Origin of the sequence: Streptomyces sp. NPDC086549 (assembly GCF_044746205.1) — a bacterium.
In the GTDB taxonomy this organism is placed as follows: Bacteria; Actinomycetota; Actinomycetes; order Streptomycetales; family Streptomycetaceae; genus Streptomyces.
The window spans coordinates 550293-662574 of sequence record NZ_JBIVBS010000002.1; the positions used below are offsets into that span (position 1 = coordinate 550293).

Genomic DNA, 112282 nt, shown 5'->3' on the forward strand with positions numbered 1-112282 from the left:
GGGCATGGCCGTGGCGCGGGCACACGGCGAGCGGGGCTGGATCCTGCTGGTGGCGCCGCCTCCCAGTGGCGCGAGCGCGGGATCGGCAGCGCCCTGTTCGCCGAGGTGATGGCCGCGAAGCGGACGGGCCGGACGGCGGTGGTCGCGGCGGTCGGCGACGAACTCGTGGGCATGGCCGTGGCGCGGGCACACGGCGAGCGGGGCTGGATCCTGCTGGTGGCGCCGCCTCCCAGTGGCGCGAGCGCGGGATCGGCAGCGCCCTGCTCGCCGAGCCGGCACGACGGTTGAGGCACTCGGCGTGCGCCGCATCAGCGCCCTGCTGCCCGCCGACGCAGCCGGGACGAAGGCCCTGGATCGAGGAGTTCACCGAGGACATCGAGAAGTACAGCGGGAGGACGTCGAGAAGTACAGCCGGGTCCGAGGCGGGCACCGGCAACTCGGGGGCCGGCGCCGGTGATCCGGCCGGCGGTTCCCTCTTCCATGTCGTGCGGCCGACCGCGTCGGCTCAACTCCCGCTGCCGTACGGCCGCGTGAGGATCTCCAGCCGGTGGCCGTCGGGGTCGTCGAAGTACGCCCCGCGGCCGCCGTCGTTCGTGTTGATCTCGCCGGGACGGCGGTGGTACGGGTCCGCCCAGTAGGTGAGGTCCGCCTCCCGGATACGGGCGAAGATCGCGTCGAAGTCGTCCTCGGAGACCAGGAAGGCGTAGTGCTGCGGGGTGATGGGCTCGGTCGTCTCCATGTAGTCCAGCGTCACGCCGTTCGGTATCTCCACGGGCACGAACGGGCCGAAGTCCGGCGCCACTTCGAGCCCCAGGAGGCCGGCGAGGAACCTGGCCGACGCGTGGTTGTCGTGCGCGGCGACGATGGTGTGGTTCAGCCGCACGGTCATCGCGTGCACCTCCTCGTACATCGCTGCCGTACGCGGGCGCCCGGCGTCGGCACCCGCGTACAGCCCATCGGCAGCGCCGGACAGCGGCGCTCAGATCGTCGCGGTGTCGATCACGAACCGGTACCGGACGTCACTCGCCACCACCCGCTCGTACGCCTCGTTGATCCGGTCGGCGCCGATCAGCTCGATCTCGGCGCCCAGGCCGTGCTCGGCGCAGAAGTCGAGCATCTCCTGGGTCTCCGGGATGCCGCCGATGCCGGAGCTGCTCAGGCTGCGGCGGTTGCCGAACACGGAGGAGAGCAGGATCCGGACCGGCTCCTCGGGGATGCCCACGTTGACCATGGCGCCGTCGGTGCGCAGCAGCGACAGGTAGGCGTCGAAGTCGAGCGGCGCGGAGACCGTGTTGAGGATGATGTCGAAGGTGCCCTTGAGGTCCTCGAAGGTCTTCGGGTCGCTCGTCGCGTAGTAGTGGTCGGCGCCCAGCCGCAGGCCGTCGTCCTTCTTGCGCAGGGACTGCGAGAGGACGGTGACCTCCGCGCCGAGCGCGTGCGCGATCTTGACACCCATGTGGCCGAGGCCGCCGAGGCCCACGACGGCGACCTTCTTGCCGGGGCCGGCGTTCCAGTGCTTCAGCGGGGAGTACGTGGTGATGCCCGCGCAGAGCAGGGGCGCGGCCACGTCGAGGGCGAGGCCGTCGGGGATGCGGACGACGAAGTTCTCGTCGACGACGATCTTCTGGGCGTAGCCGCCGTAGGTGGGCTCGCCGTCCTTGCCGACGGCGTTGTACGTCCAGACCGGGCCGCTCTTGGAGCAGTACTGCTGCAGGCCGGCCCTGCAGTTGTCGCACTCGCGGCAGGAGTCGACCATGCAGCCGACGCCCACACGGTCGCCGACCTGGTATTTCGTGACGCCGGAGCCGACCTCGGAGACGATGCCCGCGATCTCGTGGCCGGGCACCATCGGGAAGATCGCGGTGCCCCAGCCCTCGCGGGCCTGGTGGATGTCCGAGTGGCAGATGCCGGCGAACTTGATGTCTATCAGTACGTCGAACTCGCCGACCGGACGCCGCTCGATCGTGGTCCGCTCCAGCGGGGCCTTCGCGGCGGGCGCGGCGTACGCAGCAACAGTGGTCATGGCGGTGGGTTCTCCTAGCGGGGGTCATGCGCGCCCGGCTGCCTTCTCGCCGGGCACCTCTCCACCCTGCCTCACTTACGGAGAAATCACCCAGTCCACACTTCTGCGTACGTCCGCTGGTCCTACCACTGGCGGGGTCAGGCTGCCCTGCGTACGACCATGAATACTGGAGGTATGGACGAACTGCCCGAATCCGCCGCCGCCCGGCCACTGGACCGGCGTGCCGAGCTCAGCGAGTTCCTGCGCAGCAGGCGGGCCCGGCTGAAGCCGGAGGACGTAGGACTGCCGGACTTCGGGCGGCACCGCCGGGTGCCCGGGCTGCGCCGCGAGGAGCTGGCGCAGCTGGCCGGGGTGTCCGTGGCGTACTACACGCGGCTGGAGCAGGGCAACGGGCGGAACGTGTCGGTGGAGGTGCTGGACTCGATCTCCCGCGCGCTGCGGCTGACGGACGCCGAGCACGCGCATCTGACCCACCTCGCCAAGGGCAAGCAGCACAAGAAGAAGGCCTCGGCGCGGCCGCAGCAGGTGCGCGGGTCGCTGCGGCAGCTGCTGGACACGATGGACGGCGTGCCCGCGTATGTGGCGGGGCGGCGGTCGGAGATCCTGGCGTGGAACCGGATGGCGGCGGCGCTCTTCGGTGACTGGGAGCAGCTGCCGGTCGCGGAGCGCAACTGGGCGCGGCTGGTGTTCCTGCACCCCGACTACCACGATCTCTTCGTCGACTGGGAGCAGAAGGCGATCGACATCGTCTGCCTCCTGCGGATGGACGCCGGCTGCTATCCCGACGACCCGCGCCTGTCCGCCCTGGTCGGGGAGCTGTCCGTGAAGAGCGCGGACTTCCGGCGCCTGTGGGCGAGGCACGACGTCAAGGAGAAGAGCCACGGGATCAAGCGGCTGCACCATCCGCTGGTGGGTGAGCTGTCCCTGAACTACGAGTCGTTCCGCATGCCGGACGACAGCGACCAGTCCCTGGTCACCTACCACGCGGAACCGGGCTCACCGTCGGCCGACGGTCTGCGTCTGCTGGCCAGCTGGGGCACGGACGCGGCGAGGGTCGTACCGTCGGCCTGAGGGCACCGTCCGGTCAGTCCCGCAGGCCCAGGTCGTCCCGCATGAGCCTGCGCATCGCCGTCAGCAGCGGTTCCGCCCCCTTGAGGTCGGACAGCGCCTGCCCCGCGCTCTCGCCCTCCTGGGCCAGGCCCCGGTCGAGCCGCTTGACCACGGCGTCGATGTCTGCCAGGACCCGGTTCACGGCACGTGACGCCTCCAGGATCCGCTCGGGTACGACCATCTGCGCCTCGGCGTAGTGGTCCCGGTACTCGCGCCGGGCCTCCTCCAGCTGATCGCGGTCCTGGTCCGTGTAGACGCCGTCGCGGATGCGGTGCAGGGCGTCCTTGAGGAGGGTGTGGAACTGGCGGGAGGCACGGTTCATGGCGGTGTAGGCCGCCCGCCGCTCCTCGAACCGCCGCCTGCGTTCGGCGAGTTCGGCGTCCTCGGCGCGCTGCCGCGCGCCGAGCCGATGGCTGAGGACGGGCGCGAAGAGCGTACCGAGGACGCCGACGACGGCGGTGATCATGGCTGTGATGGCGACGGTCACGGGGTGACCCTATGCGGTACCGGATGTATTCGACCGTGTGGGCCGTCATTGAGGCACACAAACACGGACGGCCCGCCGGAAGCTGCTCTTCCGACGGGCCGTTCGCTACCGGCCTGTTCAGCCGCTACGGCTCACTTGCCGTAGTAGGCGTTGTAGATCGAGACCGTCGACTTGTTGCCCTTCTTGTCGGCGATCTTGGCGTGGAAGGAGATGGCCTTGCCCTTGGCCGGGTTCTTGACGGTGATCTTGCCGTTGCGGACCTCGACCTTCTTCCAGGTCTGGCCGTAGTCGTACGACACGTACACCGACAGCGACTGCAGGTTGCGGCCCGCGGCCGCGCCCTCCACGGTGACCGGGAAGGTGACCGTCTTGTCGGCCTCGACGCGGCTGTCCGGGCCGGTCGTGGCGTTGAAGCGGAGGGTGGAGGCCGGCAGCATCACCACGTCGGAACCGGACGGCTTCTTGGAGTGGAAGGTCCAGCTCGCGTCGATCCGGGTCGAGGCGGCCGCGACCTTCACGGTCCGCTTGACCGAGGTGGTCAGCTTGTACTCGGCGTCGCCGGCCGGGACCTTGAAGGTCTCGCCGCCGAACAGCGGGTCGTCGTTGGAACCCACCTTGTGGCCGTTGCGGTACAGGGTCGTGATCACCGAGGTGAAGTCCGACGAGCCGGAGTTCTTGCTGGAGTCGGCGAACAGCGGCAGCACCCCGGAAATCTCGTTGCCCTCCCGGGCCAGGCCCAGGTACTTGCTGAGGTGCGGCCCGAAGACCGCCCTGTTGACCGTCCTGGTGTAGGTCTTGCCCGCCGCGAAGGCCTGGATGTCACCCACGCTGTAGAAGGCCTCGGGGATCGGGAAGCCGTCCGCGTCCACGCCGCCGAACTGGGTGAACTCGAGTTCCCACTGGGTCCCGCTCTGCGCGGACAGGTGCAGGGTACGGGTGCCGGGCAGCGTCTGCGTGATGCCGATGGCGGAACTGCCGGAGCCGCCGGGAAGCATGCCGAAGGCGGTGACCGCGCCCTTCTTGCCGCTCGCCGCCGCGCCCATGCCCACCTTCACCGTGGAAAGGTCGCCGGCCTTGTAGTGCTTGGCGTAGCCGGTGGCGAGCTGCTGGACCTTGCCGCCGGTCGTGGTGTCGTACTCCTCCTTGGCGCCCTTGCTCCAGTGCCCGTCCCACATCTGGGAGAGCGAACCGTCGGTGATCTTCGGGCCGAGGCCCGCGGTGTGGAAGTTCTCGTACCCGTTCAGGAACCAGCCGAAGCCGTACCCGCTGTCGCCGACCGAGACGTCGTACTCCGGCGCGGCGAACTCCGACTTGGCGGCCGCGTCGGGGACGGTGATGTCCACCGGCTTGGCCTTGCGAGCGTCCACCGTGATCGTCTGGTTCTTGCCGACGGTCAGCTTCGGCTGCGCGATCCAGTCGGCGCCCTTGGTGCCGTCCTCCGGGTCCACGAACAACGCGGAGTTCAGGATGTACGTGCCCTTGGGCGCGCGCACCTTCACCGTGCCGGAGGCGTCGTACGGCGTGAGGTCCCTGTTGTTGGCCAGGCCCGCGACACCGGTCAGGTCGACGTTGTAGTTCTTCGTCGGCTGACCGTCACGCCCGATGAACTTCAGCGTCACGTCGTACGACTGCACCTCCCGCTGCACCGCCGCGGCCGTGCGGACGGTCTGGCCGCCGCCGGTCGCGGTCACGTACGCGGAGTAGGCGCCGTCGAGGGTGCCGCCCAGCTTGGTGTTGACGGTGAAGTCGACGGAGGCCTTGCCGCCCGCCGGGACGGTCACCTTGTTCTTGGCGAGCGTGAAGAAGCCCGCCGGAGCCGCGTGACCCTTGGGGTCGGTGGCGGTGGTGGCCAGGTCGAGCGTGACGTCCTTGGTGCTCAGGTTGCGGTACGTCAGCTGCTTGGTGACCGGCTTGTCGTCGGTGTGCGGCCACTGCTGGACGCCGAAGCTCACCGACACCGGGTCGGCGATCACGGTCTGCTTGATGGCCTTGTCGACCGCGATCCGGCCGGAACCCTGCTGGAACGGCGTGTACTTGCCGCCCTTCGCGGAGCCGGTCAGGGCGGCCTTCAGCTCGGCGTAGCCCCAGTCGGGGTGCTCCTGCTTCAGGATCGCGGCGGCGCCCGCGACGTGCGGGGTCGCCATCGACGTGCCCGAGATGGTCAGGTAGCCCTCGGGCTTCTCGCCGACCTCCTTGTCGATGACGCTGCCCGGGGCCGCGGCGGCGGTGATGTCCACGCCGGGCGCGGTCACGTCCGGCTTGATGGCGCCGTCGCCGACACGCGGGCCGGTCGAGGAGAAGTCGGCCAGCTTGTCCTTCTTGTCGACGGCACCGACGGTGAGCGCGGAGTCCGCGCTGCCCGGCGAACCGATCGACTCGGGGCCCTCGTTGCCCGCGGCGATCGCGAACAGGATGCCCTTCTCGGTGGAGAGCTTGTTGACCTCGGCCTCAAGGGGGTCGATCTCGGGCGTGTCGTAGCCGCCCAGGCTGAGGTTGACGACGGAGGCGCCCTGCTGGGCCGCCCACTCCATGCCGGCGAGGATGCCGGAGTCGTCACCGGAACCGGTGTCGTCCAGGACCTTGCCGTTGAGGATCTTCGCGTCGGGCGCGACACCCTTGTACTTGCCGCCCGACTTGGCGCCGGTGCCCGCCGCGATGGACGCGACGTGCGTGCCGTGGCCGAAGTGGTCGGTGGCGTCGGCGGCCGCCGAGAAGTTCTTGGACTCGATCACCTGGTCCTTGAGGTCCGGGTGCGTCGCGTCGACACCCGTGTCCAGGACGGCGATCTTCACGCCCTTGCCGGTGTAGCCGGCCGCCCACGCCACGGGGGCGCCGATCTGCGGCACGGACTTGTCGAGGCTGGCCTTGCGGACGCCGTCGAGCCAGACGTGCGCGATGCCGGAGGCGGTCTTGTTGCCGTTGGTGACCGCGTCCCAGAGCTCGGACGTGTCCTTGGCCGGCGTCTGCACCGCGTCCGCGTTCAGGGTCCTCAGGCTGTGGCGCAGCGTGCCCGCGTCACGGACGTCGGCCTTGGTGGCCGCGGCGGCGCCGCTGTAGCCGACGATGACCTTCAGACCGTGCTTGAGGGACTTGCGGGTGGCGGCCTTGTTCAGCTCGGTGATGTCGAACAGCCGCTGGTCCAGCTTGCCGGAGGCGACCAGGTTGGCCGCGTCGGCGGGGATGACGAGGGTGTGCCCGTCGACCTTGCGGAACTGGAAGGGTACGTTCTCACGTCCCTTGGCCCGCTCCAGGCCGACGACCCGGCCCTTGGCGTCGACGGCGACCCGGTCGCCGGTGATCAGGGTGATGCGGTGCTTGGACGTGAGCGACGAGGCAGCGGCCGGTGCGCGCTGCTCGGACTTCGCCGACGCCGGGCTGGTCATGCCGGCGGCGAGGGCGACGGCTGCGGCAGTGGCCACAGTGGCCGCAGCCGCTCTTTTCACTTGTCTGCGCAAAACTCCCCCTGGAGATGGAGTACCGGGCCGGTGAATTCCCCGTTCACCCGGCCGGGGGCAGTCCCGAACGCACAAGCGTCAACCCCCCGGAACACGCAGTATGCCGGGGGGTGATCTGACGGCTCAATAGATGAGAGCGGGGTGAGAAAGCGCTCCCGGGAACTGTTACGCGCCGGGAGGAACACCGTTACAGACTTGGGAAGTTGAACGTCGGTGATCGGTGTTATACGCCCCGTGTCCGCCTACGCGCCCGCGTTCTCCTTCACCGTGATCCTGCCCTTGCGGATGGTCGCCAGGCGCGGGGCCTTCTTCGCGATCGCGGAGTCGTGCGTGACCATGATGAAGGTCAACCCGCGTTCCTTCCACATGCGTTCGAGAACCTCCATGATCTCATCACGCATACCCTCGTCGAGGTTGCCGGTCGGCTCGTCGGCGAGCAGCACCTTGGGCTGCTTCACCAACGCGCGGGCGATGGCGACGCGCTGCTGCTGTCCGCCGGACATCTCGGACGGGAGGTGTCCGAGGCGCTCGCCGAGACCGACCGACTTCAGTGCCTCCGCGGCCCGTTCGCGGCGTTCCTTCACCTTCACGCCGAGCGGTACGAGGGCGGTCTCGACGTTCTCCTGCGCGGTGAGCGTGGGGATCAGGTTGAAGGACTGGAAGACGAAGCCGATGTTCTCGCTGCGCACCTTGGTGAGTTTGGCCTCGGAGAGCTTGGCCAGGTCGGTGCCGTCCAGGACCACTTCGCCGGAGGTGGGCCGGTCGAGACCGCCGAGCATCTGGAGGAGCGTCGACTTCCCGCCGCCGGTGGGCCCCTGGATGACCAGGCGGTCACCGTCGCCGATGGTCAGGTCGATGCCGTCGAGGGCGTGGATGGTGTCCTTGCCCCGGGTGTAGCGCTTGGTGACACTTCTGAGTTCGTACATGGTGGGTGCAACTCTCATGAGAAGTAAGGGCGTTGGGGCCTGCCGACGGGGCAGGCCCCTGGCCGCGCGGACCGTGCGGACGGGTGCTACTCGACGCGCCGCAGGGCGTCCGCGGGGCGCAGGCGTGATGCGCGCCAACCGCCGAAGGCGCCGGCGATCAGACCGCCCGCCACGGCGAGGGCGACCGCCAGCGCGATGGTCGTCACGCTGACCGGTGCCGTGAGCGCGACCTCCAGGGACTTCGCCGCCTGCCGGCCGGGACCCCCGAAGCCGCCGCCGCCGAAGCCACCGCCGGGACCGCCGGGGCCGCCCGCGTTGCCTCCGGTGCTGCCGAGCGAGGCCTTGAGCGTCGGGCTGATCGCGGTGACGGCGTACGCGCCCGCCAGGCCGAGCGCGATGCCGAGGGCGCCGCCGACCAGACCGTTGACGACGGCCTCGCCGACCACCTGCCGGGTCACCCGGCCCGACTTCCAGCCCAGGGCCTTCAGCGTGCCGAACTCACGGACGCGCCGGGAGACGGCGGAGGAGGTGAGCAGACCGGCGACCAGGAACGCCGCGACCAGCACCGCGATGGACAGCCACTTGCCGACGTTGGTGGCGAGGCTGGAGGCGGTGGAGAGGGAGCCGGAGACCGTCTTGGCGAGGTCGGCGGAGGTCGTGACCGTCGTACCGGAGACGTTCTTCTGGATGACGCTCTTGACGGAGTCGATCTGCTGCGAGTCGGTGGCCTTGACGTAGATCGTGGTGATCTTGTTCTTCTCGCCGGCCAGCGTCTGCGCCTGCTTGAGCGGGATGTACAGGTTGGCCGCCGAGTCACCGCTGCTGGCGGTGGCGATGCCGATCACCTTGTACTTGACACCCTTGATGGTGACGGTGCTGCCGACCTTGTACTTCTTCGTCTTGGCGTAGGCCGAGTCGGCGACGACGACCTTGGCGTCCGTCTCGGTGGTCTTGAAGGTGCGGCCACTGGTGATCTTCGACGAGGTCAGCGGGCCGAGCGCGGACTTGGTGACGTCGGTGCCGAAGACCGTGTACTGGTTGATGTTGAAGTCGGCTCCGCCGCCCCGGACCTCGCCCTGCGGCTGGCCGTTGCCGCCGCCGTTGCCCTGGCCGGGGCCGCCCTGCTGATTGCCGCCGGAGTTCTGGTTCTGCTGGAACTGGCCGCGGGTGAACTGGCCGCTGACCTTCACCACGGTGAGGCTCAGGCCGCCGACGGCGGTCGAGACGCCCTTCTGGTCCGAGACCTTGTCGACGGTCGTCGAGGCGAGGGTGGTGAAACCCTGCACCATGACCCGGTCGCTGCTCTGCGACTTGGAGTCGCCCTTGTTCTGCGCGTCGAACTGGAAGCGCGGCCGCTGCGCGTCGCCGGTGGACGCCGACGCGGCCTTGGTGACGGTCATGTCCGTACCGAGGCCGTAGAGCGACTGGAGGACCTTGTCCTGGGCCTTCCCCATGCCGCTGGACACGGAGTTGACCACGATGACAAGCGCGATGCCCAGTGCGAGACCGGAGGCGACGACGAGGGCCGCCTTTCTGCGGCGGCGCAGTTCGCGCCTCAGGTAGGTGAAGAACATGGCCGCAAGCTAGGGACGCACCGTGATGACTCGATAAGGCCTAAATAAGAGATGCATGAGAAGGCTGTGGCCGACCCCAGAAAGGACCCAGAAAGGGCTCGGAACGGGCTCGGAACGGGCCCGGAAACGCCGATGCCGCCCCTGGGGGCGGCATCGGTCAAGCTGTGGGAACGCTGTGCTCAGACGGCCGAACCGGCCTTCCACTGCGCCCAGTCCAGGTTCCAGCCGTTGAGGCCGTTGTCCGGGGCCACGGTCTTGTCGCCGGTGTTCTTGACGACGACCACGTCACCGAGGATCGAGTGGCTGTACATCCACGCGGCCGGCGTGTTCGGGTCGTTCGCACCCTTGGTGTCGGACAGACCCACACAGCCGTGGCTGGTGTTGACGCTGCCGAAGACGGACTTCGCGCCCCAGTAGTTGCCGTGCAGGAAGGTGCCGGAGCTGGTCAGGCGGATGGCGTGCGGCACGTCCTTGATGTCGTACTCGCCCTTGCCGTCGTCGTCGGTGAAGCCCACGGTCGCGCCGTTCATGCGCGTCTCCTTGAACTTCTCCGACATGACCATGATGCCCTGGTACGTCTTGTTCTCGGGCGAACCGGCGGAGATCGGGATGGTCTTGACGGTCTTGCCGTCCTGCGTGACCTTCATCTGCTTGGTCTGCGCGTCGACGTAGGAGACCTGGTTGCGGCCGATGTGGAAGGTGACCGTCTTCTGCTGCACGCCGTAGACACCGGAGGCACCCTGGACGCCGTCGAGCGCGAGCTTCAGCGTGACGGTGGAGTTCTCCTTCCAGTACGTCTCCGGGCGGAAGTCGATGCGGTTGGCGTTGAACCAGTGGCCGACGACCTCCTGGCCGCTGCTGGAGGTGACCGTGATGCCCTTCTGGACGGCGGCCTTGTTGGTGATCGCCTTGTCGAAGTTGATCGACACGGGCATGCCGACGCCGACGGTGGAGCCGTCCTCCGGCGTGAAGTTGCCTATGAAGCTGTTGGCCGGGGAGACCGTGGTGAAGGAGGCGTTCTCGTGGGCGACGCGGCCCTCGGCGTCCTTGGCCTCCGCGGCGACCTTGTAGCCGGTGGAGCGCTCCAGCTGGGCGCTCGGCTTCCAGGTCTTCTTGTCGGCGGACAGCGCGCCGGTGACGGCCTTGCCGTCGGCGGTGGTCATGGTCACGCTCGTGAGCGTGCCCTTGCTGACGGTGACGGCGGCGGAGTTGTTGATGGAGGCGTCGTTCGAGCCGTCCTTGGGTGTGATCGTGATCTGGGCCTCGGAGGACTTCTTGGCGGCCGCCTCGTCCGCCTTCGCCTGCGACGTGTCGCCGCCGCCGCTGCCGGAGGCCTTGTCGCCGCCACCGGAACACGCCGTGAGCACCAGCACACCGCCGAGCAGTGCGGACGCGGCCATCAGGCCCTTGCGCCGCTTACTGTCCGTCATCACACGCTTCTCCATCGTCGCCGAGTCCACGAAACACCGAGAGTCCCCGTTGAGAACCTTCAACGCTACGGCCCGTGCTTCCCGTTCCACATTCCGCGGAGGTGTGGGGCACGCCACGTCCACGGGGGCGGGTGGTGAGGGAGTCGGCCGTGCGCCCCCTGGGACGACGAAAACCCCGGACGGCGATTGCCGCCCGGGGTCACGCGTTCCCCAGGACGCTCAGCCGATGCCGTCCGCTTCCTCGTCGTCCTCGTCCTCCTCGACATCATCCCCGTCGAGGTCCCAGTCCGGTGAGTCGGGGTCGTACTCGATCCGCTCGCTGGACCAGGAGGCCTGCTGGAGCTCGACCCCCGGCACCTCACTGACGAGGTCGAAGGGATCCACGAGATACGCGAGGGCCTCCGCGGTGTCCTCCGTCACGGCCCCTTCGGCGTGCGCCCGCTCCTCTTCCGGCATCTCGGTGTCACCGGCGAGGCGCTGCAGCGCCCGCTTCGTCACGGCGTCCTCGTCCTCGACCTCAAGGACCAACTCCACCCGAAGGCGTACAAAACGTGATGTCTCTGGAGTGCTCATGCCCGGAGCGTAAGGCCGAAACCTCTCGTGACTTTCCCGTGACCCGCTATTTTCACTAACATCGCCCCACACGGCCAATTCGCCAGCGTCACAAGGGGGATCGATATTCCGTGTCATCCGCTCGCCGCCCGCTGCTGACCGCCACCGCCGCGGGGACCCTCCTGTGCGCCCTGTGGTTCGTCCCCTCCGCCAACGCGTCACAGGACACCTCGGCGAGAGCGGAGACTTCGGCGACCCAGGTCACACAGCAGGCCAAGGCACTGTCGGAGGCGACCACGGAGACCGCCGCGGACACCACGGCGGACACCGCGACGGACACCGCGGCCGGCACCCAACTGGCCGACACCGGAAGCCCCGACACCACGCCCTATGTCGTGGGCGGCACGCTCTCCCTCGCCGTGGGCGCGTGTTTTGTGGTGTATTCGGTACGCCGGGAACGCCTGGGCTTTTAATGAACTTGACGATTCTTTGACTCGCGCCTCATAGTCCGCTCATGAAGAGATCATCGGGTGTTCGGCTGTGCGCCGCTACCGCAGCGAGCGTGCTGTCGCTCGCCCTCATCACGGGCTGCTCCGACGGCGGTTCGAAGGACTCCGGGGACACCAAGGGCGGCAAGGCCGACAAGCCGGCCGCGAAGGCGCTGAGCGCCGCCGAGTTGCAGAAGCTGATCATCGCCAAGGGCGAGGTGCCCGGGTACAAGGTCGGGCCCGTCGAGGGGGGCATCCCCGCCGACGACAAGGTCAAGGCGGACGACTCCAAGTGCGACCCGCTGCTCGATGCCATGACCGGCATCGCGCCCGGCGACCCGGCGGCGAACACCAGCCGTATGGCCACCGAGAACAAGAAGGCCCCCACGGACGACGCCACGTCCCTGGACGACCTGGCCGACGGCAAGTTCGAGGACGCGCTCAACAAGTCCATGGACCTGGACGTCACGGTGGTCACCCTGGCCTCGTACGACGGCGACGGCGCCGAGAAGGGCCTGCAGGAGGTCTCCGACGCGGTGAAGGCCTGCGCGGGCGGCTTCTCCGGCGAGCAGGACGGTGAGAAGGGGAAGTTCACCAAGGTCGCCGAGGAGAAGTCCTCGGGCACGGGTGACGAGTCGCTGGCCTTCACCGCGACCAACGACTCGGGGGACGAAGGCGCCCTGCCGCTGCACGCGGAGGTCGTGCGGCACGGGAACACCCTCGCCACGTACACCACCATCAACATCGGCGCGATGATGAACAAGAAGGCCTACACGGTGTCGGCCCCGGTCATCAAGGCCCAGGCGGCCAAGCTGAAGTGACGCGAAAGACGTGAAAGGGGCCCTGCCGTCCGGCAGGGCCCCTTCCTGTCGCTCCTCCTACCGAAGCGGTCCGGTGACCGTCTCCGCGGCGGCGACGAGCCCGCCGCCCCGCACGAAGGCGTCGGCGGCCGCGAGGTCGGGCGCCAGGAACCGGTCCGGACCCGGGCCCTCGACACCGGCCGCACGGGCGGCCTCGATGACCGCCTGCGACGCCGGAGCCGGGGCGAGGCCCTCGCGCAGCTCGATGGCGCGGGTCGCGGCATACAGCTCGACGGCGATGATCCGGGTCAGGTTGTCGACGGCGGTGCGCAGCTTGCGCGCGGCCGACCAGCCCATGGACACGTGGTCCTCCTGCATTGCGGAGGAGGGGATCGAGTCCGCGGAGGCGGGTACGGCGAGCCGCTTCATCTCGCTGACCAGGGCGGCCTGCGTGTACTGGGCGATCATGAGCCCGGAGTCGACGCCCGCGTCGTCCGCGAGGAACGGCGGCAGGCCGTGGCTGCGGTTCTTGTCGAGCAGCCGGTCGGTGCGGCGCTCGGCGATGGAGCCGAGGTCGGCGGCGGCGATGGCGAGGAAGTCCAGGACGTAGGCCACCGGGGCGCCGTGGAAGTTGCCGTTGGACTCGACGCGACCATCGGGCAGCACGACCGGGTTGTCGACGGCGGAGGCCAGCTCGCGCTCGGCGACCAGACGGGCGTGCGCGAGGGTGTCGCGGCCGGCGCCGGCGACCTGCGGGGCGCAGCGCACGGAGTAGGCGTCCTGGACGCGGGGCGCGCCGTCCTGGTGGTGGCCGGTGAGCTGCGAACCCTTGAGCACGGCCAGCATGTTGGCGGCGGAGGCACCCTGGCCCGGGTGCGGGCGGATGGCGTGCAGCTCGGGGGCGAGCACCTTGTCCGTGCCGAGCAGCGCCTCCAGGCTGAGGGCGGCGGTGATGTCGGCGGACTTGTAGAGCATGTCGAGGTCGTCGAGAGCCATGAACAGCATGCCGAGCATGCCGTCGGTGCCGTTGAGGAGGGCGAGGCCCTCCTTCTCGCGCAGTTCCACAGGGGTGATGCCGTGCTCGGCGAGCAGTTCGCCGGCGGGGCGGACGGTCCCGTCGGGTCCTTCGGCGTCGCCCTCGCCCATGAGCGTGAGGGCGCAGTGCGACAGGGGGGCCAGGTCGCCGGAGCAGCCGAGGGAGCCGTACTCGTGCACGACCGGGGTGATGCCGGCGTTCAGCACGTCGGCCATGGTCTGGGCGACCTCGGGCCGCACGCCCGTGTGTCCCGAGCAGACGGTCTTGAGGCGCAGGAACATCAGGGCCCGGACGACTTCCCGCTCGACGCGCGGCCCCATGCCGGCGGCGTGCGAGCGGACGATGTTGCGCTGCAGCTGGGCGCGCAGCTCCTGGCTGATGTGCCGGGTCGCCAGGGCGCCGAAGCCGGTGCTGACGCCGTAGACGGGTTCCGGCTTGGCCGCCAGCGCGTCCACGATCTCCCGGGCCGCCGCCAGGGCCGCCACCGCGTCCGGGGAGAGCTCGACCCGGGCGCCACCGCGCGCCACGGCGAGAACGTCGGACGCCGTGACACCGGACGTCCCCACCACCACAGTGTGCATATCCATATTCAGGAGCGTACGCATTGAATGCGATGATGTCACTAGTGGGGGGCGGGACTGACCCTTACCCGGCTCACCTCACAGCGGGCGCCCCCGGAAACTCCGCCGCTCGGCCCGCCCGGGAGGCGGCGCGTCGGCCAGGCGCACGACCAGGTCGCCCGGACCCTCACGGCCGGCCACGACCGGCCTGTCGGCGCGGACCGCCTTGGCGCGGTACTGCGCGGCGTCGGCGAGGCGGAAGAGACGGCGCGCCGTCTGGACCGGACCGATGGGCTCCTCCGTGGAGGCGATCCCGCACGCGACGCCCTCACCCAGCTCCAACTCCGAGGCGCGACGGCACAGTTCGTCCGCGGCCTTGACCACGTCGTCCACGGCCGGACCGACCGAGAGGAGACAGAACTCGTCGCCGCCCAGACGCGCCGCGAGGGCCCCGGGCAGCATCGCGCCGCACAGCGACAGCACCGAGCCGAACCGCTCCAGGAGGCGGTCGCCGACGGCGTGCCCACAGGTGTCGTTGACGCGCTTGAGCCCGTTCAGGTCACAGACGACGAGACTCACCACGGCCCCCTCCCTGCGGTGCAGTTCGATGGCCTCGTCGAGGCGTACGTCGACGGCCCGCCGGTTGGCCAGGCCGGTGAGCGCGTCGGTGTACGCCAGGCGCCGGGCTTCCTCCAGCCGCTCGGTCTGCGCGATCCCGGCGGCGACGACGGCCGCCAGCACGGTGGCGAAGTCGGCGTCGGCCCCGTCCAGGACGGGCGCACCGGCCGGGCGGGCGACGTACAGCTCGCCCCAGGCACGGCCGTGCAGCACGACCGGGGCGACCACGCAGCAGCCGCGGCCGCGGCGGCGCAGGGCGGCGACGCGCCGGTGGAAGTAGCCGGGGCGGCCGGCGGCGAGTCCGTCGGCGGTCTCCACCCAGGCGTTGGGCCCGCCGCCGCCCGCCCACCGCTCGTGCAGGAACTCGGTGATCTCGGGGAACTGGTGCACGGGGTAGGCCTCGTTCTCCGGGAACTCCTCCTCGTCCTGGGTGCGCTCGCCCACGTTCACGAGGACGCGCAGCCGCCCGAGGTCCCGTTCCCACACCGACAGCGCGGCGAAGCTCCCGTCCAGCGCGCGGCACGCGCCGAGCGCCGCGGCGCGCCATGACTCACGCGGGGTGTGCGCCGCCGCCATCCCCTGCGCCAGGGTCACGACGGCCGCGAGCCGCTTGTCCTCACCCATCACTCCAGGTTAGGGACGTTTGACCCGAAACGGGACATTGGTACGGCGATCAGGTGGACCGCTCGCCGTGCGGGCGGTCGGGCGGGGTGCCTTGCCTTGCGTCACTCTCCGGGCCACTGCGGCTTCCGCTTCTCGTTGAACGCCGCGACGCCCTCCGCCCGGTCCCCCGAGAACGCCACGGACCGCCAGGCCGCGTCCTCGACCTCAAGGCCGGCCCTCAGGTCCAGTCCCTGCCCGAGCCGCAGCGCCCGCTTCGCCGCCCGCAGGCCGACCGGGGAGTTCCCGGCGATCCGGGCGGCCAGGGCCAGCGCCTCCTCCCGGTCGCGGCCCTCCTCCACCAGCTGGTCGACCAGCCCGAGCTCAAGCGCCTCGGCCGCCTCCAGGCGCCGCGCCGAGAAGATCAGTTCGGCCGCCCGCGCGGCCCCGACCCGCCGCGGCAGCAGCTGCGTCCCACCGCCGCCCGGAATCACCCCGACGGACACCTCGGGCAGTCCCACCACGGCCGTACGGTCGGCCACGATCAGGTCGCAGGACAGCGCGAGTTCGAAGCCGCCGCCCAGCGCGAATCCGTGCACCGCGGCGATCGTCGGCATCGGCAGTTCCAGCACCCCGGTGTACGCGCCCCGCGCCACCGGCCGCTGCCGTACCAGGTCCGCGTCGGTGAAGGAGTTCCGCTCCTTCAGGTCGGCCCCGACGCAGAACGCCCTCTCGTGCGTCGACGTCACGACGACCACCCGCGCGTCCCGGTCGGCGGCGAGCGCGGCGCACGCGCCCCCGATGGACCGGGCCATCTCCGTGGAGACGGCGTTCATCGCCTTGGGCCGGTCCAGTACGAGCTCCGCGACATGTCCGTGCCGCCGCACCAGCACGTGCTCCCCGAACCGCTCCTCGCTCATGACACCCTCCGGTCGACGTGTTAACGCGGGTTAACCTTCTGCCGCCCTGATCATCGCAGCCGTGCCCGGCCGGGGAAAGAGCCGGTCCGTCGTCCCCGTTCGAGTGACATTTCGCCCGAGCCCCGCCACACCGCCCGTGGGAGCGCATAGCGTGCGCTCCGCCACGGCGCATCGGGGGGCGCGCAGCCGGGAGGGATCGCGATGACGGACACGGAGACAACAGGTACCGGGGCAAGCGGCACCGAGACGACAGACGCGCCCGCGGAAACGTTCAACGGTGCGGATGCTGATACGGATGCGGATACGGATACGGTCGCCGCCGTGCCCTTCCCCCGGCGCGGGCGGCACCGCAGGCCCCGCCCGCGCAAGGTCCTGCTCGCCGCCGGAGGGCTCGCGCTGGCCGCCGGTGTCCTCAGCCTCCTACGCATGTCACCGGAGTCCGGAGTCGGTTCCCCGGGAACCGCCGAGGCGGAACCCCGGCTGGATCCGGGCGGCGGCACCGACCACCGGTCGGCGACGAACACGGCGGGTGTCGCGAGCGCGCCGACGGGCCTGCCCTCGGCCACCTCCGTCATGGGCGGGGTGAGCGCCGCTCCGGCCTGGCCCACCGCCTCGCCTCTCCCGACGGACATCCCCACGGCGATCCCGACGGCCGCCCCTCGGACCACACACGGCCCGTCGGGTACCGGCACCACACCGGTGCCGACCACGACGACCTCGGCCGGCCCACGCCCCGACCCGACACGCACACAGGCACCGGCGCCGGCCCCGAGTCACTCCAGGATCGCCCCGGCACCGCGGCCGAGCCGGGGCGGAGGCCTGTGCGTGCCGGTCATAGGACTGTGCGTGGACCCGCTGCGAGCCCCGCGCGGCCACGGCCTGTTGCCCTAGAGTTCCCTGGGGTTCCCTGTGGTTCCCTAGGGTTCGCCGTCCCGGCGGGTGAGCAGCCAGGGCTCGACGACGCCGAGTCCGCGGACCGGGCGCTGCCACATCGGCTGCAGAGCGAAGCGGTACGTCGGCGGCTCCTCGCCCTCCTTCTCGGCGGCGGCAGCGGCCTCGGCCGCGTCCGCCTCCGAGGCGGGTGCCTCGCCGCTGCGGATGAGCTCCTCCGCGAAGGCGCTGTCGACGAGGACGGCGTCGCGCGGTGCTATCGAGGTCAGCCGGGAGGCGAGGTTCACCGTCGTTCCGAAGACATCGCCCATTCGGGTGGTCACCGTGCCGAACGCCATGCCGACGCGCAGCTCGGGCATCGTCTCGTCGTGCGCCATCGTCTCGACCAGGCGCAGCGCGATGTCGGCGGCGGTGCCCGCGTCGTCGGCGGCGTACAGCACCTCGTCGCCGAGGGTCTTGATGAGTCGGCCGCCGCGCGCGGCCACCAGGTCGGCGGCGGTGGTCTCGAAGGCCTCGACGAGTTCGCCGAGTTCCTCCTCCTCCATCCGGCGGGTCAGCCGCGTGAACCCGACGAGGTCGGCGAAGCCGACCGCTAGCCGCCGGTCGACCATCTCCTCGTCGTCGGCTCCCTGCACGACCCGGCCGGCCGAGGCGGCGAGCTGGCGGCGCCAGACGTAGACCAGGAACTCCTCCAGCTCGGGCAGGAGCAGCTCGACGATCGGGTACGTCACCTCGGTGCGCGTCATGCCCGGCTCGGGCGGCTCGGTCAGCCCCTCCAGGAAGGAGTCGATCTGCCATTCGGCCAGACGGGCGGTGGTCTGCCCGGTGGACCGGGCCACCTGCACCGCCATGGCCTCGCTGAGCAGCCCCGCCTCGACGAGACCGGCGAGGCGGCGCAGGGCGAGCACGTCGGCCTCGGTGAGGGCCTTGGCCTGCCCGATGTCGGCGAAGCCCATGGCCCGCCAGAAGCGGGAGGCCAGCTCCATCGAGACACCGGCGCTGCGGGCCGCCTGGAACGGGGTGTAGCGGCGCTCGGCACCCAGGATGAGCGTCTCGAGGCGCAGGGCAAGGGGATCCTCGCCGGAATCGGCGGCGTGGGAGTCCTCCCGCTCGAGCGGAGTCGGGGGTGGGGGAGGGTCCACCCGGCCGTCCGCGCCCGCGCCGGAGCCCGTGTCGTCGACGGTCACGCCTGCTGCCCTTCCGATCTGCCGCGGTCACGTATCGACCGGCCTCAACTCTACGGCAGGTGTGCGCCAGCTCACTCCGTCAGGTGGGGCCGACGGTGAGGCGTCCGGTGCCGGCCGGTCACCCGGCGTTGATGTGGGAGTCCACTGGGGGCTGCCGCCCCCGGACCCCCGCTTCGGCCATCGTTTCTTCTCAGGCCGGCCGCAGGTGGACGATGTCTCCCGCCCCTACCGGCTCCTGCACCCCGTTCTCCGTGGCGAGGACCAGCCGTCCGTCGCCGTCGATCGCCACGGCCTCCCCGACGATCGACCGGTCGCCCGGGAGTTCGGCCCGTACGACCCGGCCCAGCGTCGCGCAGCCCGCCGCGTACGCCTCCTGGAGGCCGCTGACCGCGGGGTCGCCCCCGGCCGACCGCCAGCGCCCGTACCAGTCCTCCAGGGACCGCAGGACGGCCCGCAGCAGCGGGTCCCGGTCCGTGGTCACGGCTCCGGCCAGCGCCAGCGAGCCGGCCTGCGGCACCGGAAGCTCGTCCGCACGGAGCGTGACGTTGATGCCGACGCCGACGACCACGCCGTCCTCACCGGCCCGCTCCGCCAGGATTCCGCCGGTCTTGCGCTCCTCGTCACCCACGGTCACCAACACGTCGTTGGGCCACTTGAGTGCCGTGTCCACACTCGCCGACCGCGCCAGTGCTGTCGCCACCGCCACGCCCGTGAGCAGCGGCAGCCAGCCCCAGCGGGCCAACGGCACCTCGGCGGGGCTGAGCAGCACCGAGAAGAAGAGGCCGGAGCGGGGCGGTGCCGTCCACTGGCGGTCCAGGCGGCCCCGCCCGGCGGTCTGCTCCTCGGCGACGAGCACCGCGCCCTCGTCCGCGTCCCCCGCGACGGCCCGGGCCACGAGGTCGGAGTTGGTGGATCCGGTGCGCTCCACGACCTCGATGTCGCAGTAGAGACCACCGTGGCCGCCCTCCCGTACCAGTGCCCGGCGCAGCGCGGTGGCGTTCAGGGGCGGGCGGTCGAGGTCGGACCAGCGGCTGTTGTTCGCGTCTGAAGCATCTCGCGGCGTCATGCAAGCCACCTTAGGTGTGGTAAACGCCGCACTGCCGATTGGTAGGCACGCCACTACGCTACGGATGAGTAACCGTCCCCCCTTTTGAGCAGGCAGGGAGCCGCATCCCGATGTCCGAGCCGGAAGAGATCGACATTCACACGACCGCGGGCAAGCTGGCAGATCTCCAGCGCCGCATCCAGGAGGCGACGCACGCCGGCTCGGAACGCGCCGTCGAGAAACAGCACGCCAAGGGCAAGTTGACGGCCCGTGAGCGGATCGACCTGCTGCTTGACGAAGGGTCATTCGTCGAGCTGGACGAGTTCGCCCGGCACCGCTCCACCAACTTCGGCCTGGAGAAGAACCGCCCGTACGGAGACGGTGTCGTCACCGGGTACGGCACCGTCGACGGGCGCCCCGTCGCCGTCTTCTCGCAGGATTTCACCGTCTTCGGCGGTGCCCTCGGCGAGGTGTACGGGCAGAAGATCGTCAAGGTCATGGACTTCGCCCTGAAGACCGGGTGCCCGGTCATCGGCATCAACGACTCCGGCGGCGCCCGGATCCAGGAGGGCGTGGCCTCCCTCGGTGCCTACGGCGAGATCTTCCGCCGCAACACCCACGCCTCCGGCGTCATCCCGCAGATCAGCCTCGTCGTCGGCCCCTGCGCGGGCGGCGCGGTCTACTCCCCCGCCATCACCGACTTCACGGTCATGGTCGACCAGACCTCGCACATGTTCATCACCGGCCCGGACGTCATCAAGACGGTCACCGGCGAGGACGTCGGCTTCGAGGAGCTGGGCGGCGCCCGCACCCACAACTCGGTCTCGGGCGTGGCGCATCACATGGCGGGCGACGAGAAGGACGCCATCGAGTACGTCAAGCAGCTGCTGTCGTACCTGCCGTCCAACAACCTCAGCGAGCCCCCGGTGTTCCCGGAGGAGGCGGACCTCGCCCTCACCGACGAGGACCGCGAGCTGGACACGATCGTCCCGGACAGCGCGAACCAGCCGTACGACATGCACACGGTGATCGAGCACATCCTGGACGACGCCGAGTTCTTCGAGACGCAGGCGCTGTTCGCCCCGAACATCCTCACCGGCTTCGGCCGGGTGGAGGGGCACCCCGTCGGCATCGTCGCCAACCAGCCGATGCAGTTCGCCGGCTGCCTGGACATCCAGGCGAGCGAGAAGGCGGCCCGCTTCGTGCGGACCTGCGACGCCTTCAACATCCCGGTCCTCACGTTCGTGGACGTGCCCGGCTTCCTGCCCGGCGTCGGCCAGGAGCACGACGGCATCATCCGGCGCGGCGCCAAGCTGATCTACGCGTACGCGGAGGCGACCGTCCCGCTGATCACGGTCATCACCCGCAAGGCCTTCGGCGGCGCCTACGACGTCATGGGCTCCAAGCACCTGGGTGCCGACATCAACCTCGCCTGGCCGACCGCGCAGATCGCCGTCATGGGCGCGCAGGGCGCGGTCAACATCCTGCACCGGCGGACCATCGCCGAGGCGCAGGCCACCGGAACCGGCGACGCGACCCGTGCCCAGCTGATCCAGGAGTACGAGGACACCCTCCTCAACCCCTACATCGCGGCCGAGCGCGGCTACGTCGACTCGGTGATCATGCCGTCCGACACCCGCCGCCATGTCGTCCGCGGTCTGCGTCAGCTGCGCACGAAACGGGAATCCCTGCCTCCGAAGAAGCACGGCAACATTCCCCTCTGAGCCCCGCTGACCTTTGGAGCGGTCATGAACATCAAGGTCGTACGAGGCAACCCCACCCCGGAGGAGCTGGCCGCCGCTTTGGCGGTGGTCCGCGCCCGCGCCGCGGCGGCGGCAGCGCTGCCGCCCGGCGCGCCCGGCCCGAAGGACTCCTGGTCGGACCCCGCCCGCATCGCGGCCCAGCACGTCCCGCGACCGGGCCCGGCATCCTGGACCCGCACCTACTGGCCGAGCTGAGTGGCAGCCAACCCGGGGCGCGGGGCTGCATCGATATGCGGCTCCGCCGCCTGGGCGCACAGGAGGACAGCACAGGGGAGCAATTTGAGTACGCCTACTCAGGCGCCCTGACCGGCCAAGCCCCACGCTGGTGGCATGCTGTGGTCAGACCCGGAGAACGAGCCGCCCAAGGAACTGCGCGACATGCAGGCCATGCTGCGGCGGCTCGGCCTCCTCATGGCTCTGGCCATGGTTCTGGCGATGATCGTGATCGGCCTGAGGTGAGCGCGGCGGCATCGCCTGGCTAACCTGGCCGCATGACTGCCAATCCGCGCAGGCGAGTCGTGCTCGCCTCCCAGTCCCCCGCCCGGCTCGGACTGCTCAGGCAGGCCGGGCTCGAACCCGAGGTGATCGTCAGCGGGGTCGACGAGGACGCGATCACCGCACCCACGCCCGCCGAGCTGGCGCTCGCCCTGGCCGAGGCGAAGGCCTCCGTGGTGGCGGCGAAGCCGGAGGTGCAGGGCGCCCTGGTGATCGGCTGCGACTCGGTGCTGGAGCTGGACGGCCAGGCGCTGGGCAAGCCCGCGGACGCCGAGGAGGCCACCGCCCGCTGGAAGTCGATGCGGGGGCGCGCGGGGACCCTCCAGACGGGGCACTGCATCTGGGACACGGTGAACAAGCGGTACGTGTCCGGGACCGCGTCCACCGTCGTGCATTTCGGCGAGCCGACGGACGAGGAGATCGCCGCCTACGTCGCCTCGGGAGAGCCGCTCTACGTCGCCGGGGCGTTCACCCTGGACGGCCGCTCGGCCCCGTTCATCGAGGGCATCGACGGCGACCACGGCAACGTGATCGGCATCAGCCTGCCCCTCGTCCGGCGGCTGCTGGCCGAACTGGGCGTCGGCATCACGGAGTTGTGGACATCGGCGGAGTGACCCAGGGCCTGTCCGGCGGATCGTGCCGCGGACGCAGGGCCTGGCACGCCCTCCCCCGGGCTCTTCGAGCAGGGGGACCCCCATGGCCCCGCTCACCTGGGCCGATGAGGCGCCATTGCTTTCCTGCGACTTGATCCGCCGGACGGGCCCTGGCTAGGCGACGGGGGCGGCCATGGCGGGGACGCCGGCCTGAGGGACATCGCCCTGAGGAACGTCGTCCTGGGTGACGTCGCCCTGAGGAACGTCGTCCTGGGTGACGTCGCCCTGAGGAACGTCGTCCTGGGTGACGTCGCCCTGAGGGACGTCGTCCTGGGGCTCCTCCGTCTCGCCCTCCGGCTCCCCTGCCTCGCCCGCCGGCGCCTCTCCGGTCGTCCCCTCCGGGGCGCTGCCGGTCTCCGGGGTGCTCTTGGCCTCCGGCGTGTCGCCGCCCTGGGGGGCGCCGCCGGGCGCCGTCTCCGCCGTGCCGCCCTGGGCGTCGTACGTCATCAGGAGCAGCACGATCAGCCCCAGGACCGCCACCATGAACGCGAACGCGGTCCAGCCCACCAGCCCCCACGCGAACGCGCCCAGCAGCCCGTGCACCACGGCCATGCTGATGAGCAGGATGCGGCCGAAGCCGGCCGGAGCGCGGTTGCGTATCGCCACGAGCAGGGCGACCAGCGCGCACAGGGCGAAGTAGAGGCCGAAGACCACGCCGCCGATCTTCGACGAGTTGGACATCACGTCCGGGTCGATGCCGGCCAGCGACATGTGCTGCCGGTCGGCGACGATCCCGAGGAACCAGTTCAATGCCGCGATGCCGAGCCCCTCGGCGAGGAGGACGACCGCCACGAGCCACGCCACCGGTCTGCGCACCACCGGTCCCACCCACTTTCGACCTCAGCCCGAGCCGGGCTGCTGTTACCTGAAGTACGTTCGAGACGTCGTGAACGCTACTAACCGGTAAACCCGGGGACAAGGGTTCTGTCGGGAGCAAAGAATCATTGGGCCATTCGTAGGGACTCGACAAAGAAACCGAGTGGGCCGCAGCACGCTCTCACAGAGACCTTGGCCACATGACAGGGCTAGGGTTTCCCGGAGGAGTCCTGCGTACCGAGGTGCGACAAGGGCTTTCGCGGGTCGAGCGAGCCTCGAATCACGCTCCGTGTGGGCAAGCTCACCATTGGGGACGGGTCGAAGTGCCGTGTCGGCAGTCCCTAAACTCGGCTTGTTTCAAGGAGGGAGCCTCAATCGTGCGCAAGGTGCTCATCGCCAACCGTGGCGAAATCGCTGTCCGCGTGGCCCGGGCGTGCCGGGACGCCGGGATCGCGAGCGTGGCCGTCTACGCCGACCCGGACCGGGACGCTCTGCATGTCCGCGCCGCGGATGAGGCGTTCGCCCTGGGTGGTGACACTCCGGCCACCAGTTACCTCGACATCGAGAAGGTACTGAACGCCGCGCGCGAGTCCGGCGCGGACGCCATCCACCCGGGTTACGGCTTCCTCTCGGAGAACGCCGAATTCGCGCAGGCGGTACTGGACGCGGGTCTGATCTGGATCGGCCCGCCGCCGCAGGCCATCCGCGATCTGGGTGACAAGGTGGCGGCGCGTCACATCGCGCAGCGGGCCGGCGCCCCGCTGGTGGCCGGTACGCCCGACCCGGTCTCGGGTGCGGACGAGGTCGTCGCGTTCGCGCAGGAGCACGGGCTGCCGATCGCGATCAAGGCCGCGTTCGGTGGCGGTGGCCGTGGTCTGAAGGTGGCCCGGACGCTGGAAGAAGTGCCGGAGCTGTACGAGTCCGCAGTGCGCGAGGCGGTCGCGGCGTTCGGCCGGGGCGAGTGCTTCGTGGAGCGGTACCTGGACAAGCCGCGGCACGTGGAGACGCAGTGCCTGGCCGACCAGCACGGCAACGTGGTCGTCGTCTCGACGCGTGACTGCTCGCTGCAGCGCCGCCACCAGAAGCTCGTGGAGGAGGCCCCGGCGCCGTTCCTGTCCGAGGCCCAGCTCGCCGAGCTGTACAGCTCCTCGAAGGCGATCCTGAAGGAGGCCGGCTACGTCGGTGCCGGCACCGTGGAGTTCCTGGTCGGCAACGACGGCACGATCTCCTTCCTGGAGGTCAACACCCGTCTGCAGGTCGAGCACCCGGTCACCGAGGAGATCGCCGGTGTCGACCTGGTGCGCGAGATGTTCCGGATCGCCGACGGCGAGGAACTCGGCTACGGCGACCCGGCGCTGCGCGGTCACTCGTTCGAGTTCCGTATCAACGGTGAGGACCCGGGCCGCAACTTCCTGCCGGCGCCGGGCACGGTGACCCGGTTCGACGCGCCGTCGGGCCCGGGTGTCCGGCTGGACGCGGGCGTGGAGGCCGGCTCGGTGATCGGCCCGGCCTGGGACTCGCTGCTGGCGAAGCTGATCGTGACCGGCCGCACCCGCAAGGAGGCGCTGGAGCGGGCCTCCCGCGCCCTGGAGGAGTTCCAGGTCGAGGGCATGGCCACCGCGATCCCGTTCCACCGCGCGGTGGTGAAGGACCCGGCGTTCGCGCCCGAGCTGGACGGTTCCGAGGAGCCGTTCAAGGTCCACACCCGCTGGATCGAGACCGAGTTCGTCAACGAGATCAAGCCGTTCACCGCCCCTGCCGACGTCGAGGCGGAGGAGGACAACGGCCGTGAGACGGTCGTCGTCGAGGTCGGCGGCAAGCGCCTGGAGGTCTCCCTCCCGGCCGCCCTGGGCATGACCCTGGCCCGCACCGGCCTGGCTGCCGGGGCGAAGCCGAAGCGCCGCGCGGCCAAGAAGTCCGGCCCCGTCGCCTCCGGTGACACCCTCGCCTCCCCGATGCAGGGCACGATCGTCAAGGTCGCGGTCGAGGAGGGCCAGGAGGTCAAGGAGGGCGACCTGGTCGTCGTCCTGGAGGCGATGAAGATGGAGCAGCCGCTGAACGCGCACAAGGCCGGCACCATCAAGGGCCTGAGCGCCGAGGTCGGCGCGTCCGTCACCTCCGGCGCCGCCATCTGCGAGATCAAGGACTGATCTCCGGGTACATCCAGCGAGGCGCCCCGCGGACCGAGCAGTCGGTCCGCGGGGCGCCTCGCTTTCCCCGTCCCCCGTGACGGTGGTCTATGCCGTGCGGGTCCAGCCGGTGCCGTGCCGGACGATCACCGGCCCGGCCGCGCCGAAGGCCACGGCCATCAGCAGGAACGACACGACGGTGACCGGCATGAGGCTGCCCGCGTAGCCGACGACGTTGAGCGGCATGGACACGATGAGCAGCCAGGCGGCCCAGGCGGGGATCACCCGGCCGCGCAGCAGCGCGACGCCGAGCAGGATCGCGCCGACGACATGGGCGGCGACGAAGTAGAGGGTCGGGACACCCACGACGGGCAGGGCAAGGGTGCCGTCCGCCGTCCTGGTCAGGGCGTCCTGGCCGACTCCCTTGCCGAGCCCGCCGAGGGTGACGACGTCCATCGACGGGGTGGCGCTGATCGCCAGGATGCCCGTGCCGAACAGCAGCAGCCCCCACAGGCCGAGCTTCGGCGAGTGGCGCATGGCCAGCAGCCCGACCAGGAGGATGCCTGCCATGAGGGCGATGGACCCGAAGAGCCAGCCCCAGAGGCTGAGTTCGGTGACGGTGCGATGGGCGGCGATGTCCTTGACCATCTCCTTGCTGGAGTCACCGGTCCCGTAGGGGACGATCCCGACCGCCACGGCGAGCAGCACGGGCCCGAGCACCGCGGTGACGCCCATGAGCGTACGGCCGAGGCCGCGCCCCGAACCGGTCTCCGTTACGGCTGCGTGTGCGCGTGGCGGTGTCGTGGTCATAAGACTCCCCCCTGGCGGCCTGCCCCCGTGCGGAGCGCCTTCCGACAGTGAACCGACCCGGCGTGCCCGGTGACCATCCGTCAATCCTGACCAGTCGCGATACGTCGTCTCGGGCGCCGGTCGAGCACCGGTCGATCGCCGGTCAGTCGCCGAGCAGCCCCAGGTCCCGCCCCCGTCGCAGCAGGGCGGCGGTGTGGCCGGCCTCCAGCTTGCGGTGCAGGGAGGCGATGTAGCCGCGTACGGTGGCGGGCGCGAGCCCCATCCTGCGGGCCGCCTCCGTCGCCGTACGGCCGCTGTCGAGGTGCCGGAGCGTGCGGTGCTCCTGGTCGGTCACCCCGAGCAGCCGGGCCACCGCCCGGCTCCGGGCGAGGTCCCGCAGGAGCAGCAGCACGGGCAGCCCGTCGACGGCCTCGGGCACGTACCGCACCTCGACGTCCCGCACCGTGAAGGACTCCCGGCGCGTGAGCCGGGGATCGCCGCGCAAGGCGGCCAGCAGGCGGGCGGCGGTCGCGTTGAGGGCGTACGGCCGGCCGTCCTCGTCGAGGGCGGCGACACCCCGCTCGCGTCCGCCGACCAGTTCCAGGGCGAGGGCGGACAGCAGCCGCAGCCGCTCGCGCTCGCGCACCACCCGTTCGGCCGCGCAGAGCTGGTGCTGGGCGAAGCCGAGCAGATCGCGGTCCCGGTCGCTGAAGTCGTGGCCCGAGCGGACCAGCGCGTATCCCTCGACCACGGCCAGGTCCGAGCCCGCCGAGGCCACCAGGTGGCGTCGCATGCCGAAGGGACGGAAGTCCAGGTTGTAGCAGTGGGTCCGCTGCCACTGCCGTTCCCCGGCGACGTCGCTGACCCGCCATGCCTCCGCGGTCGGGGTCTGCAGCATGACCTCGGTCAGCGGGTGGTCGAGGGGATGGTCGTAGATGAGCATCGGGTCCTCATGGAAGGACTCCTGAGGCAGCGACAGGACGGACAACCCGGCACCGTCGACCGACAGCCGGTAGCACTGGATGGCGTCCGCCGGAATCAGCTCCAGCAGTGCGGGCAGCGCCCGCTCGTGCAACTCCGCCACCGAGTCGGCCTCTTCCAGGCCTCGTACGAGCGTCAGCACGCACTGTGCGTCCGCACCGCTGATCTCCATCGCGTTCTCCCGGCGCCGTTTCCGCCTTGTGAAGAAGGTACGGCTTCGACACCTTCGCGGGAGGCTGCTCGCGCGTCCTCGATGGCATTCTGGAAGCAGTCGGGGGGCGCGAGAGAGGGCAGGTGGAAGGCATGGTGGGCGCGACCGCAGGGGAGGCCGCCGGGGCCCGGGACACGGCGGTGCCGTCCGTGGGCACGCGTGCCATGCGCGCCGATGCCCGCCGCAACTACGAGCGGCTGCTGGCCGAGGCGCGTGCCGCGTTCGCCGAGCACGGCACGGACGCGTCGCTGGAGGACGTGGCCCGCCGGGCGGGCGTCGGGATCGGCACGCTCTACCGGCACTTCCCGAACCGGCAGGCGTTGATGAGCGCCGTCTTCGAGGACGCGGTGAGCGAACTCCTCGCCCGCGCACGCGAACTGCTGAACGCCCCCGAGCCGTGCTCGGCGCTGGTGACATGGCTGCGCGAGATGGTCACGCACGCGGGTGAGTACCGCGGCCTGGCGCGGGCCCTGATGTCGGTGTCCGCCGACTCCGGTTCCGCACTGGCCCGCTGCAGCACCCCGATCCACGAGGCGGGCGGTGCGCTGCTGGCGCGGGCCCAGGAGTCGGGGGCCGTGCGAGCCGACGTCTCGATCGGCGACCTCCTCCAACTCACCCACGCGATTGCACTGGCGGCGGAGGAGTCACCGGGAGACCCGGACCTGGCGGACCGGTTGCTACGGCTGACGCTACGAGGCCTGAAGGGATAGCGGTGCGCTTTTTGACACCGCCAGGGGCAGCACCCTCAGGGGCGCGGGGCAGTCACATCGTGCGGCTCCGCCGCGTGGGCGCGACCAGCCATACACAACCCGCAGCCGCGCACCAAGCCGAACCCCTACGGCGAATAGGCACCACCGCAACCACTAACGCCGCCGCAGATCCGCGACGCGAGCCCGCTCGGCCCCCGCCGCCTGCTCACCCAGAACCGTGGCGGAGCGCAGCGCGGCGCCCGGCACCTGCCCCCGTCGAGGCCCCGGCAGGGCCACGTCCCGGCGCTGCTGGCGCGCCGGGACCTGATCACCCCCCGGGCTTCCCGACGCCCCGGCCACGGCGATATGCACCCCCTGGTCGGCAAGGGCCTGGAGTTCGGTGGCCGCGCGGTCGTCGTGGGCGGGCGGCTCGTCGGTCACCAGCCGGGTGATCACATCCGTGGGCACCGTCTGGAACATCGTGTCCGTGCCCAGCTTGGTGTGGTCGGCGAGGACCACGACCTCCGCGGCCGCCTGGACCAGGGCACGGTCGACGGACGCCGACAGCATGTTGGACGTGGACAGCCCGCGCTCGGCGGTCAGGCCGCTCCCGGACAGGAAGGCCTTGGAGACCCTGAGCCCCTGGAGGGACTGCTCGGCGCCGGAGCCGACGAGGGCGTAGTTGGAGCCGCGCAGGGTGCCGCCGGTCATCACGACCTCCACGCGGTTGGCGTGTGCCAGCGCCTGGGCCACCAGCAGGGAGTTGGTGACGACGGTCAGACCGGGCACCCGGGCGAGCCGGCGGGCCAGTTCCTGGGTCGTGGTCCCCGCCCCGACCACGATGGCCTCGCCCTCTTCGACGAGACCCGCGGCAAGATCGGCGATGGCCGTCTTCTCGGCGGTCGCGAGATGTGACTTCTGCGGAAAGCCGGACTCCCGCGTGAACCCGCCCGGCAATACCGCACCGCCGTGCCGGCGGTCGAGGAGTCCTTCTGCCTCCAGTGCGCGCACGTCCCGCCGTACGGTCACTTCGGAGGTCTGGACGACGCGGGCGAGTTCACGGAGCGACACGGCCCCGTTCGCTCGCACCATTTCGAGGATCAATTGGCGACGTTCTGCAGCGAACACGAAACTGACAGTAACCCCAACGACCGTCTGCTTTCAGCAGTTTGCGCCGAATAACAGAAGTTGTTCGTACGAGAGGGTGGGAAGTGGTATAGGGCCTACCCACCCCGACTATGCCGTACGCATGCTCGGCAACTCCCCGTGACCAGCGGGGAGTTGGTTTCGGCCGTCAGGCCTCGCCGGTCGCCTTGCGGGTGTGGAGCTGACGGGCCACCTCGGCGATCGACCCCGAAAGGGAGGGGTACACGGTGAAGGCGTTCGCGATCTGTTCGACCGTCAGATTGTTGTCGACGGCGATCGAGATGGGGTGGATCAGTTCCGAGGCGCGGGGCGAGACGACCACACCGCCGACCACGATGCCGGTGCCCGGGCGGCAGAAGATCTTCACGAAGCCGTCGCGGATGCCCTGCATCTTGGCGCGCGGGTTGCGCAGCAGCGGGAGCTTCACGACGCGCGCGTCGATCTTGCCCGCGTCGACGTCGGCCTGGGTGTAACCGACGGTGGCGATCTCCGGGTCGGTGAAGACGTTGGAGGAGACGGTCTTGAGGTTGAGCGGGGTCACCGCGTCGCCGAGGAAGTGGTACATGGCGATACGTCCCTGCATGGCGGCGACGGAGGCGAGGGCGAAGACGCCCGTCACGTCACCGGCCGCGTACACGCCCGGGGCGGTGGTCCGGGAGACCTTGTCGGTCCAGATGTGGCCGGAGTCACGGAGCTTGACACCCGCCTCCTCCAGCCCGAGACCGGCGCTGTTCGGTATGGCGCCGACGGCCATGAGGCAGTGCGAGCCGGTGATCACTCGGCCGTCGGCGAGGGTGACCTCCACCTTGTCGCCGACGCGCTTGGCGGACTCGGCGCGGGAGCGGGCCATGACGTTCATGCCACGGCGGCGGAAGACGTCCTCCAGGACCGCGGCGGCGTCCGGGTCCTCGCCGGGCAGCACGCGGTCGCGGGAGGAGACGAGGGTGACCTTGGAGCCGAGGGCCTGGTAGGCGCCGGCGAACTCGGCGCCCGTGACACCGGAGCCGACCACGATGAGCTCCTCGGGGAGCTCGGTGAGGTCGTAGACCTGGGTCCAGTTGAGGATGCGCTCGCCGTCGGGCTGGGCGTCGGGCAGCTCGCGCGGGTGACCGCCGGTGGCGATGAGCACGGCGTCGGCGACGAGGGTCTCCTCGGTGCCGTCGGCGGTGACGACGACGACCTTGCGGGACCCGTCGAGGGCCTGCATGCCCTCCAGGCGGCCGCGGCCGCGCATCACCCGGGCGCCGGCGCGGGTGACGGAGGCGGTGATGTCGTGGGACTGGGCGAGGGCGAGCCGCTTCACACGGCGGTTGACCTTGCCGAGGTCCACGCCGACCACCCGGGCCGCCTGCTCCAGCGGCGGGGTGTCGTCGGCGACGATGATGCCGAGTTCCTCGTACGACGAGTCGAAGGTGGTCATCACCTCGGCCGTAGCGATAAGAGTCTTCGACGGCACGCAGTCGGTCAGCACCGACGCTCCGCCCAGACCGTCGCAGTCGACGACGGTCACCTCCGCGCCGAGCTGCGCTGCCACCAGCGCCGCTTCGTATCCGCCGGGTCCGCCACCGATGATCACGATCCGAGTCACGTACTCCATTGTCCCGCACGCCTCAAGGTGCTACTGCCCGGGGGCGTGAGTGGTGCGCGTTCTGTTACTTCCGGGGGGCGGGTGACAGAAGTTTTCACTGCCGTACCCTCGACGCATGTCGCTCTACGCCGCGTACGCCGGCAATCTCGACGCGCGGCTGATGACCCGCCGCGCCCCTCACTCACCGCTGCGCGCCACCGGCTGGCTGAACGGATGGCGGCTGACCTTCGGGGGCGAGCAGCTGGGCTGGGAGGGCGCGCTGGCGACGATCGTCGAGGAGCCGGGGTCCCAGGTCTTCGTCGGGCTGTACGACATCGCCGAGATGGACGAGGAGTCCCTGGACCGGTGGGAGGGCGTCGGACTCGGCATCTACCGGCGCGCACGGGCGCGCGTGCACACGCTGGACGGGGAGGAGCCGGCGTGGGTGTACGTGCTGAACGGGTACGAGGGCGGCCTGCCGTCGGCCCGCTACCTGGGTGAGATCGCCGACGCGGCGGAGTCGGCCGGGGCACCGCACGACTACGTGATGGAGCTGCGCAAGCGGCCCTGCTAGGGCCTGCCCGGCGGATCGGTGCACCTGGGGTCAGTGCACCTGGGGCTCAGGCTCCCCTCGGGGCACTTTTGTCCCAACCTTTGTTGGAAACGACAAGACAACGATCGCCATCCGGTGAGCTCTGTCATCTACGCGCGTAGGCCCAGACCAGCTACGCTCATCCGCGTGAACGCATCTCTTCTTCCGGACGACATCCAGGGCGACCCCTATGCCGCCGCCGACACGGCCGCCGCGCGCCTGCGCGAGCTCACGGGCGCCGAGACCCACGACGTCGCCCTCGTGATGGGCTCCGGCTGGGCTCCGGCCGTCGACGCCCTGGGCGCTCCCGACGCCGAGTTCCAGGTCACCGAGCTGCCCGGCTTCCCGCCGCCGGCGGTGGAGGGGCACGGGGGCAAGATCCGCTCGTACTCCATCGGTGACAAGCGCGCGCTGGTCTTCCTCGGCCGCACGCACTACTACGAGGGCCGGGGCGTGGCCTCCGTGGCGCACGGCGTGCGCACGGCCGTGGCCGCCGGCTGCAAGACCGTGGTGCTGACCAACGGGTGCGGCGGTCTGCGCGAGGGCATGCGGCCCGGTCAGCCGGTGCTGATCAGCGACCACATCAACCTGACGGCGACCTCGCCGATCGTCGGGGCGAACTTCGTCGACCTGACGGACCTGTACTCGCCGCGGCTGCGCGCCCTGTGCAAGGAGATCGACTCCTCCCTGGAGGAGGGCGTCTACGCGCAGTTCCCCGGCCCGCACTACGAGACCCCCGCCGAGATCCGGATGGCCCGGGTGATCGGCGCGGACCTGGTGGGCATGTCCACGGTGCTGGAAGCCATCGCCGCGCGGGAGGCCGGGGCCGAGGTCCTGGGCATCTCCCTGGTCACCAACCTCGCGGCCGGAATGACCGGCGAGCCGCTGAACCACGAGGAGGTTCTGCAGGCCGGACGGGACTCGGCGGCCCGGATGGGCGCGCTGCTGGAACAGGTTCTGGGCCGGCTGTAGGCAACCCGCCAGGGGGCTGCGCCCCCTGGACCCCCGCTCCGCGGACGCAGGCTGGATTTCACGAACAGGAGAGGTTGACCCGACGTGCACGACGATCTCATCGCCCGGGCCAAGGCGTGGCTGGCCGAGGACCCCGACGCGGAGACCCGTGAGGAACTCGCAGAGCTGATCGACGCCGGGGAGGTCACCGAACTCGCCGCGCGCTTCGCCGGCACCCTCCAGTTCGGTACGGCCGGCCTGCGCGGCGAGCTCGGCGCCGGCGCCATGCGCATGAACCGCTCGGTCGTCATCCGCGCCGCCGCCGGCCTCGCCGCGTACCTGCGGAAGAAGGGCCAGGGCGACGGTCTCGTCGTCGTCGGCTACGACGCCCGGCACAAGTCCGCCGACTTCGCCCGCGACACCGCCGCGGTGATGACGGGCGCCGGGCTGCGCGCGGCCGTGCTCCCGCGCCCTCTCCCCACCCCCGTCCTCGCCTACGCCATAAGGCACCTGGGCGCGGTCGCCGGCGTGGAGGTCACCGCCAGCCACAACCCGCCCCGCGACAACGGCTACAAGGTCTACCTCGGCGACGGCTCGCAGATCGTCCCGCCCGCCGACGCCGAGATCGCCGCCGAGATCGACGCGATCGTCTCCCTGCACGACGTTCCCCGGCCGGACGCGGGCTGGGAGACCCTGGACGACTCCGTCCTCGACGCCTACCTCGCCCGCACCGACGCCGTACTGGCCGAGGGTTCCCCGCGCACCGCCCGCACCGTCTACACGGCGATGCACGGCGTCGGCAAGGACGTGCTCCTCGCCGCGTTCGCCCGCGCCGGCTTCCCGGAGCCCGCCCTCGTCGCCGAGCAGGCCGAGCCGGACCCGGACTTCCCGACCGTCGCCTTCCCCAACCCGGAGGAGCCGGGGGCGATGGACCTCGCCTTCGCCAAGGCCCGGGAGACCGACCCCGACCTCGTCGTCGCCAACGACCCGGACGCCGACCGCTGCGCCGTCGCCGTCAAGGACGCGGGCGAGTGGCGCATGCTGCGGGGCGACGAGGTGGGTTCGCTGCTCGCCGCCCATCTCGTCCGGCGCGGCGCCACCGGCACCTTCGCCGAGTCGATCGTGTCCTCCTCCCTCCTCGGGCGGATCGCCGAGAAGGCGGGGCTGTCGTACGAGGAGACCCTCACCGGGTTCAAGTGGATCGCCCGGGCGGAGGGGCTGCGCTACGGGTACGAGGAGGCCCTCGGCTACTGCGTCGACCCCGACGGCGTCCGTGACAAGGACGGCATCACCGCGGCGCTGCTCATCACGGAGCTGGCCTCCGAGCTGAAGGAGGAGGGCCGTACGCTCCTCGACCTGCTCGACGACCTCGCCGTGGAGCACGGGCTGCACGCCACCGACCAGCTCTCGGTGCGCGTGCAGGACCTGTCGGTCATCGCCGACGCGATGAGCCGGCTGCGCGAGCGGCCGCCGACCGAGCTCGCCGGTCTGGCCATCACCAGGGCCGAGGACCTCACCAAGGGCACGGAGACGCTGCCGCCCACCGACGGGCTGCGCTACACCCTCGACGGTGCCCGCGTCATCGTCCGGCCCAGCGGCACCGAGCCCAAGCTGAAGTGCTACCTGGAGGTCGTGGTGCCGGTCGCCGCGCACGCGGACCTGCCGGCCGCCCGCGCCCGCGCGACCGAGCTGCTGGACGCCATCAAGCGCGACCTGTCCGCGGCCGCCGGCATCTGAGCCGCGGTCCCCGCACGCCCGTTCCACCCGATGGGGTGTCCCTGCCTGCAGGGACACCCCATCGGGTGATTTAGCGACGACAGCTGACGCACGCGCCGCACCCGGCCGCGCCTGTCCGGGGAACGGTGAACCGGTACCGCCCGCCGAGTACTGGAGCCGCCGCCGTGCCCTCGACCGCCCCCGACACCGCCCCCAGCGGACACATCCCGGGCACCAGGCGGCCCCACCCCCCGGCCGTCGGCCGGCCGCGTGTGCCGCGCGGTCTGCGGCTCGCGGCCCCCGCCCTCGGCGCGTTTCTCGCCGTACGCCTCACCGGGCTGCTGTTCCTCGTCCTGTGGGCGCACCGGCGGCACCACGGCGTCTGGCCCATGCTGGCCACGCAGTGGGACGCCAGCTGGTACCTCGGCGTCGCCGACCACGGGTACGCGCACGAGCTGGGCACCCGGTACGACTCGAACAACCTCGCCTTCTTCCCGCTCTACCCGCTGCTGGTGAAGGGCGTCGCCGTCCTCACCCCCGGCAGCCGTGCCAGTACCGGCCTCGGTATCGCCGTCGTCGCCTCGCTCTTCGCTGCCTGGGGTGTGTTCGCGGTGGGCGAGCGGCTGCACGGGCGGCGGGTCGGGATCCTGCTCACCACGCTGTGGGCCGCGCTTCCGGTCGGCCTTGTGCAGTGGATGGGGTACACCGAGTCGCTGTTCACGGCGTTCACGGCCTGGGCGCTGTACGCGGTGCTCGGCCGGCGCTGGGTGTGGGCCGGTGCGGGAGCCTGTCTGGCCGGGCTGACCCGGCCGACCGGGATCGCGGTGGCGGCCGCGGTCGCGGTGGCCGCCCTGCTCTCGCTGCGCCGCGGCTTCTCGGGGCGGGCCCTCGCGGGTGCCCTCCTCGCCCCGCTCGGCTGGTGCGCGTACGTCGGCTGGGTGGGCCTGCGCCTCGGCCGCTGGGACGGCTACTTCGCCGTACAGAGGCTGTGGCACAACGAGCTGGACGGCGGCCGGGAGACCCTGCGCCGGCTGCGGGAGCTGCTGGGGCAGGACTCCACGCCCGAGCTCTTCCTGATCATGGTGACCGTCACGCTGCTCGCATCGGCCGTACTGTTCGCGCTGTCGGCCGCGGACCGCCAGCCGCTGCCCCTGCTGGTGTTCACGGGTGTCCTGCTGTCGATCGTCCTGGCCAGCGGTGGCGTCTACTTCCCGCGCGCCCGTTTCCTGCTCCCCGCCTTCCCGCTGCTCCTGCCGCTCGCCCTGCACCTGTCCCGCGGCTCCCGCCGCCTGCGCGTGCTCGTGCTGACGGCGGCGGTGGCGGGCTCGGCGTACTGCGGCGCGTACATGCTCCTGGTGTGGCCGAGCGCGCCCTGAGCAGGGGCCGCGTCGCTCACGGCAGAAGCGCGTCGCTCACGGCAGAAGCGCCTCGCTCACGGCAGAAGGATGAGCACGGCCGTCCAGGCGACGGCGAGCAGGACCCCCAGCGGCCACAGCGGGCGGCGGCCGCGCTGCCCCGCGCGGCTCGCGTCGGTGGGCCTGCGGGCCGGGTCCCGCCACATCCCGGCGATCTCGGCGGCCGTCCGCTCGTAGGGGTGCAGCAGACCGAACCGGCGCTCCAGCCACGGCCAGCGCAGGGTGGACACCGACCACTCCGGGACGGTGACCCGCTTGCTGTCGATCTTCAGCTGCGTGCCCTTGCACCGCACGACCCGGATCTGGTCCCAGGGGATGTGGCCGGTCCTGCGGAACCCGTTGAACCACAGGCCCTCGCTGTCGGCGGTGACGTTCCACGCGGCCATCTGCGGCAGGAGCACGGCGCCGACGAGGCCCAGGACGGTTCCGGCGCCGTACCGCCAGGTGTCGCCCCAGACCTGGACCGTGCCCGACGTCACCAGCGCCAGGGCGACGAGCCGGTCGATCCATCCGGCGTGCCACCGCCGGACCGGGCCGCCCGGCTGCCCGGCGACGGCCTCGGCGGCCGCCCGCCCGCGCTCCGCGTACGCGGCCTCCTGGTCCGCCTTGCGCTTCTCCGCGGCGAGGCGCCGACGCAGCGTGCCCTGCGGCAGCGGCCGTACGGGCCCGGACGACCGCTCGACCACGGGCGGCGCGTCCGGCTCCTCGGCGGCGGTCACCAGCAGGATCTCGGCGCCGTCGCAGGGGGTTCCGTAGAGGACGGCCTCACGCAGCGGCCCGGGTCCGTCGCGCTCGATGCGGGCGACGAGCGCCGCCAGTTTCGCCTCGTCGTCGGCCTTGTCGTGCCGGTCCCCCTCCTCGTCGTCCTCGTCGTCGTTCTCATCGTCGGGTTCCGTGACGGAGACGGTGAACAGGGGGCGCAGGGCGGCCATGTCGTCGGCCGCGAAGACCTCCGTGTCGCCATCGGCGCCCTCCCGCACCAGCACGCGCAGCACGGGCGCGGGCGCGCGGCGCAGCGCGGTGGCCCGGCGGTGCCCGAGGAGGCCGGAGAGCAGAGCCACGAGGCCCAGGCCGACCGGCAGCCAGCCGATCGCCGCCCCCGTCCGCCCGTCCCCGGGGTGGGTGACGATCAGTACGGCACCGACGACGGTCACGACGCCACCGAACCCGGCGAGGAATGTGCCCCGCTTCACGGGCCGGCCCGCGTCCGGCAGCACGGCGGTCGCTTCCCCGGCCGCCGCCGACGCCGCCCGGCGCTGCCCCGCCCGCGCGGCCAGGCGCAGCTCCGCCGCCGTCCAGGCCAGCGCCAGGGCCAGGACGACCAGCAGGCTCTGGGTCCACGGCAGCGCGGGCCGCTGCACGAGGAGGGCGATGCCCAGGGCGGGCACCGACACCCGTATGAGCTCGGGCCGCACCAGCAGCAGGACGGCGTGCAGCCCGAGCAGGGCCGCGGCCCAGGGGTGCCAGTCGGCGTACCCGGTCAGCGCCCAGGTGACCGCCGCGCCGGCCACGACCGCGACCAGGACGTGGGGCACCATGGCCCACAGCGGCACCCAGCCCGGCGGCAACGCCTCGGTCCAGCGGCGTGCCTGCGCCCCGTCCCACGGGGGACAGCCGTCGGGCACGGCCGAGGCGGGCAACGGCAATGGCGACGGCGCCGGCAGATCGGATTTCGTACTCATCGCTTCCCAGACACCCGGACCACAGGTGTGGTTGCGGTCCTCCGCGTCCCTGTGGAAAAGCTGTGAACCCGCCGGCCGACGGCCCGCTGACCGACGGCCCGCTATCCGACCGCCAGCAGAATCGCCAGGAGCACCGCCCCGGCGACCACGGGCGCCGCGATCTCGTACGCCCAGCGGACGGTGATCTCGCCGCCCTCCGCCGTCCTCTCCCGCTCGTGGCGCTCCAGGATCTCGCGCAGGTCGTCCATGACCTTGTCGGTCTCCGCGCGGGTCGGGCCGGCGGACGCGGCGCCGTCCCGCGCCCCGCCGAAGCCGAAGCCGAGGGCCGCCCCGGCTCGCGACCCGGGCCTGCCGCCCCGCTGGGCCTCCGCGGCGGCCCGTGCCTGCTGGCGCGTCGCCTTCTTGCGGGCCCGGAGCGAGACGGGGATGGCCCAGAGCTGATACTTGGCGCCGGACTTGGCGACGACCTCGTTCGAGTACCCGGAGCGCAGGGAGGCGATCTCGCCCCAGGGCAGGGTGATCACGCGCAAGGGGTTGCGGACGCGCAGCCGGTCGTCGTTGGCGAACACGGCCGGGCGCAGGGTGAAGGCGACCAACAGCGGCACGAGGAAGATCAGCCAGGCGAGCGCCAGCCACGGCGTGCGCCCGTGCCCGCTGGTCACCGCGTCGAAGCCGAGCCACCCGCCGATGGCGAGCAGCAGCACGCCGCCCGCGATGCCCATGGGCGAGCGGTAGATCCGGTCCGCGGTGGCGGGCACCGGAGGCTGTGGCGCGGGTGACTGGTGGTCCGGGGTCGTCATGCTCCCGATTCTGCCCGACGCCGCAAAGAGTGCTCATACGTGGTCGCCGGGCGGAGGATGAGCGCCCGGGGGGTGTACAGCCGCTACGCGCGTAGATATGCTCGGCTGGTGACCATGCCCAGTACTGCAAACGCTCTCGCTGACGTCACCGCGTCCGACAGCACGCTGCGCCGCTTCCTCCACGGGCTGCCCGGCGTCGACGCGGTCGGCCTGGAGGCGCGCGCCGCCTCTCTCGGCACCCGTTCCATCAAGACCACCGCGAAGGCGTACGCCATCGACCTCGCCATCTCGATGGTCGACCTGACGACGCTGGAAGGCGCGGACACCCCGGGCAAGGTCCGGGCGCTCGGCGCCAAGGCGGTCCACCCCGACCCCACGGACCGTACGACCCCCGCGACCGCGGCCGTCTGCGTCTACCCCGACATGGTGGCCGTGGCCAAGGAGGCCGTCGCCGGTTCCGGCGTGAAGGTCGCCTCGGTCGCCACCGCCTTCCCGGCAGGGCGTGCCGCCCTCGACGTGAAGCTGGCCGACGTGCGTGACGCCGTCGCCGCGGGCGCCGACGAGATCGACATGGTCATCGACCGCGGGGCGTTCCTCGCCGGCCACTACCTGAAGGTGTACGACGAGATCACCGCCGTGAAGGAGACCTGCGGGACGTCCGCCCGCCTCAAGGTCATCTTCGAGACCGGCGAGCTGTCCACGTACGACAACATCCGGCGGGCGAGCTGGCTCGGCATGCTGGCCGGGGCCGACTTCATCAAGACCTCGACCGGCAAGGTCGCCGTCAACGCGACCCCCGCGAACACCCTCCTCATGCTGGAGGCCGTCCGCGACTTCCGCGCCCAGACCGGTGTCCAGATCGGTGTGAAGCCCGCCGGCGGCATCCGGACCACCAAGGACGCCATCAAGTTCCTGGTCCTGGTCAACGAGACCGCCGGCGAGGACTGGCTGGACAACCACTGGTTCCGCTTCGGCGCCTCCTCGCTCCTGAACGACTTGCTGATGCAGCGTCAGAAGCTGGCCACCGGCCGCTACTCCGGCCCCGACTACGTGACGGTGGACTGATCATCATGGCATCGGCATTCGAATACGCACCCGCGCCCGAGTCCCGCTCGGTCGTCGACATCGCGCCCTCCTACGGCCTGTTCATCGACGGCGAGTTCAGCGAGGCGGCCGACGGCAAGGTCTTCAAGACGGTCAGCCCGTCCACCGAGGAGGTCCTCGCCGAGGTCGCCCAGGCCGGCGAGGCGGACGTCGACCGCGCGGTGAAGGCCGCCCGCAAGGCCTTCGAGAAGTGGTCCGCGCTGCCCGGCTCCGAGCGCGCCAAGTACCTCTTCCGCATCGCCCGGATCATCCAGGAGCGCAGCCGCGAGCTGGCGGTCCTGGAGACCCTGGACAACGGCAAGCCCATCAAGGAGACCCGCGACGCCGACCTCCCTCTGGTCGCCGCGCACTTCTTCTACTACGCGGGCTGGGCGGACAAGCTCGACCACGCCGGCTTCGGGGCGAACCCCCGGCCGCTGGGCGTGGCCGGCCAGGTCATCCCCTGGAACTTCCCGCTGCTGATGCTGGCCTGGAAGATCGCCCCGGCGCTCGCGACCGGCAACACGGTCGTCCTGAAGCCGGCGGAGACCACCCCGCTGTCGGCCCTGTTCTTCGCGGACATCTGCCGCCAGGCGGGCCTGCCCAAGGGCGTCGTCAACATCCTTCCGGGCTACGGCGACACGGGCGCCGCGCTGGTCGCGCACCCGGACGTCAACAAGGTCGCCTTCACCGGCTCCACGGCCGTCGGCAAGGCGATCGCCCGCACGGTCGCCGGCACCCGCAAGAAGCTCACCCTCGAACTCGGCGGCAAGGGCGCCAACATCGTCTTCGACGACGCCCCGATCGACCAGGCCGTCGAGGGTATCGTGAACGGCATCTTCTTCAACCAGGGCCAGGTCTGCTGCGCGGGCTCGCGGCTGCTGGTCCAGGAGTCGATCCACGACGAGCTCCTCGACTCCCTGAAACGCCGGCTCTCGACCCTCCGCCTGGGCGACCCGCTCGACAAGAACACGGACATCGGCGCGATCAACTCCGCCGAGCAGCTGGCCCGGATCACCACGCTCGCCGAGCAGGGCGAGGCGGAGGGCGCCGAGCGCTGGTCCCCCGCCTGCGAACTCCCGGCCTCCGGCTACTGGTTCGCCCCGACGCTCTTCACGAACGTCACCCAGGCCCACACCATCGCCCGCGACGAGATCTTCGGCCCGGTGCTGTCGGTCCTCACGTTCCGTACGCCCGACGAGGCCGTCGCCAAGGCCAACAACACGCAGTACGGCCTGTCGGCGGGCATCTGGACGGAGAAGGGCTCGCGCATCCTGGCGGTCGCGGGCAAGCTGCGCGCGGGCGTCGTCTGGTCCAACACGTTCAACAAGTTCGACCCGACCTCGCCGTTCGGCGGCTACAAGGAGTCGGGCTTCGGCCGCGAGGGCGGCCGCCACGGCCTGGAGGCGTACCTCGATGTCTGATAAGTCCGAAACGATCGAGCGGCTTTCCGTCTTCAAGACCTACAAGCTGTACGTGGGCGGCAAGTTCCCGCGTTCCGAGAGCGGCCGGGTGTACGAGGTGACGGACTCGAAGGGCAAGTGGCTGGCGAACGCACCGCTGTCGTCCCGCAAGGACGCCCGTGACGCGGTCGTGGCCGCGCGCAAGGCGTTCGGCGGCTGGTCCGGCGCGACCGCCTACAACCGGGGCCAGATCCTCTACCGCATCGCCGAGATGCTGGAGGGGCGCCGCGACCAGTTCGTGCGCGAGGTGGCCGAGGCGGAGGGCCTGTCCAAGTCGAAGGCCGCCGCCCAGGTGGACGCGACGATCGACCGCTGGGTCTGGTACGCGGGCTGGACCGACAAGATCGCCCAGGTCGTCGGCGGCGCGAACCCGGTCGCGGGCCCCTACTTCAACCTCTCCACCCCCGAGCCGACGGGTGTGGTCGCCGTACTGGCACCGCAGGAGTCGTCCTTCCTCGGCCTGGTCTCGGTGATCGCCCCGGTGATCGCGACCGGCAACACGGCGGTCGTGGTGGCGAGCGAGAAGTCCCCGCTCCCCGCGCTGTCCCTGGGCGAGGTGCTGGCCACCTCGGACCTGCCCGGCGGTGTCGTCAACGTGCTCTCCGGCCGTACGGCGGAGATCGCTGCGCCGCTCGCCGCGCACCAGGACGTCAATGCGATCGACCTGGCGGGCGCCGACGAGGCGCTGGCGAAGGAACTGGAGATCGCGGCGGCGGACAACCTGAAGCGCGCCCTTCGTCCACAGCCTGTGGACAACTGGTCGGCAACTCCGGGCCTCGACCGCATGACGGCCTTCCTGGAGACGAAGACGGTCTGGCACCCGACGGGTTCGCTGGGCGCGTCCGGCTCGTCGTACTGAGCCGGGAGCCGGGACACAGACCGAGAGCCGCGCCTCCCCTCCGTCCGGGGGAAGCGCGGCTCTCCTCGTGTGCGGGGGCGTGCGCCGTCAGCCCTGTCCGCCCAGCACCCCCACCACCTGTCCCACCACGGGAATCGAGCCGACCGACTGCGCCTGCGCCACCGGGCCGGTGAGAGCCTTGGAGGTCAGCGGCTTGAAGTCGGCGAGCTGGGTGCCGACACCGTTGTCGAGCGGGTCGGCGCCGGTGCCCGCGAGGGGGTTGGGCTTGAGGCCGGCCACCGGGCCGAGGGCGTAGCCCACCGTGTCGGTCAGGCTCTGCATGCCCGCCTTCGGATCGACCTTGCCGAGCGAGGCGGGCCGCCCGGGCGCCTCGACGAGCGGGGCGGCATCGGCGGACGCCGCCGCCGCACCCAGGGCCGCTCCGGCGACCGTGAGGGCGACCAGGGCGCGCCGCGCGGTCGGGTTGTGAGGGGACGCGTGTCGGGCCATTGCTGGTGCCGCCTTCCGGTGCGCAGGGTAATCGAGTCGGCACAAAGGGTAGTTGAGGCGCGACGCGCACTCAAAAGCCGACCCGCGGAAGCCGTTTCGCGGCCGCCGGGTCCGTTCCCTGCGTACGGTGACCGCACGGGCACAGGGGGAATTGTTGTGTGACGCACGTTCCAAAGCCGACCCGCGGGGTCGGCAGCGGGCGCGCCATACGTCAAACTGGTGTTCCGTGAGCATTCATCCCCCGTCTCCCGCCCGTGTTGTGCTGCTGTGCGGCCCCTCGGGCTCGGGCAAGTCACTCGTCGCCGCCCATTCCGGGCTTCCCGTGCTGCGCCTCGACGACTTCTACAAGGAAGGCGACGACCCGACGCTGCCGCTGGTGGAGGGGAGTTCGGACATCGACTGGGACCATCCGCTGTCGTGGGACGCGGACGTCGCGGTCGAGGCCATCGCCCGGCTGTGCGCCACGGGGTCGACGACCGTGCCGGTGTACGACATCTCGCTGAGCGCGCGGACCGGCGAGGAGACCCTGTGCATAGACCGCACCCCGCTGTTCATCGCGGAGGGCATCTTCGCCGCCGAGATCGTGGAGCGCTGCCGTGAGCGGGGCATCCTGGCCGACGCCCTGTGCCTGAGCCGCGGGCCGGTCACCACCTTCCGGCGGCGCTTCCTGCGGGACCTGAAGGAGGGCCGCAAGTCGGTGCTGTTCCTGCTGCGCCGCGGCTGGCGGCTGATGCGCGCGGAACGGTCGATCGTCACCCGCCAGGTGTCGCTGGGCGCCCACCCCTGCGACCGTGACGAGGCACTGGGCAGGCTCGCGGCCGCGGCGGCGGGACGCCAGGCACGGGCGCAGACGGCGGCCTAGCCGAGCGCCGCACCGTACACACGGAAACGGGACTGGATGGACCCCCCGGCCCTCCAGTCCCGCTTTCCTGTGCTCCCCCGCGTCCCCCGTGGCGGAGCTCCCCCGTGTTTCCCCCGTGGGTCCCCCCGGACCCCGTTTTCCCCGTTACCCCCCCGACCTTCAGGCGACCAACTCGCCGAAGGCGTTCTCCTCGTCACGGCCGAAGCTGAGGACCTCGTCGTCGCGCAGCCGGCGGAGCGACCGCCAGATGCTGGACTTCACCGTGCCGACACTGATGTCGAGGATCTCCGCGATCTCCGGGTCCGTGCGGCCCTCGTAGTAACGGAGGACCAGCATGGTGCGCTGGAGTTCGGGCAGCCGGGCCAGCGCCTGCCACAGGACCGCGCGCAGCTCGGTGCCGCGCATCGCGTCCGTGTCGCCGGGCGTCTCCGGCAGTTCCTCGGTCGGGTACTCGTTGAGCTTGCGGCGCCGCCAGGCGCTGATGTGCAGGTTGGTCATGGTGCGGCGGAGGTATCCGCCGACCGCGGCCTTGTCGCTGATCCGGTCCCACGCCCGGTACGTCGAGAACAGCGCGCTCTGCAGCAGGTCCTCGGCCTCGAAGCGGTCGCCGGTCAGGTGGTAGGCGGTCGCGTACAGGGAGGCGCGGCGCTCCTGGACGTAGGCGGTGAACTCCGCCTCCGTCAGTGAGGGGCGCTCCCCCGTGTCCTCCCTGTACGCGGTTCCCCCGACGGTGCCCATGGCGGCTGACGCCGCGGGCCCCGTGACCCCCGTGTTGCTTCCCCCCGTGTGAGCGTCAACCACCGACATGTACGTGGTGTGCTGACGCCCGGCGCCGCGAGCGCACCCCCGCCCGCTCACGGCGCCGGACTTCTCGGAACCCCGGTTCACGTCGTGCAGACGCGTGATCACTGCGCTGGTGCTCATACCGTGCAGCGTGTTCATCTCGCGCCCCCCGTCGTGGACTTCCGGTGTTCAGTCTTGCTTCGGCTTGCTTCCTTGCCTGTGCCGAAAAGCTTGCCCGGGGACCTTCATGGCCGTGTCCGCCGACTGTCACAGACCTGTCACAGGGGTCGGCCACAGGGGGATCACGGAATGTGCACAGGTGGTGGCGGTAGCGGGATTCCAGGCAGCTCCACACCCCACAGGTCGTACGAGAGCCCCTCCATGGGCCAGAATGAGCCCCGTGCCTTCCCTGTTGCTGATCGAGGACGACGACGCCATCCGTACGGCCCTGGAGCTGTCTCTTACGCGCCAGGGACACCGTGTTGCCACCGCTGCCACCGGCGAGGACGGTCTGAAGCTGCTGCGTGAGCAGCGCCCGGACCTGATCGTGCTGGACGTGATGCTGCCCGGCATCGACGGGTTCGAGGTCTGCCGGCGCATCCGGCGCACGGACCAGCTGCCGATCATCCTGCTGACCGCGCGCAGCGATGACATCGACGTGGTGGTCGGGCTGGAGTCCGGCGCCGACGACTATGTCGTCAAGCCCGTGCAGGGCCGTGTGCTGGACGCCCGGATCCGGGCCGTGCTGCGGCGCGGGGAGCGGGAGTCCAGCGACTCGGCGACCTTCGGCAGCCTCGTCATCGACCGCTCGGCGATGACCGTGACCAAGAACGGCGAGGACCTGCAACTCACGCCGACGGAGCTGCGGCTGCTCCTCGAACTGAGCCGGCGGCCCGGTCAGGCGCTGTCCCGCCAGCAGTTGCTGCGGCTGGTCTGGGAACACGACTACCTGGGTGACTCGCGGCTGGTGGACGCGTGCGTGCAGCGGCTGCGCGCCAAGGTCGAGGACGTGCCGTCGTCCCCGACGCTGATCCGGACCGTGCGTGGTGTCGGCTACCGCCTGGACACTCCTCAGTGACGGACACGCAAGGGGGTATCCGCGGCTGGGCCGCGGGTCGCAAGGGAACCGTGTCACGGCTGCGCTTCACCAGTCTGCGGCTGCGTCTGGTCGTGGTCTTCGGGCTGGTGGCGCTCACGGCCGCCGTGTCGGCGTCGGGCATCGCCTACTGGCTCAACCGGGAGGCCGTGCTCACCCGTGCCCAGGACGCGGTGCTGCGCGACTTCGAGCAGGAGATGCAGAACCGCGCGGGTGCGCTGCCCATGCACCCCAGCCAGGACGAACTGCAGCGCACCGCGGGCCAGATGGCCAACAGCAGCCAGCGCTTCAGCGTGCTGCTCGTCGGCGAGGACACGAACGGCAAGACGGTGTACGGCAACTCCGGCGGCCTGAACGGGTTCGCGCTGGAGGACGTGCCCGAGTCGCTGCGTGCCGCGGTGAACAAGCAGCAGAAGGTGACCGACGGCAACAAGTCGCCGTACCACCTGTACTGGCAGCGGGTCGTCGACCACGGCACCCCATACCTGGTGGCCGGCACGAGAGTGATCGGCGGCGGTCCGACCGGCTACATCATGAAGTCCCTGGAGCCGGAGGCCAAGGACCTCAACTCCCTGGCCTGGTCGCTCGGTATCGCCACCGGGCTCGCGCTGATCGGCTCGGCGCTGCTCGCACAGGCCGCCGCGACCACCGTGCTCAAGCCGGTGCACCGGCTCGGAGTCGCCGCCCGGCGGCTCGGCGAGGGCAAGCTGGACACCCGGCTCAGGGTGTCGGGCACCGACGAACTCGCCGATCTGTCACGCACGTTCAACAACGCGGCCGAGGCGCTGGAGAAGCGGGTCGCCGACATGGCCGCGCGGGACGAGGCGTCCCGGCGGTTCGTGGCCGACATGTCCCACGAGCTCCGTACGCCGCTCACCGCCATCACCGCCGTCACGGAGGTGCTGGAGGAGGAGTTGGACATGGAGGCCGGAAGCATGGATCCGATGATCGAGCCCGCCGTACGGCTGGTGGTGAGCGAGACCCGGCGGCTGAACAACCTCGTCGAGAACCTGATGGAGGTCACCCGCTTCGACGCGGGCACCGCCCGGCTGGTCCTGGACGACGTCGACATCGCCGACCAGATCACCGCCTGCATCGACGCCCGCGCCTGGCTGGACGCGGTGGAGCTGGACGCCGAACGCGGCATCCACTCCCGCCTCGACCCGCGGCGCCTGGACGTCATCCTCGCCAACCTGATCGGCAACGCCCTCAAGCACGGCGGGTCGCCCGTGCGGGTGTCGGTGCGCATCGCCGACGACGAGTTGGTCATCGCCGTACGGGACCACGGGCCCGGCATCCCCGAGGACGTCCTGCCGCACGTCTTCGACCGCTTCTACAAGGCGAGCGCCTCCCGCCCGCGCTCCGAGGGCAGCGGCCTGGGCCTGTCCATCGCCCTGGAGAACGCCCACATCCACGGCGGCGAGATCACCGCCGCCAACTCGCCCGAGGGCGGCGCGGTGTTCACGCTGCGGCTGCCGAGGGACGCCTCGCGGCTCACGGAGGAGCTCGACGGCCAAGGCGACAAGGGCGGCACGGGCGGCACGGCCCACGGTTCCGAGGAAGGCGCGTCATGAACGCTCGACGTCTGCTGGCGCTCCCGCTGCTCGCCACCCTGCTCACCGGGTGCGGCATCCGGGCCACCGAGGTGCCCACCGACTTCGGCGGGGCGCCCTCACGGGTGCCGTGTTCGCTGACCGAGCCGGACCTGTCGGCGCAGTCCTCGCGGGGCGTGCCGGTGCAGGTGTTCCTGCTGTGCGGTTCGTCGCTGGTGACCGTGGACCGGTCGGTGCGCGTCCCGGACGGTACGCCGGACGCGAAGCGGCGGGTGCTCGTGGCGCAGGGGCTGCTGGACCAGCTCGCCGCGGCGCCGTCCGCGAGTGAGAAGGAAGCGGGCTACACGACGTACGTCCACGGCGGGATGAGCGTGAGCGGGCCGCGGCCCGAGGACCCCGAGGACACGCTGCGGCTGAGCACGGCGCCGGACCGGCTCACCTCGTACGCCCTCGCGCAGATCGTCTGCACGCTCTCCGACTCGGCGGCGGCCGAGGGGGACGGCTCGGTGATCCTGGGCGGGCCGGGGAGCTCGCCGCTGCGGCGGTACGAGTGCACCGACGACGTCCGGTCCCGGCCGGGGACGACGGAGCCGCCGTCGGGCGAGGTGGCCGCGGGCTGACAGCCCGTGGAACGCCAGGTGTGTGCGAGGCCTCATGCACGCGTGCGTGGCGGATCCGGAACCGATCGTGCACGCGGGCGCGTCTTGGGGAGCGTGCAGCGTCAAGGCTCCATCGGCGGCAGTGCCGCGATCCGCATCCGTGTGACAGGAGGTGTCCTCCTCGTCGCGCACCTCGCGTTCGTCGCCTGGCTCATGCTGCGACCGTTGGACGTCCCCTGGGTGATGCCCGCCAACCTGCGCCCCTTCGCGGGCATCCGTGCCGATCTGGCGCTGGGCTGGCCGGAGGCGGCCCGACGGATCGGCGAGGGGCTGGGACTGCTCGCGCCGCTGGGCGTGCTGCTGCCCATGGCACACGGCAGACTCGCCGTCTCCCCGCTCGCGTCCCTGATCCGTACGGCGGCCGCGGGCGCCCTGATCTCGCTGGGCATCGCTTTACTGCAGACAGGCGTGCCGGGACGGGTCGTGGACGTCGACTCGCTGCTGCTGAACACGGTCGGCGTGATGCTGGCCCACCTGGCCGTCGTCCCGGCGGGCCGCTCCTGGCTCCGCCGCAGGGGCGAGCGGGTGCATCACACGGCAGCCCTCCAGGAGGAGGCGCCTCAGGGGCGTACCCCGACGATTCCCAGGGTCGGGATCGCACCCTAGAGCGACGCTTTACCCGCTTCGTCTCCGTAGCGTAGATGGCAGATGGGCAGCCAACCCGCCCACACCGACGAACGCCCAGGGCCCACCAACGCCCCCTTTTCCCACGCGTCGGCCGCGAGGGAGCCGAAGGGGCGCGCCGGTGTCGAGAGCCCGAACGCGCGGAGGCCCGAAGGGCTGAGCACGATCGGGCTCTCGACACCGGCCGAGGCGCCCCGTAGGCGACCGAGCCATCAAAAAGGAGCGCGCCGACATGTCTTCCCTCGTCCGCCCCACCCAAGGCCGCATGATCGGCGGAGTGTGCGCCGCCCTGGCGCGGCGCTTCGGCACCTCCGCGACGACGATGCGGGTGATCTTCCTGCTGTCCTGCCTGCTGCCGGGCCCGCAGTTCCTGCTCTACATAGCGCTGTGGATCCTGTTCCCGTCGGAGGACAAGGCACGGACGGCCTGGTGAGTCCCCCGCACGGAAACGCCATTGGGGCGCACCCGGAGCTTCCGGGGCGCCCCAACGGCGTGTGGGGGGTTCGGGTCAGCCGAGCGGGATCCCGTTCACCGGCGTGCCGTGCGTGGGCAGGCCCTGGAGCGGCAGACCGCCGAGGAGGCTCTTGACCGGCGCGGTCGGGCCCTGGGTCAGGACCTTCTCGGCGGCCGGCTGGGCGGCGGCCAGGCCCGCGCCGACCGCGGTCTGCCCCTGGGCGAGCGCCTCACCGGCGCCGGGCAGGGTCCTGGTGACGCCGTCCAGGGTCTGGGTGGCGTCCGGGACGGCCGGGGCGGCGTTGGCCGCGCCCGCACCGACGGCGGCGAAGGCGGCACCGAGGGCGGCGACACCGAGGGTTTTGGCAGCAGACTGCTTCATGGTGAATGCGTCCTTGAATGCGATAACGGGGATCAGAACGAGCTGAGCGGTCCTCGACCGTAAACACGTCCAGCCGTCCGCCGCAAACATCGAAATGCGGACGGATTGTGAAGCCCGTCCGCATTCCGTGCACCCCGACCGCCTCCGGTCAGCCCTCGGAATCGATAGAACCGCTGCTAGAGGCGGCCTGCTGGAACAGCCATTCGGATTTCAGTTCCGCGTATCCGGGCTTGACGACGTCATTGATCATGGCAAGCCGTTCATCGAAAGGAATGAACGCTGATTTCATCGCATTGACGGAGAACCACTGCATGTCGTCGAGCGTGTAACCGAATGCTTCGACGAGATGCTCGAATTCCCGGCTCATACTGGTGTGGGACATCAGACGGTTGTCCGTGTTCACGGTGGCCCGGAAGTGCAGTCGGCGCAGCAGCCCGATCGGGTGTTCGGCGTACGAGGCGGCGGCGCCGGTCTGGAGGTTCGAGCTGGGGCACATCTCCAGCGGGATGCGCTTGTCCCGTACGTACGAGGCGAGCCGGCCGAGCTTCACCGTGCCGTCCTCGTGGACCTGGATGTCGTCGATGATGCGCACCCCGTGCCCGAGCCGGTCGGCGCCGCACCACTGCAGGGCCTGCCAGATGGACGGCAGTCCGAAGGCCTCGCCGGCGTGGATGGTGAAGTGGTTGTTCTCGCGCTTGAGGTACTCGAACGCGTCCAGGTGCCGGGTGGGCGGGTAGCCGGCCTCGGCGCCGGCGATGTCGAAGCCGACGACGCCCAGGTCGCGGTAGCGGTTGGCGAGTTCGGCGATCTCCAGGGCGCGGGCCGCGTGCCGCATGGCGGTGAGCAGGGCGCCGACCCGGATGCGGTGGCCGTTCTCCCGGGCCAGCCGCTCCCCCTGCCGGAAGCCCTCGTTGACCGCCTCGACGACCTCTTCGAGGCTGAGGCCGCCCTCCAGATGCTGCTCGGGGGCGTAGCGCACCTCGGCGTAGACGACCCCGTCCTCGGCGAGGTCCTCGGCGCACTCGCGGGCGACCCGGACCAGCGCGTCGCGGGTCTGCATCACGCCGACGGTGTGCGAGAAGGTCTCCAGGTAGCGCTCCAGGGAGCCGGAGTCGGCGGCCTCGCGGAACCAGACGCCGAGCTTGTCGGGATCGGTCTCGGGAAGCTGGGAGTAGCCCGATTCCCGGGCCAGTTCGACGATGGTCCCGGGGCGGAGGCCGCCGTCGAGATGGTCGTGCAGCAGAACCTTGGGCGCCCGGCGGATCTGGTCCGACGTCGGGATGGTTCCAGTCTGGACAGTCTGGCTCGTCATTTCCGCACTCTAACGCCTACGCGCGTAGAGGCCTGGTGTACGAATTCGTCGATACGTAATGGTGACCCCACGGACGGGTGGCGTACGCCCGTATTTCTGACACTGTTCTGTCATGGCACAGCAATCGGCGCCGGTACGAACGGCCAGGCTGGGTAGGGCAGTCGGCCAGGAGCCGACGGCGGTGAGCGGAGCGGTGCTGCTGCTCCCGGGCGGCGAGGAGGTCTCCGCCCGCAGGCCGTCCTCCGTATGGGCGACAGTCTCCGTGCGCGGCCTCGGCCGGACCCTCGCGCGCGCGGGGCGGGACGAGGGGCTGGCCACGCACGTCGTCCACTACCGCTACCGCGGCTGGAACGGCAGCGAGGCGCACCCGGCGGGAGACGCGGCCTGGGCCGTGGACGAGATCGTACGGCGGTACGGCGACGTCCCCGTCTGTCTGGTGGGCGTGGGGATGGGCGGCCGGGCGGCGCTGCGGGCGAGCGGGCACGAGGCGGTCAACTCCGTCGTGGCGCTCGCCCCTTGGCTGCCCGAGGACGATGTCGCGGCTCCGCCGGAGCCCGTGAAGCAGCTCGTGGGACGCCGGGTGCTGATCGTGCACGGCACCAACGACGAGCGGACCGATCCCGAGCTGTCGTTCCGGCTGGCGATGCGGGCGAAGAAGGCGAACCGGGACGTGTGCAGGTTCGAAGTGCACACGGACGGACACGCGCTGCACCAGTACCGCGACGAAGTCCACGCGCTCGCCTCGGACTTCGCGATGGGCGCGCTGTTCGGGCATCCGCTCTCCCGTCCGGTGGAGGACGCGCTGGCCGCTCCGCCGCCCCTGGGCCTGCGGATGCCGCTGGCCGCGGGGTTCGGGCATTCGCTGCACCGGGCGTGAGGTTCAGGCGAGCAGGTTCCCCCGCTTCGAGAGCAGGAACTTCTTGAAGGCGGCCACCGGAGGCGTGTCCGGGTGGCCGTCCAGCCAGGCCACGCCGATCTCCCGTACCGCCCGCGGAGCCGTGACCGTCAGTTCCACGACTCCCGGGCGGGGGAAGGGCGGCGGGGGCAGGAGGGCGACGCCGAGGCCCGCCGCCACCAGGCCGCGCAGCGTCTCGGCCTCCTCGCCCTCGAAGGCGACCCGCGGCTTGAAGCCGGCCTCCTTGCACAGGTCGTCGGTGATGCGGCGCAGGCCGTAGCCGGGTTCCAGGGTGACGAAGGTTTCGTCGGCGGCCTCGGCCAGGCGGATGCGTCTGCGGCCGGCCAGGGGATGGTCGGCGGGGACGACCAGACGGAGCTTCTGCTCGTCCAGGCGGCGGGCCACCAGGTCGGGGGCGTCCGGGACCGGGGAGGTCAGGCAGAGGTCCAGTTCGCCCGCTCGCAGGCCTTCGAGCATCGCCTCCCCGTAGGTCTGGACGAGGCTGAAGCGGACCCGCGGATGGTCGGCGCGGAAGGCGTGGAGGAGGCCGGGGACCGTCTCGGCGCCCATGGTGTGCAGGAAGCCGAAGGCGACCTTGCCGGTGGCCGGGTCGGCGTCGGCGCGCACCTCGTCGGCGGCGCGCTCGATCTCGGCCAGCGCACGTTCCACGGAGGTGAGGAAGGTGCGGCCGGCCGGGGTGAGGGAAACCGTGCGGCCGCGGCGGGCGAACAGCTCGACGCCCAGGTCCCGCTCCAGCCGGACCATGGCCCGGGACAGCGTCGACTGCGGCACCTGGGTCTCCTGCGCGGCCCGGGTGACGTGCTCGGTGCGGGCGACCGCGGCGAAGTAGGCGAGGCGCGGGGCGAGCAGCCTCGACATGTCAGCCATGTCAGCCATGTCTTCTGTGTCACTGGACGGTGACAGTCGAGTCCGTGACCTCTGCTGATGCACCATGGGAACGATTATGACGAGTCCATGCATTGGACGGATGAGTCGGGGCGTACGTAGCTTCGAGGCATGTCTCCCGCCAGTACCGGGGCGTCCACCGTTGTGGACGCCGTCCCGTCCGTTTCCGCCACCGACTCGTCTTCCGACTCCCGTATGGCCCCGGGTGGCCCCGGCTACCGCCGGATGAGCTTCGCCCTCTTCCTCGCCGGTGTCGCGACCTTCGCGCTCCTCTACTCCACGCAGGCCCTGCTGCCGCTGATCTCCGGCGAGTTCGGGGTGGCGGCGAACGAGGCGAGCTGGACGGTGGCGGCCGCGACGGGCGGTCTGGCGCTGTTCGTGCTGCCGATGAGCGCCCTGTCCGAGCGCTTCGGCCGCCGTACGGTGATGACGGCCTCGCTGGCGGTCGCGGTGTCGGTCGGCATGCTGGTCCCCTTCGCGCCGTCGATCGGCGCGCTGGTGGTGCTGCGGGCGGTCCAGGGCGCGGCGCTGGCCGGGCTCCCGGCGTCGGCAACGGCGTACCTGGCCGAAGAGGTCCGGCCGAAGGCCCTGGTCACGGCGATCGGCCTGTTCGTCGCGGGCAACAGCATCGGCGGGATGAGCGGCCGGGTCATCACCGGCTGGATCGCGCAGGAGTGGGGCTGGCGGATCGCCATCGGCGTGATCGGCGCGATCGCGGTCGGCTGCGCGGTGGCCTTCCGCCTCCTGCTCCCGGCGCCGAAGCACTTCATGCCGGGCTCGCTGCGCCCCCGTGTCCTGGCCGGCACGGTCCGCGACCATCTGTCCGACCCGCTGCTGCGCCGGCTGTACGCGATCGGCGCGCTGTTCATGACGGTCTTCGGCGGCGTCTACACGGTGATCGGCTATCGCCTTACGGAGGAGCCGTTCGGGCTGCCGCAGGGCATCGTCGGCTCGATCTTCCTGGTGTACCTGGTGGGTACGGTCTCGGCGTCGACGGCGGGCCGGCTGGTCGGCCGGCTGGGCCGCCGGGGCGCGCTCTACCTGGCCGGCGGCACGACGGCGGCGGGCCTGCTGCTGTCCCTGGCCGACTCGCTCCCGCTGGTCCTGCTGGGCCTGGTCCTGATCACGGCGGGCTTCTTCGCGGGCCACGCGGTGGCGTCCTCGGCGGTCGGCAAGACGGCCACGCACGGCCGCGCCCAGGCCTCGGCCCTCTACCAGTCCGCGTACTACATCGGCTCCAGCACCGGCAGCACGGTCGGCGCGATCGCCTTCCACGCGGGCGGCTGGGCCGGGACCGTCGGGGTCGGCCTGCTCGCGGTCCTCGGCGTGGTCACGATCACGGTGCTCGGCACCCGTGCGGCCCGGGTGGCGGCACGCCGGGACCTCGTCGCCGCACACTGAAACCCTCCTCCTCGCGTTCCCCCTGCTCAGGACCCGTTGTCAGCGGTCGCCGCTAGTGTCCGCGCGACAACCGGACCGAGCAGGGGGTTTTCGTATGGAGTTTCGGGCCGAGCGCGGGGCGTTCGCCGAGGCCGTGGCGTGGGCGGCGCGGGCGCTGCCTGCGAGGTCGCCGGTGCCGGTGCTGGGCGGGCTGCTGCTGGAGACGGATGCCGGACGGCTGACGGTGTCCGGCTTCGACTTCGAGACGGCGGCGCGCATCGAGGCCGACGCGGAGACGGCCGCGTCCGGCCGGGTGCTGGTGCTCGGGCGCAGGCTGCTGGACATCTGCCGGGTGCTCCCGGAGGGGCCGGTGAGCTGCGCGCTGGAGGGGACGCGGTTCACGGTGGAGGCGGGCGGGACGGAGTTCGGGCTGTCGACACTGCCGCTCGACGAGTACCCGGCGCTTCCGGTGACGCCCCCGTCGTACGGGGCCGTGGACGCGGCCGCCTTCGCCACCGCCGTCGGGCAGGTCGCCGTGGCCGCGGGCCGGGACGACACACTGCCGGTGCTGACGGGCGTCCAACTGCGCCTGGAGGGCGAGGAGATGACGGTGTCGGCGTCGGACCGCTACCGGTACGCCGTACGGCGGCTGCCGTGGAAGCCGGAGGCCGGTGCGGGCGGCGGGCCGGTGGAGACGCTGCTGCCCGCGCGTCGGCTGCTCGACGTGGCACGGTCGCTGGCCCGGTGCGGGAGCGTGCGGATCGGGCTCGACCCGTCGGCTTCGGCCGGTGGTGGCCTGGTCGGCTTCGAGGGCGGGCCGATGCGGTCGGTCGTACGGCGGCTGGACGGGCGGCTGCCGGGCTACGGGTCGTTGTTCGAGCTCACGGGGGCCACGGTCGCCGAGGTGGAGTGCGGGGCACTGGCGGAGGCGGTGCGGCGCGTCTCGGTCGTGGCGGAGGCGAACAGTCCGGTACGGCTGGACTTCTCGGCCGGGGACGGGTCGGTGCGGGTGCGGGCCGGGTACGGGGACGACGTGGCGGCGCAGCGGCTGCCGGCGGGGCTGACGGGCGCCGAGGAGGTGACGGTGTCCTTCAATCCGGCGTATCTGCTGGACGCGCTGAACTCGTTCGAGGGGCCCGGACTGCGGATGGAGCTGCTGGGGGCGGGACAGCGGGCGCTGTTGAGCGCGGTCGCGGAGGAGGGGGCCTTCGTTTCTCACCGGCATCTGCTCATGTCGGTGAAGCAACTGGTCTGATACGGCTCCGGCCTGGGCCTTCGTTCGCTGCGGGGGCCGTTGTCAGTGGGCTGCGGTAGCTTCCGAAGTGCTGGCGCGCGAAGGCGCCTCACGGGAACGGCCACAGGGGTGGGTGGACGATGGGCGACACCACGGCGACGACGGATCTCGACGTCGCGCTGGAGAAGCACCGGACCGAGCTGACCGGGTACTGCTACCGCATGCTCGGCTCCTCCTTCGAGGCCGAGGACGCGGTGCAGGACACCCTGGTCCGGGCCTGGCGGAGCTACGACAAGTTCGAGGGCCGCTCCAGCCTGCGCTCCTGGCTGTACCGGATCGCGACGAACGTCTGCCTGGACATGTTGTCCGCGGGCAACAAACGGGCGAGGCCGGTGGACCTGTCGGACTCGACGCCCCTGGCCCAGGCGGCCCTCTCCCCCCGTCCGGACAGCACCTGGCTGGAGCCGGTCCCGGACGCCCGTGTGCTGCCCACGGTCGACGACCCGGCGGAGGCGGCCATCGCCAAGGAGTCCATCCGCCTCGCCTTCATGGCGGCCCTGCAGCAGCTGCCGCCCAAGCAGCGAGCGGTACTCATCCTGCGCGAGGTGCTGGCCTGGAAGGCGAGCGAGGTCGCCGAGCTCCTGGGCACCACGGTCGCCTCGGTCAACAGCGCGTTGCAGCGGGCGCGGGCGACGCTCGCGGAGCGGGAGGACAAGGGTGCCGGGGCGGCGGTGTCGGACCCGCTGGACGAGGAACAGCGAAAGCTCCTCGACCGCTATGTCGCCGCCTTCGAGGGGTACGACATGACGGCGCTGACGGCGCTGCTCCACGAGGACGCGGTGATGACGATGCCGCCGTTCGACCTGTGGCTGACCGGCCACGACGACATCACCGGCTTCATGACGACCCTGGGCTCCGCCTGCGCCGGCTCCCGCCTGCTGCCGGTCCAGGTCAACGGCCTGCCCGGCTTCGCCCAGTACAAGCCGGACCCGGAGGCGGGCGGATTCACCCCCTGGTCCATCCAGGTCCTGGAGATATCAGACGGCCGGCTGACCGGGTTCCACTTCTTCCTCGACACGAAGCGGTGGTTCCCGCTGTTCGGGCTGCCCCTCCATCTCGAAGCGGAGACCGACGAGGTCGAGGAGGGCGTGTAGAGCCGGGTCAGGGTCGCGGAGGCGTATCCGGCCTCCGGCCCGGCGGGCGGTGAGCTGGAGCCGGGCGAGGAGGTCGACGGCCCCGAGCCCGGGTGGTCCGAGCCCGCCCACGTCACATACGACGACACCGGCTCCGGTGACCTCCAGCAGCGCCCGCACGTCGTCGCACAGCCCCGCCACCTCGTCCTTTGCGACGGGGCCGGGCAGCACGAGTACGGCGGGTGATTCGGCGTCCACGTGCGGTAGACCGAGTGGACGCCGGTAACTCATCGCGCCGCGGCAGGTCCTATCGGCGCGTCACCGGTCCCAGCACGCCGAACGGGACCGGCGGTGATCCGCCGGTCCCGCTCACCCGAAAGGGAAATCGCCTGGTCAGGCGATGCGTTCCAGCACCACCGGCGTGGCCGAGAACTGCGTGCCGGGGGCCGCGATGTCGTACGAACCCTCGACCGCCTGCAGCGCGTAGTCGAAGCGCTCGGGGGTGTCGGTGTGCAGGGTCAGCAGGGGCTGGCCCTCCGTCACCGTGTCGCCGGGCTTGGCGTGCATCTCGACGCCCGCTCCCGCCTGCACCGGGTCCTCCTTGCGGGCGCGCCCGGCGCCCAGGCGCCACGCCGCGATGCCGATGTCGTACGCGTCCAGGCGGGTCAGGACGCCGGAGGCGGACGCCTTGACCACGTGCTGTTCCTTCGACGTGGGCAGCGGGGCGTCCGGGTCGCCGCCCTGGGCCGCGATCATGCGGCGCCAGACGTCCATGGCCGAGCCGTCGGCCAGGGCCTTCGCCGGGTCCGCGTCCTTCACGCCGGCGGCGTCGAGCATCTCGCGGGCGAGGGCGATCGTCAGCTCGACCACGTCCGCCGGGCCGCCGCCCGCCAGGACCTCGACCGACTCGCGGACCTCCAGGCCGTTGCCCGCCGTCAGGCCGAGCGGGGTGGACATGTCCGTGAGGAGCGCGACCGTCTTCACGCCGTGGTCGGTGCCCAGGCCCACCATCGTGGAGGCGAGCTCGCGCGCGTCCTCGATCGTCTTCATGAAGGCGCCCGTGCCGACCTTCACGTCGAGGACCAGGGAGCCGGTGCCCTCGGCGATCTTCTTCGACATGATCGAGGAGGCGATCAGCGGGATCGCCTCGACCGTGCCGGTGACGTCACGCAGGGCGTACAGCTTCTTGTCCGCGGGGGCCAGGCCGTCGCCCGCCGCGCAGATCACGGCACCCGTGGTGTCGAGGACGTGCAGCATCTCCTCGTTGGAGAGGAGGGCCCGCCAGCCCGGGATCGACTCCAGCTTGTCCAGCGTGCCACCGGTGTGACCAAGGCCCCGGCCCGACAGCTGCGGGACGGCCGCGCCGCAGGCCGCGACCAGGGGAGCCAGCGGAAGCGTGATCTTGTCGCCGACGCCGCCCGTGGAGTGCTTGTCGGCCGTCGGGCGGGACAGGGACGAGAAGTCCATGCGCTCGCCGGACGCGATCATCGCGGCGGTCCAGCGGGCGATCTCACGGCGGTTCATGCCGTTGAGCAGGATGGCCATCGCGAGCGACGACATCTGCTCGTCGGCGACCTCGCCGCGCGTGTACGCGTCGATGACCCAGTCGATCTGCTCGTCGCTGAGCTCACCGCGGTCCCGCTTGGTGCGGATGACGGAGATGGCGTCCATGGCCATGGTGTGCGTTCCTTCCGGGAGTGCGAAGGGTGCGGCCCCTCCGGGCCGGTGGCTCGGAGGGGCCTTACGGGAGTTACTTGGTGAGATGGTCCGGCCCGAAGGCCTGGGGCAGCATCTCCGAGAGCGGCAGGACGCCCGCCGGGGTGTCCAGGAGCAGGTCGGGCCCGCCGAACTCGTACAGCAGCTGGCGGCAGCGGCCGCACGGCACGAGCAGGCCGCCCGTGCCGTCCACGCAGCTGAAGTGCGTGAGGCGGCCACCGCCGGTGCGCTGCAGCTGCGAGACCAGTCCGCACTCGGCGCACAGGCCGAGACCGTACGAGGCGTTCTCGACATTGCAGCCGGTGACGATGCGCCCGTCGTCGACCAGGGCCGCGACGCCGACCGGGAAGCCCGAGTACGGGGCGTACGCGTGGGACATGGCCTCGCGGGCCTCCGCGCGCAGCGCCTGCCAGTCGAAATCGGCGGCCGAGGTGGTCACTTGCCCTGTCCCTTCCGGTACCGCATGCCGTCGGCCTTGGGCATCCGCAGGCGCTGCGCGGACAGCGACAGCACGAGCAGGGTGACGACATACGGGGTGGCGCCGACGAAGTCGCTCGGGACCTCGTCCGTGAGCAGGTACCAGACCAGGACGAGCGCGGCCATGACGGCGCTGATGACACCCTGCCACACGGCCTTGCGGTACAGCTTCCAACCGGCCAGCGCCGCGAGGAGGACGACCAGCAGGAGGAGCAGGGCGTGCACGGTCACACCGCCGTTGCGCAGCTGAAGTGCGTCGGAGTAGCCGAACAGGCCGGCGCCCATGGCCAGCCCACCGGGCCGCCAGTTGCCGAAGATCATGGCCGCGAGGCCGATGTAGCCGCGCCCGCCGGTCTGGCCCTCCAGGTACGTGTGCGAGGTGACCAGCGCGAGGAAGGCGCCGCCGAGGCCGGCGAGACCGCCGGAGACGGCCACGGCCGCGTACTTGTACTTGTAGACGTTGACGCCGAGCGATTCCGCGGCGGTCGGGTTCTCGCCGGCGGAGCGCAGCCGCAGACCGAAGGGGGTGCGCCACAGCAGCCACCAACTGCCGACGAACAGCAGCGCGGCCAGGATCGTCACCACCGACAGGTCGGTGACCAGACCGCCGATGATGCCCGCGAGGTCGGAGACCAGGAACCAGTGGTGCTTCTCGATCGACGCGAGCGCGTCGGAGAGGCCGGGCACGGTGACGTTCGGCAGCGAGTCCACGGGCGGGGACTGCTTGGGGTTGCCGCCCGCGTTCGCCGCCGCGCCGTCGGCGAAGAACAGCTTGGCGAGGTACTGGGTGGTGCCGAGCGCGAGCAGGTTGATCGCGACACCGGAGACGATGTGGTCGACGCCGAAGGTGACGGTCGCGACGGCGTGCACCAGGCCGCCGAGGACACCGAAGCCGATGCCGCACAGCAGGCCCAGCCAGGGGCTGGACTGCCAGCCCATCCAGCCGGCGCCGAAGGTGCCGAGGATCATCATGCCCTCGAGGCCGATGTTGACCACGCCGGACCGCTCGGACCACAGACCCGCGAGACCGGCGAGCCCGATCGGCACGCCCAGACCCAGCGCGGCGTTGACCTGTCCGGCGGAGTCGAGCTGGTTGGAGCCGGTGATCACGCGGACCGCGGCCACGAGCAGCAGGGCGCCCGCGACGATCATGAGGATCTGGCCGAGCGACCGGCCCGAAGCCTTGGCGGCGGTGTCCGCCTTGGGCGCCGCGGGCGGCGGCGTGTCGGTCATCGTGGCAGTCATCACGCCACCTCCTGCATCTTCGTCGGGGCGGCGGCCTGGGCGGCGAGCTCGGCGCCGACCCGGTGCTGCTGGCGCTTGAGGCCGTAGCGGCGTACGACCTCGTAGGCGATCACGACACACAGGACGATGACGCCCTGGATGACACCGAGGATCTCCTTGTCGTAGCCCTGGAACTCCAGGTGGTTGGTGGTGCGCTCCAGGAAGCCCCACAGGAGGGCGCCGAGCGCGATGCCGATCGGGTGGTTGCGGCCGAGCAGCGCGATGGCGATGCCGGTGAAGCCGATGCCGACCGGGAAGTCGTTGCTGAACTGGTGGCTGTCGTTGAGCAGGGTCGGCATGCCGATGAGTCCGGCCACCGCACCCGAGATGATCATGCTGGTGGCGATCATCTTCTTCACCCCGACACCGCTCGCGGCGGCGGCGGTCTCGGACTGGCCGACGGTGCGCAGGTCGAAGCCGAACCTGGTGCGGCCGAGCACGAACCAGTACGCGACGCCGACGATCACGGCGATGAAGAGGAAGCCCCACAGCACGCCGGCCGGGCCGGTGTCGATGCTGAAGAAGTACGACGACGACGGCAGCGGCTTGGTCGAGACGACGGTGCCGCCCTGCTGGAGCTCGCCCAGCTTTCCGGGCTGGAGCAGGTAGGCGATGATCGCGGTGGCGATCGAGTTCAGCATGATCGTCGAGATGACCTCGCTGACCCCTCGCGTCACCTTGAGGATGCCGGCGATGGCCGCCCAGAGGGCGCCGGTCGCCATGGCGCAGATGATGATCAGCGGGATGGCTATCCAGCCGGGCACGGTGAGCGCCCCGCCGAGGACGGCGGCGATGAACGCGGCCAGCCGGTACTGGCCGTCGACACCGATGTTGAACAGGTTCATGCGGAAGCCGAAGGCCACCGCGACACCCGCCAGGTAGTACGTCGTCGCCTTGTTCAGGATGTAGACCTGGCTGTCGCTGGCGAAGCCGTAGGTCACCATGTCGCTGAAGGCGTCACCGGGGTTCTTGCCGGTGGCGAGGATCACCAGGGTGGTGACGACGAGCGCGGCGACGATCGCCAGCAGCGGCGCCGCGATCCCGAGGAGCAGCCGCTCCTTGTCGATCCGTGAGGTCAGCTTGTTCATCGGGCGTCGTCCTCTGCGTGCTCCAGGTGGCCGGTGGCCGCCCCCGTCATGGCGGAGCCCAGCTCCTCGGGGGTGATCGTGGCGGGGTCGGCGTCGGCGACCAGACGGCCGCGGTACATGACCCGCAGGGTGTCGGAGAGCCCGATGAGCTCGTCCAGGTCGGCGGAGATCAGCAGCACGGCGAGGCCCTTGCGACGCGCCTCGCGGATGTGGTCCCAGATCGCGGCCTGCGCGCCGACATCCACACCGCGGGTGGGGTGGGCGGCGATGAGCAGCTTGGGGTCGTGGCTCATCTCGCGGCCGACGATCAGCTTCTGCTGGTTGCCGCCGGACAGCGAGGCCGCGGTCACGTCGATGCCGGGGGTGCGGACGTCGTACGCCTGCACGATCCGCTCGGTGTCGGCGCGGGCCGCCTTGATGTCGAGCAGCCCGCCGCGCGAGTTGGGCCGCTCGGAGACGTGGCCGAGTATGCGGTTCTCCCACAGCGGTGCTTCCAGGAGCAGGCCGTGGCGGTGGCGGTCCTCGGGGATGTAGCCGATACCGGCCTCGCGGCGGTTGCGGGTCGCGGCGTGGGAGATGTCGGCGCCGTCGAGCGTGATCACGCCGGCGTCCGGCCGGCGCATGCCCATGATCGCCTCGACCAGCTCGGACTGGCCGTTGCCCTCCACACCGGCGATGCCGAGGACCTCGCCCTTGTGGATGGTGAAGGAGATGTCGTCCAGGATGATCCGCTCGACGCCGTCGAGGTCCGTCTGTGCGAGGCGCAGGCCGTCCAGCTTGATCAGCGGGACGTCCGTGACGGTGGACTCCTCGGTCTCCGGCGTGGGCAGTTCGCTGCCGACCATCAGCTCGGCGAGCTGCCTGGACGTGGTGCCCTGCGGCTCGACCGTCGCGACGGTGGTGCCGCGACGTATGACGGTGATCTCGTCGGCGACGGAGAGCACCTCGCCCAGCTTGTGGGAGATGAAGATGACGGTGAGGCCCTCGGCCTTCAGGTCGCGCAGGTTGTCGAAGAGCGCGTCGACCTCCTGCGGCACCAGGACGGCGGTGGGCTCGTCCAGGATGAGGGTCTTGGCGCCGCGGTAGAGGACCTTGAGGATCTCCACACGCTGGCGGTCGGCGACGCCGAGCTCCTCCATGAGGACGTCCGGCCGGACGTTCAGGCCGTACGCGTCGGAGATCTCCTTGATCTTGGCGCGGGCCTTGGCCCCGATGCCGTACAGCTTCTCCGCGCCGAGGACGACGTTCTCCAGGACGGTGAAGTTGTCGGCGAGCATGAAGTGCTGGTGCACCATGCCGATGCCGCGGGCGATGGCATCGGCGGGGTTGTGGAAGACGACCTGTTCGCCGCCCACCGTGATGGTGCCCTCGTCCGGCTGCTGCATGCCGTAGAGGATCTTCATCAGGGTGGACTTGCCGGCTCCGTTCTCACCGCACAGGGCGTGTACGGTGCCCGTACGGACCGTGATGTCGATGTCGCGGTTGGCGACGACGCCGGGGAAACGCTTGGTGATGCCGCGCAGTTCGACGGCAGCGGGAGGGCTGGACGCGTTGATGGCGCACTCTCCTCGGGGAAAGGGGCTGCGTGGGGAGGGCAGGCGTCGGCGACGCTAGCGCGGCAACTCCATGCTACACGCGTAGAGTTGACACATTGTTATGGCTCGGCGGGGGGCGACGGATGGCGCCCCCCGCCGAGCCGGGGTCCGACGGGACCCATCAGGTCACGGAGTGGTCTTGACCTTGATCGAGCCGTCGATGATCTTCTTCTTCGCGGCGTCCAGCTTGGCCTGGATGTCGGTGATGAAGCCACCGCTGGTGGCCAGCGAGACACCGTCCTTGGCGAGCGAGTAGGTGTTGGTGCCGGTCAGCGGCTTGCCGTCGTGCACGGACTTGATGAAGTCGTAGACACCGACGTCGACGTTCTTGACCATCGAGGTCAGGATCGAGCTCTTGTACTTGGCCAGACCCGGGATGTTGTACTGGTCGGAGTCCACGCCGATGGCCCAGGCACCCTTGACGCCGTTGACGGCCTCGATCGCACCGTTGCCGGAGGAGCCGGCCGCCGAGTAGATCACGTCCGCGCCGTTGTCGAGCATGCCCTGCGCGGCCTGCTTGCCCTTGTCGGGGCTGGCGAAGCCGGAGAAGTCGGAGCCGTGGCTCAGGTACTGGGTGTCGACCTTGATCTTCGAGTTGGTGTCCTTGACGCCCTGGACGTAGCCCGCCTCGAACTTCTTGATCAGCGGGACGTCGACACCGCCGATGAAGCCGACGTGGTCCTTCTTCGTCTTCAGCGCGGCGGCGACACCGGCCAGGTAGGAGCCCTGCTCCTCGGTGAACGTGATGCTGTCGACGTTCTTGGCGTCCACGACCGAGTCGACGAGGCCGAAGCTGGTCTTCGGGTACTTCGCGGCGATCTTGGTCACGGAGGAGGCGTAGGAGAAACCGACGGCGACGATCGGGTTGTAGCCGGCGTCCGCCAGGTCCGACAGGCGCTGCTCGCGGTCGGCCTCGGTGTCGGAGGTCTTGGCGGTCAGCTCCTTGATGTCGCCGCTGAACTCGCCCTTGGCCTTGTCGGCACCACGCGCGGCGGAGTCGTTGAAGGACCGGTCACCACGGCCGCCGACGTCGTAGGCGAGGCCGATCTTGACACCCTTGCCGCCACCCGAGGAGGGAGACGTGCTGGTGTTGTCGGAGGAGGTGCTGCCACATGCAGTGGCAGTCACGGCGAGGGCTGCGGTGACGATACACGCAGCGGAAAGCTTGGCTACCCGGCGCACGGGAGGCTCCTTCACCTGACCTGAGCGCCATGTCGGCGCTTGATGTGAGCACCGTGCCGGTGCTCGAGCCGAACGCCCCGGCGGCGTCGGCTCCGCGGAATCGTAACGCGCGTAGATGTCAGAAAAACACCCCTCATAAAGCCGTTATCGATTCGAGGCAAACACTGTCTGAACTCGGAGTCTGAAGGCGCCTCGGCCGCCGTCGCAGACCGTGCACGAATGGCTCGCGAGGGTGTTGCCCCCGACGACGGAACGACTCTCACCGAGACCAGCGCTCTCGGGGTGGGCCCAGCTTCCCACACCCACAAGCGCCGGGGGCGCCCGCTTCCCACGCGGCGATCCCAGACGCTGCCCCGCGGGCGCCTCGCGCCAGGCAGGGTGAATGCAAGCCCGATCGAACAGTCTTGCGACCCCTCTGCCCCTTGGTCAGGTTGAGCCCAGCGATCTTCAGCCATTGACCAAGGCTGATCATTTGGGATTACCCAAGGGGGAACTCCTGAATTTCCGTAAAGCCATCTCTTCGCAGTCGGTGTGGGCGTCACCGCCGGCACCGCGCTCGTCCTGCGTCCGCCGCGCCCGGGCCGTGTGCGTGGGCCCGAACGGCCACACGTTCAACCTGGAGGGCAACTGGGTCAGCACGCGCAAGGACGAGACCTCGCATGCGACCTGCAGGTCGGACCCGGCGCACACCAGCGTCGGCGTCCTCAGCACGAAGATCGAGACCGGCGAGCCCATCCGATCGGCAGAGGTCAGGCTGATCGGCAGAGATCAGGCGCTTTTCGCTCCCGCCACATGAGTCAGGCCGTCCGGTGGTGGCACGCCGGACGGCCTGACTCATCCGGCCGTACGTGGTTCAGGCCTCCCCAGAGGACATCGCGTCCAGGAAGGCGGCGGCCGTGAACAGCTCCACGCCCACCACGATGGCGTACTCGTCGGCGTCGAAGTCGCCCTGGTGCAGGTCCCGCACCGTGCGCTCGCCGGGTGTCCGCACGCCGAGCCGGGCCAGGGCCCCCGGCACGTGCTCCAGGTACCAGGAGAAGTCCTCGCCGCCGAGGCTCTGCTCGGTCCCCTCGACAGAGTCCGCGCCGCGGCGCGCGACCATGGCGTCCCGCAGCAGCTCGGTCACGACGGGGTCGTTGACCACCGGCGGGACGCCCCGCACGTAGTTGATCTCCGACTTCGCCCGGTGCATGGTCGCGACCTCGTCGATCGCCGCGTGCACGATGTCGGGCGCCTGCCGCCAGGTCTCCAGGTCCAGGCACCGCACGGTCCCGGACAGCTCCGCGTGCTGCGGGATCACGTTCGGCGCGTGCCCCGACTCGATCCGCCCCCAGGTCACGGCGAGCCCGCTCCTGCTGTCCACGCGCCGGGCGACGAGCGCGGGCACGTCGGTGGCGACACGGGCGGCGGCGGTGACGAGGTCGGTGGTCAGATGCGGCCGGGCGGTGTGCCCCCCGGGCCCGTCCAGCGCGATCTCCAGCCGGTCGCAGGCACTGGTGACGGCACCGTGCCGCAGCCCGATCCGCCCGACGTCCACCCGGGGGTCGCAGTGCACCGTGACGATTCTCCGCACCCCGTCCAGCACGCCGCACTCGATGATGTCGGCGGCGCCGCCGGGCAGCACCTCCTCGGCGGGCTGGAAGATCAGCCGCACGGGCCGGGGCAGCAGCCCCTGCTTGTGGAGCTCGGCGAGGACGAGTCCCGCCCCCAGCACCACGGTCGTGTGCACGTCGTGTCCGCAGGCGTGGGCCCGGTCCGGCACGGTCGACCGGTACGGGCACTCGCTCTTCGTGTCCGGGATGGGGAGGGCGTCGATGTCGGCCCGCAGGGCGAACACGCCCCCGTCGGCGCCGCCGCCCCCCGCCTCCCCGCCGATGTCACAGACGAGCCCGGTTCCGACGGCGAGGACGCGGGGCCTGAGCCCGGCCTTCTCCAGCCGCTCCTTGATCGCGGCGGTCGTGCGGAACTCCTGGTTGCCGAGCTCGGGGTGCATGTGCAAGTCGCGCCGGAACGCTACGAGTTCGGCGTGCAGCGCCTCGCTCAGCACGCCCGGAAGCGCACCCCCGGACAGATCGGCCTCGGACTCTCGGGACATCAATTGGTTCACCCTCTGAAGGGTAGGACGCCCGGACGGTCAACTGACCCTCGATCAACAAAAGTTCAACCCGTTAGGGGAAGAAAATCTGACCACCGGACGCATAGCTATCGACGGAGATGGGTAAACTCGCCCGACTTCAAGCCAAGTCGATCACGAAAATCCGCGGAGCGCGACCCCAGTCGCTCCCCTGCGCCCGTCGCCGTTCCTTTCCTCCACGGATACCACGCCCTGCCCGAGCGCCGCTGGAGCTGTCCAGCCGGCGGACCGAAGCGGCGTACGGCCCGGCGCCCGCCCCGGTATCGTGCGCCGTCGTGACCGAACGGGACTTCATCCAGGACACCCGCTCCTCCTACGACGCCATCGCCAAGGAGTACACGGACCGCCACCCGGACCACCTCGCGGACAGACCCGTGGACCGGGCCATGCTCACCGCCTTCGCCGAGCTGGCGAGAACCGCCGCCCCCGCCCCCGTCGCCGATCTCGGCTGCGGCCCGGGGTATGTCACCGCCCGCCTGCACGACCTCGGGGTTGCGACGTTCGGCGTCGACCTCTCCCCCCGGATGGTCGCCCTGGCCCGCGAGGCGCACCCGCACCTGCGCTTCCACGTGGGCTCGATGACGTCCCTGGACCTCCCGGACGGAACGCTCGCCGGGATCGCCGCCCTCTACTCGATCATCCATGTACCCGACGAGCACCTGCCGGCGACCTTCGCGGAGTTCCACCGCACCCTGGTCCCCGGCGGCCACGTCCTGCTGGCCTTCCAGTACGGCGACGGCGCCGGCCTGCGCCTCACGGAGCGCTTCGGCCACCAGATCGGCCTCGACTACCACTGGCGCACCCCGGACAGGGCCGCCGCCCTGCTGGCCGAGGCGGGCCTCCACCCGCTCGCCCGGACCGTACGCGAGCCCATGGACGAGGAGAAACTCCCCCGCGGATTCCTTCTGGCCCGCAAATCCCCGACCGACCGGCCCTGACCCCGCCGCCGGCCGGCCGGACGGCGGCCGGCACAGGCGCGCGCCGAGCGCGGCAACTTCTGTCCCGGCCAGGGTCCGGACCGAGCTGCGCCCGACCAGGGCCAGGCACAGACTCTGCGGCCCGCCAGGGCTAGACCGCGCTCACCGCCGCCAGTCGGTGTACGTCCCTGGCCGTCCCCGTCACCCCCGAGAGGAATCCCTGCGCCCGGGGGGACGCGTTCTCCGTCAGCCACGCCGGGTCGATGTCGCACACAGCGACCCGCACACCCGTGCCGGCCAGTGCGAGCGGCAGGGTGTGGACGACCGTGGACGGGAAGCTGAGGATCGTCCGTCCTATCGGCCCGCGCCGCGCGATCAGCTCGAGCGGCAGGTCGGGGCGGACGATCTCCAGGCCCGTCTCGGCCGCCAGCCGGTGCAGCTTCTCCGCGCTCTCGCGGCGGTGGGCGAAGTAGCGAGTGGCGCCGTGGGCCCTGGCCAGGCCGCGGACCGCTTCCAGGTAGCGGTCGCCGTCCACCACCCCGGTCTCCACCAGGGAGGTGCCGACCATGTCCGCGCTCTTGGTGATGCGCGGCGGGCCGAAGCGGGCCCGGGTCCAGGCGAAGTCGTTCGCGGTGATCGTGACGCCCTCGGGGGTCTCCGTCACCGGCATGGAGGAGAAGACCTCCACCCGGCGCCCGGCGCTGGGCGTCAGACGGCGGCGGGCCGAGGACGACACCGGCGCGAAGAGGAGGTCCCGCGCACCGGGGCGGCCGCCCTTGCGGTGCCAGCGGACCAGGCGCTCGCCGCGGGCGAGCTGGGCGACGAACTCCATCGTCGCCGTGCCGTCGTCGACCACCACCAGGTCCTTGGCCCGGGTGATCGTCAGCAGCAGCTGTACGTAGCGGGAGAACGGGTCTCCCATGACGATGCGGTCGGCCCGGCGGAGGGAACCCGCGAGGCCGCCGATCGTGTGGAAGGGCGCGGTCGTACCGCCCCGCGCCTCCTCCCAGCGCACCCGGTACCCCTCGTCCCGGGCCAGGTCGGCCATGCGGCGCAGCTGGCCCCGGGTCATGGGGTCGGTCGGGGACAGGACGACGACGGTGAGCTCCGTGTCCCCTCCCGAAAGCGGACCGCTGTCCGCGGTCCGCCGTATCTGGGACGGCACGGACCGCGATGGCCCCGCGCCCGTCTCCCCGGCCCCTTGCAGGGCATGGACATGCGCCCACTCCAGCACGTTCAGCAGCTGTACCGGGCTCTCCACGAAGGCGAGAGTGCGGGGGGTGCCGGTGTTCCCGGCGCGGGGGCTCATCGACGTACGACCGTCCCGTCGTAAGGCGTTGTGTATGGCGTTGTCGGTGTTCGGGTTGCTCAGACCGCGACCGGCTCGCCCGCCGCCGCCGCGATCTCCGCCTCGGCGACGGCACCGGCGACGCGGCGCAGCTTCTTCATCGGGCCGAGCTCGGAGTCGTAGACCTTCTTGACGCCGTCACCGAGGGAGGCCTCGATGGTGCGGATGTCGCGGACGAGGCGCACGAGGCCCTGCGGCTCGACGGAGGCGGCCTGGTCGGAGCCCCACATCGCGCGGTCGAGGGTGATGTGGCGCTCGACGAAGGTGGCGCCGAGGGCGACGGCGGCCAGCGTGGTCTGCAGGCCCGTCTCGTGGCCGGAGTAGCCGATCGGAACGTTCGGGAACTCCTTCTCCAGCGTGTTGATCACGCGGAGGTTGAGCTCCTCGGCCTTCGCCGGGTAGGTGGAGGTGGCGTGGCACATGAGGATGTTGTCGGAGCCGAGGACCTCGACCGCGTGACGGATCTGCTTCGGGGTCGACATGCCCGTGGAGAGGATGATCGCGCGGCCGGTGGCGCGCAGCGCCTTCAGCAGCTCGTCGTCCGTGAGGGAGGCGGAGGCGACCTTGTGGGCGGGGACGTCGAACTTCTCCAGGAAGGCGACGGCCTCGGTGTCCCACGGGGAGGCGAACCAGTCGATGCCCTTCTCCTTGCAGTACTCGTCGATCTGGCGGTACTCGTCCTCGCCGAACTCCACGCGGTGGCGGTAGTCGATGTAGGTCATCCGGCCCCAGGGGGTGTCGCGCTCGATGTCCCACTGGTCGCGCGGGGTGCAGATCTCGGGGGTGCGCTTCTGGAACTTGACGGCGTCGCAGCCGGCCTCGGCGGCCACGTCGATCAGCTTGAACGCGTTCTCGAGCTCACCGTTGTGGTTGATGCCGATCTCGCCGCAGACGTAGACGGGCTTGCCCGGGCCGACCTCACGCGTACCGAACGTGCGCAGACGGGAGTTGGTGCTCATGGCAGAAGATGTCCTTACTTGGTGAGGGAATCGAGAGAGGGGCCGAGGATCCAGCTGGCGATCTCTCGGATCGCGCCGTCGCCACCGGGGACGGTGGTGACCGCGCGTGCGGCGCCGCGCACGACGTCGTGGGCGCTCGCGACCGCCACGGGCCAGCCCACGAGGGCGAAGCACGGGAGGTCATTGACGTCGTTGCCGACGTAGAGCACGCGCTCGGGCGCGATGCCCTGCTCCTCGCACCACTGCTTGAGTGCGAGGTCCTTCCGGTCGATGCCGTGGAGCACCGGGATCTGCAGCTTCCGGGCCCGGGCGGCGACGACCGGGTTCTGTTCCGTGGAAAGGATCAGCATCTTCAGGCCGCTCTTGCGCAGCGCCGCGATACCGAGTCCGTCCCCGCGGTGCACGGAGACGAACTCCTTTCCATCGGAGTCGATCAGCACCCGGTCGTCGGTCTGGGTGCCGTCGAAGTCCAGTACGACCGCGTCGATGTCGTCGGCGGTCGGGAGCGCGCCGGGCCGGTCCGCGTCGAAGAGCGGAGCCAGGGCCCGGGCGCGGGCCAGGTCGTGCGGGTCGTCGATCTCCAGCACTCGGGCCGGGTCGGTGCGGACCAGCTCGGTGTGGCCGAAGAAGCGGTGGTTGTGCTTGCGGAAGCCGGCCGCGTCCATCGCGTAGGCGGCGCCGGTCTCCAGCAGGTCCTGGGGGCGGTCCTGGCGGCGCGGGCGGAAGGACTTGTCGTGGTTGACGCCGTAGCCGCCGCCCACGGAATCCCCTTCGGCCTCCCCGGTGACCGGGACCGGGACCGGCACCGGCACCGGCGCGTCGGCCCCGTCCCGCCAGATGAAGCCGTGGAAGGGGGCCACGGTCACGGCCGTGTCGGCGCCGTTCTCGACGATCGCTCCGGCCACCCCGTCGATGTCCTCCCGGACGATGAAGGGGCTGGTGCACTGGACGAGCAGGACGACGTCGACCGGTGCGCCGTGCAGCGCCTCGTGGGCGTCCATGGCGTGCAGGACGGCGGCCTCGGAGGTGGCGGTGTCGCCGGCGATGGCGGCCGGACGGAGGACGACCTCCGCCCCCGCCTGCCGGGCCGCCGCCGCGATCGCCTGGTCGTCGGTGGAGACGACGACGTCGGTGACGAGCCGGGAGGCACGGCACTCGCGCACGGCGCGGGCGACCAGCGGGACGCCGCCGACAGGGATGAGGTTCTTCGCGGGCACGCCCTTGGAGCCGCCACGCGCGGGAATCACGGCGAGTACACGGCGCACAACGGCCGCTTCGGGGTGGGACATCGGCTCTGTTCCTTCGGACGCTTGACGCGGGATCCGGTCGCTCACAGCTCTCCCATTCGTCGGATCACGGGGGCCACCCGCTGGACGCCGTGCCGGTAGGCGCCGCGCGCCGCCCGGCGGACGATCTGGCGGACCGGTCCCGGCGCCTTGTCGGCGGCGGGGGCGCCGGGCAGCGGGGAGCCGTCGGGACCGAGGTGGTGGCGGGCGAGGATCCCCGGCAGATAGCCGGGCGCGGTCTCGGTCGTGTAGTAGGGGTTCAGCGGCGGCAGGCCGCCGGGACGGTCGAGGAGCACCGCGATGCGCTCGCGTGCCGCGTCGAAGGCGGTGCCGTACGAACCGTCGGCAGCGACGCCCTGCCGGGCGACCCACTCTTCGTCGGGCGCCGGCCGGTGACCGGCGTCGAGCTGGTCCCAGGAGGCGAGGCAGCCGGAGCCGACGAAGTGGTGGTTGCCGAGCACCTCGCGGACGCCGAGGTCGGTGAGGACCACGGTGGGGATCCGGCGGTGCAGCGCCTCCAGCGCGGCCGTCGAGCTGACCGTGACGAGCAGGTCGGTGCGGTCGAGGACTTCGCCCATGTGCCCGTACACCAGGCGGAAGTTGGCGGGCAGGTCCTGACCCTGCGCCAGCTTCTGGTAGGGCAGCTCCTCGATGTGCGTGGTGTGTTCGCCCGGCTTGGAGCGCAGCTTCAGCAGCACCTCGCGTTCGGGGTGCTTGCGGGCGTGCTCGATCAGCCGGTTCAGCAGGTACGTACGGTCCTTGCGGTTCTCGGGGACCGAGGGCTGCGCCGCGAACACGACGGTGTACGGGTCGTGTTCACCGGTGTAGGGCTGCCCGCCGAGGAACGGCAGGGCGACCTCGGTCACCGAGGAGGCGTCGGCGCCCACCCCCTCGTACACGGCCCGGAACCGGTCCGCGTCCTGGCGGGAGTTGGCGAGGACGAGGTCCGCGCCGTGGCGCAGCAGCAGGCCGTCGGCGAGCTTCTCGTAGACGACGCCGACGTAGCCGGTGACGACGACGGGGCGCTTCGCGGAGCCGTCCTGGACCCGCCGCAGCCCGTGCAGCATCGCCTGCACGGCGCCGCCGACGAGGGCGAGGACGAGGACGTCGTACGACTCCTCGCGCATCGCACGCAGGAACTCGACGGCGGTGACCTCGCGGAGCGAGTCCGCCTGGACGCCGACTTCCTTCAGCTGGCGGGCGGTCGGGGTGGCACGGCCCCGCAGGAGGTAGCCGTCGAGCCGGATGTCCGAACCCTCGGGGACGACACGCTGCGCGGTGAGCGCGCCCCATTTCCACCGGGTGTCGGAATCCGCCAGGACGGCGACTCGCAGGGACTTCGTTGCACTTGCTGGCACGTCGAAGACGCTAGGAAGCGATTCCTAGGTTCCGCCCAACCCAAATGCAACAAACGGTTAACAGCACATCGACGAATGGCGAATCGGCCCCGGAACGCACAGCAAAACAGCCCGGTTCACAGCTTCGCCACCAGCAGTTCACCTGACATCAAACAAACGGCCAGAACGAATGACGGGCCGCCCTCTAACGTCACCGGCGTGGTGAAGCTCTCGGTCATCGTGCCGTTCTACAACGTCCAGCAATACGCGCCCGACACGCTGAAGAGCCTGCGTGCGAACGTGCGTGAGGACTTCGAATTCATTCTCGTCGACGACTGCTCGCGCGACGGGACGCCGGACATTCTCGAACGCGCGGAGCGGGAGCTGCCCGGTGCCGTGCTGGTCAGACACGAGCAGAACGGAGGGCTGGCCACCGCGCGCAACACCGGGATCGACCGGGCGCGCGGCGAATACCTGACGTTCCTGGACGGGGACGACTGGCTCGCCCCCGGCTACTATCCGCAGCTGGTCGCCGCCATGGATGGTCTGGGCTGCGATTTCGTGCGCACCGACCATGTGCAGTGCACGGCCAGGGCGCGCGCGATCCACCGGGTGCCGCACGGCCGCCGGGGTGTCGTGATGAATCCGCGGGACGCCATCCTGCCCGCGGACCGGTCCACCTCGGTGGACTACGCGTACGCGTGGGCGGGCATCTACCACCGCCGGCTGGTGGACCGCGGGTTGCTGCACTTCACCCACGGGCTGCGCACGGCCGAGGACCGGCCGTGGATCTGGAAGCTGCACCGGGAGGCGGATTCCTTCGCCGCGGTGGGCCTGCTCGGTGTGTACTACCGTCGCGGAGTCGCCTCCTCGCTCACTCAAATCGGTGATGTGCGACAACTCGATTTCATTCGCGCGTTCGACCAGGTAATCGAGGAAACGGCGCGCGATCCCGAGGCCGATAAGCTGCTGCCGAAAGCAGTGCGCACATATTGCGCGATCATGGCCCATCATCTCGGATCGATCGAGAGGTTCGAACCCGCCGTGGCTCGAAAATTGCGCTCTCTCAGCTCAGCAGCCCTGAAACGACTGCCGCAGGACGTGCTGGCAGAGGTGATGGACTCGATGGACCCGCAGCGGGCGAGCAGGCTGCGGCGGCTGCGGCGGCGGCCGTCGGGCGCCCGGACGGTGGCCGCCTGATGCCGCGTACCACCCACATCTTCTGCGCGTCGACCCTGTACGGAGCCGCGACCCTGGCCGCGGCGCTCGACGCCGGACTGTTCGAGCCGGCCGACCGGCGGCTGCTGCTCGTCACCAACAACGCGGCCAATCCCGAGACCACGCCCTCCGTCGACGCGATGCCGGGCTTCGACCGGTTGCGCGAGCGCTTCGACGAGGTGCTCTCCTGGAACGAGACCATCGCCCCGTTCCACCCGAGCGGCTGGGGTCCGCGCGCCGACGACATCCCCATGTGGGAGCGGTACGTCCGGCTGCTGTGGGGACTCGGCGACGACGAGATCCGGCTGACCGTGGAGTCCGTGCAGGTCAATCCGTCGCTCGCACTGTGCCAGTTGTTCACCGGCGCTCCCGTCGATGTCTACGCGGACGGCCTCATAAGCTATGGCCCCACCCGCGACAAGATCGATCCGCTGGTCGGCACCCGCATCGGCCGCCTGCTGCACCTCGACCTCGTCCCCGGGCTGACCCCGCTGCTGCTCACCGAGTTCGACGTGCGGCCGGAGCTGGTGCCGGCGGAGGCCTTCCTCAAGGTGCTCCAGGAGCTCGCCGACGGAGAGGCCGACCTGCCCGGCACCGGCGACCCGCGGCCCGCCCTGCTGCTCGGCCAGTACCTCTCGGCGCTGGAGATCCTCGGCGACGCCGAGGAGGAGGAGCTGCACCTGAGGATGGTGCGCGGCGCCGTGGCGCTGGGCCACCGCAGGCTGGTCTTCAAGCCGCATCCTGTCGCCCCCGCCCGCTGGTCGCGGCTCCTGGAGGACGAGGCGACCCGGCTCGGTGCCGAGCTGACCGTGCTGGACCGGCCGGTGCTCGCCGAGGTGGCGTTCCAGCGGATGCGTCCCGCCCTGGTCGTCGGCTGCTTCTCCACGGCACTTTTCACCGCGGCCGGGCTGTACGGCCTCCCGGTCGCCCGCGTCGGCACCGAGGCCGTCCTGGCCCGCCTCACGCCGTACCAGAACAGCAACCGTGTGCCGGTCACCATCGCCGACGCGCTGTTGCCCGAGCTGGGCGACCGCAAGGCGGTGACCGACTGGTCGATGCCGTCGCCGGAGCGGGTGGACGAGCTGGCCGCGCTGCTCAAGGCGGTCGGGTTCGCCATGCAGCCCAAGATCTACCCGCGGCTGCGCCAGGACGCCGAGCGCTATCTGTCCCGGCACCTCAATCCGCACACCTGGCGGTACTTCAAGCGCCGCCGCCTGACCTCGCTGGCCCTGCCCGGCGCCGTACCCGCCCAGTTGTCGTTCATCCCGCGCAACACGACCGTGCGCCGCCTGGCGCGCCGTGCCAGGGCGCTGCGGCAGAGTGCCAGGCGCTGAACCGGCTCACCGCCGCCACGCCCCCGTGCTCCTCGTCGGGCCGGGGGCGTCCGCGTCCGCGTGAACTGCGCGCCTGCGGGTAGGCGTCCGACGCCTCGCGCCCCCACATCGCGACGACGCCCCGACTCCCCCTCAGAAAGCCCCGGATGAACGCGTCCAACCCCACTTTGGCCCCGGCCCGTCCGATACCCGCCGCCGCTGTCCCCCGCAGACCCGACACCCGGCTGCGCGCCCTGGACGGCCTGCGGCTGCTGGCCGCGCTGATGGTCTGCCTCTACCACTTCGCCGGGAAGGGCGGACCGGTCGCCGGTTCCTGGCACGAGTCCCCCGCCCGGCTGTTCCCCACGCTCTCCCAGGCGGCCACGTACGGCTGTCTCGGCGTCCAGTTCTTCTTCGTCATCAGCGGCTTCGTGATCTGTATGAGCAGCTGGGGCCGCACCCTGGGCGACTTCCTGCGCTCCCGGGTCGCCCGCCTGTACCCCGCCTACTGGGCCGCACTGCTGCTGATCACCGGCGCGTCCCTGCTGCTGCCCGTCGTCGTCCGCCCGCTGCGGCTCGACGAGTTCCTGGTCAACCTGACGATGCTGCAGCAGCCGATGGGCGTGCCGCGGGTCCTGGGCGTGTGCTGGACGCTCTGGGTCGAGGTGCGCTTCTACGCGCTGTTCGCCCTGTTCGTGGTCCGGCGCGGCGTCACCTACCGCCGGGTGGTGCTCTTCTGCTGCCTGTGGACCCTGGCCGGCGTGTTCGCGCGGGTCGCCGACAACCCGCTCACCGACGAACTGGTGATGCGCGACCACGCCCCGTTCTTCATCGGCGGCCTCGCCCTCTACCTCGTCCACCGCTACGGCAGCGACCTGCTCCTGTGGGGCATCGTCGCCGTCTCCTGGCTGCTCGGCCAGCGCTATTCGACGACCGGGCTGTGGCACCCCGGCGTGCGGGGCGGCGACTTCCCGCGCGATCCGTACGTCATCCTGCTGATCGTCACCCTGGCCTTCGCCGCCGTGGCCGCGGTGGCGCTGGGCCGGACACACTGGGCGAACTGGCGCTGGCTGACGGTGGCCGGGGCACTGACGTACCCCTTCTACCTGATCCACGAGCATCTGGGCTGGTTCGTCATCCGGGTGCTGCACCGGGATCTGGGGCTGGGTCCGTGGGCCACGCTCGCGGTCACGGTCGCCGTTCTGCTGGGCCTGGCCTGGCTGATCCACCGCTGGGTGGAGCGGCCGTTCGGGCCCCGGCTGAAGCGGGCACTGGCGGCGTACGGGCCGCGGGTGGCCACGGCACGGTGAACGGCCGGAGGCCGGTGGGGTGTTGGTGCCCCACCGGCCTCCGGGTCCAGGTATGTCAGCTCTGCCGTGCCCGTATCTGCCGTACGGCCCGGCGCACCGCCGGGTGGCGGCGCAGGGACTCGGCCCGGATGGGGCTGCCGCCGGGCAGGCGGAGGCTGGTCAGGCGGCGCTTCTTGAAGTACTGCGGGTACTCGGCGAGGTGGGCGGTGAGCCACGCGGCCGCCTCGTCGTACAGGCCCGGGTGCTTGCGGGACTGCATGCAGTAGCCGACGGTGCGCACCAGCGGGCCCAGCTCGGCGCTCAGGGAGCCGAGTTCGAGCGGGGCGCCGAGGGTGGCGCGCTCGGCGTCGGGGAGGGCCGCGTCGATGATGGTGAGGGGGACGCGGTTGCTGTTCTCGTACGGGGTGATGCGTTCGAGGAGCAGCCCCGTGCCGACGCGGGCGACGGGGATGCCGTAGAAGGCGGCGGCGGTCATCAGCGCGGTGGAGAAGCAGCCGATGACCAGCTCCGGCTTCAGATGGGCGAAGACGGTCTCGGCGAGCACGGGTTCGCTCAGAACGGTCAGCCGCACGCCGAGTTCGCCGGCCGCCTCCTCCAGCGACCTGCCGTACACGGCGGGCGCGCTGGGGTGGGGCTTGAACATCACGCTCTGGTGGCCGGCCCGGGCGGCGGCGCGGAGCATGCGGACGTGGAGTTCCTCCTCCTCGTCCTGGGTGATGAGGTCGATGGCGGAGAGGTACTGGCCGAGGAGCACGGCGGTGGGGCGGCCCTCGACGGGGATGCGGTCGGCGAGGATGCCGGCGCCCTCCTCGCCGATCTGGGCCAGCACGTCGACGATGGCCTCGTTGGGGACGGGCTCGGGCTCGACGCCGTACTCGGCCAGCAGCATCGGGCGCAGCCCGGGTATCAGGTCCAGGTGGAGAACGCGCGCGATGCGGCTGCTCATGCCGTGCGGGATCCGGTTGCGGGTGGGGCCGTAGCTCATCAGGCCGTCCGCGTAGACGTGGATCGGGCTGTCGGCGAAGATCTCGGCGACCGCCCGGGAGGGGTTGGCCTGGATGGACTCGCAGGCGATCTCGACGGGTTCGTCGCCCAGGTTCCAGGCGAGGCGTACGGCCTTCTCCCACAGGAGGGCGTCCTGGGCGCGCGGGGACCAGCCGGCCGGGTGGTGCGGGGAGATGAACTCGTTCCAGGAGCGCACCTCGTCGAACTCGGGGCGCAGCTTCTCGAAGCCGGCCATCCGGTCCAGCGGGGTACCGACCTCGGGTACGGCCGCGGTGTTGCTGACGACGAGGATGCGGCGGTGCTCCTCGCGGGGGCCGAAGAGCCCGGCGCGGATGGCCGCCGTGACGGTCGCGGCCGCGTACTGGGTGGCCGAGAAGAAGATCTGGGTCGTACCGCTCTTGGTGGTACCGCTCTGGGTCGTACCGCTCTGGTTCCTGCCGCTCATGCCGCGACTCCCTTCATGCCGCCGCGGATGCGCCGCAGTGTGTGCACTCGTTCCTCGCCCATGCCGACGAGGGCCTCGTTGAGTTCTTCCTCGGTCATCCGGCCCAGGGCCTCGGCGGCCATCTGCCGCAGCTTGGCGGCGACGCTCCGCTCGAACCGGCCGCGGTCGAGGAGCTGGTGGGCGATGACGACGCAGTAGTTGCGCAGCGCCTTCTTGCGCAGTCTGGCGGCCTCGGGGTCGTCGGCGAGCTCGCTGAGCACGAGGTCGAAGGAGCGGAAGAAGTCCAGCTGGCGGACATCGCCGATCTGGGTCAGCGAACTGGCCACGCCGCGGCGGTAGAAGACGCCGCGCAGGCTGGCGGCGACATAGGAGTCTGCCCTGCGGTGCAGCTCCCAGATCCAGGGGCGGTCCTCGGCGGTGCGCAGCCCGTCGTGGAAGCGCAGCAGGCCGCGGTCGAGCAGCCGGCGGTGGTAGACGCCGGCCCAGGCGTACGGGTAGTCGACCATCGTGGTGTCGTCCACGGGGAGGATCGAGGTACGCGGGTCGAGCGGGGTGTGCCGGCGTCCCTCCGGGGCGCGGTGGACGGCGCGTTCGATGCCGGTGACCTGGACGTGGTCGGTGCGCACGAAGTCGACGTCGAAGCGTTCGACGCAGCCGACCAGGTCGGCCAGGTAGCCCGGGGCGAGCCAGTCGTCGCCGTCGAGGAAGGTGAGGTACCTGCCCTCCGCCGCGTCGATCCCGGTGTTGCGCGCGGTGGCCAGTCCGCCGTTCTGTTCGTGCCGGATCACCCTGCTGTTCCTGAGTTTCTTCGTCAGCGTCAGCAGCGCCTCATAGGTGCGGTCCTTGGTGGACCGGTCCTCGACGAAGATGAACTCGAAGTCGTCCCGTGCGTTGTTGACGAGGCTGGTCACCGTGTCGGCGACATAGGTCTCGATGTTGTAGCAGGGGACGATGACGGACAGGGTCGTTTCATTGGCCACGTGTGTACACCCGTGCTCGCTCCGGAAATATCTCCGCGATCCTGAGACGGCTCCGTCGCCCGGACGCTACCGTGCGGCGACCTTCAGGTGAACACCGCATGACATTGCGGCCAGAAAGTCGCCGGAAGGTGAATTAAGCGTTCCGCCACCTGAAAGCCGTATCCGGCTGATCAACTCGGCCCTCCGTCGTGTCGAACAAAAAATCGACGCACATACGACCGGAGGACCTGAAAGCCGTGTTCAGGAAATTCCCTCTCACCACCAAGACCCTGGTGACCGTCTCACTCCTCGGCAGCGCACTGGCGGCGACGCCGAACGCGAGCGCCCAGCCGGACGGCGCCCCGGCGCAGAGCGTCCGCCCCGTGCACGACGTGGCCGTGGCCGGCGGCCCGAGCGGCGACGCGGCGCAGAGACTCGCCGACCGCCTGGGCAGATCCCACACCGCCGGCATATATCTCGACCGCGCCCAGCGCCGGTTCGTGATCACCGTCACCGACGAGAAGGCAGCGGCGGCGGTCAAGGCCGCCGGCGCCATACCGAGACGGGTGGCCTACGACACCGCCCGCCTGGAGTCCATCAAGAAGCGCCTCGACACCGGCTTCAGTACTCCGGGGACGATGTGGGGCGTCGACGTCCCCGCCAACCAGGTCGTGGTCCGCGCGGACAGCACGGTCGGCAAGCGGGAATTCGCGGCGCTGAAGAGGTTCCTCACGCCTTTCGGCAAGGCCGCCCGCGTCCTGCGCATCGGCGGTAAGACCGAACGGACGGCGGGCGCCATCAATGGCGGCGACTTCATCGACAACGGCGTCGTCTCGTGTTCGTACGGTTTCACCGTGCGCAAGAAGACGGACCCGGACTACAAGGCGATTCTCACCGCGGGACACTGCACCAACACGTCGGGGACCGACTGGACGAAGTCGGACGGCACCTACATCGGCTACACCACCGGGCACAACGTCGCCAACGGAAACGACTTCGGCCTGATCCGGGCCTACAACGCGGACGTGACGTACTACGGGAACGTCGAAGCCGCGAACGGCAACTCCCAGGACATCACCTACTCGCGCGACAGCAGGATCTACGAGACCGTCTGTTCCACCGGCTTCCGGAGCCACTACGGGTGCGGTGAGCTGGGCCTCAAGAACCAGACCGTCAACTACACCGACGGCATGACGGTCACCGGCATGGATGTCGCGAACATCTGCCGCAACCACGGCGACAGCGGTGGACCGCTCTACGCCGGCGACGCCGCGCTGGGCCTGCAGTCCGGGGCCGACATCGAAGCGTGCTACAGCTACTTCCAGCCGGTCAACGAGGCCCTGGCCTGGTACGGGATGGAGGTCTTCTGATCCCGGCTCAGCCGGTCCCGTACCGCGCTTCGATCCCCGCGACCACCAGCGCCAGCCCCTCTTCGAAGCCCCGGTCGTAGTCCTCGAAGATCTCCGCGCCCGCCGCGGCCGACAGTGGGAAGTCGGCCATCCGGCGGGCGCGTTCTTCTATGTCGTAGCCCTCGCGGCGTTCGTCCGGCAGCGGCTGGACGCCCTGCTCCTCGGTGACGAAGCCGATGGTGTACGAGTACGCCGTCGACGAGGCCCGGACCGCCTGGGTGAGGCTGAAGCCGGCGGCCGTGAAGACGCGCAGGGTCGCCTCCATCTCGTGTGCGTGGTCGATGCCGGTGAAGCGTGAGCCGCTGAAGACCTTGGCGCCGTCGCGATAGCCGAGGAGGGCGGCGCGCAGGCCGCGGTTGGCCTGGAGCAGGCGGTCCTGCCAGGTGGTGACGGGCGTGTCCGCCATGCCCTCGACCATGCGCCGGTACATCTCCGTCGCCATCTCGTCGAGCAGCGCCTGCTTGTCCTTGAAGTGCCAGTACAGAGCGGGCGCCTTGACGTCCAGCTCCTTGGCGATGGCGCGCAGGGTCAGGCCGTCCAGGCCCACCTCGTTCAGCAGCCTCAGGGCGGTGTCGGCGACCCGCTTGCGGTCGAGGGGCGCCCGGCGTTCCGTAGTCACGCTTGACAGCTTAACAGCGTTAAGGGCAGGCTCGTCGTCGACGGCACTTAACGGCGTTAAGGAGATGGGCATGACTGTGCACGAGACGGACGTCCTGATCGTCGGCGCGGGCCCGACCGGCCTCGCGCTCGGCATCGACCTCGCCCGGCGCGGGGTGGACGCCCTGGTGGTGGAGCGGGGCGAGGGGCTCGCCCGCGGCTCGCGCGGCAAGGGGCTCCAGCCCCGCACGATGGAGGTCTTCGAGGACCTCGGGGTGCTCGACGCGATGCTGGCCGCGGGCGGCGAGTACCCGGTCGGGACGGTCTGGCAGGACGGGCAGCAGACGGGCGAGCACCGGATGTTCGACCCGGCGGAGGACGGCGAGGAGGGGTCGGCGTTCACCGTCCCGTGGATGGTGCCGCAGTGGCGCACACAGGAGATCCTGTTCGCGCGACTGGAGGAACTCGGCGGAAAGGTGGCATTCGGCCGGGAGGTCGTGGGCCTGGAGCAGGACGAGACCGGGGTGAGCGCGCGCTTCGCGACCGGTCCCGCCGTCCGCGCCCGGTACACCGTCGCCGCCGACGGCGGCCGCTCGGCCGTGCGCCGGGCACTCGGCATCGGCATGACGGGCGAGACGGTGGACCCGGACCCGATCCTGGTGGCGGACGTACGGATCACCGGCCTGAGCCGGGACCACTGGCACGTCTTCCCGCCCCGGGGAGAGAGCTCCGGCTTTGTCGCGATCTGCCCGCTCGCCGGCACCGAGGACTTCCAACTGGTCGCCCAGTTCCCGGACGGCACCGACCTGGACCCCTCGCTGGAGGGCATCCGGAAGGTGACCGCCGACCGCACCCACCTGCGCCCCGAGGACGTGACGGAGGTCCGCTGGTCCTCCGGCTTCCGCCCCCGCGCGGCACTGGCGGACCGCTTCCGCGCGGGGCGGGTCTTCCTGGCCGGGGACGCGGCGCACGTCCACTCCCCGGCCGGCGGCCAGGGCCTGAACACCAGCGTCCAGGACGCCTACAACCTCGGCTGGAAGCTGGGCTCGGTGCTGCGGGGCGGGGCGCCGGAGTCCCTCCTCGACACCTACGAGGAGGAGCGCCGCCCGATCGCCGCGCATGTGCTCGGCCTGTCCACCGCCATCCACCGCGACGAGGCCCGCCGCGGGGCGGCCACCCGGCAACTGGGGCTGGGGTACCGCGAGTCCTCACTGACGGTGGAGACGCAGGCGGCCGCGACCGGCGTGCGCGCCGGTGACCGCGCCCCCGACGGGACGATCGACCGCGTACGGCTCTTCGACGCCTTCCGCGGACCGCACTGGACTCTCCTGGGCGCGGACGCCACCGACCTGGGCCAGGGCGTGCGGACGGTCCGCGGCCCGGCCCCCGAGCCGTACGGAACCGGTCTGTTCCTGGTCCGCCCGGACGGTTACGTCGGCTGGGCGGGCGACTCGCCGGCGGGGCTCACCGCGTACCTGACGCGCCTCGGCCTGCGCCGGTAGGCCTCACACGCTCGCCAGCGACAGCTTCACCGCGAACCCGAGGAACAGCGCCCCGGCCGCCGAGGTCGCCGTCGCCGACAGCCGCTTGCGGCGGCGGAACGCTGCGGCCAGCTTGGTGCCGCTGAATATCAGGGCGCTGAGGTAGAGGAAGCTGGCCAGCTGGGCGAAGGCGCCGAGGACGACGAAGGACAGGGCCGGGTAGGCGTAGCCCGGGTCGACGAACTGCACGAAGAAGGCGACGAAGAACAGGATGGCCTTGGGGTTGAAGAGGCTGACGACGAAGGCGCGCCGGAAGGGCCGCTCGTCGGTGACCACGGCGGGCGTCTCGTCCTCCACGGCCTTCTCCCGCCGGGTCCGCCACAGCTGCCAGGCGGCCCGCAGCATGCCGATCGCCAGCCAGGTCAGATATCCGGCACCGGCGTACTTCACGATCCCGAACAGCAGGGCATTGGCCTTGAGCAGGGAGGCGACTCCGGCGGCGGACAGCGTCATCAGCACGGTGTCCCCGCACCACACCCCGGCCGCCGCGGTGTAGCCCGCGCGGATGCCGCGCCGGGCGGCGACGGACAGCACATAGAGGGAGTTGGGGCCGGGGAGCAGGACAATCAGGACGAGGCCTGCCAGATAGGTGGGGAGATCGATGACGCCGAACATGGAAAGGAGTGTCGCACGGGAGTGCGACACTCCCTCCGGACGGTGCGGCTCAGAAGGCGTCCGACGGGACGTACGTTCCCCACACCTCCCGCAGGGCGTTGCACACCTCGCCGATCGTGGCCCGTGCTCGCAGCGCCTCCCTCATCGGGTACAGGACATTGTCCGTGCCCTCCGCCGCCTTCTTCAGCGCCGCCAGTGCCGAGTCCACGGCCCCCTGGTCCCGCTCGGCCCGCAGCCCGGCCAGCCGGTCCACCTGCTGGGCCTCGATCGCCGGGTCCACGCGCAGGGGTTCGTACGGCTCCTCCTCGTCCAGCTGGAAGCGGTTGACGCCGACCACGACCCGTTCGCCCGCGTCCGTCTCCTGGGAGATGCGGTACGCGTTGCGCTCGATCTCGCTCTTCTGGAAGCCGTGCTCGATCGCCGCGACCGCGCCGCCCAGGTCCTCGACCTTGCGCATCAGGTCCAGCACCGCCGCCTCCACGTCGTCCGTCATCCGCTCGACGGCGTACGAACCGGCGAACGGGTCCACCGTCGCGGTCACGTCCGTCTCGTGGGCCAGCACCTGCTGGGTGCGCAGGGCGAGGCGCGCGCTCTTGTCCGTGGGCAGCGCGATCGCCTCGTCGAAGGAGTTGGTGTGCAGGGACTGGGTGCCGCCGAGCACCGCGGCCAGGGCCTGGACCGCCACCCGCACCAGGTTCACCTCCGGCTGCTGGGCCGTGAGCTGGACGCCCGCCGTCTGGGTGTGGAAGCGCAGCATCCAGGACTTGGGGTCCTTCGCGCCGAACTCCTCCTTCATCACCCGCGCCCAGATCCGGCGGGCGGCGCGGAACTTGGCGACCTCCTCCAGGACCGTCGTACGGGCGACGAAGAAGAAGGACAGGCGGGGTGCGAAGTCGTCGACGTCCATGCCCGCCGATACCGCCGTACGGACGTATTCGATGCCGTCCGCGAGGGTGAAGGCGATCTCCTGCGCGGGGGACGCGCCCGCCTCCGCCATGTGGTAGCCGGAGATCGAGATCGTGTTCCACTTCGGGATCTCGGCCCGGCAGTACTTGAAGATGTCCGCGATCAGACGCAGGGACGGCTTCGGCGGGAAGATGTAGGTCCCGCGCGCGATGTACTCCTTCAGGACGTCGTTCTGGATCGTCCCTGTCAGCCGGTCCGCCGGCACGCCCTGTTCCTCCGCCACCAGCTGGTAGAGCAGGAGCAGCAGGGCCGCCGGGGCGTTGATCGTCATCGACGTCGACACCTTGTCCAGCGGGATTCCGCCGAACAGCACCCGCATGTCGTCGAGGGAGTCGATGGCCACGCCGACCTTGCCGACCTCACCGTGGGCGAGGGGGGCGTCGGAGTCGTGGCCCATCTGGGTGGGCAGGTCGAAGGCGACGGACAGCCCCGCCGTGCCGTGGGTGATCAGCTGCTTGTACCGGGCATTGGACTCCGTCGCCGTGCCGAAGCCGGCGTACTGACGCATCGTCCAGGGGCGGCCGGTGTACATCGTCGGGTACACCCCGCGGGTGTAGGGGTACGCGCCCGGATCGCCCAGCTTCTGTGCGGGCTCCCAGCCCGCGAGGTCCCGCGGCCCGTAGACCGGCTCGATCGGCAGTCCGGACTCCGACTCACGCGCCATGGTGTATGCCTCCGCAGTACGTCTGTTACTCCCCACAATGCCCCTATTACTCCCCACGATGCCCCGTAGTTCGGCGGCGGTCACACTGGGAAGCATCTTCGGCATGGGGATCCTCGGGAGAACGACCGCCGCACTCGCCTCGGCCGCCGCGCTCGCCGCGCTGTGCGGCTGCACCGGGCAGGCCCCGGCCGCGGACGGCAAGCACCACTCGCCGATACACATCCAGTTGCCGAGCGACCCCGTTCCCCGGTCCAGCACCCCGGCGGCCGAGCACAGCCCCACCCCGCCGGCGAAGAGCGGCCCCGCCCCGCAGCCCGCCCGTGTGCTGTGGGCCCGCGGCGACAGCGGCACGGACGTGCGCGAACTGCAGGCCCGCCTCCGCCAGGCCGCCTGGCTGTTCGACGGCCCGACGGGGACCTACGACGATCTGACGGAGAAGGCGGTCAAGGGCTTCCAGGGCAAGCGCGGACTGCCACGGACCGGGAAGACGGACACCGTCACCTGGCAACGGCTGCTGAACATGACTCACGAACCGGGCACCTGGGAGCTGTACCTGATGGGCGGCCAGCCGGCCGCCCAGCCCGATCCGCGCTGCCTGACCGGACGGGTGCTGTGCATCAGCAAGACGAGCCGAACGTTGCGCTGGATGGTGGACGGACGGACGGTGTCGACGATGTCCGTGCGCTTCGGCGCGCAGTACACGCCGACCCGGGAGGGTGTGTTCCACGTCTATTGGAAGTCGCGGCACCATGTGTCGACGCTCTATCACTCCCCCATGCCCTACGCGATGTTCTTCAGCGGCGGCCAGGCGGTGCACTACTCGTACGACTTCGCGGCGCGCGGTTACGCGGGCGGCTCGCACGGCTGTGTGAACGTGCGGGACGAGGCGGCGATCGCGCAGTTGTTCGCGCAGGTGCGGAACGGGGACAAGGTCGTCATCTACTGGTGAGACCAGGATGGATGCGAGGTGGATGCGGGGCGCGGGCGGGACCGGGGGAACGTGTCCCGCCCGCGCCAGGTGCACGAGCCGTGGGTACGGGGGGAACCCCGGCTCTGTGCGACGGCCGATGACCAGTCGGCTCACTCTGTACTGCGTCCGAGCTGCCGAAAACGTCACACCCCACGCGAAAAAACTTCTGCGGGTTACAAACATGCAGGTCAGAGACGTGCGCAAGGGTCAGAGCGCGCTGTACGTCGGGCTCGGCGACGGGACCGGCGCTGTCCTGCCGGCCCGCGTGGGCCACTGCGGGCCGAAGGTCGTCGGGACGGGCTGGGCGATCCCTCCGTCCTGGTGGTGGTCGTTGCCGTCGCGGTGGCGATGGCGGCCGTCCTCGCCGCGTCCGTGGCCGCCCTGGTCGCCCTGGTCGTTGTGATCGCCACGGCCGTCGCCGTCGTCGCCCTTGCCGGTGTCGCCGGAGGCGTCGTCGGCGGCGTCCAGGACGGCCTTGCAGTACTTCCACACGCGCGCGGAGCCGCCCGCCGCACCCTCCAGGGTGTGCCTGCGGTCCTGGCCCAGCGCCTTGCCGTCCCTGATGTCGCGGCAGGCCTTGGCCGCGCCGCTCCACCAGGTGCCGGTCCGGTCGGCGGTACCGGGGGTGCCGCCCTTGCCCGTGTCCTTGCCGCCCTTGCCGTTCTCGCCGTCCCTGCCGTTCTCGCCCGCCGTGCCGCGCGAGGAGCCGCTGCTCGGGGAGCCGCTCGCCGTGCCGCCGGACGTCGGCGCGCCCGACGTACCGCCCTGCACGCTGTCCCGCGAGGGCGAGCCGGCCGGGCGGTCGGGGGTCACGGCAGCCGAGACCGAGGCGCCGGGCGCGGGCTTCTCGTCGCCGAACGGCGTCGGCAGGACTCCGGTCGTGGCGGCCACGGCGACCCCGCCGACCATGCCTGCGGCCAGCACCGCGGCGAGCGCCAGGCGCGCGGGACGGGCCCAGCGCGGGCGGCGGGCGGCGCGGGACCGGCCGCCGATGCGGACCAGACCGGCATCGGAGGAGCGGCCGGCGCGCCGCGCGGACGGCTCGCCGCGGTGGCCCACGACGAACTCCTCGGCGGCCGCGGCCTCGCGCGCCTTGCGGAACGCGGCCAGCGCGGCTTCCTCGCCGGGGAGTTCGGCACCGGCCGGGGCGTCGTCGGGGGTGAGTGCGCCGAGGACCTTGGCGAGTCGTTCGGCCTGCTCGCGGGCGGAGGCGTCGACGACTTCGAGCGACTCGCCGCGCAGCAGGTGTTCCGCCGTCCTACGGTTCAGCCACCGGCCGGGGGTCCGGGAGTCGTCCCCCGAAGAGACAGAGCGCTCGTCGGCCATCACATGTCCTTCTGCGTCCGCGCACGCGTATGCGTCACAGTGGCGGACGTCACCGCGCGACCGCGCGGCGCTCGCTGGGCCGGCAGCGCGTCGAGCACTCCGGCGGATTCCGGATCCTCTCCGAGCATCTCCGCGAGCCGCTTCAGACCGCGGTGCGCGGCGGTGCGTACGGCGCCCGCGCGCTTGCCGAGCGTCTCGGCCGCGGTCTTGGCGTCGAGGCCCACCACCACACGCAGGACGACCGCTTCGGCCTGGTCCTGCGGGAGCCGCGCGATGAGGGAGAGGGTGCTGTCGGTGACCAGGGCCTCGATGGCCTCGCCCGCGGTGTCGGACTCGGCTGCCCGGCCGGTCAGTTCGGTCTCGTCGCCGCCGATCGCGGGGCGGCGGCCGCGCATCCGTATGTGGTCCAGAGCGCGGTTGCGGGCGATGCGGGCGGCCCAGCCGCGGAACCGGTCCGCGTCCCCGCTGAACCGCTCCAGGTCACGGGCGATCTGCAGCCAGGCCTCGGACGCGACGTCCTCGGCGTCCGGATCGCCGACCAGCGTCCGTACGTAACCGAGCAGCCGCGGATGCACCGTGCGGTACACAGCCCGGAAAGCGTTCTCGTCCCCGTTCTGTGCCGCACGCACCGCGGCGGTCAGCTCCGCGTCGTCCCCCAGCACCCGTGGTTCCTCAGTAGATGGTCGCGGCTTCGAGTCCGCCGATCGTTGCATTGGTCATGCATCTGCACTCGACGCGAAAGGCACGTTACGACCTGAAACCGCTCCTCGTCCACGTCCGTACAAGATGCAACTAACTCGTGACGCAGTTGGGTGTGACAGAAAACGCACTCTCGGCGCTGTAGGGAGTACGGGCCGCCGCGCGGCCCGTGCCGCGCGACGGCCGGGGCCTCTCCTGTGGGGGGTGGCGGCCCCGGCCGTTGCCTAGGCAGCGCAGATCGAGCCACCTCCGGTCAACTCCGGAGTGAGCCGGATCACTTCTTCTTGGTGGCCTTCGCCTGCGGGCTGCTCTTGCTGGCATTGCCCGAGCCGTCACCTTTGTCGGCCTTATTGGACTCATTACCCTTGTCGGACTTGTTGGCGTTGCTGCTCGCCTTGTCCGTCTTGTCGGCCTTGTTGGCGTCCGCCTGCGCCAACTGCCCGGCGCAGTACGTCTCGACGTTCTCCGCGCCGCCCGCCGCCCGGACGAGCCGTTGCCAGGCGGTCGAATCCAGCGCCTTGCCGCGGTCCTTGACCTGCTCGTAGGCGCGGCAGTGGGCCAGGGTGTCCTTGGCAGTGTCCGGGCGGTCCGGCGTCGCCGGGCCGGACGTGGTGGGGGACGGCTGTGCGGCGGGCCCGTGCGAGGCGCCGGCCGTCGGATCCGTGCGGTGCCCGTCGCCGTTCCCCCCGCCGGAGGAGACCTTGCCGATGGCCGCGACCGCGACGCCGCCCAGGGTGAGGCTGGCCAGCACCATCGCCGCCATGGTCTTCACCGAGCGCCGCGCGCGTTCACGCTCGCGGGGCCGCCAGTCGTCCTGGGGCCGGGTCTCCGCGCGGTGCGCCCCGGCGTCCCGGGCGGCCCGGAACGCGGCCGCGGCGCGCTGCTCGGCCTCGGGGTCGACGGCACCCGCGCGCAGGGCGGCACCGAGGAACGCCTCCAGGCCCTCCGCCCCGATCGCGCCCCGGGGACCGGAGACGGCGTGGTCCGGGTGCGCACGCCGACGGCCGAAGAGCCCGCCGTCGCTCTGCTGTTCACCCATGTCCGCATCCATCCCTGTCCGGCGGTCCGCCGCCGCTTGCCGTCATGTCGACTCCCCCAGCGTTCGGGGGCTGTCTTCCGTCACACCCGCCGGTCCGTCCCCGGCACCGAGCCGCCGGGCCAGCCGCTTCAGCCCCCGGTACGCGGCGGTGCGCACCGCGCCGGGACGCTTGCCCAGTACCCGCGCGGCGGCGGGGCCGTCGAGGCCGACGACCACCCGCAGCAGCACGGCCTCGGCCTGGTCGCGCGGCAGCTCCCCGAGCAGCCGCAGCGCACCCTCGGTCGAGATGGCCTCCAGCGCCTCCTCATGGGTGCTGTGCCGACCGGGCAGTTCCAGTACGTCCTGCTCCAGCGCCGTCGACCGGGGCCGTACCCGCTGCCGGCGCAGGTGGTCGAGCGCCCGGTGCCGGGCGATCGTCGCACTCCAGCCGCGAAAACCCGCCCCGTCGCCCTTGAACCGCCCAAGGTCCCGGGCGATCTCCAGCCAGGCGTCCGACGCCACGTCCTCGGCGTCGTCGCCGACCAGCCCGCGCAGATAGCCGAGCAGACCGGGCTGCACCAGCCGGTACACGGCCGCGAAGGCTGCCTCGTCCCCCTCCTGGGCCCGCGTGACCGCCGCGCCCAGCTCCCCGTCGTACGCCTGCCCTCGGCGGGGTTCCCCTCGCTGACCCAAGAACTGTCCTCGTCCGTACCGGGCTCGCGCTCGTGCTCGCGCCAGCAGCGAATCCGTGCCGTGGGACACAGCAGCCCGTGTCCCACGTCCCACGCTGCTCAGCGCCGGAGCCCACAGATTTGTCACAGCCCCGGCCGCCTCCCGGGTCCCGGCCGATGTCAGTGGCCTCTCCTACGCTGCTGCCTCACTGACCGAGGATCTTGGAGCGGAGGCATCGGCATGGGCGGCGACTGCTGGCGGGACACAGGCCCGTACCAGCCCGACCTGGCGGCGGCGTTCCGGCAGGCGCAGACGGCGGAACTGGCGAAGGACGACCACGGCTTCGGGGAGCGGACCATGGAGGAGCTGTGGGACGACCCGGCCTGGCAGGAGTACATCTTCACCGGCGGCACGGCCTCCGTGCTGGACTTCCCCCTGATGATCGAGCCCACGGACCCCGAAGACGGCCCCTTCATGCGCCCACTGACGGGCGACGAGATCCGGGAATGGTGCCCCGGTGGCCGCCCCACGTACGCCGACTGGTCCGCCGCCCTGGACGACCATTGGCTCGAATACCCCGACCGCGCCCAGGGCAGATGCACGGTGCTCTACACGGACAGCCGGCCGACGCATATCGGCTACTGGGGAGTCACGGCCGACTGACAGACGTGACCGGGGGGCCGGCCGACCGGCTTCACGGCCTGGCCGCCGAGGCGGTCGCGTCCCGGCACAGCAGCCGCAGCGACCCGTGCCCGTCATAGCACCGCCGCGCCTCCTCGATCGGGTCCCACAACGTGCCGTCGGGCGTGCGGATCCAGTGGTCGCGGCCGGTCGCCCACCACTCGCCGCCGGCCTGACGGACGATCACCTCACCGGCGTACGCGCCCAAGCCGCGAAGGACGTTCTGCAGGGCGGCATACGGTGCGCCTTCGTTCCGGATGTCCTCGATCATCCGGTCGACGCGCCACAGACTCCGCGCCGAGTAGTCGAGGCGCAGCCGCGCACCCTCACGCATGGTCGCCACCGCGTCCGCCGCCCACCGCACGGGCTTCGCCGCGGCATGCGGCCTGGTCTCCTGCTGTGTCGTCACATACTGAGCAGTCACATACTGGGCAGTCACATACTGGGCAGTCACATACGGTAGAGCGAGGTCGGCGGCGTTTTCGTCACCCGGATCCGGGCCCTTCCCACAACCGGCGCACGACCGCCCCAGAGTGCCCGCACAACAGTCACAGGACCCTCTCGGAATTCCCGGTTTGCACGGGAGTGACGTCTGAGCCGCCCCGTGCGCTCCATCCAGTGATGAGCACGTACTTCCATCTCCGCGCGGTACCGCCCCCGGCGCTGCGCAACAGCGCGAACTGGCTGCGCAGGCTGTTCGAGGACGACTGGGACACGGTGCGGCTGCGACTCGACCGGCACCGCGAGGAGATGCTGGACAGGCACTACCTCGACCACGACCTCCTCTACGCCGGCGCTCCCCCGCACCACTCGGCGGACCGCCCGGGGACCGACGTGGTCCTCGGCGGGCACCGCGTCTATCCGCACGACCCCGCCCAGCCGCCGTTCCTGCTGCTCACCGCGGCGGAGGCGGACCGGGTCGCCGCTTTCCTCGCGTCGGCCGACTTCGGGTCGCTGTGGCACCTCGCCCGCGACGACCTGCTGCCGCGCCAGATCGAGGCCGACACGGAGTCCCAGACCCGGGCCGCCTTCGAGTCGGCGCACCGGCATCTGACGGCGTTCTACGCCCGGACGGCGCACTGCGGTGACGCGGTGGTGAAGTGGCTGGTGCTTTGACGCCCGCGCACCGTCCCTGTGACGCCCGCGCACCGTCCCTGTGACGCCCGCGCACAGCCCCTGTGGCGCTCGCGGCCGGGGCCTCAGACCCGCCCGCGGGCCCGCCGCGACACCACCGCGCGCAGCACCCGCCGCCCCTCGGTCGAGACCTCCAGCGCCCGGCGCAGCCCGCCCGCGCCGTGCCCGGCGAGCAGTTCCAGGACGGTGACCTGGCGCCGCAGTTCGGCGGCGACCAGCGGCGAGATGCCCTCCGTACGGCCTTCGCGGGGGACGTCCACCGAGCCGGCACCGTCCTCGGCGGGGTCGAGGAGCCGGTGGATCTGGAGCGAGGCGACGGAACAGGCGTCGGCCCACTCCCGTATCCCGGCGGCGGTGCGGTCCGCCGGGGCGGCGCCGAGCATCCGGCGGGCGAGGCGCGCGGCCTCGTCCTCGGCGGGTTCGTCGGGGCCGGCCGCGTCGAGGGCGACGCGCGCCTTCTCCAGGGACTCGCCCCAGTCTCCGCCGCCGTCCGTCAGGCTCGCCCACAGGGGCCGCAGCACCTCGTCGTCGCCGCCCAGCAGGGGTACACACCGATCCAAACAAGCCAACCCGCTGGCAGCCAGTCCGCGCTCGTCGGCCTGAGCGATCAGTTCCACCAGGCTCATCCACGCCTCCCTCGCCAGGGCGCCGACCTTTACGGAGCCCGCATTTCCCCTTACTGCGTGCGACGGGCCGAGAGTGTCACAGGGGCACCACGCCGAGCCGGTCGAGGAGACGGAAGAATAGGTTTTCGGCCAAGGGGTCGGGGTCGGCGGTCAGCACCTCGACGAGCGCCTCGGGGGTGACGGTGTGCCCGGCCTCGGCGGCCCAGGCGACCCCGCGTTCGGCGGCGTCGCCAGGTTCGAGGAAGTAGTCCTCCAGCGTGAGGCCTTCCTTGTCGGCACCCAGGTAGCCCGCCATCGCGGCCCGCGCCAGACATGTCGTCCAGCCGCCGCTCTCCGGTGCCGCCGCCTCCAGGACCACACAGGCGCTGTCCATGACGAATCCGAAGAGCGCGGGCGCGCCGGTCTCCGAGGCCAGGGCGTTCATGCTCCCGACGTCGCCCTCCGGGCCGGCGTACTCCCACACCTGCCAGCCGCCGGGCGCCGCCGACCGCCGGGTCATGCCCTCGGCGCCGGCCATCGCGTCCAGCTCGGCGAGCGGCCGCTCGGCGCGGCCCACGACGAAATACCCCCAGTAGCCCATGCCCGACCCCCCACGGCTATGCGGTTCGGCTCGGGCCGAATACATCACAGTCGTACGGGAGTTCGCAGCCTTATGCGGTAATGGACGGCGGCTTGTGCGGTGATGGGCGGCGCCGTGGTGCGGTGACGGGCGGCGGGGCCGTCAGACCGCGGCGGGCACCGGGCCGGCGAGCGCCTTCTGGTGCTGCATCCGGGTCAGCCGCAGGACGACGGCGATGGCGGCCAGCGCGGCCGCGATGTCGACGGCGTCCGAGAACAGCATCTGGCGGAACGCGTCGTGCAGCTCCGACGCGGTGTGGGCCCGGCGGGACTCGACGTAGGCGGCCCGGTCGGCGAAGAGCGAGAGGAGCCACAGCGTCCACCAGGCGTTGACCAGCCCGTGCGAGCCGCGCGCGCCCCAGGGGGTGCTGGCGTCCCAGATGTCGAGGGTGATCCGGCGCGGGAACCACAGGTTCGCCACCGGGGTGAACCAGCCGCCGATCGCCCAGCCCCGCTTCTTGCTGTGCCCGAACGGGTTGAACACCTCGGCGTTGACCCGCACCCGGTAGAACCAGCACAGGAACACCACCGTGCTGATCAGCAGCGCGGTGAGCTGGGCGCGGGCCGCGAGGTTGCCGAGGTCGTGGGCGTGTTCGGCCCGCCGGGCGACGGGCGCCCCGTACACGCCGTCCGCGAGGTCGGCCGTGACGTCGAGCTGGAGGAAGTCCGCCCAGATCGCGAACAGGTCGGCGGCGATCACGAGCCCGAGCACCGCGGCGGCGGCCCGGCCCAGCCCGACCGGCGAACGCAGCCAGGCGCCGGGCGCGCCGTCGAACGGCGGGGCTGGAGCGGGCGGCGCGGCGGCGCACTGGGCGCACAGGGTGCCGCCGGGCGCGGCGGCGAAGTGGTGGCAGCGGGCACAGATCATGGCGGGTCCCCCCGGGGTGACGTGAAAAGAGCCGGGCACGGCTCTCCCCTGAGGCGCGCGGCATGCGGAAGATACGGTTCGCGCGCCTCGTACGTCCAGCCGATCGCGGGTCAGCCCAGCCTGTCCGCCAGCTTCTTGAAGTCGGCCCAGGAGAGGGCGGGGGTGCGCGGATCCCACAGCTTCTGGACGGTGGCCCGCAGCGGCATCCGGATCCCGGCGGCCACCTGGTTCTGCGTCTGGGAGTTCGCGAGGTCGCACCAGACGGCGAAGGACCCGCCGAGGATCTGCCCGTCGTAGCGGGCGGGCACGGCGGTGGTGCCGCGCAGCACCCGAGGGTTCCACTGCTCGTAGATCCGCTGTCCCGTGGGATAGACGAAGGTCTGCGGCTCCCCGAGGACGTAGTACAGGAACTCGTCGTTGTAGTTGAGGACCTTCCGCCCCGCGCTCAGGTACTCCACCGGCTGCCGGGCGCCGATCTCCTTGCCGGTCCAGTAGGCGACCTGGAGGCCCTTGGCGGGCTGGACGGACGTGCCCCGGTAGAAGCCGTCGTTCCAGGCCCGTGCGGTCCGGTCGTGGGCGCGGACCGTGGCGGCGCGGTCGTCGAGCCAGCCGGTGGCGAGGTCGGAGACGGTGCCGCCGGAGCCGTACTTCTGCCGGGCGGCGGCGGCCAGCTGCGGATAGGAGGCCGCCGGGTCGGCGACCGTCAGTGCCCGGTACTCGTCGCCGCCGAGGTGCCAGTAGGAGCCGGGGAACAGGCCGGCGTACTCGTTGAGGAGGTCGTCGACGAGGGTGGCGGCGCCGGGCTTGGAGATGTCGACGGCACCGCGTGTCGCTATGCCCTGCGCGTTGCGCAGCTGCAGGTCGGGGTGGGCGGCGAGGACGGCGCTCAGGTGCCCCGGCGAGTCGATCTCGGGCACGGCGGTTATGTGCCGGCTCGCCGCGAGGTCGACTATCTGCTTGACCTGGGCCTTCGTCAGATGGTCCTTGGAGACGACCTCTGGGTGGGTCGTGGACTCGATCCGGAAGCCCTGGTCGTCGGAGAAGTGGAGCCCGAGCTGGTTGAACTTCAGGTCCCCCAGCTCCCGCACCCGGTCCTCTATCCAGGACGCGGTGAAGGGCTTGCGGGCTATGTCCAGCATGAACCCGCGCTGCGGCTTGGCCGGCTGGTCGCGCACGACACCCTCCGGGGCCGTACCGCCGCCGTGGACCTCCTGTTTGAGGGTGCGGGTGCCGTAGAACACGCCCGAGTCGGCGGGCCCGCTGATGTTCACCCGGCCGCCGCGCACGGTCATGCTGTACGACTCCGGGTTCGCGCCCTCGTCGCCGCTGAGCGCCAGTCGTACGTCCCCGGGGAGCACGTCGTCCTTCTCACCCGCGTACGACAGGCCCAGCTCACCGGCTATGAGCCGGCCCTCGTCGGACAGTTCCGCGTCGCTCACCACCACGCGCTCTCCGTGAACCGGGCGCCAGCCGGGGCCGCGGGCGGGGGTGTGGGAGCGGACGGCGGGGATCGTGCGGGGCGTCCGGGACAGCGGGTAGGAACGGGTGGGCGTCGGACTGGGCTTGGCCGAGGCCGTCGTCGAGGCGTTCGCCGTGCCGCCCGAGGGCAGGCGCGCAGCTCCCGCGGGCTGTCCGCCGTGGCTCCCGTCCGTGGAGGCCCAGACCCCGATCCCCACTCCGAGGGCGACCGTGCCGACGAAGGCCGCGGCAACCACCGTCCGCCTCCGCCTCACCTGTTTCGCCGACGCCCGGCGCCTGTGCTGGCTCACCCCGCCAACCTACGGCTTCGCGGGCGGAGCTGCGTCCACCACATGTTCCGAAACTCTCCCGTCCGAGTGAAATTCGGGCATCCTTCGGACACACAGTGACGTCTGTCGATAACGTGGCGACACGCCTTTCACAGCATCCCCTGCCAAAACACATGTGACGCGAGGATCCACGCTGCCTGCGCACCGTCTCCCGTATCTCCCGGAGCAGACCCGCATTCCCACCTGCGCCGATCCCCTGGAGGGCTTCAACACCGCGCCTGCCGAAGAGGCCCGGATAGTCCTGCTCGCCTGCGTGCGCAGCCTGCGCTGGGCCCGGCGGATAGCCGACCACCGCCCGTACCCCGACCTGGACTCCCTGCTGGCCGCTTCGGACGAGGCGGCGTACGACCTCGCTCCCGCGGACCTGTCGGAGGCCCTGGCCGGGGAGGCGCTGCCGGACCTTCCCGATGACACGTACTCCGCCGCCCATACGGCACTGAGCGCCGCCCACGCCGCGTACGAGGCCCGCTTCGGCCACGTGTTCGTCATCTCCCTGGGTGACACCCCTCCCGAGGAAACCCTCGACCGCGTCCTCGAGGGAATCCGGTCACGATTGACAAACGATCCGGAGGAGGAGCGGGTTGTCGCCGCCGAGGAACTCCGGCGCCTGGCGAAGGAACGGCTGGCCGCCCACCTGAGAGGCGCGGGGCCGTGTCGACCTGCGGCTCCGCCGCGATGGGGGTCCCCCCGCCCGAGCGAAGCCGAGAGTGGGGGAGCGACCAGCCCAAACGGACCAGCACCCGGCAAATGACCGGATGCTCCACCCCGCCGGCCGCCCGCCAATAGCCCGTCCGGTGCCAGTTTGATCACACCGGTAGGCCCGCTGTGAGCCCAGCGCCAGCGGCTGGCTACGATGCTGGGGGCCGGTGGACCGTACCCGGCCGGGCCCGACCGACAACCGAAGCCGGCGCGGCCCTAGTCCCCGCTCCCGGAGGGTTCTTCCGTGCCGGCTGGAACGCTGTACCGCGGCCGGGAAGGAATGTGGTCCTGGGTGGCTCACCGAGTCACCGGCGTCCTCATCTTCTTCTTCCTGTTCGTTCATGTGCTGGACACCGCTCTCGTCCGTGTCTCCCCCGAGGACTACGACAAGGTCGTAGCCACGTACAAGACGCCGATCGTCGCGCTGCTGGAGTACGGCCTCGTGGCCGCCATTCTCTTCCACGCGCTCAACGGCCTGCGCGTCATCGCCGTCGACTTCTGGTCGAAGGGCCCGCGCTACCAGAAGCAGATGCTCTGGACCGTGGTCGGCGTCTGGGTCGTCCTGATGGCCGGCGCGATCTACCCCGTCCTCGGCCACGCCGCTCGTGTCCTCTTCGGGAGCTGACGCCGATGTCCACCACTGAAACCACCGCTTCCGGGATCGGCCCCGTCGAGGGTGACGCGCTCTACGACGTCGACAACCCGGCCCCGCTGATCGAGGCTCCGCGCAAGCGCACCAAGAAGACCCCGCGGTCCACCCGCGGCAACTTCGAGATGGCCGCCTGGCTGTTCATGCGCCTGTCGGGCGTCGTGCTGGTCGTCCTGGTCCTCGGCCACCTGCTGATCCAGCTGGTGCTGGACGGCGGCGTCTCCAAGATCGGCTTCGCCTTCGTGGCCGGCCGCTGGGCGTCGCCCTTCTGGCAGGTCTGGGACCTGCTGATGCTGTGGCTCGCCATGCTGCACGGCGCCAACGGCCTGCGCACGGTCATCAACGACTACGCGGAGCGCGCGAACACCCGGCTGTGGCTGAAGGGCCTGCTGTACACCGCCACGGTGTTCACCATCCTGCTGGGCACGCTGGTGATCTTCACCTTCGACCCGAACATCCGCTAGGCACGGGGCTGCGAGAATCATGAAGATCCACAAGTACGACACCGTCATCGTCGGCGCCGGTGGCGCGGGCATGCGCGCGGCCATCGAGTCCACGAAGCGCAGCCGCACCGCGGTCCTGACCAAGCTCTACCCCACCCGCTCCCACACGGGCGCCGCGCAGGGCGGCATGGCCGCCGCGCTGGCCAACGTGGAGGAGGACAACTGGGAGTGGCACACCTTCGACACGGTCAAGGGCGGTGACTACCTGGTCGACCAGGACGCCGCCGAGATCCTGGCGAAGGAGGCCATCGACGCCGTCCTCGACCTGGAGAAGATGGGCCTGCCGTTCAACCGGACGCCGGGCGGCACGATCGACCAGCGCCGCTTCGGCGGTCACTCCCGCAACCACGGCGAGGCCCCGGTCCGCCGGTCCTGCTACGCAGCGGACCGCACCGGCCACATGATCCTCCAGACGCTGTACCAGAACTGCGTCAAGGAGGGCGTGGAGTTCTTCAACGAGTTCTACGTCCTGGACCAGCTGATCACCGAGGTCGACGGCGTCACGAAGTCGGCCGGTGTGGTGGCGTACGAGCTGGCCACCGGTGAGATCCACATCTTCCAGGCGAAGGCCGTCATCTACGCCTCCGGCGGAACCGGCAAGTTCTTCAAGGTGACGTCCAACGCGCACACGCTGACCGGTGACGGCCAGGCCGCCGTCTACCGCCGCGGGCTGCCGCTGGAGGACATGGAGTTCTTCCAGTTCCACCCGACCGGCATCTGGCGCATGGGCATCCTGCTGACGGAGGGCGCCCGTGGTGAGGGCGGCATCCTCCGCAACAAGGACGGCGAGCGCTTCATGGAGAAGTACGCGCCGGTCATGAAGGACCTCGCGTCCCGTGACGTCGTCTCCCGCTCCATCTACACGGAGATCCGCGAGGGCCGCGGCTGCGGTCCCGAGGGCGACCACGTCTACCTCGACCTCACGCACCTCCCGCCGGAGCAGCTGGACGCCAAGCTCCCGGACATCACGGAGTTCGCGCGCACCTACCTCGGCATCGAGCCCTACACGGACCCGATCCCGATCCAGCCGACCGCGCACTACGCGATGGGCGGCATCCCGACGAACGTCGAGGGTGAGGTCCTGTCGGACAACACCACCGTCGTCCCGGGTCTGTACGCGGCCGGCGAGGTCGCCTGCGTGTCCGTGCACGGCGCCAACCGCCTCGGCACCAACTCGCTGCTGGACATCAACGTCTTCGGCCGCCGTGCGGGCATCGCCGCCGCCGAGTACTCCCACAAGGCCGACTACGTCGAGCTGCCGGAGAACCCGGAGGCCTTCGTCGTCGAGCAGATCGAGCGGCTGCGCAACTCCACCGGCAACGAGCGGGTGGCCACGATCCGTCGTGAGCTGCAGGAGACCATGGACGCCAACGTCATGGTGTTCCGCACCGAGCAGACGATCAAGACGGCCGTCGAGAAGATCGCCGAGCTGCGCGAGCGCTACAAGAACGTGTCGATCCAGGACAAGGGCAAGCGGTTCAACACGGACCTGCTGGAGGCCATCGAGCTGGGCAACCTGCTGGACCTGGCCGAGGTCATGGCGGTCTCCGCCCTGGCCCGCAAGGAGTCGCGCGGCGGCCACTACCGCGAGGACTACCCCAACCGCGACGACGTCAACTTCATGCGCCACACCATGGCGTACCGCGAGGTGGGCGACGACGGCGCCGAGTCCATCCGTCTCGATTACAAGCCGGTCGTCCAGACCCGCTACCAGCCGATGGAGCGTAAGTACTGATGGCAACCCCCGTTCTGGACAAGGTGGAGGCGGAGTCCACCGCGTCCCCCTACATCACCGTCACCTTCCGGGTCCGCCGCTTCAACCCGGAGGTCTCGGCGGAGGCGACCTGGGAAGACTTCCAGCTGGAGATCGACCCGAAGGAGCGCGTCCTCGACGGCCTCCACAAGATCAAGTGGGACGTCGACGGCACGCTGACCTTCCGCCGCTCCTGCGCCCACGGCATCTGCGGCTCGGACGCGATGCGGATCAACGGCAAGAACCGCCTTGCCTGCAAGACGCTGATCAAGGACATCAACCCCGAGAAGCCGATCACGGTCGAGCCCATCAAGGGCCTCACGGTCCTGAAGGACCTGGTCGTGGACATGGAGCCGTTCTTCCAGGCGTACCGGGACGTCATGCCCTTCCTCATCACGAAGGACACGAACGAGCCCACGCGCGAACGCCTCCAGTCGGCCGAGGACCGCGAGCGCTTCGACGACACGACGAAGTGCATCCTCTGCGCCGCCTGCACGTCGTCCTGCCCGGTCTTCTGGAACGACGGCCAGTACTTCGGCCCGGCCGCGATCGTGAACGCGCACCGCTTCATCTTCGACAGCCGTGACGAGGCGGGCGAGCAGCGCCTGGAGATCCTGAACGACCGTGACGGCGTGTGGCGTTGCCGTACGACGTTCAACTGCACGGACGCGTGCCCGCGTGGCATCGAGGTCACGAAGGCGATCGCCGAGGTGAAGAAGGCGCTGATCACGCGTCGCTTCTGACCCGCTCTCGCCCAGGGCGAGTTGGGCCCCGTCTCCGGTACCGCCGGGGGCGGGGCCCTCGCCGTACAACCCTCATGCCTGGTCAGGTGTCTCCTGTGTACTCGGATCACAGGAGACACATGCTCACGCACAGGAAGCTCCGCCTGGCGCTCGCGACGGCCACGGCCGCCTCGCTGGCCGGCGGGCTGCTGGCCCTCTCTGCCCAGACGGCCACCGCGGCGACCCCCGCCAAGTACGCCGACGACTTCAACGGCGACGGCTACCGCGACTACGCCGTCGGCTGGACGGGGGAGGTCACCGTCACCTACGGCACGGCCACGGGCCCCGGCACCGTGACGAAGAAGTTCACCCAGGACAGCGCCGGCATCCCCGGAAAGGCGGGCGATGCCGGAGGGTACGCCGACTCGTTCGGCGAGGGGCTCGCGAACGCGGACTTCAACCGCGACGGTTACGCCGACCTCGCGGTCGCGGACCGCAGCGAGAAGGTGGGCACGAAGGCCGGGGCGGGCGCGGTCACCATCCTGTGGGGCGCCAAGGCCGGCCTCGGCGCGAAGGCCACCCGCATCCCCGTCACGGCACACGCCGACTACGAGTTCGGCACCGCCCTGGCCACCGGCGACTTCAACGGCGACGGAAAGGCTGACCTGGCCGTCGCCAACGGCATCGACACCGTCTACATCTACCGCGGCGGCTTCTCCCAGACGGGTACGACGGGCGCGGTCACCAAGCACGGGTACTCCGGCACCCTGGAGCCGACCGCTCTCGTCGCCGGAAAGGTCACCAACGACAAGGCGACCGATCTGTACGTCCTCGGCCAGGGCTACAAGAACGACAAGATGACCCAGGCCGCCTGGTTCCTGCGCGGCGGGACCACCATCAGGCCGGGCAAGTTCACGACGTACGACGCATCGTCACCGGACTACGGCCCGACCGGAGTCATCGCCGACTTCGACAAGAACGGCTACGGGGACCTGGCCGTCAGCGACACCCCGTACAACCAGCACGCGGGCTCGGTCGTCGTCCTGCGCGGCGGCGCCAGCGGCCCGACCACCTCGTACCGCCTCACCCAGTCGACGGCGGGGGTGGCCACCGCCGCCACGGCGCACGACAGCTTCGGCAGCGATCTCTCCGCCGCCGACACCAACCGCGACGGCTACCCGGATCTGGCGGTCGGCGTGCCCGAGGAGAAAGTCGGCACGGTCAAGCAGGCGGGTGGCGTCCACGTCCTGCGGGGCGGCGCGTACGGCCTCACCGGCACCGGCTCCCAGTGGTTCACCCGCGCCACCGCGGGCGTGCCTGGCAACCCCACGCTGTACGGGGACTTCGGCCGGTACGTCCGCCTGCGCGACTTCGACCGGGACGGTGACGCGGACCTGCTGGTGTCGAGCGACTACTACAGCACGGGTGTGCTGCTCAGGGCGGGTGCGAGCGGCATCACGGCCGACGGGGCGACCGAGCCCGCGTTGATCGCCGCCTTCCCGCAGTAACCCGCTCGTCCGCCTGTTCTCCGAGGAGCCCCGCCGATTCCGCTTCGGTGGGGCTCCTCGCATCTTGTCGGGATTCCCCCCTAATCTGACGACATGTCAGACGAAGAGTCGTACGAGCTGCTCGGGTTCGACAACGTACTGCTGCCCGTCGGGGACCTCGCCGAGGCCGTCGGGTTCTACGAGCGGGCCGGGTTCGCGGTCGCCTTCCGGTTCGACGAGGGCGGGATCGCGCTGCTGAAGGTCGGGGGTGAGACTCCCGGGATCCTGCTGCGGGTCGAGGAGGAGTCGGGGCACCGGCCGCCCCCGTGGCCCTCGCCGCGTCTCTGGCTGGAGGTGCCGGACGCGCGCGTGGCCGCGCAGACGCTCACCGGGGCCGGGGTCACCCTGTTCGACGAGCCGTTTCCGGTGGCCACCGGCTGGACCGTCGAAATCGCCGACCCCTGGGGGAACGTCCTCGGGTTCACGGACTACAGCAAGCGGCCCGAACTCGGCCGCCGGCCCTGAGACCCCATCACCCCACCCCCTTCGCCATTGAGTTGAACACGTTCAAAAACAGGTCTACAGTCATCCCTGTCAGCGTTTTGAACGCGTTCAAGAACGTTCGAGAAGGGGTGGGGCATGGACCGCACCGTCATCGCCTACGTCATCTACCTGGTCGTCAGCATCGGGCTGACCGTCTGGGTGGCCCGCACGCTCAGCCACAACGGGCGGGTCTTCCTCTCCGACGTACTGCACGGCAACGAGAAGCTCGCCGACGCCGTCAACCACCTCCTGGTGGTCGGCTTCTACCTGGTCAACCTCGGCTTCGTCGCGCTCTTCCTGAACAAGAGCGGGACCATCGAGGACACCCGGGGCATCTTCGAGGCCCTGTCGGCCAAGCTGGGCGTGGTGCTGCTGGTGCTCGGTGTGATGCACCTGGGCAATGTGTACGTCCTGAACCGGTTCCGGCGGCGCGGAGTCATGGAGCGGGAGCAGGTGCCGCCCGTCGCGCCGCAGGGCTGGGCCACGCCGGGCGCCGGGGCGTGAGCGCAGTGGGGACCGGCCGGGACCGGGGCGCCATGGGCGTCCCGGTCCGCGGGCTCACCGTGCTGTACGACGCCGACTGCTCCCTGTGCGCCCACGTGCGCGACTGGCTGGTGAAGCAGCGGCAGTTGGTGCCGCTGGAGCTGGTCGCGGCGGGGTCGGAGGAGGCCCGGCGGCGGTATCCCGGGCTCGACCACGGCGCCACCCTCGACGACGTCACCGTCGTCGGGGACGCCGGACAGGTCTACCGGGACACCGCCGCCTGGATCGTCGTCCTGTGGGCGCTGCGCGAGTACCGCCCGCTCGCGCACCGGCTCAGCACTCCGGTCGGCGCCCGGCTCGCCAAGGGCGCGGTGCTGGCCGCGGCCGCGTGGCGGGGCGCGCAGTGGGGCGGGCAGGTGTACCGGCGGGAGGACGGGTGGTGCTACGACCCGAGCCAGGGCTGGAGCTACGCCCCTCCGGGGTGCGACGGCGGGGCCTGCGCCAGTCGTTAGGCTCCTTCCGTGTCCGCGAAGAACGACGGCTCCGCAGAAGCCGGCCCCCAGAGCAAGTCCGAGCAGACCCGCGCGCTGATCCTGGAGACCGCGATGCGGCTCTTCCAGGAGCGGGGGTACGACAAGACGACCATGCGGGCCATCGCCAAGGAGGCCGGGGTCTCCGTCGGGAACGCGTACTACTACTTCGAGGGCAAGGAGCACCTGATCCAGGGCTTCTACGACCGGATCGCCGCCGAGCACCGGATGGCGGTCCGGGAGGTCCTGGCCCGGGAGACCGATCTGGAGGCACGGCTCGCGGGCGTGCTGAAGGCGTGGCTGGACGTCGCGGCGCCGTACCACGAGTTCGCGGTGCAGTTCTTCAAGAACGCCGCCGATCCCGACAGCCCGCTCAGCCCCTTCTCCTCCGAGTCGGAGCACGCGCGCGTGGAGGCCATCAGCGTCCACCAGGAGGTGCTGCGCGGGGCGAAGACCAAGGTGCCGGAGGAGTTGCGGGAGGTGCTGCCCGAGCTGATGTGGCTCTCCCAGATGGGGCTCGTCCTGTACTGGCTCTTCGACCGCACGGAGGGCAGCGAGCGCAGCTACCGGCTGGCCGCCCGCGGGGCCCGGCTCACCGCGCGGGGCGTGGCACTGGCCCGGTTCCGGGTGCTGCGGCCGCTGGTGCTGGAGGTGCACGAGCTGTTCACGGACTTCCTGCCCGGGATGACGAGGGCTCTGCCGGATCCGGCGGGCAAGGGACGGCGGGCGGAGTGATCACTTTCGGGTGAAGCGGCTCGCTCGGGACACCTGTCACCGGCCCGAATACACCGGGGGCGTGTACGCCGATCACCGCGTACACGCCCCCGGTCGGAGCGTCACTTCTCGAAGCTGGGCGGCCGAGGCTAGTTGACCGCGTCCACCTCGCCCTCCGCCAGCTCCACGTCGTACACCACCGGCCCGTCCGCCACCGTCACGTGCCGGGCCTTCGAGCCGTGCGCCCCCGCCGTCACCGCCAGCAGATAGGAACCCGGCGCCGGGACCGACACGATGTAGGAGCCGTCGGCCAGTGAGGTCACCCGGTCCAGCTGGCGGCCGCCCTTCGACAGCAGAGTCACCGAGGCGCTCTCGACGGGGTCGCCGTCGACCGTGCGGACGTAGCCGTGGATCGCCGAGGCGGGGCCGCCCTCCTGCTCAGCGGCTTCCTCGGCCTCCTCCTTCGGCTCCACCGCCAGGTGCGGGAGCCGCTTCTCCAGCCACCCCGGCAGCCACCAGTTCGCCCCGCCCAGCAGATGCATGGCCGCCGGCACCAGCGCCGTACGCAGGATGAAGGCGTCCAGGGCCACCGCGACCGCGAGGCCCACGCCCGCCGTCGCCGCGCCCGAGTCGCCGCTGAGGACGAACGCCAGGAACACACAGACCATGATCAGGGCCGCCGAGTTGATCACGCGGCTGGTCTCGGCCAGACCGACGCGCACCGCGCGCGCGTTGTCCTTCGTGTGGACCCACTCCTCGTGCATCCGGCTCACCAGGAACACCTGGTAGTCCATCGACAGGCCGAAGAGCAGGGACAGCATGATGACCGGCAGGAAGGCGTTGATCGGGCCCTCCTTGCCGAGGCCGAGCAGGTCCAGGCCCCAGCCCCACTGGAAGATCGCGACGAGGACGCCGAAGGAGGCCGCGGCCGCGATCAGGTTCATCACCGCTGCCGTCAGCGGCACGACCAGGGAGCGGAAGGCGATCAGCAGGAGCAGGAAGCCCAGGCCGATGATCGTCGCGATGAAGTACGGGAGGCGGTCGCCGGTGACCCCCGAGAAGTCCTTCGAGACCGCCGTCACACCGCCCACATGAGCCTGCACGCCCGCCTCGGGGATCACCTTGTCCCGCAGGGTGTCGATCAGCTCGTCCGTCTGCTTCGACTGGGGTGACGTCGTCGGGACCACCTGGATGACGGTGACGCCCCGCGCGGGCGGCAGCGGCGCCACCCGGGCCACGCCGGACGTCGCCTCTATGCCCTTGACGAGCTTCGTCGTGTCGCCGCCCGACGTCACCACCTGGAGCGGGCCGTTGAAGCCGGGGCCGAAGCCCTCCGCGAGCAGGTCGTAGGCCTTCCTCGTGGTCGTCGACGCCTGGTTGTTGCCCTGGTCCGTCGCGCCGAGCCGCAGCGACAGCACCGGCAGGGCGAGCGCGGCCATGAGGACCACGGCGAGCGCGGCGATCGTACGGGGGCGCTTCTCGACGCCCGCCGCCCAGCGGGCCGCGAGGCCGCTCGCCCGTTCCTGCTCGGGACCCTGTTCGGCCAGGCGGCGGCGCTGGCGGCGGCTGAGCACGCGGGGGCCGAGGAAACCGAGAAGGGCGGGCAGGAGAGTGGTGGCCGCGAGCACGCTCAACACCACCGTGAGGGACGTGCCGATCACCACGCCGTCCAGGAAGCGCAGGTTCGTCACCAGCATGCCGGCGAGCGCGATGCACACCGTGCCGCCCGCGAACAGCACCGCGCGGCCCGAGGTGTTGAGGGCGGTGACCGCGGACTGCTCGGGGTCGACGCCGCGCAGGATGCCCTTGCGGTGCCGGGTGACGATGAACAGCGCGTAGTCGATGCCGACGCCGAGGCCGATCAGGGTGGCCAGCAGCGGGGCCAGGTCCGGGATGTCGGTGGCGTGACTGAGCAGCTGGGTGGAGAACAGGCCCGTGCCCACTCCGAAGACGGCCACGCCTATGGGCAGCAGCATCGCGAAGAGCGAGCCGAAGGCCAGGAACAGGACCACGGCGGCGGCCACGATGCCGACCATCTCCGCGAGACCGGTCGGCGGCGCCTGCACCCGCTGGATCGCCTGGCCGCCCAACTCCACCTGGAGGCCGTCGCGTTCGGCACCCTGGGCGGTGTCGACGACCTTCTGCACCAGGTCCTTGGGCACGGCGTTCGCCTGGTCGGCGAAGGTGATCTGGGCGTACGCGATCCGTCCGTCACGGCTGATCTGCGCCGCGCCCAGGGTGCCCGTGTAGGGGCTGGTGACCTGGCCGACGCCCCTCATCCCGGCGATCTTCTCCAGCGCGGGCTGGATCCTGGACCGTACGTCCTGATCCCTCACCGAGCCCGTGCCGGTCTTCCACACCACCGTGTCGGTGTCGCCCGCGCTCTGCGGGAACGCCTTCTGCATCAGGTCGTACGCGCGCTTGGAGTCCGTGTTCGGCAGGGAGAAGACGTTCGCGTAGTCCGTGCCCGCCGTCGAGGCCGAGAACCCCAGGCCGAACAGCGCCCCCACCCACAGCAACAGGACCACCAGCCGGTGCCGATAGCACCACCGTGCCAATGCCTCCACGTTCAAAACTCCTTGATCTTCGGATTCGTTCGGTCGGTTGGTCCCCCAGGTCCTGGGCAACAGGATCGGGGGCGCCGCGCGCGCGTGGACATGGGACCGGCTCGACTCTCAAGGAACTCCAAAGCTGGGACCGGCCCCTGTTGTCAGTGGGCGACCCGATACTGGAGGCATGACGGCTCCAGGAACCGTGCTGGTCGTGGAGGACGAACCGAGCATCGCGGACGTCCTCGCCATCGCCCTGCGCTACCACCGCTTCGAGGTGATGACCGCGGGCACCGTCCGCGAGGCCCTCACCCTCGCCGAGCGCACCCGGCCCGACGCCGCCCTCCTCGACGTGATGCTGCCGGACGGGGACGGCCGAGCCCTCGGCCGCGAACTGCGCGCCAGACAGCCCGACCTGGCCCTGGTCTTCCTCACCGCGCGCGACTCGCCCGCCGAGATCGTCGGCGCCCTCTCCTTCGGCGACGACTACATCACCAAGCCCTTCGACATCGACGTGGTCGTCGCCCGGATCGCCGCCGTGCTGCGCCGCACCCGCCCGGCCGACGTCATCCCGCAGCAGCCGCCGCTGCGCTACGGCGACCTGGAGCTGGACGAGACGACGTACTCGGTGCACCGCGCGGGCCGCACGGTCGAGCTGACCCCCACCGAGTACGCGCTGCTGCGCTTCCTGGTGCGCAACGGCGGCCGGATAGTGCCCAAGGAACAACTCCTGCGCCACGTCTGGCAGTACGAGCACACCCCGTCCGAGTCGACCGTCGTCGAGACCTACATCAGCTATCTGCGGCGCAAGCTGGACACCCTGGGAGCGCCGGTGATCACCACCCGGCGGGGTGTCGGATACGGGCTGTCATGAGTCTCCCGCGGTGGTGCCGGCACCACGGCGTCCGTTCCCTGGGCGGCAAGCTGACCCTGACGAACGTCGCGCTGCTCGCCGTCGGCATCGTGGTGGCGACCGCGGTCAGCCTGATGGGGATGCGGCACTATCTGATCGGCCAGGTGGATTCCGAGCTGGTCAAGATGCGCGACTCGCTGGGCGGTTCGGGGCTCACCCTGAACGAGGTCGACCAGTTGAGCGTGCTCGGCGTCGTCCGTGACCGGGTCGCACCCACGGGCACCGACGGCCGGCCGACCCCCGACTCGATCTTCGCCGCGGTCGACGGCCGGGGCCGGGCCCTGACCCTCTTCGACATGAAGCCCACCGTCGCCCAGCGCGGCCTCGCGGACGCGGTGGACGATCCGCGCGCCCTCGCCGCGGACGCCGACCCGCACGACGTGACGGTGCACGGCGCCGCGTACCGCGTGACCGCGACCCGGCTCGCCGACGGTCCCTACGTCCTGCTCGCCACCTCCACCGAAGCCCTGCACCAGGGCATGGTCAAGGCCCTGAAGCTCGACCTCGCCGTCGGCACACTGCTGCTCGCGCTGCTGTGCTGTCTGACGATGTTCAGCGTCCGAAGGCGTCTGCGGCCCCTGGAGGACATGGTGGAGACCTCGTCGGCGATAGCCGAGGGGGACCTCACCCGGCGCGTGCCCTCCAGCCACCATCCGACGCAGGAGGTCGAGCAGCTGCGGCTCGCCCTCAACTCCATGCTCCACCAGGTGGAGTCGGCGTACCGGACACGCGAGCACAGCGCGGCCCAGCTGCGCCGCTTCGTCGCCGACGCCTCGCACGAGCTGCGCACCCCGCTGTCGGCGATACGCGGCTACCTCCAGCTGTACGACAAGGGCATGCTGACCGGGCCGGGCGAGCGCCGGCGTGCCTGGGACCGTATGAACGCCGAGGCGGACCGGATGGGGCGGCTGGTCGACGAGCTGCTCACTCTCGCCCGCCTCGACCAGCGGCCCGAACTGCGGCTGCGGAACGTCGACGTGAGCCGTCTGGTCCGGGACGCGGCCGACGACCTGCGGGTGCAGCAGCCGGGCCGTCCGGTCACCGTGGCCGCCGACGGCTCCCTGCTGGTGCGCGCGGACGAGTCGGGGCTGCGGCAGGTGCTGGGCAATCTGGTGGCCAACGTCCGTACGCACACGCCCGCCGACGTGCCGGTGCGGCTGGGCGTGGAGCGGGTGGACGGGGTCGTACGGCTGTGTGTGGCGGACGAGGGTCCGGGGCTGGCCGAGGAGGACGCGTCGCGTGTCTTCGACCGGTTCTACCGCGCGGGCGGCGGCGCGGGCAGCGGTCTCGGCCTGGCGATCGTGCAGGGCGTCGTACGGGCGCACGGCGGCGAGGTGGCGGTGCGCACGGCTCCCGGGGAGGGGCTGGCGGTGACGGTGACACTGCCGGCTCGGGTGACCGCACGGCTGTGAGCCCCGTGCGGGCCGACGGCTTCAGATGCCGGCCGTCACCAGCGCCCACACCGTCTTGCCGTGTCGCCCCCGGCTCCACACCCCCCAGGCCGCCGCGATGCCCTCCACGAGGCGCAGCCCGCGGCCGGCCTCCGCCTGGTCCCCCACGGCCCGCATCCGGGGTTCCTGCCGGCCCTCGTCGGAGACCTCGATGAGACAGGAGCCGTCCGCGAGGGCGGTCACCGCGACCTCGAACTCCCGCTCCGGCCGGGGGTGCCCCTGCTCGGAGAACTTGAGGGAGGGGCCGTGGCGTACGGCGTTGGTGGCCAGCTCGGACACCAGCAGGACCACGTCCTCCAGGGCCGGCTCACCGGGGCCGTGGCCCCAGTCGGCCAGCTGGTCCCGGACCCGGCGCCGGGCGAGACCGACGGAAGCCGGATGCCGGGGCAGCCGGAAGGCGTTGCGTCTCAGCACGTCCGCTCCTCACCCACCCGCACCTCCGTCACGGGATGCCGCGTCGGATGTCTGCCCCGCGCCGCTCGGCCGGATGTTCCCGCGCGCGGGACCGCGTCAGATCCAGTTCAGCCGCCACAGCCGGAACACACCGGTGCCGTCCGCGAGGTACTGGCCGCCGCCGACGTCCTCGCTGCTGACGACGTACTCCTTGCGCTGCCACAGCGGGATCAGCGGCACGTCGGCGGCCACGTCCGCCTGCAGGGTGCGGAAGTCCTGCGAGGCGAGGCCGCGGTCGGCGTACTGCTGGCTGTCCAGGATCAGGTTGTCGACGAGCTTGTTGCTGTAGCCGGTGCTCATGGTGGAGCCGGTGCCGACGAGCGGGGCGCCGAAGGTGTCCGGGTCCGGGTAGTCGGCGACCCAGCCGACCGCGTACGCGTCCAGCTTGCCGGTGGCCCAGCGCTTCTGGAAGTCGCTCCACTCGTAGCCCTGGACGTCCACCTTGAACAGGCCGCCGACCTCCAGCTGCCTCTTCAGCTCGGCGGCCTCCTCGGCGCCCGAGCCGCGTCCCTTGCCGTAGCCGAAGGTGAAGCGGACCGGGAGCGTCACGCCGGCCTGGGTGAGCAGGGCCTTCGCCTTCGCGGTGCTCCGCGTCGGATAGGCGTCGAAGAACGCCGTGGTGTGGCCGGTGATACCGGTCGGGATCAGTGAGTACAGCGGGTCGACCGTGCCGTCGTACACCGTGGCGGCCAGCTGCTCGCGGTCGATCATCCAGGCCATGGCCCGGCGGACGGCCGCGTCGTGCAGCGGCGAGCTCGCACGGGTGTTGAGGTAGAGATTGCGGGTGTCGGAGCTGTCGGACTCCGTGACGCGCTGGTCGGGGTCGCTCGCCGAGAGGCGGGACAGGACGGCGGGCGGCAGCGTCCGCGTGGCGACCTTGACCTCCTTGGCCTTCCAGGCGGCGTTCAGCTTGGCCGGGTCGGTGTAGTAGCGGAGCTCGACGGGGCTGCCGGTGCTCTTGATGTCACCCTTGTAGCGCGTGTTCGGCGCGAGTTCGGCCCGCTTGTCCTTGGTGTACCCGGTCAGCGTGTAGGGGCCGGTGCCGTCGACCTCGGTGCCGCGACGCAGGGCGTTCGGCGGGTACTTGGTCCGGTCGACGATCGAACCGGCGCCGGTGGCCACCTTGAACGGGAAGGTGGCGTCCGGCGACGTGAGATGGAAGGTGACGGTGTCGCCCTGGGCGCTCACCGAGCCGAGCGTGGACAGCAGGGGCGCCGGGCCGACGCCGGAGTTGATCTTCTTGACCCGGTCGAAGGAGTACTTCACGTCCTCGGCGGCCATCGCGCGCCCGCTCGGGAAGGTGAGCCCGGACCGCAGCCGGCACTGATACGTCTGGAGTCCGGTGCCCACGAATCCACAGCTCCGCGCCGCGTCCGGCACCGGCTCGACGCCGCCGGTGTCGAAGGTCAGCAGGGTCTGGAAGACGTTGCTGAACATGGCCCAGGAACCGGCGTCGTAGGCGCCCGCCGGGTCGAGCGACGTGACGGCGTCCGTCGTGCCGACCGTGATGGTCCCACCCGTGTCGCCCTGCGACGGCAATAACTGCCAGCCGCCCACTCCCACGGCCGCCAGTACGAGAAGCGTCGCGAGAATCCGCATGCGAACAGATCGCATGGTGGTGCCCTCCCCAGGACCTACCCTGACCCTACCCGTGGCCAGCACAAGCGCCACTCCCCTCGTGGCGCGGATCACATAATCACACCTGTTTAGCCGGGGGGAAGAGCAATCGGGTGAGATGAGAAAGAACTTACCGTGCGGCTGTTTCCGGTGAGTTTCACAGGTTATTCACAGTCAGGCGCCGCGCGAGGCCAGCTCGATCACCGTGATGTCCGACGGCGCCCCGACGCGCGTGGGCGGGCCCCAGGCGCCCGCTCCCCGGGACACGTACAACTGCGTGTCGCCGTAGCGGTCCAGGCCCGCGACGGTCGGGTTCGCGGCGGCCGCGATGAGGTTGCCGGGCCACAGCTGCCCGCCGTGGGTGTGGCCGGAGAGCTGGAGGTCCACGTGGTGCTTGACGGCCTCGTGGATCTGGACCGGCTGGTGGGCCAGGAGGACGACGGCGCGTGAGGGGTCGCGGTCACCGAGCGCCTTGCCGAAGTCCGGGCCCCGGCCCTCGCTCTCCCCCGCGATGTCGTTGACTCCCGCGAGGTCGAAGGCGGGCAGTTCCGTACGGGCGTTCTCCAGCGGATGCAGCCCGAGCCGCCGCACCTCCTCGACCCACTGCTCGGCGCCGGAGAAGTACTCGTGGTTCCCGGTGACGAAGTAGGCGCCGTGCCGCGCGCTCAGCCGGGCCAGTGGGGCGGCCGCCGGGCCGAGGTCCTTCACGCTTCCGTCGACGAGGTCACCGACGACCGCGATCAGGTCGGGCTGGGTCGCGTTGACCGTGTCGACGACCTTCTGCGCGAAACCCCGGCCGAGGACCGGGCCCAGGTGGATGTCGCTGACGACGGCGATCCTGAATCCGTGCGCGGACCGCGGAAGTCTGGCCAACGGGACCGTGACGCGCTTGACGCCCGGTCCCCGCAGAACGCCGTACGTCCCGTATCCGACGGTCGCGACGGCGGTGGTGGCGGCGGCTCCGGCGACGACTCGGGAGACGAAGAGGCGGCGGGTGAGGTCGGGGACTTCGGCGGCTTCGGGAGCTTCAACGGCTTCGAAAGCCCCGGCGGCTTCGGGGGCTTCGGCGGCGGAGCCCTTGGGGGCGGGCCCTGCGGGCCGGGGTGCGGTCGCCGAGGGGCCGTCGACGTCACCGGGGGCCGCGCTCTCGGCCGCCACGGCGACGACGCTCGCGGTCTCGGGCTCCGGCTCTTCGGCCGCGGGCGACTGTACGGGGGCCCGCCGCTCCACGAGCCGTCGCAGCAGGGGCCGTACGACCTCTCCCGCCACCACCGCCAGCAGGAGGTAGAGCGACAGCGCCATCCACAGGAAGCCGGGCCAGGCCAGGGTGCGCTGGAGCCAGAAGGGGGCGCCGGAGCGTTCGGCCACCAGCGCCGTGATCATCAGCGTGGGGCCCGCGACGAAGACACCCGTGCCCACGCGGCGGGCGAGGCCCGGACCGCGGGTCGCGTCGCGGACCAGACGGCGCCAGACGTACCAGTGCAGCGCGGCCACGAGGGCCAGGACGGCCAGGACGGCCAGGACGGCCAGGGCGAAGACGATGACCAAGCTGCCGTATCCCCCGCTATGACTTCCGGCGCAGTGCGCGCAGTCCGCGCAACCCGATGACCCCGATGACCGTCCCCAATACGAAGGAAACGACCGCCAGCGTCAGGTGCACCCAGAAGTAGGCCGTCGGGTGGCCGTCGTCGAAGGCGAGCCCGCTGCTGTCCTTGGTTAGATTCTTGATGAAAGTGACCCAGATGACCCAGCTCCACACCCCGAAGGCGAGCAGGAACCAGGAGACCGGGCGGCTGAGCTTCATACGACCAGTATCGCCGTCGGCCGTCCGGATCCGTGCCCGGGGTGGGAGGTCGGGTGGGACGTCACGGTCCGCTGCAGGTACGTTCTCGACCGTGCCCGCACCCGAGAAGACCGTCAAGCGATCCTTGCTGGTCACTTCCGCCTCCTTGCTGTCCCTTTCGCTCACCGCGCCCGCCGCCCTCGCGGCCCCTCACCCGTCGACGACCCCGTCGGCCACTCCCCCGGCGCACATGTCGACGGTCGGCGGCACCCGCCTCGGCCGGGCCGGCACCCAGGTCAACCTGAGCGGCGGCGTCCCCACGCTCCCCAAGGACCTCACCGCGCGCTCCTGGATCGTCTCCGACGCCGAGTCCGGCGAGGTGCTCGCCGCGCACAACGCGCACTGGCGGCTGCCCCCGGCGAGCACGCTGAAGATGCTGTTCGCCGACACGGTCCTGCCGAGGTTCCCGAAGTCGTCGAAGCACAAGGTGGTGCCGGCGGACATGGCGGGCATCGGCGCCGGTTCCAGCATGGTCGGGATAAAGGAGGGCGAGACCTACACGGTCCACGACCTGTGGCTCGGTGTCTTCCTCCGCTCCGGCAACGACGCCGTGCACGTGCTGTCCTCGATGAACGGCGGCGTCGAGCAGACCGTCAAGGACATGCGGGCGCACGCCGAGGAGCTGCAGGCCCTCGACACGCACGTGGTGAGCCCCGACGGCTACGACGCCGTGGGCCAGGTCTCCTCGGCGTACGACCTGAGCCTGTTCGCCCGTTCGGGACTGCAGAAGAAGGACTTCCGCGAGTACTGCTCGACCGTGCGGGCGAACTTCCCGGGTTCGACGACGAAGAAGAAGGGCAAGACGGTCCGCGAGTCCTTCGAGATCCGGAACACCAACCGGCTGCTGAGCGGCGACACCGACGTCCCCGTCTACCAGGGCATCGCCGGCGTGAAGAACGGCAACACCACCAACGCGGGCGCGACCTTCACCGGAGTCGCCGAGCGGGGCGGCAGGGTGCTGCTGGTCACCGTGATGAAGCCGGAGAAGAGCGAGCACAACGAGGTCTACAAGGAGACCGCCAGGCTCTTCGACTGGGGCTTCAAGGCGGCCGGCAAGGTGTCGCCGGTGGGTGAGCTGGTGGCGCCGAGGAGCGCGGCGCAGGCCAGCGCCCAGCCGGCCGCCTCCGCCTCCGCCTCCGCCTCCGCCGAGGCGGGCGGCGGGTCCTCGTCGAAGGCGGAGGCGAGCGCCTCGTCCGGGGGCGGTTCGAGGGGCGTCGGCATCGCCCTGGCGATCACCGGTGGGCTGCTGGCGCTGCTGGCGGGCGGGGTGTTCCTGGTCAACCGCCGGTGGCCGCTGCCGGATCTGGTGCGCCGTCGGTCGTCTCGTCGGTGAGCTCCGTCTCCTCGCTCTGCGTCGCCGTCCAGGCGGCGCAGAACAGGACCAGTTTCGAGGTGAAGTCGATCCACAGGAGCAGGGCCACGGGGACACCGAAGGCGCCGTACATGCTCTTCGTGGCGATGCCCTGGATGTAGCCGCTGAGCAGCAGCTTCAGCAGCTCGAAGCCGACCGCGCCGATCAGCGCGGCGACGATCAGACGGCGGCGCGGCGGCTCGACTCCGGGCAGCAGGGTGAGGACGTAGAGCAGGAGCAGGAAGTCCGCGAGCACGGCCACGGCGAACGCGGCTGTCCGCAGCAGGAAGCTGCCCCAGCTCGCCCGGTCGATGCCGAGCTGGTCGGTGATCCGGCCCACCAGGGCGGAGGCGACGGTGGAGATGACGAGGGTGGCCACGACCGCGCCGCCGAGGCCGACGAGGACGCCCGCGTCCTTGACCTTGCGCAGCAGCGGGTTCTCCTCGCTGTCGGGCAGCTCCCACACCGCGCGCAGGCAGTCGCGCATCTGACCGACCCAGCCGATGCCGGCGAGCAGCAGGACGGCACCGGCGATGGACCCGACGGTGCCGGCGTTCTGGACCAGGGAGTTGATGTCGAGCTGGTCCGAGATGCCGGGGACCTGGTCGGCGATCTTGTTCTGGAGATCCCGCTGCTGCGACTCGCTCAGGGTGGCGGCGGCGACCGCGGCCCCCACGGTCAGCAGCGGGAACAGGGCGATGAAGCTGATGAAGGTCATCGCGGCGGCCAGCCGTGTCCACTTCACCCGGTCCAGGCGCTCGTAGGACCGCCACGCGTGCGTGGCGGTCAGGAGCGTGATGAGCGGCCCGATGACGGGGAGCTTCTTCAGCCAGTCCATGACCCGACTCTGCCCTCACTGCGGAACACCAATGTGCGAGTACCCCAAAAGCGCAGGACAGTGGCGAGCGCCATGCCGATCCCGGCGCCGGAGACGGTGTCGGCGCGCTGCGAGGTGAGGTTGAGACCGTAGTGGC

Annotated in this window: 107 protein-coding genes and 2 pseudogenes (1 of these 109 running past the window's edge); 51 read left to right on the forward strand and 58 right to left on the reverse strand. The window is 71.0% G+C overall.

All coding sequences use genetic code 11. The features are described 5' to 3' along the window. Positions 1-288: pseudogene (locus tag ACIPSA_RS09170) on the forward strand (hypothetical protein); the annotation flags it as partial. Positions 289-505: 217 nt separating this feature from the next. On the opposite strand, the gene ACIPSA_RS09175 reads toward ACIPSA_RS09170, so the two are convergent. Beyond that, complete coding sequence (locus ACIPSA_RS09175; RefSeq protein ID WP_402630786.1) at positions 506-889, reverse strand: VOC family protein; 384 nt, start codon at positions 887-889, stop codon at positions 506-508. A 90-nt stretch (positions 890-979) separates the two neighbouring features. Beyond that, a complete protein-coding gene (locus ACIPSA_RS09180) occupies positions 980-2023 on the reverse strand; it encodes an NAD(P)-dependent alcohol dehydrogenase (RefSeq protein WP_402630789.1) in 1044 nt (347 codons plus the stop codon). 174 nt (positions 2024-2197) lie between these two features. Between ACIPSA_RS09180 and ACIPSA_RS09185 the strand changes: the two genes are divergently transcribed. Beyond that, entirely contained in the window at positions 2198-3094 is an 897-nt protein-coding gene (locus ACIPSA_RS09185; RefSeq protein ID WP_402630792.1) for a helix-turn-helix domain-containing protein, read from the forward strand. 13 nt (positions 3095-3107) lie between these two features. On the opposite strand, the gene ACIPSA_RS09190 is transcribed toward ACIPSA_RS09185, so the two are convergent. From ACIPSA_RS09190 to ACIPSA_RS09215, 6 genes are all read right to left on the reverse strand, one after another. Further along, positions 3108-3620: a hypothetical protein gene (locus tag ACIPSA_RS09190; protein ID WP_402630794.1), complete on the reverse strand. Its 513-nt coding sequence runs from the start codon at positions 3618-3620 to the stop codon at positions 3108-3110. 131 nt (positions 3621-3751) lie between these two features. Continuing rightward, positions 3752-7063, reverse strand: a complete 3312-nt coding sequence (locus ACIPSA_RS09195) for a S8 family serine peptidase (protein ID WP_402630797.1) — start codon at positions 7061-7063, stop codon at positions 3752-3754. Positions 7064-7317: 254 nt separating this feature from the next. After that, a complete protein-coding gene (locus ACIPSA_RS09200) occupies positions 7318-8001 on the reverse strand; it encodes an ABC transporter ATP-binding protein (RefSeq protein WP_402630800.1) in 684 nt (227 codons plus the stop codon). Positions 8002-8087: 86 nt separating this feature from the next. Beyond that, entirely contained in the window at positions 8088-9575 is a 1488-nt protein-coding gene (locus ACIPSA_RS09205; RefSeq protein ID WP_402630802.1) for an ABC transporter permease, read from the reverse strand. Between the two features lie 179 nt (positions 9576-9754). Beyond that, positions 9755-11020: an Ig-like domain-containing protein gene (locus ACIPSA_RS09210; protein ID WP_402630805.1), complete on the reverse strand. Its 1266-nt coding sequence runs from the start codon at positions 11018-11020 to the stop codon at positions 9755-9757. A 204-nt stretch (positions 11021-11224) separates the two neighbouring features. After that, positions 11225-11578 carry a hypothetical protein gene (locus tag ACIPSA_RS09215; protein ID WP_402630808.1) on the reverse strand — a complete coding sequence of 118 codons (354 nt, stop codon included), beginning with the start codon at positions 11576-11578 and terminating at the stop codon, positions 11225-11227. Positions 11579-11688: 110 nt separating this feature from the next. On the opposite strand from ACIPSA_RS09215, the gene ACIPSA_RS09220 reads away from it, so the two are divergent. Continuing rightward, positions 11689-12030 carry a hypothetical protein gene (locus ACIPSA_RS09220; protein ID WP_402630811.1) on the forward strand — a complete coding sequence of 114 codons (342 nt, stop codon included), beginning with the start codon at positions 11689-11691 and terminating at the stop codon, positions 12028-12030. Positions 12031-12071: 41 nt separating this feature from the next. Continuing rightward, entirely contained in the window at positions 12072-12866 is a 795-nt protein-coding gene (locus ACIPSA_RS09225; RefSeq protein WP_402630814.1) for a hypothetical protein, read from the forward strand. Positions 12867-12923: 57 nt separating this feature from the next. Here the strand turns inward: ACIPSA_RS09225 and hutH are convergent, their stop codons facing one another. From hutH to ACIPSA_RS09240, 3 genes are all read right to left on the reverse strand, one after another. Then, positions 12924-14462: a histidine ammonia-lyase gene (gene hutH, locus ACIPSA_RS09230; protein ID WP_402631726.1), complete on the reverse strand. Its 1539-nt coding sequence runs from the start codon at positions 14460-14462 to the stop codon at positions 12924-12926. Positions 14463-14540: 78 nt separating this feature from the next. After that, the gene (locus ACIPSA_RS09235) at positions 14541-15683 is read right to left on the reverse strand and encodes a diguanylate cyclase domain-containing protein (protein WP_402630817.1); all 1143 of its coding nucleotides are present in this window, start codon (positions 15681-15683) and stop codon (positions 14541-14543) included. A 101-nt stretch (positions 15684-15784) separates the two neighbouring features. Continuing rightward, a complete protein-coding gene (locus ACIPSA_RS09240) occupies positions 15785-16579 on the reverse strand; it encodes an enoyl-CoA hydratase/isomerase family protein (protein ID WP_402630820.1) in 795 nt (264 codons plus the stop codon). A gap of 321 nt (positions 16580-16900) precedes the next feature. Here ACIPSA_RS09240 and ACIPSA_RS09245 point away from each other — a divergent pair, with 321 nt between their 5' ends. Continuing rightward, complete coding sequence (locus ACIPSA_RS09245) at positions 16901-17470, forward strand: hypothetical protein (protein WP_402630823.1); 570 nt, start codon at positions 16901-16903, stop codon at positions 17468-17470. Between the two features lie 26 nt (positions 17471-17496). Here ACIPSA_RS09245 and ACIPSA_RS09250 read toward each other — a convergent pair whose 3' ends face one another. Together ACIPSA_RS09250 and ACIPSA_RS09255 are read right to left on the reverse strand one after the other, a co-directional pair. Next, entirely contained in the window at positions 17497-18657 is a 1161-nt protein-coding gene (locus ACIPSA_RS09250; RefSeq protein ID WP_402630826.1) for an adenylate/guanylate cyclase domain-containing protein, read from the reverse strand. Between the two features lie 190 nt (positions 18658-18847). Next, entirely contained in the window at positions 18848-19723 is an 876-nt protein-coding gene (locus tag ACIPSA_RS09255; protein ID WP_402630828.1) for a biotin--[acetyl-CoA-carboxylase] ligase, read from the reverse strand. Positions 19724-19833: 110 nt separating this feature from the next. Between ACIPSA_RS09255 and ACIPSA_RS09260 the strand changes: the two genes are divergently transcribed. The 4 genes from ACIPSA_RS09260 to ACIPSA_RS09275 all read left to right on the forward strand — a co-directional run bounded on the left by ACIPSA_RS09260 (position 19834) and on the right by ACIPSA_RS09275 (position 22574). Then, positions 19834-21426: an acyl-CoA carboxylase subunit beta gene (locus ACIPSA_RS09260; RefSeq protein WP_402630830.1), complete on the forward strand. Its 1593-nt coding sequence runs from the start codon at positions 19834-19836 to the stop codon at positions 21424-21426. 24 nt (positions 21427-21450) lie between these two features. After that, positions 21451-21660: an acyl-CoA carboxylase epsilon subunit gene (locus ACIPSA_RS09265; RefSeq protein WP_402630832.1), complete on the forward strand. Its 210-nt coding sequence runs from the start codon at positions 21451-21453 to the stop codon at positions 21658-21660. 135 nt (positions 21661-21795) lie between these two features. Beyond that, positions 21796-21924 (forward strand): morphogenic membrane protein MmpB, encoded by a 129-nt coding sequence (mmpB, locus tag ACIPSA_RS09270; protein WP_402630835.1) that lies wholly within the window; start codon positions 21796-21798, stop codon positions 21922-21924. A gap of 32 nt (positions 21925-21956) precedes the next feature. Further along, complete coding sequence (locus ACIPSA_RS09275; protein WP_402630838.1) at positions 21957-22574, forward strand: Maf family protein; 618 nt, start codon at positions 21957-21959, stop codon at positions 22572-22574. 366 nt (positions 22575-22940) lie between these two features. Here ACIPSA_RS09275 and ACIPSA_RS09280 read toward each other — a convergent pair. Continuing rightward, a pseudogene (locus ACIPSA_RS09280) lies at positions 22941-23432 on the reverse strand (hypothetical protein); the annotation flags it as partial. 374 nt (positions 23433-23806) lie between these two features. On the opposite strand from ACIPSA_RS09280, the gene ACIPSA_RS09285 reads away from it, so the two are divergent. After that, the gene (locus ACIPSA_RS09285) at positions 23807-25579 is read left to right on the forward strand and encodes an acetyl/propionyl/methylcrotonyl-CoA carboxylase subunit alpha (protein ID WP_402630841.1); all 1773 of its coding nucleotides are present in this window, start codon (positions 23807-23809) and stop codon (positions 25577-25579) included. 87 nt (positions 25580-25666) lie between these two features. On the opposite strand, the gene ACIPSA_RS09290 is transcribed toward ACIPSA_RS09285, so the two are convergent. After that, positions 25667-26368, reverse strand: a complete 702-nt coding sequence (locus ACIPSA_RS09290) for a hypothetical protein (protein ID WP_402630843.1) — start codon at positions 26366-26368, stop codon at positions 25667-25669. A gap of 142 nt (positions 26369-26510) precedes the next feature. Beyond that, positions 26511-27500, reverse strand: coding sequence for a response regulator transcription factor (locus tag ACIPSA_RS09295; protein WP_402630846.1), 990 nt, complete (start codon positions 27498-27500; stop codon positions 26511-26513). 203 nt (positions 27501-27703) lie between these two features. Between ACIPSA_RS09295 and ACIPSA_RS09300 the strand changes: the two genes are divergently transcribed. Then, complete coding sequence (locus ACIPSA_RS09300) at positions 27704-28249, forward strand: TetR/AcrR family transcriptional regulator (RefSeq protein WP_402631728.1); 546 nt, start codon at positions 27704-27706, stop codon at positions 28247-28249. Positions 28250-28402: 153 nt separating this feature from the next. Here ACIPSA_RS09300 and ACIPSA_RS09305 read toward each other — a convergent pair whose 3' ends face one another. Both ACIPSA_RS09305 and ACIPSA_RS09310 read right to left on the reverse strand, forming a co-directional pair. After that, complete coding sequence (locus ACIPSA_RS09305; protein ID WP_402630849.1) at positions 28403-29356, reverse strand: DeoR/GlpR family DNA-binding transcription regulator; 954 nt, start codon at positions 29354-29356, stop codon at positions 28403-28405. A gap of 166 nt (positions 29357-29522) precedes the next feature. After that, positions 29523-30971, reverse strand: a complete 1449-nt coding sequence (locus ACIPSA_RS09310) for an NAD(P)H-quinone dehydrogenase (protein WP_402630852.1) — start codon at positions 30969-30971, stop codon at positions 29523-29525. Positions 30972-31077: 106 nt separating this feature from the next. On the opposite strand from ACIPSA_RS09310, the gene ACIPSA_RS09315 reads away from it, so the two are divergent. The 4 genes from ACIPSA_RS09315 to ACIPSA_RS09330 all read left to right on the forward strand — a co-directional run bounded on the left by ACIPSA_RS09315 (position 31078) and on the right by ACIPSA_RS09330 (position 35576). Further along, positions 31078-31515 (forward strand): gamma-glutamylcyclotransferase, encoded by a 438-nt coding sequence (locus ACIPSA_RS09315; RefSeq protein WP_402630854.1) that lies wholly within the window; start codon positions 31078-31080, stop codon positions 31513-31515. 165 nt (positions 31516-31680) lie between these two features. Continuing rightward, on the forward strand, positions 31681-32505 hold the full coding sequence (locus ACIPSA_RS09320; RefSeq protein WP_402630857.1) for a purine-nucleoside phosphorylase: 825 nt from the start codon (positions 31681-31683) through the stop codon (positions 32503-32505). An 84-nt stretch (positions 32506-32589) separates the two neighbouring features. Continuing rightward, positions 32590-34221, forward strand: coding sequence for a phospho-sugar mutase (locus ACIPSA_RS09325; RefSeq protein ID WP_402630859.1), 1632 nt, complete (start codon positions 32590-32592; stop codon positions 34219-34221). A gap of 164 nt (positions 34222-34385) precedes the next feature. After that, positions 34386-35576 carry a hypothetical protein gene (locus ACIPSA_RS09330; protein ID WP_402630862.1) on the forward strand — a complete coding sequence of 397 codons (1191 nt, stop codon included), beginning with the start codon at positions 34386-34388 and terminating at the stop codon, positions 35574-35576. A 56-nt stretch (positions 35577-35632) separates the two neighbouring features. On the opposite strand, the gene ACIPSA_RS09335 is transcribed toward ACIPSA_RS09330, so the two are convergent. Together ACIPSA_RS09335 and ACIPSA_RS09340 are read right to left on the reverse strand one after the other, a co-directional pair. Further along, positions 35633-37297 carry a hypothetical protein gene (locus ACIPSA_RS09335; protein WP_402630865.1) on the reverse strand — a complete coding sequence of 555 codons (1665 nt, stop codon included), beginning with the start codon at positions 37295-37297 and terminating at the stop codon, positions 35633-35635. Between the two features lie 101 nt (positions 37298-37398). Further along, positions 37399-38097, reverse strand: a complete 699-nt coding sequence (locus ACIPSA_RS09340) for a PH domain-containing protein (RefSeq protein WP_402630868.1) — start codon at positions 38095-38097, stop codon at positions 37399-37401. A gap of 114 nt (positions 38098-38211) precedes the next feature. On the opposite strand from ACIPSA_RS09340, the gene deoC reads away from it, so the two are divergent. From deoC to ACIPSA_RS09355, 3 genes are read left to right on the forward strand one after another with little or no spacing between them, the layout of a single operon-like run. Beyond that, a complete protein-coding gene (deoC, locus tag ACIPSA_RS09345; RefSeq protein ID WP_402630871.1) occupies positions 38212-39162 on the forward strand; it encodes a deoxyribose-phosphate aldolase in 951 nt (316 codons plus the stop codon). Positions 39163-39167: 5 nt separating this feature from the next. Next, positions 39168-40604, forward strand: coding sequence for an aldehyde dehydrogenase family protein (locus tag ACIPSA_RS09350; protein ID WP_402630874.1), 1437 nt, complete (start codon positions 39168-39170; stop codon positions 40602-40604). Further along, positions 40597-41502, forward strand: a complete 906-nt coding sequence (locus ACIPSA_RS09355) for an aldehyde dehydrogenase family protein (RefSeq protein WP_402630876.1) — start codon at positions 40597-40599, stop codon at positions 41500-41502. The genes ACIPSA_RS09350 and ACIPSA_RS09355 overlap by 8 nt, the downstream gene beginning before the upstream one ends. An 87-nt stretch (positions 41503-41589) precedes the next feature. On the opposite strand, the gene ACIPSA_RS09360 is transcribed toward ACIPSA_RS09355, so the two are convergent. Next, a complete protein-coding gene (locus tag ACIPSA_RS09360; RefSeq protein ID WP_402630879.1) occupies positions 41590-41991 on the reverse strand; it encodes a hypothetical protein in 402 nt (133 codons plus the stop codon). 226 nt (positions 41992-42217) lie between these two features. On the opposite strand from ACIPSA_RS09360, the gene ACIPSA_RS09365 reads away from it, so the two are divergent. Continuing rightward, on the forward strand, positions 42218-42853 hold the full coding sequence (locus ACIPSA_RS09365) for a uridine kinase (RefSeq protein ID WP_402630882.1): 636 nt from the start codon (positions 42218-42220) through the stop codon (positions 42851-42853). A 159-nt stretch (positions 42854-43012) separates the two neighbouring features. On the opposite strand, the gene ACIPSA_RS09370 is transcribed toward ACIPSA_RS09365, so the two are convergent. Then, positions 43013-43795, reverse strand: coding sequence for a SigE family RNA polymerase sigma factor (locus ACIPSA_RS09370; RefSeq protein WP_402630885.1), 783 nt, complete (start codon positions 43793-43795; stop codon positions 43013-43015). A gap of 241 nt (positions 43796-44036) precedes the next feature. Between ACIPSA_RS09370 and afsQ1 the strand changes: the two genes are divergently transcribed. The 5 genes from afsQ1 (at position 44037) to ACIPSA_RS09395 (ending at position 48001) form a co-directional block, all read left to right on the forward strand. Next, on the forward strand, positions 44037-44714 hold the full coding sequence (afsQ1, locus tag ACIPSA_RS09375) for a two-component system response regulator AfsQ1 (protein ID WP_263211969.1): 678 nt from the start codon (positions 44037-44039) through the stop codon (positions 44712-44714). Further along, positions 44711-46306: an ATP-binding protein gene (locus tag ACIPSA_RS09380; RefSeq protein ID WP_402630888.1), complete on the forward strand. Its 1596-nt coding sequence runs from the start codon at positions 44711-44713 to the stop codon at positions 46304-46306. The genes afsQ1 and ACIPSA_RS09380 overlap by 4 nt, the downstream gene beginning before the upstream one ends. Further along, the gene (locus ACIPSA_RS09385; RefSeq protein WP_402630891.1) at positions 46303-46905 is read left to right on the forward strand and encodes a hypothetical protein; all 603 of its coding nucleotides are present in this window, start codon (positions 46303-46305) and stop codon (positions 46903-46905) included. Before ACIPSA_RS09380 ends, ACIPSA_RS09385 begins: the two co-directional genes overlap by 4 nt. Positions 46906-46998: 93 nt before the next feature. Then, positions 46999-47550: a VanZ family protein gene (locus ACIPSA_RS09390; RefSeq protein ID WP_402630894.1), complete on the forward strand. Its 552-nt coding sequence runs from the start codon at positions 46999-47001 to the stop codon at positions 47548-47550. 250 nt (positions 47551-47800) lie between these two features. Then, entirely contained in the window at positions 47801-48001 is a 201-nt protein-coding gene (locus ACIPSA_RS09395) for a PspC domain-containing protein (protein WP_402630897.1), read from the forward strand. A 75-nt stretch (positions 48002-48076) separates the two neighbouring features. On the opposite strand, the gene ACIPSA_RS09400 is transcribed toward ACIPSA_RS09395, so the two are convergent. Together ACIPSA_RS09400 and ACIPSA_RS09405 are read right to left on the reverse strand one after the other, a co-directional pair. Continuing rightward, positions 48077-48403 carry an ATP-binding protein gene (locus ACIPSA_RS09400; RefSeq protein ID WP_402630900.1) on the reverse strand — a complete coding sequence of 109 codons (327 nt, stop codon included), beginning with the start codon at positions 48401-48403 and terminating at the stop codon, positions 48077-48079. A gap of 148 nt (positions 48404-48551) precedes the next feature. Continuing rightward, on the reverse strand, positions 48552-49715 hold the full coding sequence (locus ACIPSA_RS09405) for an adenosine deaminase (RefSeq protein WP_402630902.1): 1164 nt from the start codon (positions 49713-49715) through the stop codon (positions 48552-48554). Positions 49716-49827: 112 nt separating this feature from the next. On the opposite strand from ACIPSA_RS09405, the gene ACIPSA_RS09410 reads away from it, so the two are divergent. After that, a complete protein-coding gene (locus ACIPSA_RS09410; protein WP_402630905.1) occupies positions 49828-50592 on the forward strand; it encodes an alpha/beta hydrolase family protein in 765 nt (254 codons plus the stop codon). 3 nt (positions 50593-50595) lie between these two features. Here ACIPSA_RS09410 and ACIPSA_RS09415 read toward each other — a convergent pair whose 3' ends face one another. Continuing rightward, positions 50596-51564 (reverse strand): LysR family transcriptional regulator, encoded by a 969-nt coding sequence (locus ACIPSA_RS09415; RefSeq protein WP_402630908.1) that lies wholly within the window; start codon positions 51562-51564, stop codon positions 50596-50598. A 63-nt stretch (positions 51565-51627) separates the two neighbouring features. On the opposite strand from ACIPSA_RS09415, the gene ACIPSA_RS09420 reads away from it, so the two are divergent. The 3 genes from ACIPSA_RS09420 to ACIPSA_RS09430 all read left to right on the forward strand — a co-directional run bounded on the left by ACIPSA_RS09420 (position 51628) and on the right by ACIPSA_RS09430 (position 55284). After that, on the forward strand, positions 51628-52917 hold the full coding sequence (locus ACIPSA_RS09420) for an MFS transporter (RefSeq protein ID WP_402630911.1): 1290 nt from the start codon (positions 51628-51630) through the stop codon (positions 52915-52917). Positions 52918-53011: 94 nt separating this feature from the next. Next, a complete protein-coding gene (gene dnaN, locus ACIPSA_RS09425) occupies positions 53012-54151 on the forward strand; it encodes a DNA polymerase III subunit beta (RefSeq protein WP_402630914.1) in 1140 nt (379 codons plus the stop codon). 119 nt (positions 54152-54270) lie between these two features. Beyond that, entirely contained in the window at positions 54271-55284 is a 1014-nt protein-coding gene (locus tag ACIPSA_RS09430) for a sigma-70 family RNA polymerase sigma factor (protein ID WP_402630917.1), read from the forward strand. Here the strand turns inward: ACIPSA_RS09430 and ACIPSA_RS09435 are convergent. The 7 genes from ACIPSA_RS09435 to ACIPSA_RS09465 form a co-directional block, all read right to left on the reverse strand. After that, a complete protein-coding gene (locus ACIPSA_RS09435; RefSeq protein ID WP_402630920.1) occupies positions 55168-55554 on the reverse strand; it encodes an STAS domain-containing protein in 387 nt (128 codons plus the stop codon). The two genes, ACIPSA_RS09430 and ACIPSA_RS09435, sit on opposite strands and share 117 nt — an antisense overlap. A gap of 102 nt (positions 55555-55656) precedes the next feature. Next, the gene (locus ACIPSA_RS09440; RefSeq protein WP_402630923.1) at positions 55657-56940 is read right to left on the reverse strand and encodes a thymidine phosphorylase; all 1284 of its coding nucleotides are present in this window, start codon (positions 56938-56940) and stop codon (positions 55657-55659) included. Between the two features lie 73 nt (positions 56941-57013). Continuing rightward, positions 57014-57418, reverse strand: coding sequence for a cytidine deaminase (locus ACIPSA_RS09445; protein WP_402630926.1), 405 nt, complete (start codon positions 57416-57418; stop codon positions 57014-57016). Beyond that, positions 57415-58701 (reverse strand): ABC transporter permease, encoded by a 1287-nt coding sequence (locus tag ACIPSA_RS09450; RefSeq protein ID WP_402630928.1) that lies wholly within the window; start codon positions 58699-58701, stop codon positions 57415-57417. Before ACIPSA_RS09450 ends, ACIPSA_RS09445 begins: the two co-directional genes overlap by 4 nt. Then, the gene (locus tag ACIPSA_RS09455; RefSeq protein WP_402630931.1) at positions 58701-59828 is read right to left on the reverse strand and encodes an ABC transporter permease; all 1128 of its coding nucleotides are present in this window, start codon (positions 59826-59828) and stop codon (positions 58701-58703) included. Before ACIPSA_RS09455 ends, ACIPSA_RS09450 begins: the two co-directional genes overlap by 1 nt. After that, positions 59825-61351 carry an ABC transporter ATP-binding protein gene (locus ACIPSA_RS09460; RefSeq protein WP_402631731.1) on the reverse strand — a complete coding sequence of 509 codons (1527 nt, stop codon included), beginning with the start codon at positions 61349-61351 and terminating at the stop codon, positions 59825-59827. The genes ACIPSA_RS09455 and ACIPSA_RS09460 overlap by 4 nt, the downstream gene beginning before the upstream one ends. Before the next feature lie 198 nt (positions 61352-61549). Next, positions 61550-62605 (reverse strand): BMP family protein, encoded by a 1056-nt coding sequence (locus ACIPSA_RS09465; RefSeq protein WP_402630934.1) that lies wholly within the window; start codon positions 62603-62605, stop codon positions 61550-61552. A 454-nt stretch (positions 62606-63059) separates the two neighbouring features. Here ACIPSA_RS09465 and ACIPSA_RS09470 point away from each other — a divergent pair, with 454 nt between their 5' ends. Next, entirely contained in the window at positions 63060-63401 is a 342-nt protein-coding gene (locus tag ACIPSA_RS09470) for a hypothetical protein (RefSeq protein ID WP_402630937.1), read from the forward strand. A gap of 57 nt (positions 63402-63458) precedes the next feature. Here ACIPSA_RS09470 and ACIPSA_RS09475 read toward each other — a convergent pair whose 3' ends face one another. Further along, positions 63459-64700, reverse strand: a complete 1242-nt coding sequence (locus ACIPSA_RS09475; RefSeq protein WP_402630940.1) for an amidohydrolase — start codon at positions 64698-64700, stop codon at positions 63459-63461. Between the two features lie 314 nt (positions 64701-65014). On the opposite strand from ACIPSA_RS09475, the gene ACIPSA_RS09480 reads away from it, so the two are divergent. Next, positions 65015-65677, forward strand: coding sequence for a class I SAM-dependent methyltransferase (locus ACIPSA_RS09480; protein ID WP_402630943.1), 663 nt, complete (start codon positions 65015-65017; stop codon positions 65675-65677). Between the two features lie 130 nt (positions 65678-65807). Here the strand turns inward: ACIPSA_RS09480 and ACIPSA_RS09485 are convergent, their stop codons facing one another. The 4 genes from ACIPSA_RS09485 to ACIPSA_RS09500 are packed head-to-tail and all read right to left on the reverse strand — an operon-like array spanning position 65808 to position 70607. Further along, positions 65808-66965, reverse strand: coding sequence for a hypothetical protein (locus ACIPSA_RS09485; protein WP_402630945.1), 1158 nt, complete (start codon positions 66963-66965; stop codon positions 65808-65810). Between the two features lie 59 nt (positions 66966-67024). Then, complete coding sequence (locus ACIPSA_RS09490) at positions 67025-67963, reverse strand: N-acetylneuraminate synthase family protein (protein WP_402630948.1); 939 nt, start codon at positions 67961-67963, stop codon at positions 67025-67027. Between the two features lie 14 nt (positions 67964-67977). Then, the gene (locus ACIPSA_RS09495) at positions 67978-69252 is read right to left on the reverse strand and encodes a cytidylyltransferase domain-containing protein (protein ID WP_402630951.1); all 1275 of its coding nucleotides are present in this window, start codon (positions 69250-69252) and stop codon (positions 67978-67980) included. A gap of 41 nt (positions 69253-69293) precedes the next feature. Then, entirely contained in the window at positions 69294-70607 is a 1314-nt protein-coding gene (locus ACIPSA_RS09500; RefSeq protein ID WP_402630954.1) for a DUF6716 putative glycosyltransferase, read from the reverse strand. A gap of 198 nt (positions 70608-70805) precedes the next feature. Between ACIPSA_RS09500 and ACIPSA_RS09505 the strand changes: the two genes are divergently transcribed. The 3 genes from ACIPSA_RS09505 to ACIPSA_RS09515 all read left to right on the forward strand — a co-directional run bounded on the left by ACIPSA_RS09505 (position 70806) and on the right by ACIPSA_RS09515 (position 74427). Further along, complete coding sequence (locus tag ACIPSA_RS09505) at positions 70806-71786, forward strand: glycosyltransferase family 2 protein (RefSeq protein ID WP_402630957.1); 981 nt, start codon at positions 70806-70808, stop codon at positions 71784-71786. Continuing rightward, a complete protein-coding gene (locus ACIPSA_RS09510; RefSeq protein ID WP_402630960.1) occupies positions 71786-73138 on the forward strand; it encodes a polysialyltransferase family glycosyltransferase in 1353 nt (450 codons plus the stop codon). Before ACIPSA_RS09505 ends, ACIPSA_RS09510 begins: the two co-directional genes overlap by 1 nt. A gap of 146 nt (positions 73139-73284) precedes the next feature. Beyond that, positions 73285-74427 (forward strand): acyltransferase family protein, encoded by a 1143-nt coding sequence (locus ACIPSA_RS09515; protein ID WP_402630962.1) that lies wholly within the window; start codon positions 73285-73287, stop codon positions 74425-74427. 55 nt (positions 74428-74482) lie between these two features. Here ACIPSA_RS09515 and ACIPSA_RS09520 read toward each other — a convergent pair whose 3' ends face one another. Together ACIPSA_RS09520 and ACIPSA_RS09525 are read right to left on the reverse strand one after the other, a co-directional pair. Beyond that, positions 74483-75877, reverse strand: coding sequence for a polysialyltransferase family glycosyltransferase (locus tag ACIPSA_RS09520; protein ID WP_402630965.1), 1395 nt, complete (start codon positions 75875-75877; stop codon positions 74483-74485). Beyond that, positions 75874-76857: a glycosyltransferase family 2 protein gene (locus ACIPSA_RS09525; protein ID WP_402630968.1), complete on the reverse strand. Its 984-nt coding sequence runs from the start codon at positions 76855-76857 to the stop codon at positions 75874-75876. The genes ACIPSA_RS09520 and ACIPSA_RS09525 overlap by 4 nt, the downstream gene beginning before the upstream one ends. A gap of 236 nt (positions 76858-77093) precedes the next feature. Here ACIPSA_RS09525 and ACIPSA_RS09530 point away from each other — a divergent pair, with 236 nt between their 5' ends. Further along, positions 77094-78206: a S1 family peptidase gene (locus ACIPSA_RS09530; RefSeq protein ID WP_402630971.1), complete on the forward strand. Its 1113-nt coding sequence runs from the start codon at positions 77094-77096 to the stop codon at positions 78204-78206. A gap of 7 nt (positions 78207-78213) precedes the next feature. Here the strand turns inward: ACIPSA_RS09530 and ACIPSA_RS09535 are convergent, their stop codons facing one another. Continuing rightward, positions 78214-78864, reverse strand: coding sequence for a TetR/AcrR family transcriptional regulator C-terminal domain-containing protein (locus ACIPSA_RS09535; RefSeq protein ID WP_402630973.1), 651 nt, complete (start codon positions 78862-78864; stop codon positions 78214-78216). Between the two features lie 70 nt (positions 78865-78934). Here ACIPSA_RS09535 and ACIPSA_RS09540 point away from each other — a divergent pair, with 70 nt between their 5' ends. Next, the gene (locus ACIPSA_RS09540; protein ID WP_402630976.1) at positions 78935-80344 is read left to right on the forward strand and encodes an FAD-dependent oxidoreductase; all 1410 of its coding nucleotides are present in this window, start codon (positions 78935-78937) and stop codon (positions 80342-80344) included. 3 nt (positions 80345-80347) lie between these two features. Here the strand turns inward: ACIPSA_RS09540 and leuE are convergent, their stop codons facing one another. Both leuE and ACIPSA_RS09550 read right to left on the reverse strand, forming a co-directional pair. After that, on the reverse strand, positions 80348-80998 hold the full coding sequence (gene leuE / locus ACIPSA_RS09545) for a leucine efflux protein LeuE (protein WP_402630979.1): 651 nt from the start codon (positions 80996-80998) through the stop codon (positions 80348-80350). Positions 80999-81047: 49 nt separating this feature from the next. Further along, complete coding sequence (locus tag ACIPSA_RS09550) at positions 81048-82628, reverse strand: methylmalonyl-CoA mutase (RefSeq protein ID WP_402630982.1); 1581 nt, start codon at positions 82626-82628, stop codon at positions 81048-81050. A gap of 103 nt (positions 82629-82731) precedes the next feature. Here ACIPSA_RS09550 and ACIPSA_RS09555 point away from each other — a divergent pair, with 103 nt between their 5' ends. Next, entirely contained in the window at positions 82732-83577 is an 846-nt protein-coding gene (locus ACIPSA_RS09555) for a L,D-transpeptidase family protein (RefSeq protein ID WP_402630985.1), read from the forward strand. A gap of 228 nt (positions 83578-83805) precedes the next feature. Here the strand turns inward: ACIPSA_RS09555 and ACIPSA_RS09560 are convergent, their stop codons facing one another. From ACIPSA_RS09560 to ACIPSA_RS09575, 4 genes are all read right to left on the reverse strand, one after another. Then, positions 83806-84924, reverse strand: a complete 1119-nt coding sequence (locus ACIPSA_RS09560) for a hypothetical protein (RefSeq protein WP_402630988.1) — start codon at positions 84922-84924, stop codon at positions 83806-83808. Beyond that, the gene (locus ACIPSA_RS09565) at positions 84924-85586 is read right to left on the reverse strand and encodes an RNA polymerase sigma factor (RefSeq protein WP_402630991.1); all 663 of its coding nucleotides are present in this window, start codon (positions 85584-85586) and stop codon (positions 84924-84926) included. The genes ACIPSA_RS09560 and ACIPSA_RS09565 overlap by 1 nt, the downstream gene beginning before the upstream one ends. Positions 85587-85897: 311 nt before the next feature. Beyond that, positions 85898-86662: a hypothetical protein gene (locus ACIPSA_RS09570; protein ID WP_402630994.1), complete on the reverse strand. Its 765-nt coding sequence runs from the start codon at positions 86660-86662 to the stop codon at positions 85898-85900. Positions 86663-86704: 42 nt separating this feature from the next. Then, the gene (locus tag ACIPSA_RS09575) at positions 86705-87334 is read right to left on the reverse strand and encodes an RNA polymerase sigma factor (protein ID WP_402630997.1); all 630 of its coding nucleotides are present in this window, start codon (positions 87332-87334) and stop codon (positions 86705-86707) included. Between the two features lie 219 nt (positions 87335-87553). On the opposite strand from ACIPSA_RS09575, the gene ACIPSA_RS09580 reads away from it, so the two are divergent. After that, positions 87554-87976, forward strand: a complete 423-nt coding sequence (locus tag ACIPSA_RS09580; protein WP_402630999.1) for a hypothetical protein — start codon at positions 87554-87556, stop codon at positions 87974-87976. 31 nt (positions 87977-88007) lie between these two features. On the opposite strand, the gene ACIPSA_RS09585 is transcribed toward ACIPSA_RS09580, so the two are convergent. After that, positions 88008-88403, reverse strand: coding sequence for a hypothetical protein (locus tag ACIPSA_RS09585; protein WP_402631002.1), 396 nt, complete (start codon positions 88401-88403; stop codon positions 88008-88010). Positions 88404-88615: 212 nt separating this feature from the next. On the opposite strand from ACIPSA_RS09585, the gene ACIPSA_RS09590 reads away from it, so the two are divergent. Beyond that, positions 88616-89110 carry a DUF1877 family protein gene (locus ACIPSA_RS09590; RefSeq protein WP_402631005.1) on the forward strand — a complete coding sequence of 165 codons (495 nt, stop codon included), beginning with the start codon at positions 88616-88618 and terminating at the stop codon, positions 89108-89110. An 83-nt stretch (positions 89111-89193) separates the two neighbouring features. Here the strand turns inward: ACIPSA_RS09590 and ACIPSA_RS09595 are convergent, their stop codons facing one another. From ACIPSA_RS09595 to ACIPSA_RS09610, 4 genes are all read right to left on the reverse strand, one after another. Then, positions 89194-89754 (reverse strand): hypothetical protein, encoded by a 561-nt coding sequence (locus ACIPSA_RS09595; RefSeq protein WP_402631008.1) that lies wholly within the window; start codon positions 89752-89754, stop codon positions 89194-89196. A gap of 76 nt (positions 89755-89830) precedes the next feature. Continuing rightward, a complete protein-coding gene (locus tag ACIPSA_RS09600) occupies positions 89831-90334 on the reverse strand; it encodes a hypothetical protein (protein WP_402631011.1) in 504 nt (167 codons plus the stop codon). 141 nt (positions 90335-90475) lie between these two features. Next, the gene (locus tag ACIPSA_RS09605) at positions 90476-91240 is read right to left on the reverse strand and encodes a DUF4328 domain-containing protein (protein ID WP_402631014.1); all 765 of its coding nucleotides are present in this window, start codon (positions 91238-91240) and stop codon (positions 90476-90478) included. 110 nt (positions 91241-91350) lie between these two features. Then, positions 91351-92955: a glycoside hydrolase family 20 protein gene (locus tag ACIPSA_RS09610; RefSeq protein WP_402631017.1), complete on the reverse strand. Its 1605-nt coding sequence runs from the start codon at positions 92953-92955 to the stop codon at positions 91351-91353. Between the two features lie 208 nt (positions 92956-93163). Here ACIPSA_RS09610 and ACIPSA_RS09615 point away from each other — a divergent pair, with 208 nt between their 5' ends. The 10 genes from ACIPSA_RS09615 to ACIPSA_RS09660 all read left to right on the forward strand — a co-directional run bounded on the left by ACIPSA_RS09615 (position 93164) and on the right by ACIPSA_RS09660 (position 101152). Next, positions 93164-93799 (forward strand): 2-oxo-4-hydroxy-4-carboxy-5-ureidoimidazoline decarboxylase, encoded by a 636-nt coding sequence (locus ACIPSA_RS09615; RefSeq protein ID WP_402631020.1) that lies wholly within the window; start codon positions 93164-93166, stop codon positions 93797-93799. Positions 93800-93991: 192 nt separating this feature from the next. After that, positions 93992-94372: a succinate dehydrogenase, cytochrome b556 subunit gene (gene sdhC / locus ACIPSA_RS09620; protein WP_043406142.1), complete on the forward strand. Its 381-nt coding sequence runs from the start codon at positions 93992-93994 to the stop codon at positions 94370-94372. Positions 94373-94377: 5 nt separating this feature from the next. Further along, positions 94378-94860, forward strand: a complete 483-nt coding sequence (locus ACIPSA_RS09625) for a succinate dehydrogenase hydrophobic membrane anchor subunit (RefSeq protein ID WP_402631024.1) — start codon at positions 94378-94380, stop codon at positions 94858-94860. A gap of 19 nt (positions 94861-94879) precedes the next feature. Further along, entirely contained in the window at positions 94880-96634 is a 1755-nt protein-coding gene (gene sdhA / locus ACIPSA_RS09630) for a succinate dehydrogenase flavoprotein subunit (protein WP_402631027.1), read from the forward strand. Continuing rightward, on the forward strand, positions 96634-97395 hold the full coding sequence (locus ACIPSA_RS09635; protein ID WP_402631029.1) for a succinate dehydrogenase iron-sulfur subunit: 762 nt from the start codon (positions 96634-96636) through the stop codon (positions 97393-97395). The genes sdhA and ACIPSA_RS09635 overlap by 1 nt, the downstream gene beginning before the upstream one ends. A 119-nt stretch (positions 97396-97514) precedes the next feature. Continuing rightward, a complete protein-coding gene (locus ACIPSA_RS09640; RefSeq protein ID WP_402631031.1) occupies positions 97515-98882 on the forward strand; it encodes an FG-GAP and VCBS repeat-containing protein in 1368 nt (455 codons plus the stop codon). A gap of 93 nt (positions 98883-98975) precedes the next feature. Then, the gene (locus ACIPSA_RS09645) at positions 98976-99386 is read left to right on the forward strand and encodes a VOC family protein (protein ID WP_402631034.1); all 411 of its coding nucleotides are present in this window, start codon (positions 98976-98978) and stop codon (positions 99384-99386) included. Positions 99387-99500: 114 nt separating this feature from the next. Then, positions 99501-99908, forward strand: a complete 408-nt coding sequence (locus tag ACIPSA_RS09650) for a hypothetical protein (protein WP_402631037.1) — start codon at positions 99501-99503, stop codon at positions 99906-99908. 32 nt (positions 99909-99940) lie between these two features. Further along, on the forward strand, positions 99941-100399 hold the full coding sequence (locus tag ACIPSA_RS09655; protein WP_402631734.1) for a thiol-disulfide oxidoreductase DCC family protein: 459 nt from the start codon (positions 99941-99943) through the stop codon (positions 100397-100399). Positions 100400-100408: 9 nt separating this feature from the next. Then, positions 100409-101152: a TetR family transcriptional regulator gene (locus ACIPSA_RS09660; protein WP_402631039.1), complete on the forward strand. Its 744-nt coding sequence runs from the start codon at positions 100409-100411 to the stop codon at positions 101150-101152. Positions 101153-101280: 128 nt separating this feature from the next. Here ACIPSA_RS09660 and ACIPSA_RS09665 read toward each other — a convergent pair whose 3' ends face one another. After that, positions 101281-103689 (reverse strand): MMPL family transporter, encoded by a 2409-nt coding sequence (locus ACIPSA_RS09665; RefSeq protein ID WP_402631737.1) that lies wholly within the window; start codon positions 103687-103689, stop codon positions 101281-101283. A gap of 178 nt (positions 103690-103867) precedes the next feature. Between ACIPSA_RS09665 and ACIPSA_RS09670 the strand changes: the two genes are divergently transcribed. Next, entirely contained in the window at positions 103868-104554 is a 687-nt protein-coding gene (locus ACIPSA_RS09670) for a response regulator transcription factor (protein ID WP_402631042.1), read from the forward strand. Continuing rightward, entirely contained in the window at positions 104551-106005 is a 1455-nt protein-coding gene (locus ACIPSA_RS09675) for a sensor histidine kinase (RefSeq protein ID WP_402631045.1), read from the forward strand. Before ACIPSA_RS09670 ends, ACIPSA_RS09675 begins: the two co-directional genes overlap by 4 nt. A 21-nt stretch (positions 106006-106026) precedes the next feature. Here ACIPSA_RS09675 and ACIPSA_RS09680 read toward each other — a convergent pair whose 3' ends face one another. From ACIPSA_RS09680 to ACIPSA_RS09695, 4 genes are all read right to left on the reverse strand, one after another. Beyond that, entirely contained in the window at positions 106027-106458 is a 432-nt protein-coding gene (locus ACIPSA_RS09680; protein WP_402631048.1) for an ATP-binding protein, read from the reverse strand. Positions 106459-106554: 96 nt separating this feature from the next. After that, complete coding sequence (locus ACIPSA_RS09685) at positions 106555-108111, reverse strand: ABC transporter substrate-binding protein (RefSeq protein ID WP_402631051.1); 1557 nt, start codon at positions 108109-108111, stop codon at positions 106555-106557. A 177-nt stretch (positions 108112-108288) separates the two neighbouring features. Next, entirely contained in the window at positions 108289-109662 is a 1374-nt protein-coding gene (locus ACIPSA_RS09690; protein ID WP_402631054.1) for a metallophosphoesterase, read from the reverse strand. A 16-nt stretch (positions 109663-109678) separates the two neighbouring features. After that, positions 109679-109918: an SCO4848 family membrane protein gene (locus tag ACIPSA_RS09695; protein ID WP_402631057.1), complete on the reverse strand. Its 240-nt coding sequence runs from the start codon at positions 109916-109918 to the stop codon at positions 109679-109681. A 91-nt stretch (positions 109919-110009) separates the two neighbouring features. On the opposite strand from ACIPSA_RS09695, the gene ACIPSA_RS09700 reads away from it, so the two are divergent. Next, the gene (locus tag ACIPSA_RS09700) at positions 110010-111290 is read left to right on the forward strand and encodes a D-alanyl-D-alanine carboxypeptidase family protein (RefSeq protein WP_402631060.1); all 1281 of its coding nucleotides are present in this window, start codon (positions 110010-110012) and stop codon (positions 111288-111290) included. On the opposite strand, the gene ACIPSA_RS09705 is transcribed toward ACIPSA_RS09700, so the two are convergent. Together ACIPSA_RS09705 and ACIPSA_RS09710 are read right to left on the reverse strand one after the other, a co-directional pair. Next, complete coding sequence (locus tag ACIPSA_RS09705) at positions 111235-112146, reverse strand: YihY/virulence factor BrkB family protein (protein ID WP_402631063.1); 912 nt, start codon at positions 112144-112146, stop codon at positions 111235-111237. The genes ACIPSA_RS09700 and ACIPSA_RS09705 overlap by 56 nt on opposite strands. Beyond that, positions 112134-112282: the 3' end of a GtrA family protein gene (locus ACIPSA_RS09710; protein WP_402631065.1), read on the reverse strand. The gene runs 304 nt beyond the window's last position; only the last 149 of its 453 coding nucleotides appear in the window; its start codon lies beyond the right edge, outside the window; its stop codon occupies positions 112134-112136. Before ACIPSA_RS09710 ends, ACIPSA_RS09705 begins: the two co-directional genes overlap by 13 nt.

Bases quoted from the DNA above. Each gene is read 5' to 3' on its own strand.
- ACIPSA_RS09175 (WP_402630786.1), bottom strand. From the start codon at position 889: ATGACCGTGCGGCTGAACCACACCATCGTCGCCGCGCACGACAACCAC.
- ACIPSA_RS09180 (WP_402630789.1), bottom strand. From the start codon at position 2,023: ATGACCACTGTTGCTGCGTACGCCGCGCCCGCCGCGAAGGCCCCGCTG.
- ACIPSA_RS09185 (WP_402630792.1), top strand. From the start codon at position 2,198: ATGGACGAACTGCCCGAATCCGCCGCCGCCCGGCCACTGGACCGGCGT.
- ACIPSA_RS09200 (WP_402630800.1), bottom strand. From the start codon at position 8,001: ATGTACGAACTCAGAAGTGTCACCAAGCGCTACACCCGGGGCAAGGAC.
- ACIPSA_RS09205 (WP_402630802.1), bottom strand. From the start codon at position 9,575: ATGTTCTTCACCTACCTGAGGCGCGAACTGCGCCGCCGCAGAAAGGCG.
- ACIPSA_RS09210 (WP_402630805.1), bottom strand. From the start codon at position 11,020: ATGGAGAAGCGTGTGATGACGGACAGTAAGCGGCGCAAGGGCCTGATG.
- ACIPSA_RS09215 (WP_402630808.1), bottom strand. From the start codon at position 11,578: ATGAGCACTCCAGAGACATCACGTTTTGTACGCCTTCGGGTGGAGTTG.
- ACIPSA_RS09225 (WP_402630814.1), top strand. From the start codon at position 12,072: ATGAAGAGATCATCGGGTGTTCGGCTGTGCGCCGCTACCGCAGCGAGC.
- hutH (WP_402631726.1), bottom strand. From the start codon at position 14,462: ATGCACACTGTGGTGGTGGGGACGTCCGGTGTCACGGCGTCCGACGTT.
- ACIPSA_RS09235 (WP_402630817.1), bottom strand. From the start codon at position 15,683: ATGGGTGAGGACAAGCGGCTCGCGGCCGTCGTGACCCTGGCGCAGGGG.
- ACIPSA_RS09240 (WP_402630820.1), bottom strand. From the start codon at position 16,579: ATGAGCGAGGAGCGGTTCGGGGAGCACGTGCTGGTGCGGCGGCACGGA.
- ACIPSA_RS09255 (WP_402630828.1), bottom strand. From the start codon at position 19,723: ATGACGCCGCGAGATGCTTCAGACGCGAACAACAGCCGCTGGTCCGAC.
- ACIPSA_RS09260 (WP_402630830.1), top strand. From the start codon at position 19,834: ATGTCCGAGCCGGAAGAGATCGACATTCACACGACCGCGGGCAAGCTG.
- ACIPSA_RS09265 (WP_402630832.1), top strand. From the start codon at position 21,451: ATGAACATCAAGGTCGTACGAGGCAACCCCACCCCGGAGGAGCTGGCC.
- mmpB (WP_402630835.1), top strand. From the start codon at position 21,796: ATGCTGTGGTCAGACCCGGAGAACGAGCCGCCCAAGGAACTGCGCGAC.
- ACIPSA_RS09275 (WP_402630838.1), top strand. From the start codon at position 21,957: ATGACTGCCAATCCGCGCAGGCGAGTCGTGCTCGCCTCCCAGTCCCCC.
- ACIPSA_RS09290 (WP_402630843.1), bottom strand. From the start codon at position 26,368: ATGACCACGACACCGCCACGCGCACACGCAGCCGTAACGGAGACCGGT.
- ACIPSA_RS09295 (WP_402630846.1), bottom strand. From the start codon at position 27,500: ATGGAGATCAGCGGTGCGGACGCACAGTGCGTGCTGACGCTCGTACGA.
- ACIPSA_RS09300 (WP_402631728.1), top strand. From the start codon at position 27,704: ATGCGCGCCGATGCCCGCCGCAACTACGAGCGGCTGCTGGCCGAGGCG.
- ACIPSA_RS09310 (WP_402630852.1), bottom strand. From the start codon at position 30,971: ATGGAGTACGTGACTCGGATCGTGATCATCGGTGGCGGACCCGGCGGA.
- ACIPSA_RS09315 (WP_402630854.1), top strand. From the start codon at position 31,078: ATGTCGCTCTACGCCGCGTACGCCGGCAATCTCGACGCGCGGCTGATG.
- ACIPSA_RS09335 (WP_402630865.1), bottom strand. From the start codon at position 37,297: ATGAGTACGAAATCCGATCTGCCGGCGCCGTCGCCATTGCCGTTGCCC.
- ACIPSA_RS09340 (WP_402630868.1), bottom strand. From the start codon at position 38,097: ATGACGACCCCGGACCACCAGTCACCCGCGCCACAGCCTCCGGTGCCC.
- deoC (WP_402630871.1), top strand. From the start codon at position 38,212: ATGCCCAGTACTGCAAACGCTCTCGCTGACGTCACCGCGTCCGACAGC.
- ACIPSA_RS09350 (WP_402630874.1), top strand. From the start codon at position 39,168: ATGGCATCGGCATTCGAATACGCACCCGCGCCCGAGTCCCGCTCGGTC.
- ACIPSA_RS09355 (WP_402630876.1), top strand. From the start codon at position 40,597: ATGTCTGATAAGTCCGAAACGATCGAGCGGCTTTCCGTCTTCAAGACC.
- ACIPSA_RS09360 (WP_402630879.1), bottom strand. From the start codon at position 41,991: ATGGCCCGACACGCGTCCCCTCACAACCCGACCGCGCGGCGCGCCCTG.
- ACIPSA_RS09370 (WP_402630885.1), bottom strand. From the start codon at position 43,795: ATGAACACGCTGCACGGTATGAGCACCAGCGCAGTGATCACGCGTCTG.
- ACIPSA_RS09385 (WP_402630891.1), top strand. From the start codon at position 46,303: ATGAACGCTCGACGTCTGCTGGCGCTCCCGCTGCTCGCCACCCTGCTC.
- ACIPSA_RS09395 (WP_402630897.1), top strand. From the start codon at position 47,801: ATGTCTTCCCTCGTCCGCCCCACCCAAGGCCGCATGATCGGCGGAGTG.
- ACIPSA_RS09400 (WP_402630900.1), bottom strand. From the start codon at position 48,403: ATGAAGCAGTCTGCTGCCAAAACCCTCGGTGTCGCCGCCCTCGGTGCC.
- ACIPSA_RS09405 (WP_402630902.1), bottom strand. From the start codon at position 49,715: ATGACGAGCCAGACTGTCCAGACTGGAACCATCCCGACGTCGGACCAG.
- ACIPSA_RS09410 (WP_402630905.1), top strand. From the start codon at position 49,828: ATGGCACAGCAATCGGCGCCGGTACGAACGGCCAGGCTGGGTAGGGCA.
- ACIPSA_RS09415 (WP_402630908.1), bottom strand. From the start codon at position 51,564: ATGGTGCATCAGCAGAGGTCACGGACTCGACTGTCACCGTCCAGTGAC.
- ACIPSA_RS09420 (WP_402630911.1), top strand. From the start codon at position 51,628: ATGTCTCCCGCCAGTACCGGGGCGTCCACCGTTGTGGACGCCGTCCCG.
- dnaN (WP_402630914.1), top strand. From the start codon at position 53,012: ATGGAGTTTCGGGCCGAGCGCGGGGCGTTCGCCGAGGCCGTGGCGTGG.
- ACIPSA_RS09430 (WP_402630917.1), top strand. From the start codon at position 54,271: ATGGGCGACACCACGGCGACGACGGATCTCGACGTCGCGCTGGAGAAG.
- ACIPSA_RS09435 (WP_402630920.1), bottom strand. From the start codon at position 55,554: ATGAGTTACCGGCGTCCACTCGGTCTACCGCACGTGGACGCCGAATCA.
- ACIPSA_RS09440 (WP_402630923.1), bottom strand. From the start codon at position 56,940: ATGGCCATGGACGCCATCTCCGTCATCCGCACCAAGCGGGACCGCGGT.
- ACIPSA_RS09450 (WP_402630928.1), bottom strand. From the start codon at position 58,701: ATGACTGCCACGATGACCGACACGCCGCCGCCCGCGGCGCCCAAGGCG.
- ACIPSA_RS09455 (WP_402630931.1), bottom strand. From the start codon at position 59,828: ATGAACAAGCTGACCTCACGGATCGACAAGGAGCGGCTGCTCCTCGGG.
- ACIPSA_RS09475 (WP_402630940.1), bottom strand. From the start codon at position 64,700: ATGTCCCGAGAGTCCGAGGCCGATCTGTCCGGGGGTGCGCTTCCGGGC.
- ACIPSA_RS09485 (WP_402630945.1), bottom strand. From the start codon at position 66,965: ATGAGCCCCCGCGCCGGGAACACCGGCACCCCCCGCACTCTCGCCTTC.
- ACIPSA_RS09490 (WP_402630948.1), bottom strand. From the start codon at position 67,963: ATGAGCACCAACTCCCGTCTGCGCACGTTCGGTACGCGTGAGGTCGGC.
- ACIPSA_RS09495 (WP_402630951.1), bottom strand. From the start codon at position 69,252: ATGTCCCACCCCGAAGCGGCCGTTGTGCGCCGTGTACTCGCCGTGATT.
- ACIPSA_RS09510 (WP_402630960.1), top strand. From the start codon at position 71,786: ATGCCGCGTACCACCCACATCTTCTGCGCGTCGACCCTGTACGGAGCC.
- ACIPSA_RS09515 (WP_402630962.1), top strand. From the start codon at position 73,285: ATGAACGCGTCCAACCCCACTTTGGCCCCGGCCCGTCCGATACCCGCC.
- ACIPSA_RS09520 (WP_402630965.1), bottom strand. From the start codon at position 75,877: ATGAGCGGCAGGAACCAGAGCGGTACGACCCAGAGCGGTACCACCAAG.
- ACIPSA_RS09540 (WP_402630976.1), top strand. From the start codon at position 78,935: ATGACTGTGCACGAGACGGACGTCCTGATCGTCGGCGCGGGCCCGACC.
- leuE (WP_402630979.1), bottom strand. From the start codon at position 80,998: ATGTTCGGCGTCATCGATCTCCCCACCTATCTGGCAGGCCTCGTCCTG.
- ACIPSA_RS09550 (WP_402630982.1), bottom strand. From the start codon at position 82,628: ATGGCGCGTGAGTCGGAGTCCGGACTGCCGATCGAGCCGGTCTACGGG.
- ACIPSA_RS09555 (WP_402630985.1), top strand. From the start codon at position 82,732: ATGGGGATCCTCGGGAGAACGACCGCCGCACTCGCCTCGGCCGCCGCG.
- ACIPSA_RS09560 (WP_402630988.1), bottom strand. From the start codon at position 84,924: ATGGCCGACGAGCGCTCTGTCTCTTCGGGGGACGACTCCCGGACCCCC.
- ACIPSA_RS09570 (WP_402630994.1), bottom strand. From the start codon at position 86,662: ATGGGTGAACAGCAGAGCGACGGCGGGCTCTTCGGCCGTCGGCGTGCG.
- ACIPSA_RS09580 (WP_402630999.1), top strand. From the start codon at position 87,554: ATGGGCGGCGACTGCTGGCGGGACACAGGCCCGTACCAGCCCGACCTG.
- ACIPSA_RS09590 (WP_402631005.1), top strand. From the start codon at position 88,616: ATGAGCACGTACTTCCATCTCCGCGCGGTACCGCCCCCGGCGCTGCGC.
- ACIPSA_RS09595 (WP_402631008.1), bottom strand. From the start codon at position 89,754: ATGAGCCTGGTGGAACTGATCGCTCAGGCCGACGAGCGCGGACTGGCT.
- ACIPSA_RS09600 (WP_402631011.1), bottom strand. From the start codon at position 90,334: ATGGGCTACTGGGGGTATTTCGTCGTGGGCCGCGCCGAGCGGCCGCTC.
- ACIPSA_RS09605 (WP_402631014.1), bottom strand. From the start codon at position 91,240: ATGATCTGTGCCCGCTGCCACCACTTCGCCGCCGCGCCCGGCGGCACC.
- ACIPSA_RS09625 (WP_402631024.1), top strand. From the start codon at position 94,378: ATGTCCACCACTGAAACCACCGCTTCCGGGATCGGCCCCGTCGAGGGT.
- sdhA (WP_402631027.1), top strand. From the start codon at position 94,880: ATGAAGATCCACAAGTACGACACCGTCATCGTCGGCGCCGGTGGCGCG.
- ACIPSA_RS09635 (WP_402631029.1), top strand. From the start codon at position 96,634: ATGGCAACCCCCGTTCTGGACAAGGTGGAGGCGGAGTCCACCGCGTCC.
- ACIPSA_RS09640 (WP_402631031.1), top strand. From the start codon at position 97,515: ATGCTCACGCACAGGAAGCTCCGCCTGGCGCTCGCGACGGCCACGGCC.
- ACIPSA_RS09645 (WP_402631034.1), top strand. From the start codon at position 98,976: ATGTCAGACGAAGAGTCGTACGAGCTGCTCGGGTTCGACAACGTACTG.
- ACIPSA_RS09650 (WP_402631037.1), top strand. From the start codon at position 99,501: ATGGACCGCACCGTCATCGCCTACGTCATCTACCTGGTCGTCAGCATC.
- ACIPSA_RS09655 (WP_402631734.1), top strand. From the start codon at position 99,941: ATGGGCGTCCCGGTCCGCGGGCTCACCGTGCTGTACGACGCCGACTGC.
- ACIPSA_RS09670 (WP_402631042.1), top strand. From the start codon at position 103,868: ATGACGGCTCCAGGAACCGTGCTGGTCGTGGAGGACGAACCGAGCATC.
- ACIPSA_RS09675 (WP_402631045.1), top strand. From the start codon at position 104,551: ATGAGTCTCCCGCGGTGGTGCCGGCACCACGGCGTCCGTTCCCTGGGC.
- ACIPSA_RS09685 (WP_402631051.1), bottom strand. From the start codon at position 108,111: ATGCGATCTGTTCGCATGCGGATTCTCGCGACGCTTCTCGTACTGGCG.
- ACIPSA_RS09695 (WP_402631057.1), bottom strand. From the start codon at position 109,918: ATGAAGCTCAGCCGCCCGGTCTCCTGGTTCCTGCTCGCCTTCGGGGTG.
- ACIPSA_RS09705 (WP_402631063.1), bottom strand. From the start codon at position 112,146: ATGGACTGGCTGAAGAAGCTCCCCGTCATCGGGCCGCTCATCACGCTC.